The sequence below is a fragment of the Acinetobacter sp. ANC 4910 genome, from assembly GCF_004331035.1.
Classification (GTDB): domain Bacteria; phylum Pseudomonadota; class Gammaproteobacteria; order Pseudomonadales; family Moraxellaceae; genus Acinetobacter.
Window position 1 is genome coordinate 230,686 of sequence record NZ_SJNT01000003.1, and the last position, 108,677, is coordinate 339,362.

A 108,677-nucleotide genomic window follows, 5' to 3' on the forward strand; every position below is an offset into this window, starting at 1 on the left:
TACATACGTACTCATAAACTCCCCTCAGTGCAGTAGCTGCTTACTTTTCTTATCTGTACTTTCATTCGGTAAGCTATCAGATTAATCTTTAACCATCAAGGAAGTGATTCATTCTTTTCCAAGTCTAGAGTGGATAAATCATCTCTAGAATATCCATTCAAGTTATGATTATTGGGCTTTATTCAAGGATGAATATGATGTACCGGCAAATGCATATTCAGCTCTAAATTGACTAAAGTTTTTCGTACCGCGTTGTACATAGTGGCATCAAAACTGGCAATACGATCCATCCTCATTGGGTCATTCAAGTTCAATTGCGGTGAAAAACGGTGGACTACATGTAAACCAACGCGCTCATCAAACTCGAAGTAAACAGGTCCATCAAATTGAATCTTCACAGGAATAGTGTACGCTCGTTTAAGCTCAAATGGCACATCCAACTGAACAGGAATATCAAGTTTCAAAGGGAACTTGGGCAACAATTGATTTTTATAAATTAAATCGGTCGTAGTTTCTACAGGCATTAACTGATCAATACGTATCATGGTTTGATAGTCAATATTCACGGTAATCGGTGTTTCTATTTCGAATTTTAAATCTGCAAGATATTTGCCTTTTAAAGGTAGATTCAGTTGACGATCAATATCTATTTGCGTATTCAACTTGCCTTGCGAGTGAATATCTAAATAGTTACCTACATGAATTTTGGTTGCTAAAGCATCTGGCAACATAATTTCCGAACGATGTGTCGAAATTTGCATAGAGGCAATCACGTTCAAATACAACCAGAACAAAATCGCTATCGCAACGACTAGCCCTATAAAACTGAAACACCAAAAACGAGAGCAAGAAAACATAACTCCCCCCTTATTCAGCTCGAACCAACTGCGGTTGTTCAAACTGTGCTGATGAGAGCTTTAAAGTATTCAAAGGAACTTTTAATTCCCCCTTCTGAATTTTCACAGGCAAGGTATTTTGTACGTCCACTATGGCATTTAAAGCAGTCTTGATTGGGACATTCAATTGTCCTTGTACAGGGATCTCTGTCTTTAATGTGGCATTTAACGGAATATGTAGATTCTCTTTCAGCACCGTTCGTACAGGAGCATCAAATTTTAAGTGCACCTTTTGTTCTAATGGCACATTAATATGAATCGGCACATCTAGATTGATTGGAATGGAGCCTTTTAACGGTAGACTGATGTTTTGCCCCATGATCACCACATTTACTCGCGTATCGATGGGTAAATTTTGCTGTACCTTTAAGGTTTCCTGCACAGGAATCGTGGTTTTAATGGGGACTTGGCTGTCAAAATAAACTCGTGGAGTCAACGTTTGTGCCAAAGGAATGTCTAACTGTTCTTTAATTGGAATTTCAGCACGAATTCGCCCTGACACATTCACATCCAAAGCATCATGAATTTTAACTTTCGCTTGTAATGGTTCTTGCAAATCAATATTTACATCTTGATTGTTCAGCGGAATATAAATATTGAAATGTTGAAACACCCAAATTGCGAGTAAGACACCGCTGAGGGTTGCTAAGCCCAAAAATGCCAAACCTGCAAGCACTCTTTTTATTTGCAATGACTTAATCCTTTAAGTTCGTTTTTTAATTGACTCAATTCATTTAAGTCATTCTAAGGACAATCACTTTACTCAGCTCAGATCGAGTAATCATGACGTTTATTTTGATATGCCAAATCAGCGCAAGCATAGCCTACTAAATTTAATACTACTAATTTTGTCGGAATTATTGCATTGACCCGATTTGAATGTCTGTTGCTATTTAGGTCAACTAAAAGAACTCTTTTTGGATCCTTAAGAACTATAGATACAAAAAAAGAGCTTCATTACTGAAGCTCTTTTTTCTTAACCGAACAAATTATGCATTTGTTTCAGCAGGAACTTTTGGATAGCTTACGCCGCCCATTTGTTCAGCAATACGTAATACTTGGCAGCTATAACCCACTTCATTGTCATACCATACGTATGCAGTTAAGCGGTTGCCTGAAGTGATTGTCGCTTGCGCGTCAAATACACCCGCAGTACGCGAACCAATGAAGTCAGAAGATACAACTTCTGTCGAGTTGGTATAACCAATTTGACCTTGAAGGCTAGAGCTGATTGAGATTTTACGAATGTATTCATTCACTTCATCACGATCAACTTCTTTATCTAAAGTTAAGTTTAAAATCGCAAGTGAAACGTTTGGTGTTGGAACACGTACAGAGTTACCTGTTAATTTACCTTGAAGTGCTGGAAGTGCTTTCGCAACTGCTTTAGCCGCACCAGTTTCAGTAATTACCATGTTCAAAGTCGCAGCACGACCACGACGATCCGCTTTGTGGTAGTTGTCGATTAAGTTCTGGTCGTTTGTGAACGAGTGAACTGTTTCAACGTGACCATTTAACACTGTGTATTTGTCATGTAATACTTTCAATGTTGGTGTGATTGCGTTGGTTGTACAGCTTGCAGCTGAGATGATTTGATCTTCATCCAGAATGTCTGCTTGGTTTACACCAAACACCACGTTTTTCATCTCACCTTTACCAGGTGCAGTTAAAATTACGCGTGCAGCGCCTGGGCAGTTAAGGTGTTGTGCAAGACCTTCTGAATCACGCCATTTACCCGTGTTGTCAATCACTAACGCATTGGTAATACCATAAGCAGTATAATCAACTTCAGTTGGATTAGACGCATAAATAACTTTGATGAATTGACCATTTGCAATGATTGCTTCGTTTTCTTCATCTACAGAAATCGTGCCAGAGAATGGACCATGAATTGAGTCACGACGCAATAAAGACGCGCGTTTCTCTAAATCACCGTCAGATGACTTACGAACCACAATCGCTTTAAGGTTTAGACCACGACCCAGACCAGACTGACCAATCATTAAACGTGCAAGGATACGACCGATACGACCAAAACCGTAAAGGACAACGTCACGACCTTCTACTGAAGTCGCACGACCTTCTACAGATTTAACAGCTGCTGCAACAAATGCATCAACATCGCCACCTTGCTCTTTAAATGCAACGGCTAATTTGCCTAGATCAATTTCAGCAGTACCGATATTTTCAATTTTAGCCAACGCTTGAAGAATTGGGAACGTGTGTACAACTGAAAGCTCAACGTCCATCATACGAGTGAAACGGTGCGCTTTTAAAATTTGCATAACTGAACGGTTAACTAAAGAACGTCCAAACACTGAAACCACAATATTTTTTTCACGGTAAAGCTTGCCGATTAAAGCAATCATTTGTTCCGCGATTTCTTCACGGTTTTTCCAGCGACCTTGGTGCTCTGCATGTAGGGCGGTAATAGTCTCTTTGCTCACAGATACGTCCTCTAATTAAATTGTATATCTAGGCATAAATTTCAAAACGCGACAATTGTAAAGGAATTGTCAGCAAGATTGAATCAAAAGCTGGCGTAGCCGCTGCTATTTTCCTACATATTCATTATAAATTTACAAAATAGTTGTAATTTTCGATGTGATTTTACTTTGTGAGCCAAATTTAAGAAAAATCGGTTCAAATAAAAAAGAGAGAAAACAGAAAAAATGGATATCTTCCCTGTAAAAACACATCAACTTAAATCAGGCTTTACACCGACTTCTCTTATGATTGATCATTTATGCGCGCATCCGTTTTTGCAATATTACGTCCAAGATTACGCTTTTGACGCTGCTGCTTGTACAAATGCAAACACCCTTCAATCACCAAGACCAATACCGCACACCAAATTGGAATATAAGTCAGCCACTCTTCTGGGGCAACTTGCTCGCCCAAAGCAATTGATGCAGAAGCCAACAACACGGGCTCTAAGTAACTAAGCAGGCCAAATAGAACAAAAGGTAAAAAACGGCTCGCTAGAATATAACTTCCCAAGCCAAGCGCACTTAAAAAACCCAAACCAATAATCGCCCAGATTAAATGGGGATAGTATTCAATCATGCTTAAAGCTTCTGCATCGGACAACAGATAAAAAGCGATGGGTAGAATTAAAAATAAATCCCACCAAAAACCACCTAAGTGATCTGATTTGAATAGTCGGCGTAAATAAAAATATAAAGGGTATGCCAAAGCAACATACAGTGTTTCCCACGCAACACTACCGATGCGCCAAATCTCATGTATGACACCTAATGCCGCCAAAATAACAGCCAGTAATTGCCAACGGGAAAGTTTTTCTTTATGTAATACACATCCAATCAGCACCATAACCAAAGGCAATAAAAAATATCCTAAAGATACTTCTAAACCACGCCCATTGATTGGCCCCCAGAGGAATAGCCACAACTGCGATGTACACAATAAAGAACTAATGAACAACCAAAGCAAATAAATTGGATTTTGAAAAACTTTTTTGAATAATTCAGCAATAAGCTTGAGTTCGCCTGACCACCACATAAACAGGGTTAAAAAAGGTAACGTCGATAACATACGCCAAGCAAAAGTATGTTCGCTATCTAAGGGTTTTAAAAATTCAGTATAACCGTAAAGCACGCCAAAAGTGACAGATGCCAATACCGACAGTACTACGCCCTTATACATCTTTTCACCCAAACTATTTACTGGGCTTAGTATACCGATAAGTTAAATAAAATACGTCACCATTAAAATAACTTTCACACAAGTCATGAGACCTCTTTCATAAATCATTTTTTACTCAACTCCAAGTTATAGATTCCAGCGATTAAACTGAATCTCAAACCCAGTCGTTTACCTCTATTTCGGTAACGTTCAGCAAGGATTTTAAAGGTCTTCAGGCGACCAAATACATGCTCGATCCCGATTCTTCTTTTGTTGATTTCCTGATTGTAAATTTTGAGTTCAGGATCCAATTTACAGCGCCTTTTGGCTTTTAATGGCAATAGGCTATTAGGATACACAGCATAAATTCCCTGGTAGCCTTTATCTGCAAGGATAAAAGCTCCGGAAGGAATCTGCTTTAAATTGCGTTTGAATAGCTCGAAATCATGCACCGTACCGCGATCAGTGCATAAACTCAGAATTTGCTGAGTTTTATAATGGATGATGGCCTGTACTTTAAAGGTATGCGTCTTTTTCTTGCCACTATAGCTTTTCTTCTGTTTTTTTAGGCCTTTGAATTGGAATTTCTGTGGCATCCACGATCACCACATTCCAGTCTATGCCTTCGCCTTCGGGCAAATTCTTCGGTAAATTAAACAGCTTGGACTGAATCAGGCAATCTTCAACATGACGTACAATTCTTGAGGCAGTTGGCTCTGAAACCCCATAACTCATAGCAACGTGAAATAAAGTTCGGTATTCCCGCCAATAGCTCAGACAGAGCAGAACCTGATCCTCCACACTTAACTTGGGTGGTCTGCCTTTAACTGGAACATGCTTCTGCACCTGCTCAAGCATTAAATAAAAGGTTGACCATGAGATGCCCGTATATCGCTTAAACTGTGTTTCAGAAAGCTTCTTTGAATCGATGTATTTCATCCGCAGATTATGCACGAATGCTGAGAAAGTTAGAGTACAAATATCAATCAAAAAGCTGCTCGTTTTTTGATTTATGAAAGAGATCTATGGTTTAAGTTTTGTTGAATCATTAAACCTTAAAAATTATTTTGGTTTGACTTTACTGTGTGCTGTTCGGATTAAATCACTCAAATCATAGCCCAGTGTTTTGGCATACTCTAAATAGTCATTGATAACTTCAGGCTTCGCTTCTGGTGTACGCGAGAGTACCCACATGTATTTTCGGCGTGGCTCACCAACTAACACAGTTTGATAGTCATCATCGAGTTTTAAAATCCAATAATCCCCTCGTGCAACAGGAATCCAACGTGCCGCTTCTGGGAGGAAACTTACCTGTAGCTTAGAATTAAACGGCGGATTCTTAACAAAAGCCTCGCCTATCGCCTGCTGTAAGATGCCATCTTTTGAATAACACCGATTATCGACACTTACATTACCATTTTCATTTAAGGTATAGGTTGCTGAAACATCTCTTGCACATTTGTTTTGAAAATACATGGGCTTGCGTGCAACTTCATACCAAACACCTAAATAGCGGTCTAATTCGACTTTTTCAACCACAGGCATGGGTTTGGTTTGTGCATAGGCCAAAGTCGCTGCGCCCAACCCCACCAAGATTGCCCCACCAATCACAATTTTTGTAATACGCCAGCTTGCTTTAGGAAGATTATTTTTACGCATAACGACATCCTTTAAAAGATTGATTTAGTCAAAGCCCAAATTTAATTTCTTAAAAAATAGCGGGCTTTGACCCGACACACTGTAGTGTTATGTAATGATTTTGCAGAACACGTGTGTGAACTTATCGCAGCAATTGGGCTTTAAGGCGCACAATTTCATCTCGCAAACGCGCTGCCTGTTCAAACTGCAACTCTTTCGATGCTTTTAACATCTCTTTTTCCAGTTTTGCCATGTGTTTACTGAACAACTTCGGATTCGACAAAATATGTTGCTCATCCGCAGACAATGCTTGAACCTGATCTGCAATCTTGGCATCAATCTGGTCATCATTGAGTACTTCACCAGTGTCAATTTCCCTGACAACCTGACGTACAGCACTGCGCGGAGTAATGCCATGTTCCAAATTAAACTCAATTTGTTTGGCACGGCGGCGGTCGGTTTCATCAATCGCCTTTTGCATAGAATCGGTGATACGATCGGCATACAAAATAGCCTTACCTTTTAAATTACGTGCGGCACGACCAATGGTTTGAATCAAGGCACGTTCTGAGCGTAAGAAACCCTCTTTATCAGCATCCAAAATTGCCACCAAAGACACTTCTGGCATGTCTAAGCCTTCACGTAACAAGTTAATCCCCACCAAAACATCATGAATACCTGAACGCAGTTCGTGAATAATTTTAACGCGCTCAACCGTATCAATATCTGAATGTAGATACGCGACTTTCACACCATATTCTTTTAAATATGAAGTCAAATCTTCTGCCATACGTTTGGTTAATGTCGTCACCAAAACACGTTCATTAAATTCTTTACGAATATTAATTTCGGACAGTACATCATCCACTTGGGTTAGCACTGGACGGATTTCGATTTCAGGATCAACCAATCCTGTTGGTCGTACCACTTGTTCAACCACTTGTTCCGATTTTTCTAATTCATACTTTGCTGGGGTTGCACTCACATAAATAGTGCTCGGAACAATACGCTCCCATTCCTCAAATTTCATTGGACGGTTATCTAGCGCACTTGGCAAACGGAAGCCATAGTTCACCAGATTCTCTTTACGCGAACGGTCACCCTTATACATAGCGCCAATTTGTGGCACAGTCACATGTGATTCATCAATAATTAATAAGGCATCATCAGGGATATAATCAAACAAGGTAGGCGGTGCTTCCCCTGATGGGCGTCCAGATAAATGACGTGAATAGTTTTCAATACCATTGGTATAACCCAACTGTTGTATCATTTCCAAATCGTAACGGGTACGTTGTTCAATTCGCTGTGCTTCCAGCAATTTGTCGTGTTCACGGAAAAACACCAAGCGCTCTTTCAGTTCTTCTCGAATCGTACCAATCGCACGCTCAAGATTCTCTTTGGGCGTCACATAATGGCTTTTCGGATAAATGGTGACGCGCGGAACTTTTCTAACCATTTTCCCTGTTAATGGATCAAACCAACGGATCGAATCGACCTCATCATCAAATAATTCAATACGAATTGCATGTTGATCCGATTCGGCAGGGAAAATATCAATAATTTCGCCACGAATACGATAAGTTGCACGTAAAAATTCTAATTCATTACGGCTATATTGCATTTCGACCAGACGACGAATAATCTCATCTCGGTTCATTCGGTCGCCCTGCACAATATGTAACAACATACTCATATAGGCATTGGGATCACCCAAACCATAAATGGCAGAAACTGAAGCCACAATAATGGCATCCCGACGTTCTAGCAAAGCCCGCGTTGCGGACAAACGCATCTGATCAATATGGTCATTAATGGCAGCATCTTTCTCAATAAAAGTATCTGAAGACGGCACATAAGCTTCTGGTTGGTAGTAATCGTAATAACTGACGAAATACTCAACCGCATTATTTGGGAAAAATGCTTTAAATTCACCATAAAGCTGGGCTGCAAGTGTCTTGTTATGTGCCATGATAATGGTCGGACGTTGCGTCTGAGCAATCACATTTGCCATGGTATACGTCTTACCAGACCCTGTTACACCAAGTAATAATTGATTGCGATAACCTTGCTCAACACCATATACCAGCTTTTCAATCGCCTGCGGCTGATCCCCAGCAGGTTGAAACTGAGTCACCAAATCAAAAGGTTGTTGGTTATCTTGCACAGGTTTTTGACGCTCTTGCATGGTTTCCATCTTCGGCACACTTATGACTTAACATAGTATGGGGGCAGTTGAGCAACATGCAACAAGCATTCTTGGACTTTCGTATGAAGTAGACTGAATATTTAACGTCTCGTTTAAATGAATCCTATAAATAATCTATTTAAAAAAGCACAGCCTGCTACTTGACCCATGCCCTATTCAGTTGCAACATGAATCAATAATGATGATTAGATAAAATACTTATGCGCTACCATTACCACGATGAGACCATTGTTAAAAGTTTACCTGAAGATACCATTTTTGTTTTTGGCAGTAATATGGCAGGTACGCATGCAGGTGGTGCTGCCAAAATCGCTTTGTTACATTTTGGTGCCATGAAAGGTGCAGGACGTGGCTGGGCCGGTCAAAGCTATGCCATTCCCACCATGAATGAGCATTTACAACAAATGCCGCTTTCACAGATTCAACATTATATTGATGATTTTAAAATTTATACCCAGCATCATCCTAAAACCAAATACTTCATTACTTCTGTAGGTTGTGGCGTTGCAGGTTACAAAGTTGAAGAAATTGCACCGATGTTTAAAGGCATTTCTCATAATGTCATTTTTCCTGTCTCATTCCGCCCTTTTGTAGAACAAACCTTACCTAAATTACGTCAAGCATTCTTGAAAGCGGTCTTGCAAGACCACGTCATTTTCCCAAGCGAACCTCTTGATCAAGTGATTGAACAACTCCCTTTGGCAGACAATGAAAAAAGTCTGGCACAAATTATTTTGAATACACCAATGTATCCAACCGATAGCAATGGACGGGATCGCATTTTCGAAATTGAAGATATTTTGCACAATCTAGATGAAAAAGAATTTCGTATCGATTCACCTTTAGAAAGCCGTATGGTCATTGGTGGTGTCATACTTGCGCTACTTGAGCTTTACAACATCAATGAACAAGATTTCCTCGATGTTTGGAATCATCAACGTGAAATAGCTGCACCCAAACCAGAAAATAAAGCCCGGAAATCAGCTCACTAATTCAGCGCCATCAACATGGGGTTGCACTGAAAATAAAGTTCAGACAACCCCATTTTATGGCAAGTTTAATGCCAAAATCATCACCAATTTAGATTTAATGCTTTTATTAATCACATGATTTAAAAATGAAAAAATTATCCCTATACTAAGCTCAACTTAAATAATAAATATGAGCAATTCATGGAATTACTCGATTCCTCAATTTTTGATTTATCCCCCATCGCCATGTGGCTAGAAGACTTTAGTGAGGTCAAAAAACAATTTGATCTTTGGCGAGCGCAAGGCATCCAAGACCTCCAACAATTTTTACTCGAAGATGAGTCACGCGTCTTACAGTGCGCGCGTAAAATTAAAATTCTGAAAGTCAATGCAAAGACTTTGACCCTATTTCAAGCCCACGACCTAACGCACTTACAACAAAATCTGGATTTGATATTTAAGCAAGATATGGCCAAAACCCATATTCAAGAACTCCTGTGTTTATGGGAAGGACAGACCGAATTTATCAGTAGTACGGTCAATTACACCATTTCAGGTCAACGCTTGGATATTCAACTACGCGGTACTGTTATTCCTGGCCATGAACATGATTTATCCCTGTTATTAATCACCACTGAAGATATCACCCCATATAAAACCGCATGTCGATTAGAAGAAAAAAATCGATTACTGGCAGAATCAAGATTTAAATATTCACCCACCTCTTTGTGGGTCGAAGATTTTAGCCGGATCAAGTATCGGCTTGATCAACTCAAGCACATGGGCATTCAGGATTTTCAAACCTTCTTAGATGTACATCATGATTTTATTCTGCAATGTATTCAGGACATTATTATTATTGATGTGAATCAAGCGACACTCGATTTATTCGGAGCAGCCGACAAAGATACTTTGTTCAAAAGCACGCATAAAATTTTTGCAAAAGAAATGGTACAAACCTTTCGCGAGCAATTGATTGAATTATGGAACGGCAATATTCATCATCAACGTGAAGCAGTGAATTATGCGCTTGATGGCAGTATCCGACATGTCTTACTGCAATTTACTGTTTTTCCAGACTACAAAGATGATTGGAGCATGGTGCAAGTTGCCCTGACCGATATTACAGCACGCAAAAAAGCCGAAAATTATCTGGAATATTTGGGAAAACATGATGTTTTGACCAAACTTTACAATCGCTCATTTTACACCGAAGAAATGAACCGTTTAGAACGTAGCCCCTTACGCCCCGTTTCCTGTATTTTCCTTGACATGAATGGTTTAAAAGAAGTCAACGACAGCTTAGGGCATGACGTTGGTGATGGACTGCTTCGGCGCATGGGCGGAATATTAAATCAACTCATTCAAAACACTTTATATTCTGCGTCCAGAATAGGTGGCGATGAATTAGTGGTGCTTTTACCAGGAGCAGACGAGGCAGCATTACAAAACTGCCTGCACAGTTTGCAAGAGCTATTACATGTCGATAATCAATTTTATGCCAGTCAACCGATTAGTCTCGCAATTGGCTATGCGACAGTCAAACTGCATGAACGCATTGAAGACATGCTTAAACGCGCAGATCAAATGATGTATCTGAATAAAGAACAGTATTATGAGCACAATGAACGCCGTGCACGTTAATTTTGCCCATAAAAAAAGAAGTGCATACGCACTTCTTTTTTAACGCTTACCCATCGAACGGCGTGTACCACGTGGTGGCATCCAAGTTCGATCTGCATATTGCTCAGGTTTTGGGCGCACCTGATTATGTGCAACATCATCGTCAGCACCTTGCTCAGCATTTGGCATTGGGAATGGGAGATTCACCAAAGGTTTTTTAGAAGTAGGCTGTTGCTTACTCATGACCATCACTCTCATCAAATTGGGCTTATTTTAAAGTTTTTTTCATAAAGATGCGAGAAACTTCCTAATTCTGTACATTTTTGAAGATGATGCTCCGAAATTGATTTTTTTTATGTGTTTGAGCTTATTTTAAACGACGTAGTCATTGTTTTTAGGCTAAGATAATGTGCTTTTTATTTTTTACCCCCCTTAAGAAGGAATAACGCCGTGGACGTACGTCTATCTGATCGTGTAAATGCCATCAAACCGTCCCCTACATTAGCTGTGACCAATAAAGCTGCTGAACTTAAAGCTGCTGGTAAAAATGTCATTGGCTTGGGAGCTGGTGAACCAGATTTTGACACCCCGCAACACATCAAAGATGCTGCTATTGCAGCAATTAACAACGGTTTTACAAAATATACCGCTGTCGATGGTACGCCAGGCCTTAAAAAAGCAATTATCGCAAAACTAAAACGCGACAATAACCTTGACTACCAAGCGAACCAAATTTTGGTTTCTTGTGGCGGTAAACAATCTTTCTTTAACTTAGCATTGGCTTTGTTAAACAAAGGCGATGAAGTTATTATTCCTGCGCCTTTCTGGGTAAGCTATCCAGACATGGTGATTATTGCTGAAGGTACACCTGTCATTGTGAAATGTGGTGAAGAACAGCGTTTCAAAATTACACCAGAACAATTAGAAGCGGCAATCACTGAAAAAACGCGTTTAGTGGTACTCAACAGCCCATCTAACCCAACAGGTATGATTTATACCAAAGCTGAACTTGAAGCTTTAGCTGATGTATTACGCCGTCACCCACAAGTATTTGTTGCATCTGATGACATGTACGAACCAATCCGTTGGGATGATGAGTTCTACAACATTGCAACTATTGCTCCAGACTTATATGACCGCACAATCGTATTAAACGGTGTGTCTAAAGCTTATGCAATGACTGGCTGGCGTATTGGCTATGCAGCGGGTCCTGCAAAAATCATTGGCGCAATGAAAAAAATCCAATCTCAATCAACGTCTAACCCAACTTCTATTTCGCAAGTTGCGGCTGAAGCTGCATTGAATGGCCCTCAAGACGTACTTGAACCAATGATTGAAGCTTTCAAACGCCGTCATGACTTAGTTGTGAATGGCTTAAACGAAATCAACGGTATTTCATGCTTACCTGCTGATGGCGCATTCTATGCTTATGCCAACATCCGTCCGTTAATTCGTGCAAAAGGTTTAAAATCTTGCACAGAATTCTCTGAATGGTTATTAGAAGAAACGGGTGTAGCTGTAGTTCCTGGCGATGCATTCGGTCTTGGTGGTTTCATGCGTATCTCTTACGCAACTGCTGACGAAGTACTTGTAGATGCACTTGCTCGTATCAAGAAAGCAGCAGATTCAATCGAAGGCGTTGATGCTGCGATTGCCTCAATCGAAGCTGAAAAAACTGCAAAATAATCTAGCCGGCTATTTTTCAAAAAAAGAGCTCAAATTTATTTGAGCTCTTTTTTTATTTCTATATTTTGTCACTATCGACCTATATCTTTAGGGATTAAACATCGCCATAACCTCTGCTTCTGTCATTTTTTTAGTCGATTGACTGAGTGAATAAAAATCAGGTTTATTATCAATATAAATTTCCATATCTAAGCTTAGCTCTTTTGGCAATTCATCCAATGCAAACACGTTAATATTACAGTAACGATGATCTTGCATCCGCCAAAACAATATTGTTCCACATTGCTTGCAAAAGCCACGCTCGCCCCACGCCGATGCTTTAAAAATGCCCAATTTATCCTGTTTTTGAAAAACTAAAGCGCTTGATTCAACATCAATACTCATGAGTAAACCACTACTTTGCCGACGACAAAGTGAGCAATGACACACATGAACTTGATAATTTGCTAAATTTACTTCAAATTGCGTAGCCCCGCATAAACACTGTGCATGCATTTTTTTCACTTTTGAATCTTCCTTCGTATTGTCTTAGTTTTGATCCATTGGTATTAAACAATAACCCTCATCATTTCACTGTTTACACTTTATCAATAAATGTAAATCTTATTTATTTTTATGAATCAAACATTTCGCAACACATTAGGCATAGCAACTCATGAGACGATCTTCTAAGATACGCATACACACAGCTAAACGCCTATGAGTTCATCATGCGCTATAAGATTATCGATGTATACCGACAACAGAATGTTAAACGTTACATTGCTAAATGCTTAAAAGCCCGCTCTCCCCAGTTTATTGTCATCGAAAGTGCTTTAACCCTTTGCCGTGATTTAGATATTATTGATGTTGACCTCAACTCTGATCAAGCCACATGGGCAACTGGTGAACGTATTTCTCTGCATATTTTAACAGGCGCAGACAGCCTCGATAAAATTTATGAATTAGACGCTTAAAGACGTTTTCCAATTTTTTCTTGACTTCATTTTCCTTACGGGATTATCTTTATTATTAAGTTCCTTTTTGGAACTTAATAGAATAAATAAGGATTTCAAATGAATATTAAAGAAATGACAGGGTTACAGTTACTTGAAGCCATGTGTGCAGGGAAAGTTCCTGCCCCAAGTATCAGTGAAATGATTCCTATGGCACCCTATAAAGTCACGCTAGGCAGTATTCACTTTAAAGCCAAAGCTGATCATCATCATTTAAACCCTTTAGGGGGTGTGCATGGTGGCTTTGCAGCTACTGTACTTGACTCAGTTACAGGCTGTGCTATTCACTCCATGCTAGAAGCGGGTGTTGGCTACGGAACCATTGATTTGAATATTAAAATGTGTCGCCCTATCCCTCAAAATAAAGACCTGATCGCGATTGGTACAGTCATCAACATGAGCAAAAATTTAGGTATGTCTGAAGGGAAAATTATGGATGAAGAAGGAAAACTCTATGCACACGCTACCGCAACTTGCATGATTATTCGTGCTTAAATGTTCATGCACAACACAGGTGAATGTTGTGCATGAACATCAGCTTAAGCATGATGATAAGTCTTTTGCTCGGGTTTTAATTTGCACTGTGGTGCAGATAAAGCTTTGTAATAGCAATAATATTTCAAGGTACGCTCTAGCTGAATAGTGCATGAAGCATGCTGTGACTTCGACCAAGCTTGAGCCTGTAATGGTTTTGACCAAAGCTGCCCTTCTAAAGCATAAAGATATACACGTTCTTGCTCTTCGGTCTGAGTCGAAAAGTATGATTCAATCCAGCTTTGGCGTGTAGATTCGACCAACCACTTCTCAGAAAACCACAATTGAAGTAAATCCCCCAAATATAGTTGTACTGTAGCAAATGGACGAACAGATACAAATGCACCTTCCACAGCCGTGTAATACAATTCGGGTTGCTGAATCAAAGATAAATAATTTTCTTGATAATACGAAAATTGAGAAAAAATTTCAGGGATGCTGAGCGTATTCATTCGCTTACTCCGATTTAGCCATTTTAGTGCTGGCAAGTTGGTTTAAATCCACACTGTTGAGGTTTTTGCCTCAACAACTTTCTTTAATTAATCTAGCAATGCTTTTTTTAAAGCACAAGCCAAAAGTTAACTTTTTCTTTAAATTCTTTTTGTTTGCTCAAATATAAAACATACAACCATAAAATCCATGTTTTTATGCCACTAATGCTTGACCTGTTTTAAAATCTGCTTATAATCGCACTCAGATTCTCCAATAGCTCAGTCGGTAGAGCGACGGACTGTTAATCCGCAGGTCCCTGGTTCGAGCCCAGGTTGGAGAGCCAAATACAAAAAAGCCCGCAGCATTAAAGCGGGCTTTTTTACGTCTAAATAATGAAAAATAAAGCACCTCATATCTTTATAAAAAAGCACAACACATGAATGTAAAAAATCCGCAGGCCATACTCAGGCTCAAAATTGTTATTATTGTACTCATCAGCTTTCTTATTCTGATCAGCCTAATCTTAATCAGTTGTCATCCGCAAGGTAAGGTCGAAAAGCTTAGCACCACCCCTCCGGTCTTGTATGATGCTCTCACCAATCAACCCATTCCCACCACACAACAATGGCTGATTCCTGTAAACCAGTTTAGCTCAAATGCGATTGAAACCAATTTAAAACTGACTGAATTAAGCAAAAGTTTAGGGGAACATGCTTGGCTAAGCCCTTCTTCCACATTTAATAATCAAAGCAGCCAACTCCATTTTTATTTGGATTTTGGTGGCCAACAAAGCTCTCGTAAAGATGCTGAATTCTATGTCCTCCCAATCTGTACCAATGGAACCTTAACGCAAGCCTGTACATCCTTATCACTTCAACCCACTTCCACCCCAATTTTTAATTTCAACACAGCAAATAACACTGAGTATCAAGCTATCCAAACCAATCAATCTTGGCACTTTTATGGGCATAGCGATGCTTATGTACTTCCTGTTATACACTCACAACAATTACAATTTTTAGTTAATGCCCAAATACCAACAGGTTATCAAAATACTTGGCTCAGATTAAGCATCAATGAAAACCCAATTACCCCCAAACCTTCGAGTTTTTTCTTGGGACGTAACAAGCTAACCTATTTCCCATTCTTATTACTTTTCATTCCCTTACTCGCAGCTTACCTCTATCGTATGGACAAAGGATTTCAAAGCTATCGAAATCTTTCTATTGGATTACTGGTCTGTATTTTGTTTGCCATTCATAGTGTTATTTGGGATCTGCACTATATGGTTTTAGGCTGTCTTCTACTCAGTTTAGCTGGGGTGCTTTATGCTTTCGCTAGATCCTTGTACAGGCTTGTTTATGGAATTGGAGCTCTGATTATTGCAGGTTATGCACAACAGTTTTATAACGGATTTAATTCTGCTTTTCTCATGCAAACGGGTTTAATTTTTTTAATTGGTATTGGACTTTTTTTCCGCACGCCAGATTAACTACAATCCAGTAAAATCATGGCGCTTCATTTTATTGAAACACCATGATTTTAAATTATGCTGCGACTATGGCAGGAATACCACTATGAAAACGAAAAGTTTCATCTGGCGATAGAATCAGATTTGCCTCAACTTCACGAATATGTTCAATGCGTTGCTGTATATCTTCTTCAGGATTTTTCAATTTCCCTGTTCGTGCAACCTCTAAGGCTAAAGCCAAATAATCTTCAAAGTGTCGTGATTCTGATTTAAGCAAGTAACGGTAATAACGTCCCAACTCTTCATCCACGCGTGGAGCAAGTGCATAAAACCGTTCACATGAACGTGCCTCAACAAAAGCCCCAATAATTAAAATATCAATTAAAGCTTCTGGCTCATAAGTGCGTACTTCCTTACGTAATCCGCCTGCGTAGCGCCCTGCACTCAAGTTCGACCACGCTTGACCACGCTTCTTCATAAACTCAAGCACTTGCTCATAATGCAGCATTTCTTCACGTACCAATTGAGCCAGCTTCACTTGCAGATCCGTAAAAAAACTATACCTAAACATCAGGTTCATTGCTGTACCTGCTGCTTTTTTTTCGCAATTGGCATGGTCTTGCATCAGAATATCAAGATGATTCAATGCTTCATCCAACCAAGCCTGAGGCGTAGTACAACCCAAGAAGCCAATGACTGGCTTCATTAGTTCATCGTAATTTATATTCGACATATTTGAATCTTAAAATAGATAATTAACGTGCAGCTTTAATTACTGCTTTCATTTCTTGAACAGCTTGCGCCAAGCCAACAAATACAGCATCCGCAATTAAAGAATGACCAATATTCAACTCATGAATCTCAGGAATTTGTGCAATCGGGGTAACATTTTCTAGATTTAAACCATGACCCGCATTCACCACCAAACCCTTGTCGGCGGCATAGCGCGAAGCTTTCACAATACGATCTAACTCATGTTGCTGTGCTTCAGGTGTTTCAGCATCTGCATAAGCACCTGTATGAATTTCAATGGTTGGTGCTCCGCATGCAACAGCAGCATCAATTTGGGCAAAATCAGCATCAATAAAGAGTGAGACATCACACCCTATCGCTGTAAGTTCCTGTGTTGCTGCTTTGACTTCTTCAAAATGACCAATCACATCCAACCCACCTTCCGTGGTTACTTCTTGACGCTTCTCAGGAACGAAACACACATGATGTGGCTGAATCTCTTTCGCAAATGCAATCATTTCAGGTGTTATAGCAAGCTCTAAATTCATACGAGTTTTTAATACTGGACGCATACGACGCACATCATCATCTTGAATATGACGACGATCTTCACGTAAATGCAGTGTAATTCCTTCAGCACCCGCTTGCTCACAAATTAAAGCAGCATTAACTGGGTCTGGATAAGTTGTTCCACGTGCTTGTCGCAAAGTTGCAACATGGTCAATATTTACACCAAGCAAAGCAGCCATCGTTTTTTCCTAATCATGTTTTAGATTGAGTGTTTTGAATCCAGAGTTGGCGACTTTTCAACGGTCGATCTCCCAACAAAGATGTAATCATTTGCCTATATAGCTTCGACAACAATTGTAACTGCTCTAGGTTAAATTCCCTACCACTTTCATAATTCTGCATACTCAGAATTTGTTGACCCAATAACGTAGAAGATGAGGCCCGAGTTGTTGGAATAAAGCCATCATTTAACTGAAAAGCATAATTTTGATGTGATTGAATCAAGCCTTGATTTGCATCTATTGTAAAATCAAGTGGATAACCTAACTCTTCCAACAATGCATGCTCAAATTGGCGAAGGGTTTGTTTTAAAAATAGTGTTGGATTAACTTGATGACTGAGTGTTTGTAAATGCTGAATAGTTGCAGAATATTGCCGAAAAGTCTCAGGCATTTCTACTTCAAGCGGACATAAACGTAGTAAAATTTCATTCAGATAAAAGCCAGAAAAAAATGCATCGCCAAAAAAGAAAATAGGATGATGCATAATTTCAAGTTTACTGAAATTTTTAAGCTCAGACTTTCCCGATGCTTGTAAACGCAATGGTTGATATTGTGGTGGCGGGGTTTGTCTTAAAATACCATCAACCCGCCCATGCTCTTGGGTGAATAAATGTACAATATGACTACGTTCACGGTATTTTCTATGGTGAATTAAATAACCATGCAGTACTTCATTACGCATGAGGAATTAACTAATCTTTCTTATTTTTATCATTTTGTTCGCTGTCCTCATCATCCCCATCTGGGATAACAGCACCAACCACTGCTGCGGTTCCTTTCACCACGCCTTTTGTGGTTTTATAAGCAATCTTTACAGGGACAGTGACAATCTTGTAGATACAACCTTGCAAAAATAACATACAAGCCATAACTGCAAATACTTTGACCATAACACTATCCCTATAAAATTTATTTTATGAAGACTTAGATATCGCTATAACCCAAGCTTTTCAGTGCTCGCTCATCATCCGACCAACCACCTTTCACTTTCACCCAAAGGGTTAACATGATCTTTTGTTCAAACATTTTTTCCATATCGACACGGGCATCCATACCAATTTTCTTGAGCTTAGCGCCTTTTTCACCAATCACAATGGCTTTTTGGCCGGGACGGTCTACAAAAATCGTTGCGTCAATATAGGTACACGCTGGTTTTGGACGACCTGTTTTTTCATTCACTGTCGCTTCTTCAGTCTTAAATGACTCGATTTGCACAGTTAGATCGTACGGAAGCTCTTCACCAAGCTGACGCATGATTTTTTCACGGATAATTTCTGATGCTAAGAAACGCTCAGAACGATCAGTCAATTGATCCAATGAATACATTGGTGGTTGGAAAGGTAAATACTTTTCAATGGTGTCGCGTAGATGTTCCAAGTTCGCACCACGAAGTGCGGAAACAGGAACAATTTCCGCAAAATTCATCAATTTTGCGCGTTCTTGAATCAATGGTAAAGCATGGTTTTTATTTTCAAGTGTATCAATTTTATTGATCACCAAAATCACAGGCATCTCTGCATTTTTAAGCTTTTCCAAAACAAGCTCATCATTTTGAGTCCACTTGTCTGCATCTAGAACAAACATGACCAAATTTACATCACGCAATGCAGAAGATGCAGCGCGGTTCATCATTTTATTGATGGCACGCACTTCTTTTTTATGCATCCCAGGTGTATCGACGAACACTGCCTGAGATTTTTCACGCGAATCAATACCCACAATCTTATGACGCGTGGTTTGCGGCTTACGTGAAGTAATCGAAAGTTTTTGTCCCAGTAAGTGATTCATCAATGTCGACTTACCCACATTTGGGCGGCCAACAATTGCAACAAAACCACTTCTGAAATCAGAAGGAATCGTGGTGCCTTGTTCACTAAAAAACTGGCTAATTAAATCATTAGTGTCGCTTGGCGACTCGTGATCAGCATCAATGTGATCGGAAGAATTTGACATGGCAGATTACTGCTCCAAAAGTTTTAAAATATCCGCCGCTGCAGCTTGTTCTGCAAAACGACGACTTGAACCTTCACCTTTAAATAGAGGCAAACCCTCAACCGTACAATTCACCTTGAAATGTTGGTTAGGCGCATCCCCTTGTATATCGACCACTTCATAAATAGGAAGTGGCTTTTTACGCGCTTGCAAATACTCTTGCAATCTTGATTTAGGATCTTTCAGTTGATCTGTCGGTTCGATATAGTCTAAGTAAGGTTCGTACCATTTTAGCACGATACGCTCCAACACCGTTAAGTCAGCACAATCCACATAAATTGCCCCAATAATGGCTTCAACAGTATCTGCCAAAATCGATTCACGATGATGTCCGCCTGACTTTAACTCACCTGTACTTAAAATTAAGTTGGTACTGAGTTTTAAGTCGTTTGCGATTTTACCTAATGCTTCCTGTCGAACTAAGGTCGCTCGCATGCGCGTCAAACGACCTTCATTTTCATGCGGATAAGCATGGTACAAATAATTGGCGATGATCATTCCTAACAACGCGTCACCTAGAAACTCTAAGCGTTCGTAATTATATTTATGGCTTACCGAACGGTGCGTCAAGGCAAGCTGAAGTAGCTCCGCTTGCTTAAACTGATAACCTATACGACTGACCAAGCGAATATCACTTAGTTTGGGCTGACCTTTGATCAAAACTTTTCTCAAACTTTAACACTAAATCAATATTCAGTAAGAAAGGCTTTCTTACCTCATAACTCTTTTTCACTTGTAAACCATCAACATTTGTCACTTGAGCAATGTCTTCGAATTTAATATCGCGAACATTATTCATATCTAAACGCTGCCCCATTTGGCTTGAGAATTTCGATGGACTGATATCAGCAGGACTACTTTGCAGTAACTCTGTAATCTGACTATCAATCACACGATCATCCCAATAGGGTCCCCAAACTGCAATTGCGACTTTTGCCAAAAAAGCAAAGCCAATAACTGCAATTAAAATACCAATATATGATGCACCCTTTTGATTTCGACGCATTTTTTATTTTCCATTTTGGTCAATTAATCAATTTTACCGTTACGACTGAATGACGGCAGTTTAAAACCAGGCTCTTTATGCATCCAAACATAAAATGCACGCCCAGTTAAGTTCTCTTCAGGCACAAATCCCCAAAAACGACTGTCAGCACTTTGATCACGATTATCCCCCATCGCAAAGTAGTGCCCTTTAGGAACTTTGACTTCCCAATATAAACCATTTTCAGTTGAGTATTTACCATTTTCAATATAATTAATAAATGGTGCTTGACGAGCAACGTTCACCCCTTCCAATTCACGCATCGTAAAGGTGTGTTCACCCAAAGTTTCTTTATGATAAATTGAGGTCGGTGTATCCAAGGCATCTTTTTCACGACTGAACTCAACTGGAACTTTCGCTACTTTTTTCCCATTAATCGTCAACTGACCATGATCATAAATAATATGGTCACCCGGCAAACCCACGACACGCTTGATATAGCTAATAGTCGGTTGTGGTGGATAACGAAAAACAATGACATCACCACGTGATGGCTCACCCACATCGAGAATTTTCTTATTCACAATTGGTAAGCGTACACCGTAGTCAAACTTATTCACCAAAATAAAGTCACCAGTTTCTAAAGTCGGAACCATAGAATCTGACGGGATATTAAACGGTTCATATAAAAATGAACGTAAAACCAAAACCACCGCCAATACAGGCCAGAAATCGTAAGCCCATGTAATAATGAAGTTTTCATTACCCCTACCCTTGGTTTGTCTTTGCTTAAATACAAACTTATCCAGCAACCACACCAAGAAAAAAATCAGCGTGGCAGGCACGAGTATTAAATTAAAATCAAAATCCATGAGCTAAACGACCTCTAATTCTTATCTTTCTACTTTCAACACAGCCAAGAACGCTTCTTGCGGGATTTCTACACTACCCACTTGCTTCATGCGTTTTTTACCTTCCTTCTGTTTAGAAAGAAGTTTCTTCTTACGTGAAACGTCACCACCATAACATTTAGCCAATACGTTTTTACGCATCGCTTTTACAGTAGAACGAGCAATAATTTGTGCACCAATAGCCGCTTGAATTGCTACATCGTACATTTGGCGAGGAATCAAATCTTTCATTTTCTCAACCAACGCAATACCACGATGACGCGCGTCATTACGGTGACAAATCATAGCCAAGGCATCAACCTTGTCACTATTAATTAATACATCAACCTTAACTAAAGCTGAACTTTCAAAACGCACAAAGTTATAGTCAAGCGATGCAAATCCACGAGAGCATGATTTTAATTTATCAAAGAAATCCATAACGACTTCAGCCATCGGGATTTCAAAGGTAATAGAAACTTGATTACCCAAGAATTTCATATCTTTTTGAACACCACGGCGTTCAATACATAGGGTCATGACATTCCCTAAGTACTCTTGCGGAACAAGAATATGACATTCTGCGATCGGTTCACGTAAATCTTCTACAGTAGATCCATCTGGCATTTTTGATGGACTATCGATATAAATCGTTTCGCCCTTTTTAGTTAATGCTTCATAAATTACAGTAGGTGCAGAACTGATGAGATCAAGGTCATACTCTCGCTCTAAACGCTCTTGCACAATCTCCATGTGTAGCATTCCTAAGAAGCCACAACGGAAACCAAAACCTAATGCATCTGAGCTTTCTGGCTCAAAGAATAAAGCCGAGTCGTTGATCTGCAATTTTTGTAGCGCTTCACGGAATGGCTCAAAATCACTTGCATCAATCGGGAAAAGACCCGCATAAACCTGCGGTTTAACCTTTTTGAAACCCGGTAAAATTGCAACATCAGGTGTAGCAGCAAGGGTAATAGTGTCACCTACTGGCGCACCAAAAATATCTTTAATACCCGCAATCACAAAACCTACTTCACCCGCTTCAAGCATGTCGGTATCGGTATGTTTAGGATTAAATACACCCACTGAAGTGACTGGGTGAGTTTGTCCTGTCGATTTAACCAACATTTTGTCGCCCTTACGGATACGACCTTGTTTAATACGGACTAAGGATACAACACCTAAATAGTTATCGAACCAAGAGTCAATAATTAAGGCTTGTAAAGGAGCTTCACGATCACCAACAGGTGCTGGAATGACATCAACTAAGCGCTCAAGTACACCCTCGACACCCAAACCAGTTTTTGCAGAACAGGTTGGAGCATCTGTCGCTTCAATGCCAATAATTTCTTCAATTTCATGAATTACCCGTTCAGGCTCAGCCTGCGGTAAATCAATTTTATTTAAAATAGGAAGAACTTCGAGACCTTGCTCAATTGCGGTATAACAGTTTGCAACCGATTGTGCTTCAACACCTTGTGCAGCATCTACAACCAATAGCGCGCCTTCACAAGCTGCTAAAGAACGAGATACTTCATAAGAAAAGTCTACGTGTCCAGGCGTATCAATGAAGTTCAATTGATATTCTTGCCCATTTGGATGCGTGTAATACAAGGTTACAGACGCCGCTTTAATGGTAATCCCACGTTCGCGTTCTAACTCCATTGAGTCCAAAACTTGGGCTTGCATTTCACGATCTTGTAAACCACCACACATTTGAATAAAACGGTCAGCCAAAGTCGACTTACCATGGTCAATGTGAGCAATAATCGAAAAATTTCGGATATTATTGATATCAACGGATTTTTTAGCTTGCGCCATGAGTTACCTTAAGAAAAAAATAGTGCCAAGTACAAAGCTGAGATACTAAGCGTAAGCGGTTAGACAAATTGCTGCCGATTATAGCAGATTGCAAAAATGAAAAAGTGATAAATTCGTTTAAACGTTTAGGTTTTTAAGACTGTACGTTTTTCAAACGCATGCCAGTAGAGTTTTAAACTGTATAGCTATGCGTAAAATCTAATGGATTAATCTGATCATTTAAGGGTTGATAAGCTTGTGAAAATGTCGGTGAAATACGTTTAGGTCGACCTGATTCAATTTCCACGCATGCCCATTTGGTCTGCCCCATAAATAATACAGCTTGATCCGCAGGTAGGTAGAAAACATACTGACGAAATAAATACATACTATTGATGTCACTTAGCCATGTACGCAACACAATTTCGTCATTCAATAAAGCTGCTTTGCGGTATTGCACATGATGTTCCACTGCAACCATGGCATGTTTTAATTCTAAATACTGTTGAATACCCAGACCTAACTGGTCAATATGTGCCGTTGCAACATCCTGCATCCACTGCACATAAACCACATTATTGACATGTCCCAACACATCAATATGTTCTGGCTTTACCACCAAATTTAAATCAAAAATTGCGCTCATTAATTTGTTTGTCCTGTCCATGGTTAGGTTAAAAGTTTAAAAACCATGTTGATGCTTTTCACACTTAAGTTGATTCAGCTGCGTAAACACCAGCCAAAAAAAAGCCAGTCTAAACTGAATAGACTGACTTTTTCCAGTTCATGTCATGATTTCACATCAAGATGCTTAAATACGCATCCCTAAAATAGCCCGCTGTCCTTCACGAATCAGTGAAACACGCACAATGCTATCTTTCTTTAACCCAGAAACTGTTTTGATGAACTCTTTCGAATTATTGATACTTGTATTGTTCAATTGGGTAATGACATCACCTGGTAAAATCCGTGCTTGAGATGCCACCCCACCACGCATAACATCTTGAATCAACACGCCACCTTTAATGCTGAGTTGTGCTAATTCAGATGGTGATAAATCACGAATTGCCACCCCAATTTTTGGCCCAGCACTTTCTGCACCTTGCTCAGCTTTAGCAGGCGTATCATCGGGTGCTGTGGTGAGTGTTGCAGAAATATTGCGTGTTATATCATCACGTAATATTTCAAGTTGAATAGTTTGATTCGGTACAGAACGGTTTAAATAATTGAGAAGTTCTGAAGTGCGTGAAATTGCGGCACCATTGTACTTCAACACAATATCACCTGCTTTCAGACCTGCTTTTGCTGCGGGTGAATTTGGCGTTACATCGGTAATTAAGGCACCTTCAGGTTTCGGTAAATTGTAAGATTCTGCCAAGTTACGATCAATATCCTGCATCATGACGCCCAGATAAGAACGAGTTACTTTACCATTCTTCTTCAACTGGTCGGCAATATCCATAGCAACATCAATTGGGATGGAGAAAGACAGCCCCATATAGCCACCCGTTCCACTGAAAATACGTGAATTTACACCAACGACTTCACCCCCTTGATTAAACAGAGGCCCACCTGAGTTACCCGGGTTCAAGGCAACATCGGTTTGAATAAATGGAACAGATGTTTCACCCATCATATTCCGCATTTTGGCACTAACAATTCCTGCTGAAGCAGAATAATCAAAGCCAAATGGAGAACCGATGGCCAATACAGGCTCACCCACCCTTAGTTGATCAACATTCCCTGTTTTTAGTGCAGGAAATTGATCCCCTTTCACTTTAAGCAATGCTACGTCGGTACGTTCATCACTACCGATGACCGTTGCATCTAGCTCACGACGATCATTCATCATAATCGTGACTTTAGAGGCATTTTCGACCACATGATGATTCGTTAGCAAATAGCCATCTTTACTGATGAAAAATGCACTGCCATAAGCCGTTTTTTCTTGTGGAGCCTGCTGCTGCGGAATAATGACTTGATTACCAAAAAAACGACGCAAGATTTCTGGTACTTGTTGTTGCATAATTTCTTCTTGGGTCATTTTTTTGACCACATTCACACTCACAACTGCAGGGCTGACTTGCTCAACTAAATTTGAAAAATCCACTGCTGGTGCGGCTTGAGTTTGTACCGCCACCATTGTAAAAACCGCAGCATATATTCCTTTTTGTAAATAGCCACTTTTCATAAAACTCATTCACTCAATTATTGTTACGTATTAGACAAAAAATTTTTATCATAAAACTTGTTATTCTTGCGTAATAATATGTTCAATTATGTTTTAGCAAAACAAGTACTTATTTTTAGATTAAGTTATAGTAACTTGATTGCTTTTTCTGATGAACACTCGACTATTTTACACTTGCCTTTTATCTCAAAAAGCGTTGTCATTACCAAACTTTTTTTAAAATTAGCTGATGGAAATGTCTAATTTAAGCTCAACGCATCAATTTGATGTGATTATTGTGGGCAGTGGTGGCGCAGGTTTAAGTTTAGCACTGTCATTACCTCATCATTTCAACATTGCAGTTTTAGCAAAATCGACCCTAACCGATGCCAGCACTTATTATGCACAAGGCGGGGTTGCCGCTGTTCTGGATGAAACGGATTCCATTCAACAGCATATTGATGACACCATGATTGCAGGCGCACATTTATGTGAACTCGACGCAGTCAAACAAACCGTTGAAGGCGGTAAACCTTCTGTAGATTTCCTGCTTAATAATGGCGTGCAGTTCACTTTAGATGAACAATCGCAGTTACATTTAACTCGTGAAGGTGGTCACTCACAACGTCGTATTATTCATGCGGCCGATGCGACTGGGCGTGCAATTTCGACCACGTTGGTACAACGTGCGCAAGAAAAAGACAATATTACGATTTTTGAAAATTTCATTGCGATAGATTTAATCACTTCGCAAAAACTTGGTTTAGACGAAGCACAAAATCGTGCCCTTGGTCTATATGCTCTCGATGAGAAAACCGAACAAGTTCATACGTTCCTAGCGCCGTTTACCGCTTTGGCATGTGGCGGTGCAATGAAAGCCTATCTGTATACCTCAAACCCTGACATCGCTACTGGTGATGGGATTGCGATGGCCTATCGCGCAGGGTGCCGCGTGGCAAATATGGAATTTAACCAATTCCACCCGACTTGCTTATACCATCCACAAGCCCGCTCATTCCTCATCACAGAAGCTATGCGTGGCGAAGGGGCTTATTTAAGATTGCCTGATGGTGAGCGTTTCATGCTGCGCTTTGATGAACGTGCTGAACTGGCACCACGCGATATTGTTGCGCGTGCTATTGACTATGAAATTAAGCGTTTAGGTATCCGTCATGTCTGGTTAGACATTACACATAAGCCAGAAGCCTTCGTAAAAGAACATTTCCCAACGTTGTATGCCCGTCTACTTGAATTGGGCATTGATATCACTAAGGAAATGATTCCTGTGGTGCCTGCTGCACATTACACTTGTGGTGGCGTGGTGGTTGATGAGCATAGTCAAACTGACATCCACGGTTTATACGCGATTGGTGAAACTTCCTATACGGGTCTACATGGCGCTAACCGTATGGCGAGTAACTCTCTGCTCGAATGCTTCGTCTACGGCATGAGTGCCGCTGAACATATTCAATCGCATTATGTTGAAAACTACAGCTCGCCTCAAGTTCCAGAATGGGATGATTCGCAGGTCATGAACCCCGATGAAGATGTGGTCATTTTGCAGAACTGGGATGAATTACGTCAAACCATGTGGAACTATGTGGGCATTGTCCGTACCACCAAACGCTTACAACGTGCCTTACACCGTATTGAAATGCTCAAGCGTGAAATCACGGAATATTATGAAGATTATCAGGTCAGTAAAAACCTGATTGAACTGCGTAACTTGGTATTGGTCTCTGAAATGATTGTACGTTGTGCAATGGAACGCAAAGAATCTCGCGGGCTACATTTCACTTTAGACTATCCTGAATTGGCGCCTGAGCTACGCAAAACTGTACTCACGCCGCCAAACTTTCAAGTTGAAACACCTTTGGTGAATGCTGAATAAAATACGGCAGGTACAGTTATTTTTAACTGTACCTGCCCACGAAGACATTCAATCTGTCACTCAATTTAAAAAACAATTACTCAATATTTGATGGCATTCGCAGTGGGGGTACTGAATATGTTCCTGTCACATGTGCTACAGGTTCATCTTCATTCACTGAATAAATCCAGACTTCGCCAACAATAAGGGCTTTGCCTACTTTCATTAATTTACAGACACCACGCAGGTCTTGCGAAGCCGCAGGTTTACGTAAAAAGTTAATGTTCAAATTAGTGGTGACAGTTAAGCCAACCAGCCCGATTTCACCCAGTATTGCAATATACAAAGCATAATCTGCAACCGTCATCATAGTCGGTCCTGAAACCGTACCACCCGGACGCAAATCTCGATCATCAATATGATAAATGACCGTTGCACCCCGATCACAAATAGATTCAATCTCACATTTTTCCAAACTTTGCGGAAAATGTTGCATCAAAAACTGAATAATTTCAGCTTGTTTACTTTGCATATTCATTGCGTATTATGATCCGTCTTCCCTATTCGATCATCACTATAAAAGATTATTCAGTGCTCGACACTAGGAAAATTGATCAACGATTACACCAAATATGACAAAGCTTGGGCAAAAACTTGTTCTGGTGTCTGCGTTGCGTCTAAACGTTTCATTCGTTCTGAATTTTGCTCCCAAAGCGTTTGATAACCTGCACGAACCTTTTCAAAGAAGCTGACTTTCTCTTGTTCAAAACGATCTAAAGCGCCACGTTCCCGTGCACGCGCCATACCTGTTTCAATTGGAGCATCAAGCCAGAAGGTAATATTCGGCATATGTGAAACAAAATGATCATTTAATAAATTTAATTTGGTTTGATCCAAGCCACGTCCCGAACATTGATAAGCAAAACTTGCATCGGTAAAACGGTCACATAAAACGGTTTTACCCGCTTGCAAGGCAGGTACAATGACTTGCTGTAAATGCTGTGCGCGTGCTGCATAAATCAATAATAACTCAGTATCATTTGACATCGATTCATCATGATTCACGGCAAGAAGTAGACTACGAATGTGCTCCGCCATTGGGGTTCCCCCTGGCTCACGCGTCAGCACGACATCTTTACCTTGCTGTTGAAAATATTCATGAATTTTACGAATGAGAGTGGTTTTCCCGACACCTTCTGTGCCTTCAAAACTAATAAACATACCTCACTCCTGCTTCGATTTTAATACGGATAAATATTCTTTGACGGCACGATTATGCTCTTCCAAAGTTGCACTAAATTTATGTCCACCATTGCCTGTGGCAACAAAATAAATCGTGCTGGAATCATCTGGATGCATAGCAGCCTCAATCGCTTTTTTACTTGGCAAAGCAATTGGTGTTGGAGGCAAGCCACTCATGGTGTAGGTGTTATACGCAGTCGGTGTTCTTAAATCTTGACGGGTAATATTACCTTTATAGCGATCCCCCATACCATAAATGACGGTTGGATCGGTTTGCAAACGCATACCTTTTTGCAAGCGACGTACAAACACCCCTGAAACTTGCTGCAATTCACTGTCCAAACTGGTCTCTTTTTCAATAATCGACGCCATAATCAGCGCTTCATATTTATCATTATAGGGTAAGTTCGATGCACGATTTGCCCAAGCCTGATCCAGATTCTTCATTTGACGGCGATACAAATCTGTCAAAATTTTCTTGTCCGATTCACCTTTATTAAAGAAATAGGTATCTGGTGCAAATAAACCTTCAGGATGTGAAAAAGGGATGTTTAAGGCTTGCAACATTTCAGCCTGAGGCAAGTTTGAAACCTCTTTTTTTACCAATGGATTTTGTTGTAATTGCTCAATTAATTGTTTAAAGGTGGTGCCTTCAATGACCAAAACGCGATTCATTTGTGCATTTTCAGCATTGGAAATAAACTCCAAAACCTGACGTACACTCATACCATTATCAATTTCATAGACGCCCGCTTTTAAGCTGTCATGGATCATGATTTTTTGATAAAACTTTAAAATCCATGGAAAATGAATTTTATTTTCTTTCGATAGCCGATCAATCAAACCCGAATAGCTATCCCCCTGACCAATCGCTAAAAGCTGTTTTTTCCCTTCGACAGGATAAGCTTTAAATAAGCTCGACCAAAGAATTCCCAAGACAACAACAAGAAATAGCCCAATAAAAATCCCCCATTTTTTTGCGGAGAATTTTGCTGTTGGCGTGCTTTTTTTAGCAGGCTTTTTTTTCGGTTTTGGTTTACTGCTCATAATAAGATTAGGCTATCTGATTCAATTCTAAGGTGTTAAAAAGTTCAATACAGGGTTCAACCATTAATGTTTGCTGATCTAACCCTGTGGCAATTTTCATGGGCTGCAAAGCATTACAGAAAAATAGGCTTTGTATATTCAAAGTTTCTTCCGATTTGACTAAACGCTGTTCGCATTGAATCCCTTGCTGCTGCATACGACGTAAAATTTCCGCACGCATGACGCCATGCACGCCATTATAACGAAGTTCAGGCGTAATCCATGTGTCATTTATGCGAAAGAAACAATTACTGCTTATCCCTTCAACAACTGAGCCCTGCACATCCAACACCAAAGCCTCTAACCAACCCTGTTGATCGGCTTCTTGTTTGAGTATTACTTGTTCCAAGCGATTTAAACTTTTAATGCCAACCAAGTTCGGCATACTCAACCCCATAACACGCTGCAAGATACCCGACTGAATTTTCTGGTAATGAAATGTGTTGACAGCTTGCGGATAGTAGAACACCCAGACATCAGCAAGATGGTCAGTAAAACTATACCCGCGTTGCCCTTCTCCACGGCTAATCACAACTTTTAGGGTCCCATTTAGCTGTCCAAAATCTTGCTGCATTTTCACTAAAGTTTCAGCAATCAAAGCTAAATTTGCATGAAGTGATAAACGCTCACACGCCAGCTGTAAACGCGCGTAATGTAAGCGTTCTAGCTCAATTTTATTCTTCACAACTCGGGCAGTCGTAAAGCAGCCATCGCCATAATGAAAAGCACGATCCAGCAAAGCAATATTCGCAACTTCCTGTGCATTCTTAAAACAAAGCATAACCTACTCCCCCAAAGACTCTGCTGTAGTTTAGGGACTACATTATGTAACTTATTTCTTTTTTATTCATATCAAATTCGTTTTTTATTATTTTTTTTGCAAAAAACACAGCGCTATTCTTTGCTCATGTTACCGAACATTTAGAATTATTGAGGTCTGCAAATGCGTTTTACTACACTTAAACTCGGGGTCGTTGCTGCACTAATTTCCATTACAGCTGTGCATGCTTCTGCCAAAGATTTCTTAAATGTGTCTTATGATCCGACACGTGAACTCTATGAAGATTTTAACAAACAGTTTGGACAATATTGGAAAAGCCGTACGGGTCAGGACGTAAATTTCAAACAATCCCATGGTGGTTCTGGAAAACAGGCACGTGCCGTAATTGATGGTTTAGATGCTGACGTTGTCACTTTGGCTTTGGCAGCCGATATTGATGCGATTGCAGATAAAACCAACCTACTTCCAAAAGACTGGCAAAAGAAATTCCCACAAAACTCGACACCGTATACCTCAACCATCGTCTTTTTAGTTCGTAAGGGCAATCCGAAAGGGATTAAAGATTGGGGCGATTTAGTCAAACCGGGTGTAGACATTATTACACCAAATCCAAAAACTTCTGGTGGTGCACGTTGGAACTATTTGGGCGCATGGGCTTGGGCAAAACATAAATATGGTTCTGATGCCAAAGCACAAGATTTTGTTCGTCAAATTTATAAACAAACCAAAGTACTCGACTCTGGTGCCCGTGGTGCAACCACAACTTTTGCTGAACGCGGGATCGGTGATGTATTACTGGCTTGGGAAAATGAAGCTTACCTCGCTGTACGTGAACAACCCGGTAAGTTCGAGATTATCACACCGTCTTTATCCATTTTAGCGGAACCACCAGTTGCGATTGTTGAAAAGAATGCACAAAAGGATGGCAATTTAAATCTTGCGAAAGGTTATCTGAACTTCCTGTATTCACCTCAGGGACAAGAGATTGCGGCGAAAAACTATTACCGTCCACGTAATGCAACTGTACTGAAAAAATATTCAACAACCTTTAAGCCATTAAAACTGGTCACAATTGATAAAGAGTTTGGTGGTTGGACCAAAGTGCAGAAACAGCATTTTGACAACGGCGGTGTTTTCGATCAAATCGTGAAAATCAATAGCGCAAAATAAACCGTTATTTAATTACACAGGAGCAACGTCATGATTCATACCGTAATCGTACCTGGTGTAGGGGGCAGTGAAGCTCAACACTGGCAATCTTGGTTGCAACGTAACCTCATGTCTAGCTCCCGTGTACATCAGACCAATTGGAACCAACCTATCCTTAAACACTGGGTAGAGCAATTTACGAAAACTCTGCGCCCTCTTCAAAGTGATGTACAAATCGTCGCACATAGCTTTGGCTGTTTAACGACAGTGGCTGCATTAGCATTGCACCCTGAACTAAACAAGCATGTGAAAAAGTTGATTTTAGTTGCGCCTGCCAATCCTGCCCGATTTGGCGAAGCAGGTTTCGCACGTGACAGTAAAACTGATTATCAAGCTTTCTTTCACCAATTGAAGATTCAGGTGCCAACCACCTTGCTGATTAGTGAAAATGATCCATGGTTAAGCTTTGAAGATGCACAGCAGTTGGCTCGTAATTGGAAACTGCAACCTGTGAATTTAGGTCAAGTGGGACATATTAATGTTGCCTCAGGTTTTGGTCCATTTCCTGAAATTTATGACTACCTGATGCCTGAACGCTCGATGTCTCGAATGTGTCTGTCTGATGATTATCCGAATTTTCTAAACTATGCACACTAGGGTCTGCATAATTTAATTTACTGATTATTTTACTGATTTTATTTGATCAGTATTCTCACATTTTGAGGAATTGTCATGTCGCAGCGATCCCGAGTGCTGCCAGGGTTTGGACTTTCGTTAGGTTTTACCCTCGCCTATTTATCTTTAATTGTACTGATTCCACTTTCAGCAGTTTTTATTCGATCGCTAGATATTGGTTGGTCAGGTTTATGGGAAATTTTAAGTTCTGAACGTATCTTAAAAGCCTTGCAACTCAGTTTTAGTACTGCGCTCTTGGCAGCCATCATTAATGTCATTTTTGGCTTATTACTGGCGTGGTGCTTGGTTCGTTATCGATTTCCAGGTAAACGCATTGTCGACGCCTTGGTCGATTTGCCTTTTGCCTTACCCACTGCGGTGGCTGGTATTGCCCTAACTTCACTTTATGCACCGACTGGTTGGGTTGGACAATATCTTGATCCTTTAGGTATTCAAGTGGCATACACCCCTATCGGGATTACGCTTGCGCTTATTTTTATTGGCATCCCTTTTGTAGTGCGTACTGTTCAACCTGTATTAAGCGATTTAGAAACCGAACTGGAAGAAGCAGCATCTGCCTTAGGTGCGAACCGTCTGCAAATTGTGACTAAAATTATTTTACCCATTTTATTCCCTGCGCTGCTCACAGGTTTTGCTTTGGCATTTGCACGTGGTGTCGGCGAGTATGGCTCTGTCATTTTTATTGCTGGTAATCAACCGTTCAAAACTGAAATTGCACCCCTCATGATTATCTCTCGTTTAGAAGAATATGATTATGCCGGTGCAACCACCATTGCTGTGGTCATGCTGTTAATTTCATTCGCACTGCTCTTTTTAATTAACTTATTACAAGCATGGGCAAGTCGTCGCACAGGGAGAACTGCAATATGAGCTTAGTTACCAACAGCAATGCCTTTGCTGAACGCCTACAGTCCCGTGATGCTACCCGTGAACCCGTTTGGGTCCGTTACACGTTACTGAGCATTGCCTTAATTTTTTTCTTAAGTTGCTTAATTCTTCCGCTCATTCTGGTTTTTGTAGAAGCCTTTAAACAAGGGGTTGGGGTTTACTTTCAGGCACTGGTCGATCCAGACACATTGTCTGCGGTAAAACTCACTTTACTCACAGCAGTAATCGCAGTTCCATTAAATGTGGTGTTTGGCGTAGCAGCAGCATGGTCGGTCGCCAAGTTTAATTTCCGTGGTAAATCCATTTTGACCACCTTAATTGATCTGCCATTTTCTGTTTCGCCTGTCATTGCAGGTTTAATGTTGGTGCTTATTTTTGGTACCCAAGGCTGGATGGGAAATTGGTTACTCGACCATGACATTAAAATTCTGTATGCCGTACCCGCCATTGTACTTGCCACTATATTTATTACCGTTCCTTTTGTGGCACGTGAGCTTATTCCACTTATGGAAGCACAAGGTACCGAGGAAGAAGAAGCTGCAATGGTTCTTGGTGCTTCAGGTTGGCAAACCTTCTGGAAAGTCACCCTACCCAATATTAAATGGGGTCTGATTTACGGCGTGATTCTGTGTAATGCACGGGCTATGGGTGAGTTTGGCGCGGTATCTGTAGTTTCAGGGCACATTCGCGGAGAAACCAACACCTTACCCTTGCATGTCGAAATTCTTTATAACGAGTACACCTTTAGTGCGGCTTTTGCAGTGTCCTCCTTATTGGCTTTACTGGCAATTGTGACCTTAATTTTAAAAACTTGGGTTGAATATCGTCAGGAAAAACAGAACCATAGTTCAAGTATTTAAATAGGAATGTCCCCATGAGTATTCAAGTCAAAAACATTGAAAAAAACTTTGGTGCATTCCATGCACTTAAAAATATTTCTTTAGATTTCCCTGAAGGTCAATTGGTTGCTTTGCTTGGTCCTTCAGGTTGCGGTAAAACCACCCTGCTCCGTATTATTGCGGGTTTAGAATCGGCAGATGGTGGACAGGTGATTTTAGAAGGTCAAGATGCCACCGATGTACATGTACGTGAACGTCAAGTTGGCTTTGTGTTTCAACACTACGCCCTATTCCGTCACATGACTGTCTTTGACAATATTGCCTTCGGTTTACGCGTTCGTCCACGTGCAACGCGCCCTTCAGAAGCAGAAATTAAAAAACGTGTTACCCGTTTACTGGATTTGGTTCAGTTGGGCTTCTTGGCAGACCGTTATCCTGCACAACTTTCAGGTGGACAACGTCAACGTATTGCCTTGGCTCGTGCCTTAGCAGTTGAGCCACGAGTATTGTTGCTGGATGAACCTTTTGGCGCACTCGATGCCAAAGTACGTAAAGAGCTGCGTCGTTGGTTACGTACCTTACATGACGAATTGCACATTACTTCAATTTTCGTGACGCACGATCAGGAAGAAGCGCTAGAAGTTGCCGATCAAATTGTGGTGATGAACAAAGGCAATGTCGAACAGATTGGTTCGCCTCGCGAAGTCTACGAAAAACCTGCCACACCGTTTGTCTTTGACTTTTTGGGACAGGCGAATCGCTTTGAAGGACACAATCATCAAGGCATCATTCAACTGGGCGAAGACCGTATTCAGTTAGAAGCAGCACAACATGCACCACATGGCAATGTGATTGCTTTTGCTCGTCCCAATGAATTACGCATTCACACCCAACCCCAAGACAATGCAATTCAGGCCACGTTCTTACGTGAAATTTGGATTGCAGGCAAAGTCTTGGCTGAATTACAAGACCGTCAGGGCAACCTGATTGAAATTACACTCAGCCCAGAAGAGTCAAAATTACATCAATTTAGACCAAATCAAACTGTTTGGTTGAGTGCAACTGCATTACACTTATTCGAAAATCAAGTCGCATAGAGACATAGAGGTGTGGCATGACCGCCTCACCCGCTTTAAGGTATAGAGAAATGAATTTCCAACAACTCAGAATTATTCGAGAAACAGTGCGACAGAACTTCAACTTGACCGAAGCATCTGCGGCTTTATACACCTCTCAATCTGGGGTGAGTAAGCATATTAAAGATTTAGAAGATGAATTAGGGGTTCAACTATTTATTCGCAAGGGTAAACGTCTACTGGGCTTAACTGAGCCAGGACAAGCCCTACTCGGCATTGTGGAACGGATGTTGGTCGATGCCGACAATATTAAACGTTTAGCCGACGATTTTAATAAAGTGGATGAAGGGACTTTGACCATTGCAACTACGCATACCCAAGCGCGTTATGTCCTGCCGCCAATTGTGAACTTATTTAAAAAAGAATTTCCTAAAGTTCACCTAATCCTGCAACAAGCCAGTCCTGTTGAAATTACGGAAATGCTGTTACAAGGCGAAGCGGATATCGGTATTGCTACAGAATCCTTGACCACTGAAGACAATTTAGCCAGTGTTCCATTTTATAACTGGCAGCACTGCATTATTACCCCTCAACAACATGCATTGGCGCAAAAAGAAACTATTGAGCTAGCAGATTTAGCACATTACCCATTAATCACTTACCACGGTGGCTTCACGGGTCGTTCTAAAATTGATAAAGCATTTGAAGAAGCGCATATCGATGTCGATATCGTCATGTCTGCACTGGATGCCGATGTCATTAAAACCTATGTTGAACTTGGTATGGGCGTTGGGATTGTCAACAATGTGGCTTATGATGCTGAACGTGACTATCGCTTAAAGCAAATTCAAACTGATATTTTCGGCATCAACACCACTTGGCTTGCAGTACGCAAAGGTCATTTATTACGTGGTTATGGGTATGAGTTTATTTCACTTTGCTCACCAGAAACGGATATCAAAGCTTTAAAAAGAGTCGCATATCCTGAAGAATAAGTAATGATATTGGAGGCAATTTTATGAATTGCCTCCTTGTCTTTCATCGGACGCTGTAACACTAAAATGTACACTTCAATGAAAATCTGAATCGCATAAATCTCTTGCGTCACTCTGTAGAATTCCACACAATAACAATCGCTCGCACACCAAAACAAAACATCTATTTATAATAATTTAGAGTATTTCAATATGTGGGTGATCCGAACCTTTACCTCGATGGTTATTTTTATTCCCCCCACATTGCAGGCGGGTGGCATGGAATTGTCTGGACAATCTATTGGGCCTTTCTTTGAGCAAGCTAATTATACTGAAATAACACTAGCTCGCTTGAATGCAGATATTTCAGGTCAAGTCCAAAATCAAACTGAATTGGCTGAAATTGGCGTCACCAATTTTTCTACCGGAAACTTTGTAGAAGATCGTAATTTTGTACAGGCTGCTTTAAAATTTCAGCCTCATCCGAAAGTTTCATTCGGTCTTATCTTCGATCAGCCTTTTGGTGTGGATATTCAATACCACTACCGTCCAAATACTGCTATTGGCCCCATTGAAATAGAATCTACAGAAATTCATTTTGACAGTCAGAACGTTACCTCCTTATTCGGTTATCAACTCAACCCTACTTGGCAAATTTATGCAGGACTAGGTCTACAAAGCTTTGAAGGTGACTTACAAGTCTTTGGGCAAAGTTTCTACTTTTTAAATGGCTATCGTGCCGAATTCAAAAAAGATCATGCGCTAGGTTGGCTTGCAGGTCTAAGTTATCAAATTCCAGAATACGCATTACGCAGCAGCCTTACTTATCGCTCAGAAATTAAACACCAAGTACAAGTCAGTGAATACATTCTTGACCAACCGATCCACTTGACGACCGAAAATAAAACCCAGATAGAAACACCCGCTTCGATTAATTTTGATTTTCAAACAGGGATTTCGCAGAAAAATCTGCTGTATGCTTCACTGCGCTGGGTCAATTGGAATGATTACATCATTCAGCCCACACAGTTTGCCGCCATTATTGACAGTGCTGCACAATATGCCCCTGAAATTGCTTCCTTCAAAATGATTCAATATCAAGATGACCAATGGTCTGGGAAAATTGGAATCGCACATCAATATAGTCAGCGTTGGGTTTCAACCTTTGATTTTGGCTGGGATGTGGGTAGTGGCAACACCGCTTCTACCTTAAGCCCTGTCGATGGTTACTACAGCTTAGGGCTTGGTGGACTTTACTACTGGCAACCCCAATCTTTTTTTGCTTTAGGCACACAATATTTATACTTCAATAAGGCTAAAACGGTACAAAATACTGAGGTAAATACCAAACTCGCTAGCTTATATTCAGTCAATCAAAATGAGGCTTGGGTCTTTGGTGCCAAAATAGGTCATCACTTTTAATTCGTACAATCTTTTGGCATAAAAAAACGGGCATTTAGCCCGTTTTTCTAGAATAAGATTATCTATTAGAAGTGATAACTTACACCCAGTTTCGCTACTGGCATCCACTCATATTTATCGTCATTTTCGACATTACGTTCGTGTTCAGCCAATAACGCCTGATCCGCTGCTGTACCACCGACACCTGTCAGTTTAGCTTGTGGATTACCTGTGTAGTAAGCACCTACCTCACCAAACACACCAACCTTGTCATTGATTTTAGGTGCAAAACCAAGACCTAAGTAAGGTGCAATGTCATTGTTATAGCTAACTTTACCTGTCACAGACTCAAAACTGGTTGGAGTCCCATCAATCTCGATATTACCGCTACCTGCTTTAGATTTGAGTGTATATTCACTATCGACATAACCTACACCCGCTGCCATATAGAGTGAATTTGCCCACATGTTCGAGCTTGTACCCCAAGGTCGTACCTCAGCATTTAAATATGTAAGGTTATTCTTCATGTCCATGTCGTATTTTACGCCATCTACAGACAAGTCATCTGACCAAGAAACATCACCACCATTGTAACCTAAGGTTACGCCAACATAAGGGTTAGCGGTCCAAGTGACTGCGCCACCGTATCCAGTTGTTCCTGCTTCAGCACGTACAGAAGTAGGAATAAGCTGATTAGAAACACGACCATCATTAATTACAGGTTCTTCTGCCATTGCAGTCCCTGCAAAAGCGGTCATTGTTGTTGCAATCGCAATTAAACTTAATTTTTTCATTGCTGGTCTCCTCAGAAGATTAAACTTTTAATCGTGAAGTTGTTTTGATGAACTCATCCTAGACCAGAACATCAGTATTTTTTATGAACGATTTGCTTGGTTTTTGTTAACTTTTGATACACATTTTATAAAATATAGTTTGCAAACACCTATTGGTTTAAAAACTTATACAATTTAACATAGGTTTTTACTTAACTACCTTAATTATAAATTCCGATGCTAAGACGATTTTTCATCTATTTTTGGGCAAATATAGTGTAAAATCTTCAAAATTTTTTTGGATGGAAGATCATGTCTCAGCTTTCGACAATTATCGAACAAGCCTTTGAAGACCGTGCCAATTTCACAGCAGCAGACTGTTCTGCTGAAATCCGTGAAGCTGTAGAACAAGCTATTGCTGGTTTAGATAATGGCTCATTACGCGTTGCAGAAAAAATCGACGGTGAGTGGGTTGTTCACCAATGGCTTAAAAAAGCGGTATTGTTATCGTTCAAATTAAACGACAACAAACCAATCGAGTCAGGTGATCTTCGTTTTTATGACAAAGTAGACACTAAATTCTCTGGTTGGACTGAAGAACAGTTCAAAGCAGCAGGTGTTCGTGTAGTACCTCCAGCAGTTGCGCGTAAAGGCAGCTTCCAAGCCAAAAATGTTGTATTGATGCCATCATACGTAAACATTGGTGCTTATGTAGATGAAGGCACAATGGTTGATACATGGGCAACTGTAGGTTCATGTGCACAAATCGGTAAAAACGTACACTTGTCTGGTGGCGTAGGTATCGGTGGCGTACTTGAGCCATTGCAAGCAAACCCAACCATTATTGAAGACAACTGCTTCATTGGTGCACGTTCTGAAATTGTGGAAGGCGTGATTGTTGAAGAAGGCTCTGTAATTTCAATGGGTGTATTCATTGGTCAATCAACCAAGATTTATGACCGTGCAACTGGTGAAGTCCACTATGGTCGCGTACCTGCGGGTTCTGTGGTTGTTGCTGGTAGCCTTCCTTCTAAATGCGGCACTTACAGCTTATATGCTGCAATTATCGTGAAAAAAGTTGATGCACAAACACGTTCTAAAACAAGCTTGAACGATTTATTACGCGAAGACTAATTTTTCAAAATGCTTTTCGGTCTCTACGGTCAGACATGATCGTAGAGATTTTTATTTTTCTATCTTGTGGTTATTTTGTACTATGAATACTCTCAGATCTTCGGCTATTCCTGTTTCTGATCCGGCTGCGGGCTTACGCATCACGGAGATTTTCTATTCATTACAAGGTGAAGCAAATGCAGCAGGACTCCCTACGGTATTTATTCGCCTAACGGGTTGCCCACTACGCTGTACTTATTGTGATACTACCTACTCCTTTGAAGGTGGAGAGCGCCAATCGCTCGAACACATTATTCAAACCACACTCGATTTTAAAACCCCCTATGTCTGCGTGACAGGTGGTGAACCTCTGGCACAGCCCAATGCTTTACCGTTAATGCAACGTTTAGCTAACCTTGGCTGTGAAGTGTCTTTAGAAACCAGTGGTGCCTTAGACGTTTCTAAAGTTGACTCGCGTGTTTCTAAAGTTTTAGATCTTAAAACCCCAACTTCCGGTGAAGAACAGCGCAATTTAATCAGCAATCTTGATTACTTAACGCCCCACGACCAAATTAAATTCGTGATTTGCAACCGTGAAGATTATGAATGGTCAAAACTACAGGTTGCACAATACCAACTACAGGATAAAGTCAGTACCGTTTGGTTCTCCCCTGCTTTTGCTGTAGAAAAAGGTGCTGTACGCTTACCGCAACTTGCGCGTGATTTAGCGCAATGGATTTTAGAAGACCATCTCCCTGTTCGCTTCCAATTGCAATTACACAAATTGCTTTGGAATGATGAAACTGGTCGTTAATTTAGTTCTGTTCTTAAATATATCTATTTGGAGATTTTAATATGCGCCCTCGTGCCATAGTTTTGTTATCTGGCGGCTTAGACTCAACGACTTGTTTGGCTTGGGCGCAAGCACGTTATGAATGTATTGCAATCAGTTTTATGTATGGTCAACGTTCGACCACTGAACTTGATGCTGCTCGTGCATTAACTCAACGTGCTGGTGTAGAACATCGTGTCATTAATATTGATTTAGGTAACTTAGGTGGTTCTGCTTTAACAGATCACAGCATTGATGTACCTGAACAGTTGCAAGAAGGTATTCCTGTAACTTATGTTCCAGCACGTAACACAATTTTCTTGTCTTATGCTTTAGCGGCAGCGGAAGTTTTTGGTGCAGAAGCCATTGTGATTGGTATCAATGCCGTTGATTATTCAGGTTATCCAGACTGTCGTCCTGAATTTATTGATGCTTTTGCCAACATGGCACGCCTTGCAACCAAGGTTGGTGTTGAAGGAAAACCTCTTAAATTTGAAACACCTCTGTTACATTTATCCAAAGCAAATATCATTCGCTTAGGTATAGAACATGGCGTAGACTATAGTCAAACGGTGTCTTGCTACCAAGCAGATGACCAAGGACGTGCTTGTGGTAAATGCGACAGCTGCCGCTTACGCAAACAAGGCTTTGAAGATGCAGGCGTAGCAGACCCAACACGTTACATACCGTAATTACAGGGTACAGTTTATGAAAAATTTAAAATCAAACATTATTCTTTCTACATTGATGTCTGCTGCAGCATTGTTCGCAACAACTTCACATGCTGCTGAGTCAAACAAACTACAAGAAGCGTATAAAAGCACCAATGTAAAAGCTGCGTTAATTAATGTTTGTAAAGAAGAAACAGCCAAAGGTAATAAATTATCGAGTGCTGAAGTAAGCAAATACTGTACTTGTGCAGTTGAAGCAGATGGTAAATTAACCAATGCTCAAAAATGGGAAATTCAAAGCGCCATTAACCAAAAGAAAAGCCCTAGCACAATCGCTTTTGTTCAAAAGCAAAATAAAGACTTACAAGCCTGCTTTGGTCCTCAGTTAACGACAAAATTAAAGTCATTATCAGAAGCAGCAATGAAAAACGCACAAGCGAATAAATAATTCGCTCATTGTGAATGAAGCCTGCTTTATGCAGGCTTTTTCTATGTCAAAAAATGAATAGAACTTGAAATTATGTGCAATGAATGGAATACAAACGCTCAAGGTCAAAAATTTGTTGCGTCTTATAGCGGTGGTAAAGACAGCAGCCTAGCTCTCTACCAAGCTATGCAAATGGGGCAGCCTGTTGCACTTATTGTAATGCTTGAAGAACAAGGCTTAAAATCACGCTCACATGGGATGTCACTCGACATTATTCATGCACAAGCCAATGCGATTGGATTACCCATTTTTACCGCTTCTGCAACTTGGCAAGATTATGAAAGTCATTTCATTCAACTACTGCAAAAGGCCCAAGCCCTCGGTGCGGAAACCTTGGTCACAGGTGATATTGATTTAATGGCACACGCTGAATGGAATCAATCGGTTTGTGATAAAAGTCAACTCAGTTTATGTATGCCGCTTTGGCAACGTCCCCGTTTAGACATTGTGCATGAGTTTATTGCACTGGGATTTCAAAGCATTATTGTGACGGTCAATCTGAACTTAGGCATGAAAGTTGAAGATTTAGGGCAAATCCTCACGCTTGAATATATTCAGCAGCTTGTGGAAAGAGGGATTGACCCTTGTGGTGAAGCGGGTGAATTCCATACCACAGTGATTGCTGGACCCATTTTTAAAGATGCACTTAGCATTGTGAAAGGTGATATTCTCTATCACGAAAATTACGCCTTTTTACCCCTTGAACTAGAACAACACCAGATTGAAGGATAAACCATGACGGATACAATTCAACTTCCAAATCAGGCTTTCCCCACCACTACAGGCGAAATCAACTTAACTGAAGTACCTACTGAATGGTTAATTGTTTATTTCTACCCAAAAGATTCAACGCCAGGCTGTACCACACAAGCCGTTGGTTTTTCATGTTTAAAAGATCAGTTTGATGCACTTAATACCAGTATTTTTGGGGTTTCGCGTGATTCAGTTAAAGCCCATCAAAACTTTACTGAAAAGCAGGCTTTAACGATTAATTTAATCAGCGACAAAGAAGAAGTGCTTTGCAACCACTTCGATGTCATTAAGCAAAAAAATATGTATGGTAAACAAGTGATGGGCATTGAACGCTCTACTTTCATTTTCCATCAAGGCAAGCTCGTTAAAGAATATCGCAAAGTCAAAGCCGCAGGACATGCAGAACAAGTTCTCGCAGATCTAAAGGCATTACAAGCCTAAGACCCAAAGCCGCTGTCACTTTAAACATTTCAAGGTCAGCGGCTTTGATCCTTACGCACTCACAATTAAAGACAGTGCGATACCCCACATAATCAAGGCAATTAGACCATCCAAGACTTTCCATGCTTTAGGGTTTTCAAAAATTGGCGTTAATAATCGTGCCCCATATCCTAAACTGAAAAAGAATAACCATGATGCGGTCATAGTACCTAGCGCAAAATAGAGTTTGCTCTGCTCAAATTGGGTTGAGATAGAACCAATCAGTACTACAGTATCCAAATATACGTGCGGATTGAGCCAAGTTAATGCCAAACATACCAACAAGATTTGACCCAAATTGGTTTCATTTTGCTGTGCTGCATGCAACCCCTGATTGGATTTGAAAGCTGCTAACAAATGTTGCAAGCCATACCAAAATAAAAATAATGCCCCTGCCCATTTCGCCATGCCCAGAACTTCAGGGTAATGCTGAAGCACCACAGAAAAACCTGTGATTCCTAATAGAATTAAAATCGAATCGGACAGTGCACAAACAAAGCAGACCCAAAATACCGACTGCTGTTTTAAACCCTGCTTTAAAACAAAAGCATTCTGCGCCCCAATCGCCACGATTAGACTAAAACCTATCGCGATGCCCTGTAAATACGTTTGTAACATGACTTTTTCAACTCTATTTTTGCTCCATCGCATTATCAATCATTTTCTATTCAACTAAATAAAACTAAAAAAATATCAATTTAACTCAATTTATCTTAGATTATAACCATGACTTATTGCTTGGACTAAAACCCCATCATGCTGAATAGTAAACAATGCGATGCGTTTTTAGCTGTTGCAGAAACAGGTAGTTTTGATTTGGCGGCAGAACGTTTATGTATTACGGCATCTGCCGTCACCATGCGCGTACAAAGTTTAGAAAAATCTTTAGGGCATCTTTTAATTGTACGTGAGCGTCCTTGCCGTGCCACTCAGGCAGGATTATCGTTATTACATTATTTGCAACACACTCGACGATTAGAACAGAACCTGTTACAGGACTTAACGGGACAAACACCTGAATCACCATTCTATCAACTCAATATTGCCACCAATGATGATTCCCTTGCGACATGGTTACTGCGAGCAATACGCGAAACCTTGCTACGTGAAAAAATTGTGGTGCATTTAAAAGTAGATGATCAAACCCAAACTCACCATTTACTTGAAGCAGGATTAGTCAGTGCCTGTATTACAATGGAACAGCAACCAATGAAAGGCTGTGTTGCAAAGCGCTTAGGCTGTATGAATTATCGAATGGTGGCAACCCCAGAATTCAGCCGACGCTGGTTTGCACAAGGTTTAAACCGTCAAAGCTTAAGAATGGCGCCAGCGGTGATTTATAATGATAAAGACCATCTGCATACCGATATTATTTTGGAAAAATTTGGCTTAACTATTGAGAGCTATCCACACCACTTTATTCCTTCTTCAACGGCTTTTGTAGAAGCGATAGAATTTGGTTTAGGATTTGGAATGGTACCAGATTATCAAATTGGACAGCGCTTACATACGGGAGAATGGCTTGAACTATTACCCGATTCACATATCAATATTCAATTATATTGGCACCACTGGAAGCAACAATCACCACCATTGGCACAACTCACGCGAGATATGATCGACAAAGCGCCAAGCTATATGAATCAGCAAATGAATACTTCTTTTTAATCAGGCACGCTACGCATGAACTGAACACATCGGGTTTAGTCAGCTTTTTTCCATTGTCCGATGACTTGAATATTTACTTTTTCGCCAATTCCACCTAGGGCTTTTTTCATACCAAAATCGCTACGGCGGATTATGGTATACGCCTCGACATCTAACACATCAGGATTCTTCGAATTCGGAACTAATTTGGCATTAAACGAAATTGGATGAGTCACACCCCTTAAAGTCAAATTGCCAAGAATTTGATAACGATGATCTCCAAGCACTTTAAATTGAGTGCTGGTAAATGTCGCTGTTTTATATTTTTCTACATAAAATAGGTCTGGGCCCAAAACCATCTGTTTGAAAGACGGTCTATTCAAGCGGATACTGGTGATATCGAGTATCACCTCAGCAGCAGCTTGTTCGGGTTGTTGCAAATCAAACTGAAGATTAGATTGAACCTTTTCAAACTGCCCTTTCACAAAAGTCACGCCCAAAGAGTCAATATGAAAACCAACTTCAGAATCAGCAGTTAAATGCCATGGGCTAGCCAATGCAGTTTGAATAGACATAATCATGGCAAATGCATAAACATACCCAGAAACTCGAGGTGGATATGAAGCCCCGTAAGCTCCAACATGGTATCGCATATCCATTCCCTCATACGAGGTGATGAAGATATAGTTTACTCAAGATTGGTTTTATCTTGGGTCTGGTATTTGTGTTGTAATTGTTGATAAAGCACGCTTTGCTTGAAATTTTGTAAAAAGGCAACCGTGCCTTGCGGAAAAGTATCTTCCCAAATCTCCCCACGATAATAAGCTTCACGCATAGGAGTCGCAGACATTGCACCTTCTAAACTATCAATTTCAACCATTTCCCACTCTGGGAAAAGTTCTAAATAATAAGAAGATTCATCTTTAAAATGCCCAATCAACCCCACTTTATGTTCAGGCTGTACTACATCTGCAACTAAGCTTTTGACTAGATTGACCCATTTTTTATCATTATAAACATCGACAACATGTACAAAATGAATACGTGCAGCATCTTCTACAGAGAAATTCGACAAAATCATCTGTTCGCGTTCTTGAGCGGTAAATGGGTTTTTAATATTACGCTCCATCTGTGCCGAACCTAATGCCAAAATAACATGGTCACTCAGTTCCAGCGCAATTTGGATGGTTCGCATATGTGCCAAATGAAACGGCTGAAAACGACCAATAAATACCAGATAATCAAATGTATGTTTCATAGAGAATGAACTTTTTTATGAACTCATCAGTAGCAGCGTTATTGTTTAAGATACGACATAATGGCTCATAAAATTTAACTAAATTTTAAAGCAAGGATAGTACGATGACGCTCAGTTGTATTCAACAACCACATGAACATTTAAATGCAAATTTAGACAATGGTATTTTGACTTTAGCCATTAACCGACCAAAAGCAAAAAATGCCTTGTACGGTGAATTGTATTTATGGATTGCTCAAGCCCTAGATGAGGCGGATCAATCTAAAGATGTACGCGTGGTGATTTTACGGGGTGAAGATGCCGATTTCACTGCGGGAAATGACATGCAAGACTTTATGCAATTCATTCAATCCCCACTACAAGGCAAATCTGGCGATGCACCTCCGTTTGTCGTGTTAAAAGCAGCGGCACGTTTTTCTAAACCTTTAATTGCTGCGGTTCGCGGTGTAGCCATTGGCATTGGCGTAACTATTTTGCTGCATGCCGACCTTGTGTATAGCGACCAAACTGCATTATTCCAAATTCCATTTGTGAGTCTTGGACTTTCACCTGAAGGTGCAGCCAGCCAATTACTGATTCAACAAGCGGGTTACCACAAAGCGGCTGAATTGTTGTTTACAGCACAAAAATTTAACAGTGAAAAAGCCGTTGCAGCAGGTCTAGTCAACAGCATTGAAGAAGATGTCTACGCAGCAGCACTCAAGCAAGCACAAATTTTAGCGGCATTACCATTGGCATCTTTACGTCAAACCAAAGCCCTCATGAAGCATAATCTAGACAGCATCGTGGACTGTATTGACCATGAAGCTGAGATTTTCATGCAACGTGTTTCTTCACCAGAAATGGCCGAAGCGGTTGCTGCATTTATGCAAAAACGTAAACCTGATTTTGCTCAATTTAATTAATTGAACCTCAAAAGGGGCCTTATGCCCCTTTATTTTAGCTCACCCAAATACAACACCTGTTAAACAGCACCCGATATATTCTAAAACAACAACTTTTAAAAATTTATCAATCCCATGACAGATACCAATCATACAAATTTCATCGCAGATGACTCAGGCAAACCTCGTTACTACGAACCTGCCCCACAAGATATTGATGTTGCTAATTTCCGTAAAGTGATTGAAAGCCGTCGTTCAGTGCGAAAATTTACAGACCGTGCCATTCCTAACGAAGTTTTAGATGCTTGTTTGGATTTAGCACTGCTCGCGCCTAACTCCTCCAATTTACAACCGTGGACTTTTTATGTCGTACAAAGTCCGAGCAAGAAAAAACAATTGGTAAAAGCCTGCTTAAATCAATTGGCAGCCAAAACCGCTGCTGAACTGATTGTCTGTATTGCGCGTACAGACCGCTTAGATGACATGGCAAAACGCAACATCAGCGAATTTCCATTTCCTGAAACGCCACCCGCAGTGCAAAAATATTATCGAGTGATTCCATATAACTATAAAACTGGTTACTTCAATGCCCTAGGCAATGTTAAAAAAGTCGCTTTTAAGTTGGTCCGTATCTTTGATAAGCAATTGCCCATCACGGCTTTTAATGCGGCCGATGCCAAATTATGGGCAAGCAAAACCACAGCGCTAGCATGTGAAAATCTAGTTTTGGCTTTACGTGCCTATGGTTTCGATAGCTGTATGATGGAAGGCTTTGATGAGCCGATGGTTCGAAAAATCTTAAAACTGAATGAGCAACAATACCCTGTTATGGTCATTGCAGCAGGCGAACGTGCGAAAGACGGCGTGTTTTTCCCACAATACCGTTTTGATCGTGAGTTATTTATTCAGAAGGTTTAACGATTTTTCTAGATGGAATCTTTTCAATAAGATTCTAGTTAATAGAATAACCTTCGGTTCGACCTACTTTTCTTTTGGGAAAAGTAGGCAAAACCATAGCCATCTGCAAAACTCAGCTAATACCGTTTGCATTTCAATGCATCGCAGAACCATTTTTTTCATAATTCGTTCTGTCTCAAACAATTGCAGATGACATTTCCGTGTATCTAATTTTCAGTTTGTAAAAGCTATTTGGGCTAAATATCCAAGATTTGAATAAACTCAAAAGCTGGTTCTTCATAAGGATGACTGGTTTTAAGCGCGTGAGCCACTGCTTTGGCATGAGCTTCTGGCACAATCGTTTCTACTCGCCATTCAGGCACTTGTTCTAAACGATTCAACTCACCAATGAATGGATTTGCTCCCTGTACAGGCTTAAACTGTCCCATACCCAGAACTTGCCATGCACAGTGCTCATAATGACCAATTCCCCCAGCACCTGCTGAAAAAATAGCCTGTTTAGTCGACTCTAGGTGACTCTCTGGAACGTAGTAAATTAATTTCAGCATAAGTACCTTTTTCAAATCTACATGAATATGCTTATTGTTGAATGATTACTTCTTAAAATACAAGCAAACACGATCACTTCAAACATGTATATTGGTTTCAACCCCAGAAAGTTTGACTAAACCTTCAACCATTTTGCTTTAATCCACCATCAATAAAAAATATGGATTTCTCTGTTTAGCCTCCAGCCTCAAAAAAAATCCAAACTACAATCCGATTCAAATCTACTCAAATATCGTTACCTGGTGTTTTATCATCTTGCTTTGGCCGTTGTAGATGGCTATTTACTTTCTGCACTCAGTTTAGTCAGTGCTGTGATCGGTTGGTTTTAATGCTGCACTTCGCCAAGGCTTTTAGGCTATAATCACTGAGCCAATCTTCAGATTGGCTTTTTTAATTGACTGCCTTTGGAATTTCTATGTCTCAGCTTCCTTCTATTTCAGCAGAACTGATTAATCGTGCAATTGCCGGAAATGCGGCAGCACAATTCGAAGTTGCCACTTTATACATGGAAAGTGAAGATGAACAACACATTGAACTTGCTGAAGAATGGGCACTGAAAGCTGCTGGAAATGGCAATGTCGAAGCGATGTACTGGCTTGGTGAAGGCTACACCGTTTATGCAAAAGACCTTTTAGAAGAAGATCCTAAAGAAGCCAAATATTATTTTGAACAAGCCTACCATTGGCTTAAGCAAGCCAGTAGCGTCAAACATGCAGCTTCTATTTTAGAACTTGCAGGTTTTTACCGTCGTGGCGATGTGGTAGAAAAAGATGTTGCCAAATCTGTAGCCTTGGTAGAACAAGCCGCAGAACTAGGCGACGTACAAGCCATGCGTGATTTGGCTTGTATCTATGCACATGGTTTAGGTGTTGAAATTGATGAAGCCAAAGCAGATGAATGGAACAGCAAAGCGCAATAATCCAACTAAACGCTAGCAATAAAAAATCAACAGAAACCCTGTCCCAAATGGGTTTCTGTTTTTATTCAAGCAATTTACTGACGGATATGGACAAAAATAAGGTCTAAATCATGTTTCGGTACAAAATTCTTTTTCCGCATTTCAAAACGTGTTGGGCTAATTTTTTTGACTTCTCCGTCCCAACAAAATGACACCAACTCTCCTGCATCTCGCTCAACGGTCAGTTTAAAATCTGCAATGGGTTTTGCCCAGTTTGCCCCTGTCATTAAAATATAGCTCAATGCTTGATAAGGTGCTTGCTGTGCCTTGGCTTTGGCGAGTCCTGCTTTAAAGTACTTATCCATACAGTAGGTTTTTTCATCTTCTTCTGGATAAAGTGAAACTGAACCACCTACCAATGGTGCATATTGATGCTGAATACGCGTAGTACTATTGGCTTTAAAATTTTGCTGCCAACTATAAATAATTTGTGCTTCCCAATAGATTTCATCGTCCATTTGATACGGTTTTAACAACTGCTGCACTTGCGGCTCTTTACAGGCAAACATCCGACCACTGTAATTTATATCTTGCTGCATACTCCACGGATACATCAATTCATGTTCAGTAAATCCACATTTTTTTAAAGCAGCAGTCACATCCACAGGTTCACCTTCCCAATTAATTTCACCTTGTTTGGTCAACGTTGGTAAAAAAGCCCGTACATGCTGTTGGGGTTGAATACTCTTGCCATTGGCTTGTACTTTAAAACTTTGCAGCAAATGTTCAGTATTCGCAAAATCGCTTTCACGCGAACTTCCCACACGCGGTAAAGGAAATAAGACCGTTTCTTGGAGGTCTTGATTGGTGAGATTCTTAAATTGATAATCCACACGAATCTGCTTTTTACTTACAAACAAATCTTCACTTTGCATGGAAATTTTAGGGTTTTTCAAATATTGCACACCGCCTGTCGCTACAAAACCAGTACTGTCATTGGCATTCACCAAACCACATATACACAACAGCCCTAAACCATAGCTCCATTTCATCTTATTCTTCCTTCTTCTATTTTTTAATTCTTCAACACTCTACAAGTAAACTGATCATTTAAAATCAGATCAATATTACCCTTCAATCTTGATCTGCAAATCGACTCAACAATATGGCTTTATCTATTCGGCATCTTAATGAAATAAATAAAGCCAAAGTTCGATGCAATTAGTTCAGCAGAGTTGATTGAAGTTTCGCATCACGATCATCAATCACAATCGCTTGTCGGCAAATGCCTTCTGCTTGACGTTGTTGTTGAAATACATGTGTAGGCATTGGTTCAAAATTATCAAAGAAACAAATTTCCTGATTATCAATGGAATATACCAAAGACTGGTTGCCCACTTCATCTAAAGTGTCATAGTACACAATGACCATTTTTCCATGTTGAATCGCGGCTTGAATTTCGGTATAGCTCAACGCAGACTCAATCGGGATACGTAAAGCTTTCGCTTCGGCATAACTTTGTCGTTCGGTTCGGTCGATATTCGGATCGGGGTCGGTATGAAAAGAAACTTTAAATCCAATCTTCTTTAAAGCAACCGCTAGTGCAATGGTAAAGGTGCCATCTTGACGATCATGTCGGCATAACTTAATCAGTTCATTCATATCGACATGTGTACCATGATGCTGTAACAACATCCAAACGGCAAATACACCACAATTCGCTTCTAGATTCAGCAAAGAATCAGGAATCTCTAAAGCCATAGGTTCACTCTCAAGATGATATGAGGCGGATGATATACAAAATGAAATTGATGCGACATAGGATTATTATTTTGATTTCTTAATAATGACCATATTTTCAGATATATTAATCGTCAATAATTAAACAAAAGTACAAAATAGATGGCTTACCAAGCAACAATTTTAAATGTAATGATTGCATCACCAAGTGATGTTGCAGAAGAAAGACAGCTCGTTCGTGATGCAATTTATGAATGGAATGCAATTCATTCCAAGCAATCGAACGTAATGCTTAATCCTGTCGGTTGGGAACATAATGTTGCCCCGCAAATGGGAAGTAGACCTCAAGAGATAATAAATAACAGTATTCTCAATGACTCAGACATCTTAATTGGAATTTTTTGGACTCGAATAGGCTCACCCACTGGTGAATATGTAAGTGGAACAATTGAGGAAATAACAAAGCACTGTGAAAAAAATAAATTAGCTTCAATTTATATTTCCCAAAAACCTTATCCAGATCATATAAATTTAGAACAATTACAACTTCTGAGAGATCAAAAAGAAATTTGGCTCAAGGAAGGTTTATTAGATTTTTATGATAACTCACTGTCATTTAAACAGAAAATCAAAGATCATTTATCTGTTCATATTCAAAAGAATGAATATATTCGGACGATTGTAGATAAATTAAACACTACCAACACACCAATCGAAAGTTCTACAAAACAAACTATCGAACCTAGTGATGAAATGATTCAAATCTTATTAAATGCTGGTCTTTACAATGATGATGTTCAATTTCTACGACATTTAAGTGGTATATCATTTCATGTTGGCAAATTGAGCATGGCTCTAAAAGATGGTCGTGAGTTAGCAAAATGGCAAGATGCTCTCGACTCCTTAGTTGAATATGGTTTACTTAACAATAGAGGCAATAAAGGTGAACTATTTCATTTAACCAATGAAGGTTGGAAAGCATTTGATCAACTAAAAGAACAACAGTTAGAAAAATAAATAATATTTATCCTTAGAACTTGGAACACTTTTAGAATCCAAGTACAATATTCAACTCGTCGAGGGGTGCTGCGACTTTTTCACAGGCTGATTTTCAAAAACAGTAATGTGAAATCGCTAGGCTCGACGATTCGGTCAAAACTTCTGTGAAATACTGGTTTTGATTAACAACGGCATCCGCGAACATAACGATCCAATCTATTTTTATTGTTATTTAATAACTAGGAGATCCAGATGAACGCGGTTACTGCTTCATTTACAGATTACAAAGTTGCTGATATTTCACTTGCTGATTACGGCCGTAAAGAAATTAAACTTGCTGAAGCAGAAATGCCAGCATTGATGGGTCTACGTAAGCGCTATGCGGCTGCAAAGCCACTTGCGGGCGCAAAAATCCTTGGTTGTATCCATATGACCATTCAAACTGCGGTTCTCATTGAAACATTGGTTGAATTGGGCGCAGAAGTTCGCTGGACATCTTGTAACATCTTCTCTACTCAAGACCATGCTGCTGCTGCAATTGCGGCTTCTGGTGTACCTGTATTTGCTTGGAAAGGCGAAACAGAAGAAGAATACATGTGGTGTTTAGAACAACAAATCAATGTCAATGGCACGCCTTGGGATGCCAATATGATTTTGGATGATGGTGGTGACTTAACACTACTTGTTCATGAAAAATATCCAGAAGTCATTGCTAAAATTCACGGTGTAACAGAAGAAACAACAACAGGTGTTCAACGTCTGTACGAAATGCTTCGTGATGGTACTTTAAAAGTTCCTGCAATCAACGTAAACGATTCTGTTACTAAATCTAAAAACGACAACAAATACGGTTGCCGTCACTCACTTAACGATGCAATCAAACGTGGTACAGATATGCTTTTATCTGGCCGTCGTGCGCTTGTGATTGGTTACGGTGACGTAGGTAAAGGTTCTGCACAATCTCTTCGTCAAGAAGGTATGATTGTACGTGTAACTGAAGTTGATCCTATCTGTGCTATGCAAGCATGCATGGACGGTTACGAAGTTGTATCTCCATACAAAAATGGCGTACAAACAGGTAAAAAAGAAGACGTAAATGCTGATCTTCTTCAAAACACTGACCTAATCGTAACTACAACGGGCAACTACCACGTATGTGACGCTGCAATGCTTGATTCATTAAAAGCAGGCGCTGTTGTTTGTAACATCGGTCACTTTGACACTGAAATCGACACAAACTACTTACGTGGTTACAAGTGGGTTGAAGTTAAGCCACAAGTTCACCAAGTTTATCGTTCAGAAGATGAAAATAACTACCTAATCCTGCTTTCTGAAGGTCGTTTGGTTAACCTTGGTAATGCAACAGGTCACCCATCACGCATTATGGATGGTTCTTTTGCTAACCAAGTATTGGGTCAAATGCATTTGTTCGCTGAGAAATTTGCAGATCTTCCTGAAGCTGAAAAAGCTGCGAAAATCCGTGTAGAACTTATTCCTAAGAAATTAGACGAAGAAGTTGCTGCTGCGATGGTTGCAGGTTTTGGTGGTGTTCTGACTCAATTGACTCAAGAACAAGCAGACTACTTAGGTGTAGCAGTTGAAGGCCCATTCAAATCGGATACTTATAAATACTAATTTTTCACCTCTCCTAAATCCTCTCTTAAGAGGAGAGGGCTTTTCCCTGAATTAAATACCGCAAGGTTCCCCCTCCCTCTGGGAGAGGGTCAGGGTGAGGGTAAAATAATACAAGCATTTATAAAAAGGATTTGAACATGTCTAAACACATTCCTATTTCTTTTGAGTTTTTCCCGACCAAAACGGATGCGGGTGCAGAAAAACTGAAAGTCGTACACCAAGAATTACAACGCTTAAATCCAGAGTTCTTCTCAATTACTTACGGTGCTGGCGGTTCAACTCGTGAACGTACCTTAGCAGCGATTGCTGAATTTAATGGTAAAGGTACGCCTGTTGCTCCTCACCTATCATGTATTGGTGATGACAAAGCCCGTATTGCAGAATTACTCGACATTTATAAAGCACAAGGCATTGACCGTATTGTGGCACTACGTGGTGACCTCCCTTCAGGTCAGGTTGGTCTAGGCGAATTACCTTATGCAACGGATTTAGTTCGCTTTATTCGTGAACATTCTGGTGACCATTTCCACATTGAAGTTGCTGCATACCCAGAAATGCATCCACAAGCAGAAAACTTTGACTTAGACATTCAACGTTTTTGCGACAAAGCCAATGCAGGTGCTAACGCTGGTTTAACCCAATTCTTCTTTAATCCAGATGCTTACTTCTACTTTGTCGATCGCATTCAAAAAGAAGGCGTGAACATCCCAGTTGCACCGGGCATTATGCCAATTACCAATGCCAGCAACTTAATTCGCTTTGCAGATGGTACAGGCGCTGAGATTCCACGTTGGATTCGTAAGCAACTGGCAACCTATGGTGATGACAGTGCCAGCATCAAAGCATTTGGTCACGAAGTGATTGTGAAACTTTGCGAACGCCTGATTGCGGGTGGCGCACCGAGTTTGCACTTCTACACCATGAACACGACTGACCCTACCCGTCAGCTTGTACTAGACCTCGGTTTAGCATAAGTATTTAAACACGATTCACCCTATTTGAGAGTAAAACCGAATGCCTCGTTTTTTTATGGAAGCAGAACTCAATGTTGATCACACTGTCGAACTGACTGAAACTGTGTTTCACCACTGGGTAAAAGTTTTACGCGCTCAAGTCGGTGAAACAGCGACTTTGTTTAATGGACAAGGCGGCGAATATGAAGTGACCTTAAGTGACGTTGCCAAAAAGTCAGCATCGGTTCAGGTCACTGCTTTTAACCCAACCAATCGTACTCCAGCTATTCAGACTTTACTTGGTCAAGTCATGAGTAAAGGCGACCGTATGGATTATGCGATTCAAAAAGCTGTTGAACTGGGTGTATCCGAAATTCAATTGTTGACCTCTGAACGTTGTGAAATGCGTCTAAAATATGACCGCGACCAAAAAAAGTTAGATCATTGGCAAGGCATTGCGATTGCTGCTTGCGAACAATGTGGTATGAACCTTGTGCCAAAAATCCTTGCACCCCTCAGTTTAGAGAAATGGCTTGAATCTGAACTACCAGAGACTAAACTTGTGCTCGCACCCAATAAGGATGAGACAAATCCTTTGAACAATGCCAAATCAAATATTGCACTGTTGATCGGGCCTGAAGGTGGTTTAAGTGAAGCAGAAATTCAAGCTGCGAATGATGTAGGGTTTATCAACTGGTGCATCGGCGAGCGCGTATTACGTACCGAAACGGCCCCTGTAGTTGCATTATCCATCTTAAATTATAATGTTAGACCATAGTTTTTCTAAAAAGATGAAAATACGGATGGATAAGATTGATATTTATGAATAACCTGATTAATCTAAAAGTGATTCAATATTTTGTGATTTTATTAAACGACTAAGCAGATGAATGGAACGTATAACCTCTACAGTATCTAGAACAAAACAAAAATAAGGTTATGAATATTATGCCCGATTTTTTAGATGCGAATCTTAGACCGCAGTTACGTGCTGCGCAAATTCATAATTCCATAAGGCATATCCAATTATTTTTGGCCAGTATTCTCATTATTTTTTTATATGTTTATTGCGTTTATCAGTTTAATTTTTCACACTTTTCCATCTATTTCAATGTTTGGTTCTTGCTCACAGAGCTCCTCGTCGGCAGTTTTTGGTTGCTGACCGCAACTCGGTTTAAATTTGAACAATACTCTATTTCCCAAGCACATCACTGGGTGCAATTTCTCTGCATAGGTATCGGTATACTGATTGCAACTGGGATCAGTCTTATTTATTACTATTTACCTCTGGTCAATCCAAGTTTTGAACCTGTTCATGCTTTAACATTATCTGCCCTACTGTTAATCGTGACTCAAACATTAGCACTGACCTTCCTAACTCAACGCCTTGATTATTTTTGTCTAATTTTTATTCCGTCTATTATTCCTTACTTTATATCTCAATTTATTCTTACTGACCAAATTAACCAATTATTTCATCTAACCGTGAACTTTGTTCTCATCGTCATTTTATTGTGTGCCAACTCCACTGTACGAATCCATAAACGCTTATCAGCTTTATATTTACGCAATGGTCAACTCATTAAAAATGCTGAGCAACAAGTGACTCGGACTGAAGAATTATGTGAACAACTGCAAAATGAAATGAACAAATCCAAAGAAATTGAATTACAACTACAGCAAAATAACCAGCAATTAGAGCAAAAAATTAAAGAACGTACTTTTGATATTGAGCAAATGAATCGTAATCTAGAAAATCAGCAACAAAACTTGGATCTTGCACATGAAATTGCAGGTTTAAAACCTTGGGACTGGAATATTAAAGAACGTCACATATCAGTCAGCAACTATCAACAGCAGAAAAAACGTAAACACTCGAAAGATCACAGTATTCAGCTACAAAACATCATTCATCCAGATGATTTATTCTGCTTCAAAGCAGCGTTAAAACAGCATCTCCGTGCCGAGACTGATCGTTATGAAGCCACCTATCGTGTCCAGCAATCCAATGGTGAATGGACTTGGGTGCACGATATTGGGCGTGTGATTGAACGAGATCCAACCAATAAAAAGCCTTTGCGTATGGTTGGCATACAACGCGACATTCATCAGGAACGCACCGATCAAGAACGTCTAAAACTGGCTGCAAGCGTATTAGAACAAGCGGCTGAAGGTATTTTTATCCTCGATAAACATTTGCATTATGTCAATGTGAATCCTTTTTATGAAAAGATCACAGGCTTTAATAAAGACCATTGCTTAGGTCAGCATCTTTTTGCGCTCACCTCAAACCATAAACCCGCGCAGCAACAAAACCATCAGGCTATTTTGGAGCAATTGGCACGTACAGGAGAATATGATGGTGAGCTCACTGAAAAATTTAGCACAGGCAAAGAACTAACATTTTGGCTACATATCAATGCCATACACGACGAACATAATCGTATCATCAACTATATCGGCATTGTTTCCGATCTGACAGAACGTAAACTTCAGGAACAACGTTTATCCTATCTTGAAAATTATGACACTTTAACGGACTTGCCAAACCGTTTTTATTATAATTATCAACTACATCAATATTTAGTATCGCATCAAGATTCCATTCAACAGCTCGCTGTGATTCGACTTAATATTGATCGATTCCGACCCCTCAATGAATATTTAAGCAATAATGGTGGTGATGAACTGTTAAGGCAAGTCGCTCAACGTTTACGCTTAACCAATACAGATGCGTTGTTTTTGGCACATTTAAATGGCGATGACTTTGCCATTGTGTATGAGATTTCTCATATCCGCCCATCCATTCAACAGCATTGTGAGCGGATTCAAGACGCCTTTGCTGAACCATTTGATATTTTTGGACAGGACCATATTATTACGGTTTCCATGGGGATTTCATTCTACCCTGAACATGGTCGACAACTCGATTATTTAAATAATTGTGCCGAACAAGCCTTAACTGAAGCCAAGCGTTTGGGTGGTCATACCATGAAATATTACTCGAGTGATAACACAGCTTTGCTTGAACAAGGCATTTATTTAGAACGTGACTTACGCCAAGCTATTCGCAATGATGAACTGGTGGTTTACTACCAACCCAAAATCGACTTTAAAGATCAACATGTTTACGGTTTTGAGGCTTTGGTTCGCTGGAATCATCCAACTAAAGGCATTATTCCTCCTGCACTCTTTATTCCAATGGCAGAAAAAACCAGTTTAATTTCAGATATCGGAAGAATCGTCATTCGTAAGACTGCTAAACAAATTAGCTATTGGAATTCAATTGGTTTTACAAATATTTGTGTATCCGTCAATGTTGTTGCACAACAATTACAACGTGGACAACTGCTTTCTGATTTAGACGAAGCCATTGCAACATATCAAATTTCAGGCGAAAGTTTAGAACTTGAAATTACTGAATCTTCGCTAATTGAAAACTCAAAAACTGTCAAAATATTATTGGATCAGATTAAACAACGTCATATTAATATTGCATTAGATGACTTTGGTACAGGCTATTCTTCACTTGCCTATCTGGCAGACTTCCCAATTGATATTCTAAAAATAGATCGCGCCTTTATTGCCAACATTGGTGATGGCAAACAAGATGCCATTATTAGTGCCATGGTTGCTATGGGTAAAGCGATGGGATTGACTGTCGTCGCTGAAGGAATTGAAACGGAACAACAGCTTTGCTATCTCGAAAAATTACAATGTGACATTGCTCAGGGTTACCTATTTTCGAAACCGCTCTCTGAAAAAAATGCGACTGAATACTTGCAACAACATAAACTTATCCCTTCTTAATCTAAGTCAATAGGCTTAAGGTCTAAGTTTGTGTAAAAAAGAATCGTGTTCGACTGGGCTTAAAAGACAAGTAATGGTATATTCGAGCAAATTCAGCAAAACCACCAGCATAAGCTGGACCACTCAGTAACAAACGAGATTCAGATGGACGATCAATCATTAAAACAGCAAGCTTTGTATTATCACGAGTTTCCAACCCCAGGTAAAATCAGTGTTACACCTAGCAAGCAGCTGGTCAACCAACATGACTTAGCACTTGCTTACTCCCCAGGTGTGGCTGCGCCTTGTTTAGAGATTGAACGCGACCCTTCAACTGCCGCCCTATATACTGCACGTGGTAACCTTGTTGCCGTTATCACTAATGGTACCGCAGTACTTGGACTAGGTAACATCGGTCCATTAGCGTCAAAACCAGTAATGGAAGGGAAAGGCGTTCTGTTCAAAAAATTTGCTGGTGTTGATGTATTCGACATCGAAATCGCTGAAAACGATCCAGACAAAATCGTTGATATTGTTGCAGCGTTAGAACCAACCTTTGGCGGTATTAACCTCGAAGATATCAAAGCCCCAGAATGTTTTTACATTGAGCGTAAACTTCGTGAACGCATGAATATTCCTGTGTTCCATGATGACCAACATGGTACTTCAATCATTGTGGGTGCTGCTTTACTGAATGCGCTTCAGTTAAATGGCAAAAAAATTGATGAAATCAAAATTGTGGCATCTGGTGCAGGTGCTGCGGCGCTTTCATGTTTAGACTTACTTTGTGCAATTGGTGCAAAGAAAGAAAACATTATCGTTGCTGACTCACGTGGTCTACTCACGACTCAGCGTGAAGGTCTAGATGACTCGAAAAAACGCTACGTACAAGACATTGAAGGCACCCAACTTGCAGATGTGATTGCAGGTGCTGACATGTTCCTTGGTCTTTCTGCTGCGGGCATCTTAACCAAAGAAATGGTCAAGGTGATGGCAACTAACCCAATCATCTTTGCATTGGCAAACCCAGATCCAGAAATCTTACCTGAGCATGCTCATGAAGTTCGTTCAGATGTCATTATGGCAACAGGTCGTTCAGACTATCCGAACCAAGTGAACAATGCACTTTGCTTCCCTTATATCTTCCGTGGCGCACTTGATGTAGGTGCAACGACCATTAATGAAGAAATGAAAATTGCTTGTGTATACGCAATTGCGCGTATGGCACACATTGAAGCAGATGCTGCAACTTATGGTGAAAAATCTGCATCTTTTGGTCGTGACTATTTAATTCCACGTCCTCTTGATCAACGTCTCATTCTTGAAATTGCACCAGCAGTTGCACAAGCAGCAATGGATTCTGGTGTTGCAACACGCCCAATCGAAGATTTTTCTGCGTATCGTCAACGTTTGTCTGAGTTTGTTTATAACTCTGCATTCATTATGAAACCAATCTTCGCCCAAGCAAAAACGGATCCTAAACGTATTGCTTATGCCGAAGGTGAAGACCTCCGCGTATTACGTGCTGTACAAATTGCTGTAGATGAAGGCATGGCAAAACCAATTTTGGTGGGTCGTACTGCGGTGATCGAAGCCAACATTAAGAAATTAGGTTTACGCTTAGAACATGGCGTAAACATTGAAATTGTTGACCAAGAGCAAAACCCGAACTACGAAAAATTTGCTGAAGACTATTACGACATCATGCAACGTAAAGGGGTAACACCTGAATACGCACATCGTGAAGCGCGTCGTCGTTCTACATTAATTGCGGGTATGTTGGTTAAACATGGTCTTGCAGATGGTATGTTGTGTGGTACTTATTCAAGCTATGACATTCACTTAGACTTCGTGAAAAATGTGATTGGTTTGAAAGAAGGTCGTACCAACTTCTTTACCCTCAATGCATTAATGCTTGAAGATCGCAACTTGTTCATTGCGGATACTTATGTAAATACCAATCCAACAGCTGAACAGTTGGCTGAAATGACCATTTTAGCCGCTGAAGAAGTGCGTCGTTTTGGTATTACTCCACGTGTTGCTCTACTTTCGCATTCTAGTTTTGGTTCAGATCAAAATGACCCAAGTGCACAAAAAATGCGTAAAGTATTTGAAATCTTGAGTGAAATTGCACCTGAACTTGAAGTTGAAGGTGAAATGCACGGTGATGCAGCAATGGACGAAACTATTCGTCACTTTGCCTTCCCTAACTCACGTTTCAAAGGTTCTGCTAACTTATTAATTATGCCGAACTTAGATGCTGCGAACATTTCATTCAACCTCTTGAAATCAACTTCTGGTAACAACGTTACTATTGGTCCTATTTTATTAGGTGCAGCAAAACCTGTTCATATTCTTACCCCAACGACTACAACACGTCGTTTAGTAAACATGACAGCATTAACTGTGGCTGAAATTCAGCAAGCTGAAACTGAAGCACTTTAATCTTTAGTGAAAAGCTCAAGTTATTGACTTGAGAAAACCTCTATTCTGTAGCATGATTGCTTGAAGAATAGAGGTTTTTTCATGCAAGTTTATTTAGTAGGCGGTGCAGTACGAGATCACTTACTCGGACACCCCTATCACGAAAAAGATTATGTCGTTGTTGGTGCTACTCCAGAGCAATTACTTGCACTTGGCTATCAGCCTGTAGGCAAAGACTTTCCCGTTTTTCTACACCCAGAATCAAAAGAAGAATATGCCTTAGCCCGTACTGAGCGTAAATCAGGACAGGGTTATCATGGTTTCGAATTCTTTACCGATGTTAGCGTTACCCTTGAAGATGATTTAATTCGTCGTGACTTAACCATCAATGCCATAGCCATGGACGAAGCTGGGAAAATCTATGATCCCTATCAAGGTCAACAAGATTTAGCCAATAAAATACTCCGCCATGTCTCCCATGCCTTTGTTGAAGATCCGCTTCGCGTATTGCGTGTGGCACGTTTTGCTGCACGTTACAAACCTTTAGGTTTTAGCATTGCTACGGAAACGCTAGATTTAATGCGGCAATTGGCAGAATCTGGGGAATTGAATGCACTTACCGCCGAACGGGTTTGGAAAGAAACATCACGTGCATTAATGGAACCCCATGCAGATATTTATTTTGAGGTTTTAGAAGCCTGTGGTGCATTAAAAGTTTTATTTCCTGAAATTCAAGCCCTGTTTGGCATTCCGCAACGTCCTGAATATCATCCAGAAATCGACTGCGGTGTTCACACACTCATGTCTCTCCATCAAGCCTGTAAAGCCAATTATTCACTGGATGTACGCTTTGCCGTTTTGGTGCATGATTTGGGTAAAGCCCTTACCCCTGAGCATGAATTACCTCGACACATCATGCATGAAGAGCGTGGGATTCGACCCGTGACTCAGGTCTGTGATCGGTTAAAAGTACCGACTCAAACCAAGCAATTGGCCTTGGCTGTCTGTAAAGAACACTTAAAGTGCCATCAAGCTTTTACATTGAAACCAGGAACACTCTGGCGCCTACTACAACGTCTTGATGTACTACGCCGACCAGAACGAGTTGAAGCCTTCATACAAGCCTGTGAATGTGATGCCCGTGGACGTCTTGGACTTGAAGATCGTGAGTATCCGCAAGCCACTTATATGCGTAATGCCATAGAAGTTGTCCGTGGAATAAAAGCACAAGATTTGCCTGAAGATGTTCAAGGCTCTGAAATAGGTGAAATGCTGATTCAACGTCGTATTCAAGCCTTAGAAGCCTATAAAGCACAGCACGTTGTTGCGACAGATAAATCAGAATAATCAGAAGCCCCGATGTAAAAAATCGGGGCTTTAAACTGGCCAGTTTATCTATGGCTATGCAATCAGTGCAGGAAAGGTAATCACCTGCTCCAAACGCATTTTTTCAGTTGCCACCATCAATAAACGATCTAAGCCTAAAGCAATCCCTGCACATTCTGACATATTCGGCAAAGCAGCTAATAGATATTCGTCAATAGGCATCACATGCAAGCCTAACTGCTTACGCTCTTGATTATCTGCCTCAAAACGTTGACGTAGAACCTCAGCATCAATCAATTCATCATAAGCATTCGCCAATTCCAAACCTTCGATATACAGTTCAAAACGTGCTGCAACCAATTCACCATCTTCATCATGTTTAGTTTTTGCCAGAGATGCTAACTCAGGTGGGAAATCTGTCAAAAATACAGCCGTGTCAAAACCTAAACTAGGCTCTACAAAATGTGAAAACAGTAAATCAATATATCCAAGTCGATCATCACCCAAATCCAGATTTAAACCGACGCGCTGACAACAATCTTTCAGTTCTTTCAAGCTGGCTTGTAAAGGATTTAACTCCAAACGATCCATAAATGCATGTTTATAACTTAAAATAGTCGGATGGATTTCACCAAAACGCTGCGCCAAAGTCACATTTAATAGATCAGTAACTTCGAACATTAAATCTTTTAAACTAAAGTGCGGACGATACCACTCCAGCATACTAAATTCGCTGTTGTGCTTACGTCCATGCTCATCGTCACGGAAAACCTTACAAATTTGATAAATTGGTCCACTGCCCGTTGCCAATAAACGTTTCATGGCAAATTCTGGTGAAGTCTGCAAATAATGTGTTGCAAGTTTACCTTGTACATGGCGCTTTGCCTGTACCGAAGCTAAGTGCACATCGGTTACACCAGCTTGCGATAAAATTGGAGTTTCAACTTCTAAAACTTGACGTTCAGCAAAAAACTGTCGAATTTGTGCATACATTTTGGCACGCGCTTGCATTGCCGCTAAATCACAAGTCGGTTGATAATGAACTTGACTCACGCCTGTGGACCTCCATGTGCTGCCCACTCACGTCGTAGCGGATAGTTCTTTCTTAAAATATCAAAGGCTTGTTGTTCGACTTTGCCTTGCTTTACACATGCTCTTAAATTGGCATCATCTTGAGCAATATCATAGATCTGGTTTAAATATTGAGTCAGCACGGTTTTAAAATCAGCTTGGGCAAAATATTGCTCACAACTTGGAAGTTGAGTTTCAAACCGTTTTGTCGCAGCTTGAGCAAAGACCTGACAAAATGCCTCATAAATCATCTGAGTACCACGTGCCTTGCCTTCTAAGCTATAACCTGCGATATGTGGTGTCGCCAACGCCAAAAGCTCTAATAGTTCAGATGAAATTTCTGGCTCATGCTCAAAGACATCCAATACCACAGTACGATTGGTGTTTCGAATATCTTGCATTAAATCAGCTTCCGCAATCACAGGTCCACGTGCCGAATTAATCAATATGGCATTCGGCTTCATTTGAGCCAAAGTGACCACATTAAATAAATGATAGGTTGGATGTTGACCTGATTTGGTCAAAGGTACGTGAACGGAAATTGCATCGGCTTGTTGTAATAACTGTGTAAAATCCACTTGCGTGACATGATCTCTTTGTACAAAAGGATCGTAGGCAATCACCTGCCAGCCCAATAGCTGTGCCATAGTCGCTAAACGAGAACCGACATTGCCTAATCCAACTATCCCCAAGCAAAAGTTCTGCTCGGCAGAAATCAGTTCAGGCTTTAAATGTAAAAGTGCAGTGATCACATATTCCGCGACCGCTTGAGCATTACAGCCCGCAGCATTCGACCACGGAATACCCGCTGCATTTAAAGCGTGAATATCCAGATGATCTGTACCAATGGTGGCGCTGCCCACATAACGAAGTGCTGTATTCTGTACCAATGTGGCATTTACTTTGGTTACCGAGCGCACCAAAAGTGCATCAGCATCCACAACATCAGAATGACTTAAATTCCGACCTGCAACATGTTGGATTGCACCAAATTCTGCAAAAAAATAGTCGGTAAAAGCAAGATTTTCATCAGCCACAATTTTCATGATTTGGACCAGCAATTGATTCTGCACTATCTTACTGCTTTAGAATTCTACTGACCATTCAAATACGATTATTTGAATTTTTCTTTTTGGTTTTACCGCACTACTGTTTACTTTACGTGCAAAGAATCAAATGCATACATTAAAAAGATTTTATATCATTTGATTGACACGTAGAATGCTCAGCACTTTTATAAAACACAATTCCTCATGTTACGCCTTTCCTTCATTGCTTGCGCCCTGCTGTTCACAGGTTGTGCTTTCGGCACCAGCAAAGAAATAAAACAAGCTGAAAAATTACTCGAACATTTTCAATGCCACAATATTGAATCTAGCCAAATGATGCACAGTCCCATCATTAATTATTATGAACATGCATTAGGAAACTCCAGACAAAAAGTTGAAGCGTATGTTCAAAGCTATAAAGATGGCGACATTCTGTTTCATGAACCGCTACCCGATGTCATCTCAGTAGAATATGAACATTATAAAGAAGCTTGTCAGTCGCTTGGGGGATTAAGCCAATAAGATTTTCAGGCATAAAAAAGCGAGGTCAGTCTGTAACGACCTCGCTTGAAAGTTGAATTGAAATTAATCAGGCATCTTGTTGATTCAAATAACGGGTATCAATACTGAATTTTTCTGGAAATTTAGGCCGAATACTGGCATAGAATTGCATAATTTCTTGCATGTCCTGCTCATAATTTCCTGTTGGATAAACAATCTTGCCGACACCTGCTTCTTTTTTTACATAATCCATATAAGCCAAAGCAATCGGCACACCGGCATTGACTGCAACATGATAAAAGCCGGTTTTCCATTGTTCCTGTTTTGAACGCGTGCCTTCTGGCGTAACCAGCATGACTAATTTAGGATGCGTTTTAAATAAATCAGTCATTAACTCCACCATACTTGGTCGAGCCTCACCTTCATTTTTAGGATGACGATTAATTCCAATTCCACCCATTGCACGCACAAAAGGACCAAAAGGTAATTTCATATAACTGTCTTTAATCGTCAGACGCACATTGACACCAAGGGCTTTCAAAGCCAAACGGGCGTAAAGCGCATCCCAATTACTGGTATGTGGCGCAGCAATCATTACACATTGATCTAAATGCTCAGGCCATTGATTATCTGTCTTCCACCCCATCAACGCCAAAGATTGTTCAGCCAACTTTTCAAACACAGCAACACCAAAATCAACAAAAAAAGACAGCGAATTCTACCAGTCTATTTGAATAAAAAAAGTACCACATGCTTAAAAAACACCCTATTAATATATAGATGTATAAATTGTTTATGACAAAGCATTCACTGCAATTTTGCGATTAATTTGATAATTTTCATCATGCAATTTTTTAGACATTAAACGATAAAAAATACAGATAAATATGTCATTAATTCTTATCTATGGCGCAATGCTCGTTTAATAGCACATTCCATTTCATTTGTAAGAAAATATCTTTTAATTAAAACTAGATCGAGCTTATAACGAATGAATGAAACCACTAAAACCTAAATTCATTAGATTACACAATGCTACGCTGCCTTACATTTTCAATATTCTACTGATTTATAAAATAATTTATTTTACCTTTTGGTCATAAAATCAATTAAACATTTAATCCATGATAATTCAAGGAAGTGAATGATGAATAAAACTCTGATTGCTACACTGCTATGTTGTTGTGCTTTAACTGCATGCTCCAAGCCCACTCAAAACGTAGAATTAAACACGGCAACAACTGAAGCTCAAGTTGCCTCATCAACCAAAATCAATTCTGCACATAATGCCTTAGATTGGGCTGGTGATTATCAAAGCACGCTGCCTTGTGCTGACTGTGAAGGCATTAAAACTCAACTGTCATTAAATGCCGACTCTACCTATACCATGACCGAAATCTATTTAGGTAAAAGTGATGATCATCCATTTAAATCTTCTGGGAAGTTCAGTTTTGATCATACGGGTAGCATAATCACGTTGGATCAGCATGGAGATCTACGCAAATTCTTTATTGCAGAAAACCAACTTTACGCACTCGATCAGGAAGGGAAAAAAATTGAAGGGAATTTATCTGAATATTATATTTTGAAGAAAGCCATCAATTAAAAAATCTTTAATTTTTCATCAAAATCTTTCCATTAAAAAACCCTGCTTTCGCAGGGTTTTTTTTGAATCAGATCGCGACTTAGTGAGCAGCGAATTGGTTCATTGTGTTTTTAGCATCATCGTGCGCTTTAAGAGCGTTGTCACCAGAGAAGATTTCTTTGTGGTCATCACCGATGTCAGAACCCGCCATTGCTTGATGTTTAACACAAGCGATACCGCCGCGGATTTCTTTACGTTGTACGCCAGCAACATAAGCCAACATGCCTTCAGAACCGAAGTAACCTTGTGCAAGCTCATGTGTAGAAAGAGCAGCAGTATGGTAAGTCGGAAGTGTGATCAAGTGATGGAACACACCTGCTTCACGAGAAGCATCTGCTTGGAATGTACGGATCTTAGCATCTGCATCAGCAGCTAATTCAGTAGCATCGTACTCAGCGCTCATTAATTTAGCACGGTCGTAAGCAGAAACGTCTTTACCTTCAGCAACCCAACGGTCGTAAGCTTGTTGACGGAAGTTTAACGTCCAGTTGAAAGATGGTGAGTTGTTATAAACAAGTTTCGCATTTGGAACTGTTTCTTTAACACGGTTAACCATGTGAGCGATTTCGTCAACGTTTGGAGTCGCAGTTTCGATCCAAAGAAGATCCGCACCATTTTGAAGGCTAGATACACAGTCAAGAACAACACGGTCAATTTGTGTGTCTGGACGGAACTGGTATAAACCTGAAGCTAAACGCTTAGGACGGTGTAATTTACCATTACGCTTGATCAAGATTTCGTCTTCTTGAGCATCAGCAATGTCAATTTCAACAGTATCTAAGTAGCTGATGTATTGAGAAGCGATATCACCTGGCTCTTTAACCACTGGGATTTTTTGAGTCAAGTCAGCGCCTTCTGAGTCAGTACGTGCAACGATGATACCGTCATCAAGACCCATTTCTAAGAATGCATAACGTAATGCATGGATTTTAGCGATGAAGTCTTCGTGTGGAACAGTTACTTTACCAGCTTGGTGACCACATTGTTTCGCATCAGATACTTGGTTTTCGATTTGAAGCGCACAAGCACCAGCTTCAATCATTTTACGAGCAAGTAAGTAAGTCGCTTCTTCGTTACCGAAACCAGCATCGATGTCCGCAATAATTGGCACAACGTGAGTTTGGAAACCGTCGATTTGAGCAGTAATTTCAGCAGCTTTAGCAGTGTCGCCAGCTTCTTGAGCTTTTTTAAGCGCGCGGAACAAGTCGTTTAGTTCTTTCGCATCAGCTTGACGTAAGAAAGTGTAAATTTCTTCGATTAATGCAGGAACTGAAGTTTTTTCGTGCATAGATTGGTCAGGAAGCGGACCAAACTCTGAACGAAGAGCAGCAACCATCCAACCAGAAAGGTAGATATAACGGCGTTCAGTAGTACCAAAATATTTTTTGTTCGCAATCATTTTTTGTTGTGCGATAAAACCGTGCCAGCAACCTAATGATTGAGTATATTTGCTTGAATCAGCATCATAAGCAGCCATATCACGACGCATAATTGCAGCTGTGTATTTAGCAATGTCTAAACCAGTTTTGAAACGGTTTTGTAATTGCATACGCGCAGCATCTTCAGGACTGATGTCTGCCCAAGTGCTTCCGAATTTTGCTTTTAATTCGCGGATTGCATCAATCGCTGTTTGGTATGTAGTCATGATATTTTCCTGTAATAATATTAGGATTTCATCAATTGAAGCTCTAGAATCTGAATAATGATTTTTGTTCAGATTTACTACACTTCATTACGATGAATACAGATTAGATTGAGTTGTAGAATTAATCCAATATCCTCAAGTAATTTTCGGTATTTTTTAAAAAAATATATAGATCAAAGTCGTATTATAAGCAAATCATTATATTATAAATAACTGTTATTTAATAATTTATAGAATCAAAGAAAAAATATTATTTCTTACAAAATGAGCAATTAGATCAAAAAACAAGCATTAGACTTAAGTCTTGCACCCCTATTTTTTCACTATTTCCATCTAATTTTAGCCATTTTATTTCGCAGTTTTGAGTTCGAACATTTAAATACAACTGTATAAAATATAAACTCGATTGCTCCTTATCTCGTAATTCTTTAAGTCGAAAAAACCATAAACACTAGGGCACTTTAACCATGAACTCAAAATCATGGCTTGTTCGTTTTTAAGGCTTTAACTTTTATTTTTAGTCATTTTCCTTTACTATTCATTCGCACTTCGTTTCACCTCCCGCCAGCTTTTTTTCATCATATTTTCTACACAAGCCTTATCGCTTATGGCATAATCAACATAATTTCATAAGTTTATTCTTGGTATTTATTTTATGAATCTGGAGCGGGTCGACCTTAATTTACTCATTTATCTTGATGTATTATTGCGTGAAAAAAATGTCACGCGTGCAGCAGAACAATTGGGCGTTACCCAACCTGCAATGAGTAACATCTTACGTCGCCTTCGTAATCTCTTTAATGACCCTCTATTGATTCGTTCTTCCGAAGGTATGACCCCTACCGAACGTGCGCTTGAATTACAGCCACGAATTCGCGATGCGTTGTCAGACCTTTCCATGATTTTAGAACCACGTACTGAGTTCCGCCCTTATACCTCTAATCGTGTTTTTCGCATTATGACTTCTGACTATGCCGAGGCCACTTTGGTTCCTCGTTTAGTCAAAGCCTTACGCTCAGAAGCACCCAACGTCGTGTTGGACTTTTTAACTCCGAGTGACGTGTCCTATCGTGATATGGAACAAGGTAAAGTCGATTTAGCCATCAACCGATTTAACGAAATTCCGCAAAGTTTCCATCAAGTTTTAGTATGGCGTGACAGTTTTTCCTGCTTATTGAATGGTAAGCACCCTGCTGCATCAAATTTAAACTTAAAAAGTTATCTCGATGCACAACATATTTGGGTGTCTAAAACAGGTATGGGTGTAGGTTTTGGGGTAAATCCTGAAAAACAAGCGGGCTTGGGTTGGATTGATCAAGCATTAGAACGTATCGGGCAAAAGCGTAAAATTTCTGTCTTTACTCGCCATTATCAAATGCCGGCACTATTAGCATCAAATGTCGATTTGATTGCGACTTTGCCAACACGTATTGCGCGTTTACAAGCCAAGAGCCAACAGTTACTGATCAAAGATCCGCCATTCTACATTCCTGAATTCGAGTTAAAAATGGCATGGTGTCCTCTGTTACATCATCATCCAGCACACCGTTGGTTACGCCAGTTAATTTTATATGTCGCTCGTCAAATGATCGAAGAAGAAAATCGTGAATTTTTATTAAATAACTCACAATTTTCACATTATTAATTAGATTTTTCTTAAATTCTTCTTTTTTAAGATTATACTGTTAGCACTTCGGGCATAATTCGATTATTCCCCTAGTGCTTTTTTGTGTTAAAAATATTTCATAATAATGATGATCCGCAGGTGGATTTCGTGAGTCTGTTCCAGAATATTATAATCATCGCACTTCTGATTACAGGGGCGGGATTTCTGTCTCTGACTGAAATTGCACTTGCTGGTGCGCGCAAAGTCAAATTGAAAATTCTGGCCGAAGCTGGCGAAGAGCGAGCGCAAAAAGTTTTAGATTTGCAGGAAAATTCTGCTGATTTTTTTGCAGCTTCTCAAATTGGTCTAAATGCAGTCGCAATTTTGGGTGGTATTTTAGGTGAAGGTGCATTTCGACCTTACTTCATGAGTTTTGTTTCTCGTTTTTACTCAGGTGCTTGGGCGGAAAGCATTAGCTTTGCACTTTCTTTTACCTTAGTAACCTCACTATTCATTTTATTTGCCGATTTAATGCCAAAACGTTTGGCTATGATTGCACCTGAAAAAATCTCTATTGCAGTCATTAACCCCATTCAAGTCTTTATTAAAGTTTGCAAACCTTTGGCTTGGATCATTAACTCTTTAGCTAACCTACTGTTTCGTTTGTTCAAAGTAAATACAATACGTGACGACAATATTACCTTTGATGATATTTCTGCGGTCATGGATGCTGGTGCTCAAGCTGGCGTGTTATTAAAGCAAGAACATCACTTTATTGAGAATGTACTTGAACTTGAAGAACGTAATGTTCCCTCAAGTATGACCACACGTGAAAATGTCATTTACTTTACTTTAAATGAGGCAGAGGACAGCATTCGTCAAAAACTGGCTGAATATCCCTATTCCAAGTTTGTTGTCTGTAGTGAAAATATTGATGATGTGATTGGTTATGTCGATGCCAAAGACATTCTGGTCCGTATTCTGAATAATCAATCTTTACTGCAACTCAATGAAAGTACCATTCGTAATGTCTTAACTATTCCAGACACGCTGACCTTATCTGAGGTTCTAGATCGTTTTCGCTCAACCAAAGAAAAATTTGCAGTGGTAATCAATGAATATGCCTTGGTAGTAGGTGTCATCACGCTGTCCGATATTATGATTACGGTCATGGGTGATTGGGTTACCCCTATTGAAGCAGAGCAACAAATTATTAAACGCGACGATAATTCATGGCTGATCGATGGCAGTACGCCCATTGAGGATATGAAGCATGCTCTCGAAATTGATGAAATGCCTGATGAAAAGAATTATGAGACGCTGGCTGGCTTTATGATGTACCGCTTACGTAAAATTCCACGCCCAGCAGATGTGGTAATTTTTGGTGGTTATAAATTTGAAGTCGTGGATGTCGATCATTTCAAGATTGACCAACTGTTAGTGACTCGCCTACTTCCAGAGCCAAAAGACTCCAATGATACGGAACCGCAAGAATAAAGGTTCAGCTATTTCTTACTTTCTAAGTCTTGCAAATGATGCAAGGCTTTTTTTGCACCAAATTCATGCAAATCCATACCAATTTAGTACTCTGACATACTTTAGCGATATATATTATTTATTAGAAAAATAGAATAAAAAATACCATTTGTTAAATAATCTTTAAAAAATACCAGTATTTGAATACTATAAATTTCACTCAAATATTAAATAAAACTATCACACTCAAAGGACTGATCCATGCTGACTATCTTAGGCTTGGGCATGATTATTTGCTTTATGTATTTAATCATGTCCAAGCGTTTAAGCGCTCTTGTCGCTTTAACTTTAATCCCAATTCTTTTTGCATTGATTACGTATGCTTTAAGCTTTTTTGTTGACAGTCTAGCAGGATTTAATATTTCAGAATTAGGCAACATGATGATGGAGGGGATCAAAAAACTAGCCCCGACGGGTGTCATGCTGTTATTCGCTATTCTTTATTTTGCAATCATGATTGATACAGGCTTGTTTGATCCATCTGTGAAATGGATTTTAAAACAAGTCAAAGGCGACCCTCTGAAAGTGACTTTAGGGACAATCACATTGACCTTGATTGTGTCATTAGACGGTGATGGTTCAACGACTTATATGATCTGTGTTGCTGCGATGCTACCACTATATAAACGTATTGGTATGAGCCCTTTGATTATGGCGTGCTTAATGATGCTTGCCAGCGGCATCATGAATTTAACTCCATGGGGTGGACCAACGGCACGTGCTGCAACTGCACTACACGTAGACCCGAATGATGTATTTGTACCAATGCTATTTCCAATGTTTGTCGCAATTATCTGGTTATACTTTTTAGGTTTTATGTATGGTCGCATGGAACGTAAACGTATTGGGATAGTTGAATTAGATATTAGTCATGGAGATAACATTCAAATCTCTCAAGTCCCTGAAGCGAACCGTCATCATCTGCGTGTATTTAATGCAGTGTTAACTCTAGGCCTCATGTTTGCCTTAGTCATGGGTATTTTACCTGCACCCATTTTGTTTATGGTGGCATTATGTATTGCGCTGATTGTGAATTATCCAGATTTAGATATGCAAAAGCGTTTAGTGGGTAATCACTCTGCAAGTGCATTGGCTGTAGTCGGTATTATTTTTGCGGCAGGTATATTTACGGGTATTCTTTCAGGCACTGGCATGGTCGATGCTATGTCCAAACAATTGGTAGCAATTATTCCTCCAAGCATGGGACCTTATCTAGCCCCCATCACTGCTGTGATTAGTATGCCGCTCACCTTCTTTATGTCAAATGATGCCTTCTATTTTGGTGTACTACCCGTATTGTCTGAAGCTGCTGGGCATTATGGCATTAGCCCTGCAGAAATGGCTCGCGCTGCCATTGTTGGACAACCTGTACATCTATTATCACCTTTGGTTCCATCGACTTATTTATTGTGCGGACTTGCAGGAATCAATTTTGGCGAACACCAAGAGTTCACAATTAAGTGGGCTGTTATTACTTGCTTAGTGATGTTGGTCACTGCTGTAATCTTTGGAATATTTCCACTTTATTCAACACTTGGATAAAAACTACTCATAAAAAAGAGCATCTCATGGTGCTCTTTTTTATTTTAATTGCGTATTAAAAAATTAATACTTTTCTAATAAAGCATCTAAAACAGATTGATAGTGAATCAAAATATCATCTTCTAGAATTTTGTAGGCGTTGTCGAACTGCACCATTGGCCAACCCTGTTTCCAGAATGGGAAAATATTATGTAAATCTTCTGTCACAATCGCTTCTTCACGGGTAATTGCTTGTGCAATTTGCGCCAGAACTTGTGCCGTTTCGGCACCATCAATGGCTAAATAATCAATCCCTTGCGCTTTTAAAATACGAATACGGTCTTTTTTATAACGAATTTTTTTCGCTTGAGTTGAATTTAAATGTAAAGCCAACGTCACTGCTTCAACAAAATTTTCTTCAAAAGATTGGTGTAATGCTACTAAAGCCTGTTTATGTGCTTCCTGACGTCCAGCCTTGCCTCCATCACGAATGATTTGATTGGCTTCAACATTGAGTTTATCGTTTTTCATAGACTTTAAGACGTCTAAAATTTCGATATCACTTAATTGCTCAGGAGATTGTTCAGTCATGCACTGCTCATTTACATTAAAAGGGAATCTACTATTCTCTCATATTTCCAACATAAAGAGCAGTCTTTACTTCAAGCACAGGTATGAACATGAAGAGAAGCTTGAATATATTCTCATGACACTATATTCAAGCTCACTTCATAATCAATAACTCAATGGGTTAAATCACTTCAACCACAATTTTACCAATATGCTCACCTGTATCCATAGCACGATGTGCATCTTGAATTTGGTCAAATTTAAAAGTTTTATAGATCATTGGAATACATTGACCTTGTTCTAACAACGGCCAAACATGCTCTTGCAAACCTTGGCGAATTTCTGCTTTTTCGGCCGTATTACGCGCACGCATGGTCGAGCCTGTAATGGTCAAACGCTTCATCATAATTTGACCGAGCTTAACCTCTTTGGCTTTTGCCCCACCCAGAAACGCAATGTAGACCAAACGACCGTCTTTACGTAATAAGTTCAAGTTTTGTTCTAGGTACGGTGCACCCACAATATCTAAAATTACATCAACCCCAGCTTGTGCTGTTTTTTCCAGAATATAACTTTCGAAATTTTGCGTTTTATAATTAATTGCATCAGTTAAATGAGCAATTGACTGAACTTTTTCGTCTGAACCTACGGTTGCAAAGGTTTTAAGCCCAAGCGCATTACAAAGCATTAATGCCGTTGTACCAATACCGCTGGTACCACCATGAATGAGTACCGTTTCTCCTGCTTTGGCTTTACCCATTTGAAACACATTGGCCCATACCGTAAAAAATGTTTCCGGAATTGCCGCAGCCTGCACGTAGCTTAAGCCCGCTGGAATGTTTAAAGTTTGGCTTTCCGGTACAACACAATATTCGGCATAACCACCACCATTGGTTAAACCACACACCTGATCACCAACTTTAAACTTCAGCACAGCGGAACCGACTGCAACGACTTCACCTGCAACTTCCAAACCCGGTACAGGAGTCACACCTTTTGGCATGGGATATAGACCTTGACGCTGTAAAATATCTGGACGATTTAGTCCAAAAGCATGTACCTGAACCAAAACCTCATCAGCTTTAGGTTCTGGCACATCAGTTTGCTCAATGGCTAATTTTTCTGGTCCACCTACTTCGGTAATCACTACCTGATGCATCATTGGATTTGTCATGACTTTTCCCTATATTGCTTTATATTCTCATGCTGTATTTGACCACAAACATTTAAATGAATGAAGTAAAACGTCCTTATCAATTCGCTTAATGTCGTTTGCTCTAGCCATAAAAAAGCCCCTTTTCAGGAGCTTGTTTTAAAATATTTATCTTTGCGGTAACGGAATATATTGTGAATCCGAATTTTGAAGTTTACGTTCTCCAACCACCACATCCAGACTTAATGGTTTATCCCCACGTTCGACTTGAATTTTGACGGTACTGTTCGGTGCCTGTAGTGCCACATAATTAATCAAATGTGATGCCGAGGTAATTTTTTCCTCATTCACTTGAGTAATTTTATCGCCTTTTAATAATCCTGCTTGAGCTGCTGGCCCATTTTTCAGCACGTCTGCAACAACCACACCCGCTTGTTTCGGTTCAATAATATTTTCTTGCTGTACAGGCATTAAACTAATACCCAACCAACCACGAACCACACGACCATCTTTCAAAATTGAATTAAGCACTTGCTGACAGATTTTTGCAGGAATCGCAAAGCCTATCCCCAGTGAGCCGCCTGATTGTGAGAAAATAGCCGTATTGACCCCAATTAAATTGCCTGCCACATCAATCAGGGCTCCCCCTGAGTTACCAGGATTAATCGCTGCATCAGTTTGAATAAAGTCTTCATAAGTATTAATGCCTAAATCTGAACGCCCAGTCGCAGAGATAATCCCTTGCGTTACAGTTTGACCAACACCAAATGGGTTACCAATCGCTAGGACCACATCCCCGACTTCATTACCACTCAACTTAAAGGGTAATACTGGCAATTTATCTAACTCAATTTTAATCACAGCTAAATCAGTATCAGGATCTGTGCCAATAATTTTTGCTGCAGCACGTCGACCATCTTGTAATGCAACAATAATTTGATCAGCCTGAGAAACTACATGATTATTAGTCAAAATATAACCATCTGGGCGAACAATCACCCCAGAACCCAGACTATTTTCATTTTGTTCAGGATTTAATTGCTCTGGAATTTGGTTACCAAAAAACTCTCTGAATGCTGGATCATTCATGAGCGGGTGATCAAGTTGTTTGACTTTCTGTGTGGTAAAAATATTGACTACTGCTGGTGCAGCAACTTTTACCGCAGCACGATAAGATACGACCCCGCCCGTTCTTGAAGTATCAATTAGTGGTTCAACTTTTTCAGCAGGCATTTTTACGCCATCGGGAGCAACAGGCGCTTTTGGTTTTTGGTTTTGTTGCCATGCAATAAAACCAATAATGACAATAATGAGTAACACCCAAGGTAACCATGTAAAGGTCCGGCGCACGTTTCTATCCTCTTAAAATATTTTAATTTCTTAATAACGAAGAATTTATGTTTATTGTAAAGGCAAATACAGTTCGATACACAAAATTCATGCAAGAGTTTTGTGATGCTTTAGTTACAATTCAAACTATGTTTTGATGATATTAATTCGTAACTTAAGAGATTTTTATGGCAACACTGCAAGAAATTTTACAATGGTGTAATGACACTTTAAAAAACCAAGAATTTAAAGACTATGCGCCCAATGGTTTACAAATTGAAGGAAATTCAGAAGTCAAAAAAATTCTCTGTGCCGTCACTGCATCCCAAGAAGCAATTGATGCTGCGATTGCACAACAAGCGGATCTACTCTTAGTCCATCATGGTTATTTTTGGAAAGGTGAACCCTACCCCATTACAGGTATGCGCGGTAAACGCATTAAATCATTGATCAAAAATGATATTTCATTAATGGCTTATCACTTACCGTTAGATTCGCACCCCATGCTGGGCAATAATGCTGCAATTGCTGAAATTTTAGAGCTGGAAAATATTGAGGCTTTAGATGCTTCAGAACGCCATCCTATTGGCAATATTGGTTATTTAAAGCAAGCGATTTCTCCAGAAGCTTTCAAGGAAATCCTCACGGAACGCTTAGGCTTTAAAACCATTCATTTAAAGGCGGATAAACAGACCATTCAAAAAGTAGGTTTCTGTACAGGTGCAGCTCAAGACTTTATTGGCAAAGCTGCTGAGCAACTTTGTGATGCCTACATATCTGGAGAAGTCAGCGAACGAACGTATTATGAAGCCAAAGAATTGGATGTGCATTACTACGCTTGTGGACATCATGCGACCGAACGCTATGGTGTACAACGCTTAGGGCAAGCTATTTCAGAACAGTTTAATCTTGAGTATAGTTATTTCGAATTAAACAATCCGATTTAATTTTGGTTTGGCAAATTTTCCTTACTTAAAATATGGATTTAAAGCAGTGTGTTTAGATTTAAAGTATTTTTTATATACGTATAAATTCGAGCTTTATTCTGTATTGTTATTTAAAAGTATTACGCAAATTTAGCCTATTATCCTTTACAATAGTGCCACTTAATGTCAAAACCCAGCAAAATGCAAGGAATTGAAATCATGACAACGATCACTTTACCAGCACTTCCATATGGCTATGAAGATCTTGCTCCTCATATCAGCAAAGAAACTTTAGAATACCATCACGACAAACACCACAATACTTACGTTGTTAACTTAAACAACTTAATCAAAGGCACTGACCTTGAAGGTAAAACTTTAGAAGAAATCATCAAAGCTTCTGCTGGTGATGCAGCTAAAGTAGGTGTTTTTAACAATGCAGCTCAAGTTTGGAACCACACGTTCTACTGGAACTGTATGGCTAAAAACGGTGGCGGTAAAGCAACTGGTGCATTAGCAGCAAAAATTGATGAAACTTTTGGTTCATACGAAAAATTTGCTGAAGAATTTGCTGCTGCAGCAACAACTCAGTTCGGTTCAGGCTGGGCTTGGTTAGTGGCTGACGAAGTAAATGGCGCGCTTTCTATTATGAAAACTGCAAATGCAGATACTCCACTTGCTCACGGTAAAGTAGCAGTATTAACTATTGACGTTTGGGAACATGCTTACTACATCGATTTCCGCAATGCTCGTCCTAAATACATCACAACTTTCTTAGAAAGCTTAGTGAACTGGGACTATGCAAATGCTAAATATGCAGGTCAAGCTGCTGGCGTTGAAAAATAATTTTTATTTTTCTGCATAAAAAATCACCCTTTACGGGTGATTTTTTCATTTTTAGGCTTTAACTGAATAATTATAAATCAAATGAAACAATTATCTTCAGGAACGGGTTGACGACTCTCACTTTCATCCCTAAAATGCGTTCCAGATTCTCCAATAGCTCAGTCGGTAGAGCGACGGACTGTTAATCCGCAGGTCCCTGGTTCGAGCCCAGGTTGGAGAGCCAATCTACTATTCTTCCATAGCTCAGTCGGTAGAGCGACGGACTGTTAATCCGCAGGTCCCTGGTTCGAGCCCAGGTGGAAGAGCCAAGATTCTAAAAAACCCACGCATTATGACGTGGGTTTTTTATTGTCCAAATTCCAAGAGCGGTCTTATTCCAAATTGTAATTTAGCCATATTTTAACTATCTTTATGATGAAACAGTAGCACAGAGAATAAGAATGAATATGCCTTGGCTAAAATCCCTGATTTTTTGGATTATTATGATTGTGGTTATTTTTGCTGCCTTTCAATGCACACAAAAGTCCGAAAATAATAAGTCTGCTTCTGCCCTCATGTACGAACGCTTATATCAATGTAGTCGTGATTTAGCTGAAAAAAACCCAACCGTCTTAACAGCTATTCAAAAGCAAATTCGTACCGATATGAATCAACAAGAACTTATGCAGTTGATCAATTCATGTCGCCAAGCCAATCCCCTCAAGACACAAGCCGCTTATATTGATGCGATACAGCGTATTAAATAATCTATTTGCCTATTTTTAATTCACTTAACTCAAAATGTTTGAATTTTTTAACTTTTTACTTGACCACTTACACTTAGCCCCCTAAAATGCGTTCCAGATTCTCCAATAGCTCAGTCGGTAGAGCGACGGACTGTTAATCCGCAGGTCCCTGGTTCGAGCCCAGGTTGGAGAGCCAAGATTCTAAAAGCCCACTCAGTTTTGTAGTGGGTTTTTTATTGAGTTCAATTTGTGTTTACATCAATTCAAACGCTATTCTTTATTATTGGCTGTCTAGCAAGTTCTGTTTTGCTTTTGATGCTATTCCAACATCTGTTTTGGAAACGTCAGCAATTTTATCAAAAACCTCTCATTACTGCCTTTGAACAGAAAATGTTTGTTCGACTGCATGAAGCACTGCCTGAACATCATATTTTGGCACAAGTCGCATTTAGTGCCCTAATTACCAGTGACCAGTTCAAAATACGCCAACAATTCAATCGAAAAGTCACAGATTTTGTGGTGTTAAATCGTGATATGAAAGTTATTGCAATTGTTGAATTAGATGATCCAAGCCATATTGGTAAAGAAGATGAAGACCGTCAACGTGACTTAATGCTGACAGAAGCAGGTTATACGGTATTTCGTTATACCTCTATACCAAGTGCACGCGGACTACGCAAAGATTTACTTTAATCATCCTTAAACAACAATATTCATGAACATTTATTCTAATAAAAAAACAATCTCAACAAATTACCTAAAATTCACAACAAAATTAAAACCATTTTCAATTAATTTTTATTCAACAAATACTTACACTAGCACCAGAGACAGAAAATCCCAATTTACAGGTATAGAACATTTTCAGTATTTGGAACACAGTCAAAATATAATTGGATGCTCAAGTTTAGGACAAAAAAATAGTGAATGAGCTTTTACTCCCAGCACCCGTATTAATTCTCTCGGAAGAAATGAATTTAGACCTTCGCCTTAGAATATTATTGATGGAGTTAGGCTACCCTGCGCCTTTAATTCACTCTACACCTTATTTAGATGATGCACTTGAAATCTACCGTTTACATTTACCCAATATTGTCCTAGTCGATCTCAATTTTACACAAGTGCCTTTACACGATTTAATACGCTCATTAAAAACTTATCACCCTTATGTAGTCATTATTTTGCTGGCACCCAAAGGGCAAACCGAACAAATCTTCCGTGGAATTCAATCTGGCGCATATGGCTACTTTTTTACTGAGCAAACTGACCGTGAGATTCTGCAACAGATCAGAACCATTTTAAGGGGTGGTGCAACCTTACATGGAGAATTGGCACAATATATTCTCAATGCTCAGACCCAAAGCCAAGCACAACAGTTCATCAACCATTTTAAAGAAAGCCCAAGTCAATTGTTCTCTGATGTCGAGTTAGAGATTTTATCTTTGCTCGCAAATCAGTTAAATACTCGTGAAATTGCACATAAATTGGGGATTCCTCTTTACAGCGTAGAAGGTCGGATCAAATCGATTTACCGGCATTTAAGCCATAAATAAAAAAGAGCCTACTTGAGGCTCTTTCTTTTGACTGTTATTTAATGATTTCTAATAAGGTACGTTGGGCATTATGCGGCTCTTCCCCTTCTGCCACTTGAGCACGTACCCATGAACCATCACCTTGTAATAGCCATGCTTGCTGATTGTCTTTTAGATAGGTGAGTAAGCCCTGCTGATAAATCCGTTTTTTTAATGCGGAATCTTCAATTGGGAAACAAGCTTCAACACGATTAAATAAATTACGATCCATCCAGTCCGCACTTGAGCAGTAGATATGCGGGTTGCCATTATTACTAAAATAGTAAACCCGTGTATGTTCCAAGAAACGCCCAACTACAGAACGTACACGAATATTTTCTGACAAACCCGGAAGCCCAGGACGTAAACAACAAATAGAGCGAATAATAAGGTCTATCTGCACGCCCGCCTGCGAAGCTTCATACAGTTTATTAATTAACTGCAATTCCGTCAGGGCATTCACCTTCACAATAATTTGTGCCGGCTTTCCTGCTTTGGCATTGGCAATTTCATCATCAATAAAATTGACCAACTGGGCATGTAACGTAAATGGCGCATGCAAAAGCTTTTTCAGCTTTGCCATTTTGCCCATACCTGTTAACTCTTGGAAAATGCGATGTACATCTTCACACAGTTCTTTGTCAGTTGTGAGCAAACCGAAGTCGGTATAAATACGGGCATTGCCTGCATGGTAGTTTCCAGTACCTAAATGAACATAACGTACCAATTTATTATTTTCACGGCGGACAACTAAAATCATTTTGGCATGCGTTTTATAGCCGACAATACCATACACCACCACAGCACCAGCTTCTTGCAAAACATTGGCCACTGCAATATTCGACTCTTCATCGAAACGAGCACGTAACTCAATCACCGCGGTGACTTCTTTGCCATTACGCGCTGCTTCCGCCAGTACTTGCACAATCTCAGAGTCTGCGCCACTACGGTATAACGTTTGCTTAATCGCAAGGACTTGTGGATCTCGCGCAGCCTCACGTAACAAGTTAATGACTGGGGCAAACGACTCAAAGGGATGGTGCAATAAAATATCTTGCTTTTGCATCGCTGAAAAAATGTTTTCAGATTTTTTCAACACTTTAGGAATTACAGGCGTATGTGAGTCATAGCGCAAATGCGGACGCTTAAAATTTGACAACAATCGTGCCAAATTTACTGGACCATCCACCTTATACAACTGCTCTTCTTCTAAATCGAATTCATTAAGCAAGTAATCATAAATATGTTTAGGGCAATTTTCAGTGACCTCTAAACGTACTGCACGACCAAAACGACGCGAGTTTAACTCACCTTTTAACGCTTTCGCTAAATCTTCGACATCTTCATTTAAAGCCAAGTCCGCATTCCGCGTTACACGGAACTGATAACAGCCAGTCGCAGTCATTCCAGGGAATAGGTCGGAAACATGCTCATGAATAATCGCAGATAGCATGACATGGTGTTCTTTCCCCCCCGTCAGTTCATCGGGTAAGCGTACAACACGCGGTAATGAACGTGGTGCAGGTACGACAGCTAAATCAATTTGACGACCAAAAGCATCTTTACCTTCCAAAGTTACAATGAAGTTCAAGCTTTTGTTAACTAAACGTGGGAATGGATGTGCAGGGTCTAAACTAATCGGCGTTAATACTGGGGCAACCTGTTCTTGGAAATACTTTTTCACCCAAGAAGATTGGGCTGGAGTTAGCTCACCACGACGTAAAAAACAAATATCTTCTTCGCGCAGTTTCGCTAAAATTTCTTCATTTAAAATACGGTATTGGCGTTCAATCGCAGCATGTGTCGTTTGCGAAATTTGATCTAAAACCTGTTTTGGGGTCAGACCATCGGGGGTATGACTTTCATTGCCCAAGTCCAACTGTTCCAACATGCCCGCAACGCGAATTTCAAAGAACTCATCTAAATTTCTTGAAAAAATAAGCAAGAAGTTCATGCGTTCTAGCAATGGATGCAACGGATCAACAGCTTGCTCAAGAACACGTAAATGGAAATCTAAAATTGAAAGTTCACGATTAATAAATCGATCATTATAAGTATATTCAACTGGCTCTAATGGAGTCTGTGCCGCCGTATTCATAATCAACCCATGATTTTAAGACGTTATCTGTATAGCCATAAGTATGCTTCAATTTTGTGACATTTTCATAAAAAAGCCCAAAATAATTTGGGCTTATGGTGCTTTATGCTGATCGCTGAATTGAGCCGTATTAAGGGATTTGGCTATAACGCATATATTTACGAATCATTGTTTTACGAATTTGGACTTTTCGATCATTTTGATGATCTTGATAGTATTTTGGATTGGGTAAAATTGCAGCTAAAAATGCCGCTTGATCACGGGTTAAACTTCGTGCGCTTTTACCAAAATAGTGCTGCGTTGCAGCTTCAACCCCGTAAATATTTTCCCCAAATTCTACCGAGTTTAAATACACTTCCAAAATACGCTGTTTTGACCACATACGCTCCATCATCCAAGTGGCAACAGCCTCTTGGCCTTTACGAATAAAAGAACGCTTATTGTATAAAAATAAATTTTTCGCCAATTGTTGAGAAATAGTCGAGCCACCTGCAACCACTTTGCCTTTGTCTTGGTTACGTTCCAAAGCAAATTGCATCCCTTCCCAATCAAATCCATGGTGATGCATGAATTTTCCATCTTCAGACGTGACCACAGCACGTTTCATATAATCGCTGATTTGATCATAATCGCGCCATTTATGCTGAATTGGTTTTGATGGTTCAGACCAGTAATCTAGACGCATAAACATGGTTGTTTCAACTGGATGTGTACGCCACCAGACCAAACTACTAAAAATCCATAGCTGTACAAGTAGAATCAAACTGACAATGACTAACAAAGTTCGAACAAAAAAAGCTTTCATGTCAGTAAGTTGCTCCTAATATTTTCATTCTTTCGTGCTAAGCTTGGTTAAAATGTAGATTCAAAGTTAAACAATAGCATGTCTCATTCAACACCACCTTGGGTTCCAAGCAAACTGAATATGCAGGATTGGTGGCTCACCACCCTTTTCATTGCCATCAATGTGGGTCTATTCCTCTGGCAAATTGTCTCAGGGGTCAATGTCAGTGATCCAAGCCTAGCAGATGCTATTCGCTGGGGAGCTGATTATGCACCTTTAACCTTTTTAGAGGAACCCACTCGCCTGTTCAGCAGCATGTTTTTTCATTTTGGACTTGTTCATTTAATGTTAAACATGTGGGCATTGTATATTTTTGGTAGTGTGGCTGAGCAACTCTTTGGTCGGTTCTATTATTTCATGCTCTATCTTGCCGCAGGATTAATGGGAAGTCTTTTTAGTGGTTATTTAGCAATACACGACACAGTAGGTATGTTGAATCAGCAGGCGATTAATCCCACTTTATTTCCACATGTCAGTGCTGGTGCCTCTGGTGCCGTGATGGGCTTAGGGGGTGCTTTAACCTTACTGTCTCTCTTTCCGGTTCTTGCACAGCAACGCTTTATTCTAGATAAAAAGACCTTAATTATGGTCATGGGCATTAACTTGGTGATTGGACTCACAATCTCTGGAATTAATAATGCTGCACATGTTGGAGGAATGCTCATGGGCGCAGTCCTTGCAGGTATTTGGTATCTGTGCCAAAAGTGGCAAAAACCTGCCCTAAGCTTCATTTTGGGTACAACTGTGGCAGTCGTGAGCTGCTGGTTTCTGTACCAATATTGCCTACAACAAGTGCAATTGATTCAACCGATTTGGGCTGAACTATTACAAGCCATGCGCCAACACTACCATTTTTAAAGAGCCAGAGATGAATCTTAAGATTGATTCATCTCTCTTAAACTTTGTAAAGGCGGTATATCACAGAGATAACTCAAACGATAACGCCCAATCAATGCACACAACAACATCATGCTCACCGGTAAAATCAACCAGATTTCCCAATGGGCTTGAATGCTTAGGTTCATTCGATAACTAGCAATCGCACTGATCAATTCGGCAAAGAAACAAGCCACAATACCCGCCAATAAGCCCATAAAACCAATTTCCAGTGTCAGCATATTTTTGAGCATGGGCTTAGAGCTACCAAATGAACGGAGTAAAGCGACTTCCCTTTTTCGCTCATCCATCAATAAATTGAGACAGGCAATTAAAACCAAAATGCCTGCAAGGCTGACCAGTGCAGCCAAAATGGTGACAACTTGAATCAACACATTCATCAAGCGCTTAATCTCATCCAGTATTAAGCCCACATCAATAAAGACGGTATTACTAAATTGCTGAATTAATTGAATCAGTTTTGGCTTGTCTTGCTCTGGGACATAAAAACTCCCCAAATAACTGCCTGCATTTTCATCCAAAGTTTGTGGAGAAAAAATAAAGAAAAAGTTCGGGCTAAAACTTTCCCATTCAACTTCTCTTAAATTGACTACTCTGGCGTGTAGCATGCCTTCAGGCAAACTAAAGCTTAACCGATCACCCACCTGTATACCCAATTCTGCCGCGGTTTTCGCTTCGACAGAAACCTCTCCGACATGGGTAAATTTTGCTTGCCCTTGTACAATCTTATTGTCTGTTGGCAAACTGCTACTTTGCGTCAGGTTTAACTCACGACGTAATGAATTGTTCTGCTTGACCAATTGCTCCGAAAAAGGTTGTTCATTTTTTGCGACTAATCGACCACGAATATTGGGATACAATGGTGTGCTGTTCCAGCCATGTGCCTGTAATTGCTGTTTAAACTGGGGTACATCAAATGGCGGCAAACCATATACAAATTGATTAGGCGTACCTTTTGGCAACTGTTGTTGCCAACGTTCTAACAAGTCTGTACGCAGGACGGCCAATACTGTAATCAAGCTTAGTCCTAGTGCCAAAGCCGTAATCTGAAATGCAGTCTGATAAGGTACTTTGACATAAGCCGAAACTGCCATTTTTAAGCGTTTTAAAGCTTTTAAAACCACCCAGACCAAAATATACAAGAGCGCACTGAGGGCAATAATGCCACCAATCACCAAACTGGTCAGCAGTAAATTCTCTGTCAGTATCAGACTAAAAATAAATAAACTCAGTGTGCCAGACAACAAGGTCCATAATAAGACTTGTATAGACTGCGTTTGCTGACGAATCACTCGGATTGGTGGGGTGTACATCAACTGCCACAAATTCGGCAAAATAAAACCCGTTAACACCACCGCACTGGTCAATATGGCAATCGGTAATGGTCCTTTCAACATTGCCCATGCAGAAAATTGAAGCTGTAAATTCGGAATCAGTTGTAGCATAAGCTGTAACAACCCATACCCCAAAGCCATTCCAAGCAACACCCCAATCAAAATGGCAATGCTTAATATAACCAACAAAAGAGAAGCGTAGACTTTTAAAATTTGGGCTTTGGAAGCCCCCATGCAACGTAATAAAGCAATATAGTCTTGGTTTTGCTGTACATAACGTTGACTGGTCAATGCAATCGCGATACCACACAGCAAAATGGTTAAGATATTTGCCAACTGTAAAAAGGTATCTAAGTTTTCAATTGGGCGCATCAAGCGCGTATTACCCTCTGTGGCATTACGCAGTTTCAGTCCATTGGTATCTTCCGTATTAACTCCCGTGGCATTCTTTATCGTTTTCTGTTGTTGTTTGAATTGCGTTTGAAACTGTTGAATATTATTCGCATCGCCTGCCATCAGTAGTCGGTAATCAATTCGACTGCCGACTTGAATGGCATTGGTTCGTGCAATATCTTGTTGTGCAATCATCACTGTTGGTGAAAAACCCGAAAAACCAAGTTCCTGATTCGAATCATGCTGAATCTTTGCAGAAATTTTAAACGTTCCGTCTGCAATTTGAATTTGGTCTCCCAACTTCACCTGTAATAAATCCATCACCCGTGGACTTAACCAGACTTCCCCACTTTTAATCGCCTGCTGTTGAGGCTGAAGCTGTAACTGTCCGCGTAATGGAAAATGTGCATCAACAGCTTTCACATTCACCATGACGAATTGTGACTCAGTGTGCGCCATGGAGTTAAACACAGTGACTTGAGACTGTTTTAAATCTAAGGCAGTCGCCTGATCTTTCCAACGCTGTTCAATTGCAGACTGATCCGACAACACCAAATCTGCTGCCATCAGCTCTGCAGCTTGCAAAGTCACTGCATTCTGGATTTGCTCATTACTAAATTTCAGTGCTGTGGTTACGCTAATGGCCAGCAGTAAAGCAATAATCAACAAATACATGCCGCTACTTTTCAGACTTTGCTGCAATAAAGGTCGAAATAAAGCACTCATACCTGATCACCGCCCTGCACGTGTTCATGTAACTGACCTTCAAATAAATGCACATGGCGCTGACATTGTCTCGCCAATTTCAAATCATGCGTGACTAAAACCAGTGTGGTGCCTAACTCCTGATTTAAAGCAAATAGTAACTGCTCAATGTCTTTGGCAGTTTGACTGTCTAGATTTCCCGTGGGTTCATCTGCAAAAATAATTTTAGGCTGGCTAATTAAAGCTCGCGCAATTGCCACACGCTGTTGTTCTCCACCAGAAAGCACTTTTGGTGTTTGCTCTGCCTGTCGCTCTAACCCGACCTTTTTAAGTAGCTCTAAAGCACGTTGTTCTGCCTCAGCATATTGAAAATTAGCGTGCAAACGCAAAGGCAACATGACATTTTCTAATGCGGTTAAGTGCGGTAAAAGTTGAAAAGATTGAAAAACAAAACCAATATATTTCAAACGGACAAGTGCTCGCTGCTCTTCATTAAGCGCTGAAATATTTTCTCCACAAACGGTTAACTCTCCATCACTGGCTTGATCTAAAGTGGCCAAAATCCCCAATAAGGTCGACTTACCTGAACCCGAACGACCGGTAATGGCAATTTGTTCACCCTCCATAATGTCGAGATTTAAATTTTCAAAAATTGAGAGACTTTTATCTGCAAGTTGTATTTTTTGTGTCAAATTCTGGGCAGAAATTACGGCTTGTGGCATGATAAATCTCTCTTCTATTGTGCTCAGGTTTTCGTCAATTAATATGCGTCAATATCGTTTTAAAGTATTCGTTTATTCTTGGGTGATGGGGCTAATGCTCTGCCTAAATCCAATGCTGGCCTCCGCTAAAACTATTATGATTCTCGGTGATAGTATTAGCGCAGGTTATGGTCTACAGCCACAACAAGGATGGGTCACACAGTTACAAAAACGATTAGACCAACAGTATCCGAAACAGCATCAAGTGGTCAATGCGAGTGTGAGCGGTGAAACTAGCAGTGGTGCTTTAGCACGTTTACCCAAATTACTTGCAACGTATAAGCCAAATATTGTGGTCATTGAACTGGGAGGAAACGATGGTTTACGTGGTCAACCACCACAAATGATTCAACAAAATCTAGCACGTTTAGTTGAGCAAAGCCAAAAGGCGAAAGCAAAAGTTATTTTGTTTGGAATGAAAATTCCACCGAATTATGGCACCGCTTATAGCAAGGCTTTTCAACAAAACTACACGGTTGTCAGTCAACGTTATCAAGTGAAATTACTACCCTTCTTTTTAGAAGGTATCGCAGGTCATAAAAGTTTAATGCAAAACGATTTAATTCATCCGAATGCACAAGCACAAGTAAAATTATTAAATCTCGCTTATCCATACATTAAAGGCGCTTTATAAAGCGCCTTTAATCACATCCATATTTTATAGATCAGATGTCTTAGAAATCAAAAAAAATCACTTCGCCAGTTTCTAGTGAATATTCGGCACCCACAACAATCATCTTGCCTTTCGCAATTAATTGTTCCAATACAGCCGAACCATGGCGTAATTGATTGACCGAAGCAAATACATTTGAACGAACGGCGTGGTTCGAAAGTTTTTTCAAATCGTTTTTCAACTCAGTCTGCATCAAGGTTTCGACAGATGGACGCACACGGTTCACAATCGACATTAAATTATTTGATGGTGGACAGTCTGGGTTCATTAAAGTGTCAATGGTCGCTTGAATAGCACCACAATGGCTATGCCCAAGAACAACAACCACTGCACAGTCATAACGTTCAGCAGCAAATTCCACACTACCCACTTGCGAAGGAGCAACCACGTTACCCGCAACACGAATAACAAATAGATCACCTAAGCCTTGGTCAAAAACCATCTCGGCAGGAACACGCGAGTCAGAACAACCCAGTACAATTGCAAATGGATTCTGATCTTCCGACATTTCAGCACGTTCTTGGTGCGTCAATTGTTTAGGGAGGGTTGTTTCCCCAGAAACAAAACGTTGGTTTCCTTTTTTAAGACGGTCTAATGCTTCTTGAGCCGTTAGCATTCTTTTTTCCACCATGATTTGAAGTTTCAATATTCTAATACCAGCAAAAATGAATGTCACTTGCAAAAAAGAATACAGCTAAGCATTTTTATATTGGCAAAAAAGTTCAAACAGTTTTTTCATTACATTGAAGTAAATCACATTATTTGGTTTTTATATCAATCATCTCAATAAACTTATTCGTGACATTCTAATGATTGTATTTACAATAGATCATCATAAAGCGCACGATTATTCTTTATACCAATTCCAGCATTTTTACAGTTTCAAACATAGATTTCATACAGCAGAATTTTAGTGACAAGGATTTAAGTCAATGACACAAAGCAGTCAATATTTTTCTCATTTTGTTACTGCAATGGCAATCCTCCTTACAATGTCATTGCTCAATATTGCTTCTGCCAAATCCCTACAGCTTTCTTCTGAGCAAATTACGCTACAAAATTATTTACAACAAGAACGTGAAGATTGCGGATTAAAAACCAAAACGCTCAAAGTAGGGGATATTTTTTGGAGCTATAACGAAGGAGGATCGAGCCAAAAACCTACTGTTTTACTGATCCATGGGATTGGAGGAAACCGTGACAATTGGAATCGTATTGCTTCTTATCTCACCCCCAACTATCACGTGATTGTGCCTGACTTACCTATTTATGGGGACACCAAAGTTCCATCAAATTTTGATATTGCTGTTCCCAATGTCACTTCCAGCCTTCGACAATTTGCTGAAGCTATTGATATTGAAAATAAATTAAATATCGCAGGTCACTCTTTAGGGGGGTCAATTGCTACGCTGTATGCGGCGCAATATCCTTTTGATACGCAAAGTTTATTTCTGTTAAATAGTGCAGGCATCTATAAAAAAGCCAACACGCCTTACACCAAAGACCCTCATTTTTTAAAGCATATTATTGTGTCAAAACCTGGTGATTATGACGAAGTTCGCCATGAAATCATGCAGAATCCACCCAAACTTTCACCTGAACTCAAACATGCTAAAGAGCAATTACTGATTGCACAAGCAGGCAGAAATAATCTGGTCATTGAGCAAATTTCGACATTAAACAGAATTTATACCCCTGAAACCTTTGCCCGAATTACCCGCAATGTAGAAGCGCCAACCTTAATTTTATGGGGCAAACAAGATAAAATTTTTAATGTTGAAGTTGCAGATGAATTAAAATCTCTGTTGAAACGTGCCGAGGCTCCTGTCATCCTGAACAATGTGGGTCATATGCCTTTGTTAGAAGCAGATAAACAAGTTGCGAATTACTATCTTCCGTTTCTTGCAAAGACCCAAAGTCTGAAAAATCCCTTGGCTGACCAACTGATTCCCTTACATTAAATTTGAATTTTTATGCAAAAACACCCCATGATTGAGCAACTGATCGAAGCTCATCTGCAATTTTTAAATGATGAATTTACACAGTCAGAAACCATTAAAAATGAGTTTGTTGAATTTTATCATTGGTTCAGAAAACAAAAATTAAAACAGATTTGGACTGTTGAGCAGATTCATCAACTGATTCAAAAACAAATCTTAAACACCCCTGCCAGCGATTTTTTAATTGAACAAATTGCAGAGCATATTCGCTTTGCGTTGGTTCATCCTGCAAATGACCAAACTAAAATCGCAGATGCCATTCCTGTGCTTACTGTCGATAAAATTGCTCAATATGTCGCCAGTAAAAGTGGGCATAGACAACGCTTAATTCATACCGTCGTGAACAACCCTGCTTTCTCTGCCATGATTACGCAACTAATCCAACACGCGATTCACGACTACTTAGATAACTCGGTCATGGTCAAGAATGTACCCGGTGTTTCTCGTTTTATGAAAATGGGGAAATCTGTTTTAGAAAGTGTGACCGATTCAAACTTGGATCAAGCCATTCAGCATTATTTACAAAAAAATATTCAAAAGCTCAGTCAAATGAGCGAGCAAGTGTTAAATCAGCATTTTAATGACGATAAGCTTTATCATTTTCAAGCCAATTTATGGCATAAAATTAAAGACCTTCCGCTCAATGTCTTAAAAAATTATATTGAGATTGATGACTTGCCTCAAACTGTTGGCTTAGGTCATGAAATTTGGGATCACTTACGTCAAAGTGAATACATGGCACAACAAGTGAAAGATGGTATCTCTGCATGGTATGCGCGTAATCAAGACCGAAGCTTTGATTTATTATTCCGAGACTTAAATATTGATGAAGCATTAATCCAAAATCAATTACAGCATCTGTTAGAGCCGATTATTCAGAATATGCTGCAAACAGATTACCTAGCTCAACGTGCGCGTCATTATTTAGAAAAGTTCTATTATTCTGACAGTACCTTAGCAATCTTGAAAAAAGGCGCTGAATAGCGCCTTTTGGTTCTGCCTTTAAATCAACTTAAAACTGATATTTCAGGCTTGCATAATAAGCACGACCTGGTTCGTTATAAGTTTGGTTCACTGTGTTATCACGTAATAACTTTTCATCAAACAAATTGCTAACACCAAGACGACCACTGATTTGATCCGTGAATTTATAGCCTGCATTAATGCCTGCAATACCATAGCTTCTTACAGCAGTAACATTCATATCGCCATTTTCAGTATTCGACTCTGCATATTGACGTGGCTTTTGGCGACCATACTGGGTATAGACAAAGTTCACATCCATGGCATCGGTAACGTTATAGTTAAAGATGGAGTTAATCGTATAATTCGGCACAATCGACAGCGGGTTACCAGTCTTTTTATTCTCCGAATCTATCATATAGGTTACATTATTGGTCCAACTTGCGTTATCAAAGGTTAAAGTTACACTTCCCTCCATCCCTTGAATTAATGCCTCTGGTACATTCTCCCACTGTAAAATATTATGCCCCGCTGCTGAAGTGGCTAAAACCGTTTCACCTGCAGTAATTTTATTTTCATAGTCATTTCTAAACCACGTTAAGCTGGCATTGACCCTATCTTTTTCGAATTGAACACCCAATTCTTTATTGATGGATGTTTCAGGTTTTAAATTAGCATTACCAATTAAATAGCATTGAGAAATTTGCGTAGCTTTAATTGGGCAACCATTTCCACGGGTATATAACAAATATCCTTCTGAAGTTTGATACATATTGGGTGCTTTATACGCCTTTGCAATGCCACCTTTCAGGGTAAAGTAATCACCCAGTTTCTGGGTAATGTTTAAGCTTGGACTCCAATTCGAACCTGATTTATTGTGGTCGTCGAAACGAATTCCAAGGACTAAATCAGTACTATCTGTCACCTTAAAGTTATCTTCAATATAGGCAGAAGCAATTCGAGACTCCATGCTCTCACGATCGGCAGCTAAGCTAATGAGCCCAGAAGCATCGGTTTGTACTGTGCTCGATGGATCGGTGAAATCATCTTCTACCCATTCAGCGCCCAAGGTTAAAACTTGAGGAACAACAATCTCTAAAGGGATGTTCGTTTCTGCATTAAAACGTAACGTTTCTAAAGTTGAAGTCTTTTTATTAAATGAATTTGGACTTCCTTCTGGACCACCAGCAAGGGATTCTGGAATACGTTTATTCTTGGTTTTATCGTATTGTGCGATGAGTTTAGTATCACCCCAGTCCCATTTTCCTTCATGCGTTAAGGCATAACTATCACGATACATGGTGTTGGTTTCTTGCCCTAATAAGCCTCGGACATAATCTGCATTGCTAAAGCTTCCACCTGTACCAGCGGCATCAAAGTTACTGTTTTGAATATCACCTGTATATTCATTGCCTTGTCGACCTGTCGCAATATCCAATAAAAAGGTCTGCTGATCAGTTACTTGCCAAGCCAGTCGTCCTGCAATATCTTGATTCTCTACGCCTTCACGACCTGCCGCACGCGTTCCCGACTCAGTGAGAGGATTAATATCTGGTGCATCTGCATCGGTCTGGTTGTAATTACCATACAAACGATAAGACAAGACATCTTTGACAATCGGACCACTTAAATTAAAGCCAACACGATTGGTTGCCCCTTCTTTAGAATCTTCAGGCTGATTGCTATACAGCTCAACCGAACCATGTACTTCATTGGTTACTTTCTTGGTTTTAATATTGACCACGCCACCCATGGCACCCGAACCATAACGTGCAGCAGCAGGACCACGTAACACTTCAATCGATTCAATTGCATCTGCGGGAACCCAGTTAGAGTCCCCACGCGTATCACGTTCACCACGCCAACCATAACGGACTGAGTTTCTAGAATTAACGGGCTTACCATCAATCAAAATTAAGGTGTTCTCTGGTCCCATACCGCGAATATCAATTTGACGGTTATTGCCACGTTGCCCTGTTGCGCTGTTACCCGTCAAATTCACACCTGGCATACGGCGGACATATTCTGAAATATCATTCACCACAGGAAGTTTATCCAAATCTTCTGCTGTAATGATGGATGCCCCTAAGGATTGTTTTACTTGTTCTTCAGCAGTCAGAACAATTTTTTCAAGTTCGGTTGGATCTGGCTGTTGTGTCGTAATTTGTGCAGTTGAAGAAGTTTGCTGTTCTGTCTGTAAATCTTCAGCATTACTCATCACACTCATGACCGACAATATTGAAAGTGCTAATGCTGATTGGACAATACATCTGTTCATACAAATATCCCAAAGGTATGGAAGATAGAAAAAAACGTGAAATTTCGGTTTCAGAGTGTAACAAATACAAACACAAATGCAATTACTATTAATAATAATTATCATTAACGTTTATTAATTATTTATATTATTCATCGTTTTGTATTCAACAGACGTAAAAAAAACCTCCATAGAATGGAGGCTTTTTATTTATTTCATGCAAATATTTACTTGAAATATGCACCTTCTGCCTGAGTGTGATCCGTCTGGTCGATCACACGTTGTAACTCTGGTACGTGCTGTTTCAGCGTCGTTTCAACCCCTTGTTTCAAGGTCACATCAATTGCTGAACAACCTTGGCAACCACCACCAAATTTAAGTACAGCAGTTAAACCATGTTCTTCATCTTCAACCACTTCAACCAACGCACAGTTACCACCATGACCGGCCAAACCTGGATTGATTTCAGATTGTAAAATATAAGTAATACGCTCTTCGACAGAGGCATCAGGGCCAACGCGTGGCACTTTTGAGTTTGGTGCGCGGAAAGTCAGCTGACCACCAAAACGGTCTTTGTTGTAGTCAATCACTGCATCTAATAAATATGGAATAGATGGTGCATCAACATAGGCAGGGAAATCTGGATAGTCTTGCTTATAATCTGTTGGCACAACTTCTTCAGGTGCGCTATATGCCATACAACATTCAGCACGAGGTGTTCCAGGATTTTCCACAAAAACGCGTACACCAATACCCGGAGTATTTTGTTTCGCCAATAAATCACGTAAATACTCTTGTGCAGTTGGTGTAATCAATAAGTTTGGAATTTCTTCTGCAACTGCAGTGCTGGTGTTCTCAGTCGACATAACAATATTTCCTCTAGCTGAAGTTGCCATTTTAACTGAAGATGCGGCTAAATTAAAAAAAATCAACTAAAATTGTCGGATTTATTCTAAAAGTCCTGTGCAATTAAGCAATTAATGGCATTATTGAGGTTGAGTCATTAAAAATTGAACCTTTTCTATATGCTAAATCTGCCTTTCAACCATACTGTTGCGCTGATTATCATTACTGTGGTGGTTTCCCTTCTGGCATTCTCTAATCAGAAATTGATGAGTCGCTTGATCTTTTGGCCACCAGCGATGCAAAAAGGACAATATGACCGTTTTATCACGCACGGTTTTGTTCATGTCGATGGCGCTCATCTGTTGTTCAATATGATCACCCTATTTTTCTTTGGGAGCATTATTGAGAGCTTTTATCGTCAGTACTTTTATGACCTTGGCTTTGCCCTGTTTTATTTAGGTGGATTAATTTTTGCCATTTTACCAAGTTACTTAAAACACAAAAATGACTTTCAATGGGCCAGTCTTGGTGCTTCTGGTGCAGTTTCCGCAGTTCTTTTTGCGTACATCCTATTTGAACCATGGAAGCTGATTTTTGTATTCTTTATTCCTGTTCCTGCCATTATTTTTGCGGTGCTCTACATTGCCTACAGCATTTGGTCAGGCAAACGAGGGAACTCTCATATTAACCATAGTGCACACTTATGGGGTGCAGCATATGGCGTCGTTGTGACCATTTTACTTGAGCCACGTTTAATTCCACACTTCTTTAATAAACTGAGTCAATTACCATTTTAAATATGTTTAATTAAGGCTTTATGTCTTTGATGAATGGATGGAGATAGGAACAGTCTCTGTCCATTTTCTTTTCACGTTTAAACATAAAATTTTATTTGATTACATCTTTTACATAAAATAAATCGTAACAATAAAGTGATTTCACTAAAATTAAGCTTAAAACAATAGAATATGGAGAATAAATATATGTATAAATTTCTCATGATTATCGCCACTTGTCTCAGTTTAAACGCCCTAACTGCTTGTGCAGTACATACACCTGAAGGCAGTATTGTGGTTGATCCTAATGGCAACTTAGGACACTACGAACATGGCGGTGATTTCTGCCCACCAGGTCAAGCCAAGAAAGGACGTTGCTAATCATAACTTAAATTGAATTTTTCTCTGACTCTCGGTCTATTGCCCTGACTGAGAGTACCAGACGATTTCAACTTACTTGCCTCAAAATCTGTAAGCGTCCTTACGATGTTCCAAGCTTTTAACAACTGAGTTTAAAACTTTAGACGCTTGGGACATAAATTGGTAGTTAATGCCACCCCAAACTTTAATTTGGCATAGATAATGAATACATCTGTATATTAATACTGTAATCAGACGAGATTTTTTGCATGTCCAGCTCTTTAGAGGGTCTACAGTTCCCTGTTCAACCCGATACTCAAAAACCAAGTACAACTCGCACAGGCAAGGAAATTATTGCTGAGGCGTTATCGATTGTAGACAACCAATCTGCCCAGCAAGTGCTCAAAGAAAAGAAATGGCGTAAAAACTATCCAAAATACTTTAAAGCCTTGGTCGAACATGGCATTCGCAATTGTAGTAATCCCATTACTATTGCCAAACAAGGTCTACATAAAGCAGAACATAGTTTTGAGTTTTACCGTAATGGTCAACGTTATTTATTAAAAGACATGATGGATGTGCCCTTAGCACAATTACATACAGTTCAGTTAACAGGTGAAAGCCAAGCCGAGCCTGAATGGTACATTCCCTATCATGGTCAAAACTTGAAAGGTGAAGCTTTACTGGCGCAAGTTCAAAAATGGGAAGATGACGGCATTATTGAACCTTCTCATGCAGATGCCTTACGTTTAGCCAATGCACACCCTGAATGGTTCGATCTTTCTGACCGTACCATGGTACTGTTTGGGGCTGGTTCTGAAGCGGGTCCACTCACGTGGTTGTCCAAATGGAAAGCCAATATTGTGGCTGTGGATTTACCCAACACCAAAGTTTGGCAAAAAATTCTCAATACCATTCAAAATGGTAACGCAACGTTGTATGCACCAAGTCAAACTTCTCTTCCCGATCAAACGCCAACTCGTGAACTCAGTGCCAAGCTTGGGGCAAATTTACTGACTCAAACTCCTGAAATTGCCCAATGGCTATTACAAAGCCAACATCAACTAGATTTAGCAGCAATAGCCTATCTGGATGGTGAAAAGCATGTCCGTGTTGCAATGGCCATGGACAGCATTATGAAAGTCGTGAGTGAACATAAAGCCGATACCAGCTTAATGTTTATGTGTACACCGACTGATGTCTATGCTGTACCCAAAGAAGTGGTTGAGTCTTCAGCAGATAAATTCCGTTATCGTTCTCAAATTCAGAAACTGCTGACCAAGAGTGTGGCAACAGCATCATTAAAGCATTTTTTCCAGAGAAACCTGCACGACCTCATTAGCTCTGACAATGGTCAAGCTTATGGCATTGCAGACTGCCTAGTGATTGAGCAAGGTCCAAACTACGCATTGGCGAAACGAATTCAGCAATGGCGTGCAACTTTAGCCCGTCATGAAGGGCAACGCGTAAGTATTAATATTGCACCATCGACCACCACACACTCAGTGACCAAAAATCCGCTGCTCAAAGCCGCTTTTAATGGTGCAAGTTTATTTGATGTCGAAGCGTTTAAACCTGAAACGACCAATGCCATTATGGCAGCACTCTGGATTCATGATTTACGTAACCCTGAATCAGTCGCCAATCCTGAAACAGTCATGAATCATCCATTAGAGTTGATGATGCAGGGTGCCAATCATGGTGGATTATGGCGTGTAGCTTATTTGGCACGAACAGCGCTGCCGTTTGCTGCAATTTATGGCTTTGCTACAGATAAACTTCCACTTAAAAAAGCGTTGGCGAAATTTAAAAACTAAATATTAGAATATCTCGGTAAATCAAGCCTAATCGCTTGAAATAGCAAAGGGCGCCATCAATCTGGCGCCCTTTGCTATTATCTCAGCCCAAAGTAAGCTTAAACGCTTAAATTCTTTTTTAATTCGTCTTCAACAATCGTCAATTCAATTTCGCTGAACTTACGAATTTCACCTTCAGCATGTTTTTCTAACAATCCCCCAATTAAAGGGACTTTTACTTTGACAGTCCATTCTAATTGAAATTCAATATGCTGATCTGAACCTTTGACTGAACGATTGCAACTGGCATGTAAAGGTAAATTTGCACCTAAATCTACGGTAGAAGTCATTTCTTCAAGATTACTAATATCTGTACGGTGTAAGCGGAATGCATCTTTTAATAATTTTTTGGCAATGTCTGGAATGTTTACATCTAAATTATAAGCACGTTTAAGCGTGTAGATGTCCCCTACTTTTTTTGATTCTAAAATTTCTAAATGCTCACCTGGAATTCGACGGCAAACTTGTTCGTGTAGACTGGTATCGGCTGCTAAACGTTTAAATTCTTCTAGGGATACACCCTGTATGGTTGCATTGACAATAAACTGATGTGCCATGATGGTTCCTTATTTTTTGTTTTGTCCTGTTGGGAAAATGCAAGTATTTTATTACAAAACAACGTTAACTATACGTTGATATTATGGCTCATTAAAGTCAATTCTGCTTAGGCTGTCATTGACCTATTTTTTGTTTTACACATTGGAAATGCCAAAAGTAACGCTCATTTCTGATAAACAATTAATCTTTAAAAAATGCTGTTGAAATTGAATGATGGCATAAAATTCTGTTGCACCATCATCTAAACCTGTTGCAGCCCAAGTCGTGCCTTTAGGAAATAGGTCAAGCCAAGCCGCTTGATAAAAGTCTGAAACAGAATCAAATTGCAAATATTGTTCTGGATTTTGAATAATCTTATGGGCAAGTTCATCAAACTGCTGTAACTTGGCTTGATTAAAATGGATTAACATCCGCTTGCCCCCGACATTACTATGCAGATTTCGTGCCTGCCACTTGTTGTTTCTTTTGGACTTGAATCCATTGCCACCAACCAAAAGCCGCTAAGCCAACAAAGGCTGCATATAAACCTGCGGTCAAAAACAGGTCTTTATAAATAAACATCCCAACATACACAATATCAACAAACACCCAAAGTACCCATGTCGCAATATGCTTGCGGCTGGTCCAATAGGTTGCCAATAAGCTAAATGCTGCCAATTGTGCATCTAACATTGGTACCGCTGCATCTGTCCAGAATTTCAGACTTAAGCCGAAGATGAGTCCACCCAGTGCAGCCAATAACATTTGCCACATCACTGTGCTGAGTTTAATTGGTTCGATACGAATATCATGGTCTTGTTGCTTACCTTTAAACCAATGATAAAACCCATAGAAATTCACCACGATAAAGAAAAACTGTAAAATCGTTTCTCCATATAATTTAAAGGTATAAAACAAATAAGCATATAAAACAAAGGCGAGAAAGTTAAACCACCAACACCACATGTTGCGTTTAATGGTTAAAGCCACGCCAATCACGCTGATGATGACAGCAAAAATTTCCAGTCCAGACATCAATTATTCACTTTAAAAACCAATGGCACATTATGAGAAATTTTTCGTAGAACGCAAGTTGCAATAAAAACGCACAGTGACTCAGCTTTAAAACTTTTGCTCGCCATTAAGAAGCGCATTCTTTGACTTTAGGAGGCATTTTAAATTCAGACTTATGTTCTGCCCCATTTCGATCTACATGGCTACAAAACACGCCATATTTTCCAACATAATATTCGAGTGACTGGTCATAGAAATTCCAATAAATCGACCACTCATTCAGATCTAACTTGCGAATTTGGGTTAATGCTTTGGATGGTAATTTTTTTAACAGATTATGTTGGATTTCTTCTGCGGCTTGAATGTCACGAATATGTATATTTTGCTCAAAAAACTGTTGCACAGCATCATCAAATAGCACTTGATCATAATATTCAATTTCGATCACCTTGCTTTGTTTTACTTTCGTTTCCGTCAGCTCAGTTTGAGCATCCTCTGGTAAGCTTTTAGAAAAATAGCGAGCACGATACTTTTCAGTCACTTTGATTTTGATAAAAATTTGCCACGCTGCTGTCAGGGCAAAGCCTAATAAACACAAAACAATAATTTTGAACATATTGTCCCCCTATTCAGGCATATCTTCAGCATTACAATCCCTTATATCATACGCTGTTTTATATTTTGGATGAGTCCAATTATCTTAAAAATCAGTTAAATGCATATACAGTTCGTTCAAATTTGTGATTTATATCAAATTCCATAGCTACTTTTTTATTAAAAGACTCATCCTAAAACACACTAAAAAAGCAACAAATCTCTACTGTTCCAATGCCACGAATTCACATGAAATAAGCCTGTTTTCAGGAAATAAGAACAAACAATGATTAGGGCAGCAAAAATTCAGGATATTCCTGAGATTATTCATGTATTGCAGGAAAGTATCCGTTCCTGCGTACAAGATCATCAGCGTGTGGAAAGTAAAATTCAGGCTTGGTTGGAAAATAAAACACATAGCCATTTATTGTTATGGATACATTATAACGACAGTTGGATTTATAGTATTAATCAACGGACTGTCGGCTTTATTATGGTCAGTGACACTGGAAAAATATTGCTAAATTATACGTTGCCAGAAATGCAGCATCGGGGTATTGGTTCTGCCTTGCTCAACAGTGCCATTTCCCATTTAAAACTGAAAAGTTTGCAACAAATTACACTCGATAGCACCCAAACTGCGCTGTCATTTTATCAAAAGCATGGTTTCCAAATTCGTGCTTATGCCACCCCTGAACAAAACACCATCCCCATGATTAAATATATTTAATCTTTTACATTTTCAGTCGATCTCGCCCTGCATTCTTGGCGAGATAAAGCTGCTGATCTGCTGCTTTCATGAGCTCATGAATATCATGATAAGGATGATTTCGATCCATATAGGCAGCGCCAATACTGACGGTAATGTATTGTTTATGATCCCCTCGACTCATATGTTCAAACTGATGTTCGCGAATAATATGAAGTAAATGCTGCAATGATTTTTCCACCACCACTACAGGCATATTCCGTAATATGACCGCAAACTCCTCACCGCCATAACGCGCTAAATAGGCATGTTCTGGTAAATTACGTTGAATCAGTTGCACCAATTGTTGCAGGATTTCATCCCCTTTGAGATGTCCATAATAATCATTATAATTTTTAAAATAATCGACATCTAACATGGCAAATGCCAACACAGCATTATGCTGCTGAGCAGTTTCATTGAACTGACGCTGAATTTCGGAATTTAAAGCACGGCGGTTAAAAGCCCCTGTCAGCGCATCGGTTTTCGCCTGTAATTCTAACCGTTCATTTAAGTCACTTAACTGTACCGTGCGTTCTTTTACTTTTTGATCCAATGAGGAATTCAGTTCTAATAAATTATTATTCAACTTCTCAATTCGATCGGAGTGATACGCATAATTCTTAGATTGTTGCACCATAATCAAAAAGGCATAAAAACTGGTCGAAGCAAAGGATAAATTAACCGAATCAATCCAGTTTAAACTGAGTAAAAAGTCATGCAGGAAGGTGACACACAACAATACCACTGCCCATAAATTAATGGTGGAATAGGGTTCATGCCTATTTACGGTTTGATAGAACCCATAAGCAAAGTTTAGCACCACAATAATTCCCAATAGAAAACTATAAAATGCCAATTTTTCAAAAACTTCAGGCATTGATAAACAAGTAATGACAATGTCGAAACTCAATACAAATACAGCTATGGTAAAAACGGCAGGATGCAAATAGCGCTGATTGAGTAAAAACATATAATTGATAAAGAAGAACGCCGATAGATAGGTAAAAATATATTCGAGCCGTGTTCCCCATAACCAATCAATATTGGTGAACACCGTATACACATAAGGTGCAGAAAATAAATTGTGTAAGGCTAAAAAAATAATAAAGATACCAAACACCAAAAAGCCTTGGCTTTGGCCATGCCTGACCCCACGAAAAAAGGCAAACAATATGGTAAATACACCTACACCAATCACTGCACCGCATACGCCCGCAATGCTCATCATTAATTGTTGGAACTGGCGGTTTATAGTTTTACTGACTCCAATTCGCATTGGATTTTCTAAACCACCATGTAAACTTTGAAAACTCGACACCTGCATGGTGACTGTAAAATATTCACTCTCAGCAATGAAATAAGCAAAGCGTGGTGCATTCTCGGTTTTATGAGTTTGATTAGTAGCGCCAACCTCACCTAACCTTAATAGAAAATCACCATTTAAATACATCCGATAAGCGCCGTATTGATTTGGAATCCAAATGGCTATACGACGTCCAATAAATTCTTTCGGTATCTTAAAATGACCGACAAAAGTGCCATAAGTATTTTGTGGATAACCTATTTCTTTAAAGGAAATCGGTAGAATCACGGTTCTAGAAGGTCTGCTCGGTGTTGCAGTTTGTAATAATTGTTTTGGATAATACTGCCATTGTCCTGACAAATACGTGGTCGTATTTTCTTCAAATGGGACTGAATTAATATTCTTTTGATGCGCGTAATAAGTCTCGGGAACTGGTTCATACAGTGCCCAACTGGATTGCTGTAAAAGCAACATCAAGCATGTCAGTGCATACAAGATAAAATGCAATATCGTATATGGCTGAAATATTTTTATCTTCAAGTCGCGTTTATTCCTTATTCGCGAATTTGATTTTTAATATAAAATAGAATGCACTAAAAAAACGTTTATTTTCAGTAGCAAGTTTAACCATAGCACGCTTTTTCCCAAACATGCTATGGTTAATTTTTCAAATATTATTAGTCACGTGTTTTCACGTCATAGAGTTCAATTTCAAAAATTAAATTCGAGTTGGCTGGAATAATATTACCCATTTTACGCTCACCATAGGCTAAATGTGCAGGTACAATCAGTTTACGTTTTCCGCCTACTTTCATGCCCATAATGCCCTGATCCCAGCCCTTAATCACACGGCCCGTACCAATCACACATTCAAAGTAGTTACCACGATCAAGCGAAGAGTCAAACTTCGTTCCGTCTTCTAACCAACCTGTGTAATGCGTGGTAATTAAAGCACCTTTTACTGCTTCTTTGCCTTCGCCTACCACTAAATCAATAATCTGTAATTCGTTTGACATATTCATTCCTCTTCAAACCGACTTATCTTTACTTTAACTGAATCCACTCAATTTGAGCTTGGGCATGATCACCAATGAGCGTCCACTCGTCATCCATCACATTGAGCTGTAATTGCATGGTACGTTCACACAATTGCTGAATAGCTTCAGTGGTCGCTGGCGATAACTGCCAAATCTCTACATTACTCAGTGTTTTTAATTTGCTATTGCGCTTGTACCATTCGTCCACGGCTGTACCATAAGTAACCACAGCAACTGACTTACAACGTGCACTGGCTTTCTTGACTTTATCTTCATCAGGGCAACCCACTTCAATCCATTGAACCAACTGACCGGTCAAGTCTTTTGACCACAATGCAGGCTCATCAGTTTCAAACAGATCTTTGGTAAATTCCAATTGCTCACCAGCATAACGCGCGAATGCTAAAATTCGAACCATCAAGCGTTCAATGGTTTCTGATGGATGCAATGCCATTGTGAATTGATAATCACCATATTGGTGAGTATCCATGTTGGCAATATTTAAATCTACCTTATAAATTGTTGCTTTTAGCGCCATGAAATGTTCCTCAATTTTGGCGCCTAGCATATAAGATTTAACACAGTTTTGCTGAACAGTTTTAGTCCGTTTCAGTATCTATACGGCAAGCAAGTAACTGAGTTTCGAATAAGGCCCAGTCTCGTTTAGTTTGTACAATCACTTCAATACGGTTATCAATATTTTCAGGTGCAGACTGATAATTAAACTGATTCGGATTGAAATTAAAACTTTTCCAACCTTGATTGGTATTAAAAATACCCTTGATTCTGAGCCACTGCTGTTGCTCACATAACAGGTCAAGTAAATCATAGAAATCAAATTGCCAGCGCTTGGAAAATTTCCAGCCAGCGATACTATAGCCCTGTGCAGTTTCTACATAATGATAAGGTAACTGCTTAATTTCAGGTAATGCTGACTCATTACTATACTGTTTCTGAATTTGAATTAATGGCTGGATTTTGCGTTGCACACCATGATATGGCAAATCAATCTGTGCCAGTTGGAGTTGCCCCAAAGCAGGTCTTAGCCATGTCTGGGCATAAGCCAAATATTCCTGCTGTAATTGCTGTAAAGCCTGTTCATCTGCTGCTTGCATGTGTTCCGTATGTGAAATCACCACAATTTGCGCGGCTTTCAACTGATCGGCATATAGGTTTTGTTTTACCCATTCTTGTTCATGCAAACGTGAACCATCCACTACCGTAACTAAAGCACGCATTTGAATTTGGCTTTGCCAATGTGGTTCAGTCAGTTGTTCTAACAGTTGGGCTGGATGCCCCAAACCTGTAGGTTCTATAAATAAACGATCTGGTTGAGTTTCAGACAATAACCGCGACAAAGCAATTTGCATTGGCAACTGACTACTACAACACAAACAGCCCCCTAAAAGCTCCTTCACCGCATAGCCTTCGGCTTGGGGGAGCAAGTTTTGATCCACCCCTATTTGACCAAACTCATTCATCAGCACTGCCCAGACTTCATCTTCAGGCTTTTGTGCCAATAAACTATTCAGTAATGTGGTTTTTCCTGCACCTAAAAATCCAGAAATAATATGGGTAGGCACGGATTTTTGTGGGGTTAACAGTTTCAAAATGAGATGCTCGCAAGCCAAACGAAAGGTGAAGATCAATGTAATAGTATAACAAAATCTTCACTTTCGTTACATGTACAGCTTACCCACTCATCTGCTGTCGAATTCATTTTTAAACTGATCTTGAATACACACTTAAACAAACTGACTCGGATCCAACATGTGTAAGGTAATCTTTTTCACCTCATCTCGACTTTGCTGAATATGGGTGGCTATTGCCGCGATTGCGTCTTCGGTTTTTTGCTCAAAAATCAGTTTTAAAATGTGTTGATGTTCCTGATATGTGGCTTCAATACGGTACTGTTTAGAAAAATCTAAACGGCGGATAATCCGTATTTTTTCACTTAAGTCTCGGTGAATCCGCACCATCTCATTATTGCCTGCCGCACGAACCAAAGCACAGTGAAAATCTTCATCTAGTTGTGAAAGCTGTTTAATATCATTTAGGTAATCTTGCGGTTCCACCATCCAAATGGGCTTCAATCTTGCCAACTCACTGGATTGCTCACAGTCCTGCTGCGACAACTTATAAATCGCATCTTTTTCCAGCACAATCCGCACATCATACAGTTCTTCATAATAGCGGAAGTTCAATGGTCGGACTTGCCAACCACTGCGGAAACTGACCTCGACATAGCCTTCTTGCTGTAAGCGATACAAGGCTTGCCGAATCGGAGTTCGGCTCACCTCATAAGCTTGCGCTACTTCAGACTCAGTAAAACGCTCACCTGGCATTAATTTGAAATCGAAGATATCGTTCTTAATCCGTTGATACACCAGCGCGGACAAATTGTCTGCGCTTTTACTTGTCGCGCTTTTCATTTCCTATACTCAACTCTATTCCATATACACCAAAGGTTCTCCGCTGTGCACGGTTTGTCCCGCGCGACAAATGACCGCTTTAACGATGCCATCTTCAGTCGCATACACAGGTAACTCCATTTTCATGGCTTCAATAATAGCAACTGTTTCACCTTTTTTAATCTCCTGTCCTGACTCAACAAAAATTTTCCAAATATTGCCTGTCATAGAGGCATTCACAGCCAAGAAATCACCAAAGTCTTCGAACTGTTGTTGAACAATTTCTTCGGGTTGTGTGCTGTGTTCTTCTTTCCAACGCCCAACTTCTGCACTGAAGGCATGTTGTTGCTGTTGCTTGAATGCTGCAATGCTCTCGGCTTCGTCCTGTAAAAATTGGGTATAAAGGGCAAAATCAAACTCAGTTTCTTCAATTTTAATCTGTGCCACACCATGTGCAAAATCGGTACGCCATTGATTCAACTCTGTTTCCGTAACAGGGAAGAATTTAACTTGGTCGAAGAACTGTAAGAACCATTGTTTATCGCCAAATTGTTTGTTTTGTTTAAACTTATTCCAAATAGGTAAGGTACGCCCCACCAACTGATAGCCCCCTGGGGAGTCCATGCCGTAAATACACATGTACATACCACCAATACCCACTGTACCTTCCGCAGTAAAGGTACGTGCAGGGTTATATTTCGAACTGAGTAAACGATGACGCGGGTCAATCGGCACCGCACAGGGTGCAGTCAGATAGACATCGCCTAAACCTAGCACTAAGTAATTGGCATCAAAAATAATGTCGCGGACTTGTTCACGACGGTCTAAGCCATTAATCCGTTGAATAAAATCGACATTATTCGGCAACCACGGTGCTTTGGCACAAACACTTTCCTGATAACGTTCCACAGCGCCCAAAGTCGCACTGTCCTCAAATGCCATTGGCAAATGCACAATCCGCGATGGAATTTTTAACTGGCTTAAATCGCCCATTGAAGATTCCAACTCCAGTAAATGTGCAATCAATTGTGGCTGTGAAATCACCAGACCATCATATTTAATTTGCAGTGAGCGTACCCCAGGCGACAGTTCTAAAATGCCATTTTGGTTTGCGCTACGAATCATTTGCATTAATTGGTGCACGCGTAAACGCAGCGCCAAATCTAATACATTTTCACCATATTCCAGCAGAATATAACTGTCTCCTGCCTGACGGTAGATTGCTTTTGGTGTGGTCTTTGTTTCCTCACGTAAAGCCAGTATGGTACTTCCAATTTCCATCACGGCTGGCATTTCTTCAACCATTTGTGCCGTAGCAAAATGCTCAATCTGTTCAATTTGTTGACGTTCTAGAGCATTGGCTTGTTCGACTGTCATCGGGTAAAAGCTAATTTTATCGTCGGCTTTTAATTGCCCCACTTTCCACAGCTCTGCTTTGGCAATCGTCACTGGGCAAACAAAACCACCCAAACTTGGACCATCTTTTGCCAAGATCACAGGAAAATCCCCCGTGAAGTTAATGGCACCAATCGCATATTCACAGTCATGCACATTGGATGGGTGTAAGCCTGCTTCACCACCATTTTCACGTGCCCAGCTTGGAGTTGGACCCGATAAACGAACACCTAAACGGTTGGAGTTAAAATGTACTGTCCATTCAGTTTGGAAAAACTCTTCAATATATTCCGCTTTAAAGAAATCAGGAGCACCATGCGGACCATAGAGCACACCAATTTTCCATTCATGTCCATAACGTGGAATCAAATCGCATGCGAGATCTTGGGGTTCGGCTGTGGCCAAAGTTAACCCTGCATGTGGCATATCAGGATCAACCAGTTTAATCATATCACCAGTACGTAAGGTACGACCTGCATGTCCGCCAAAGTTCCCCAATGCAAAAGTTGCACGACTGCCTAAATATAGCGGGACATCTAAACCATGACGTACAGCCAAATAAGTTCGACATCCAGATTCAACCTGACCCAGTTTAAGCACCTGCCCCGCCTTCACCTGAATCGCCGACCAAAAAGTAATCGGCTGATCATCCAAGGTAGCGACGCATGGCGCACCTGTTAATGCAATCGTAGTTTCAACATGAAACTGCAGTGTCGGCCCCAATAACGTGAACTCAAATCCTGCGGCATTTTGTGGATTGCCGACAATTTTATTCCCCAATTGGAATGCATAGTCATCCATTGGACCTGACGGTGGCACACCAATATCCCAATACCCTGTCCGTCCCGGATAATCCTGAATCGAGCTAAGGGTTCCCGGCTGCAAGACTTCAATTACTTTTGGCGTATATGCAAAATCATCTAGCATCCGTGTCCAAATGTTCATTTCCGCAAAACGCTGATCGGCAATAACTGCACGAGCATAATCCAAGTTGGTACTGATGCCATTGAGGCGTGTTTCACTCAGTACTTGCTGTAATTTTGCAATTGCAAGCTCGCGGTTTTCCGCATGCACAATGATTTTGGCAATCATCGGGTCAAAGTATTGTGAAATTTCTGTTCCTGTCGCCACCCATGTATCCACACGAGCATGTTCAGGAAAATAAACTTCAGTTAATACCCCTGGACTCGGTTGGAAGTTTTTAACTGGGTCTTCAGCATAAATACGCACTTCAATCGCAGCGCCTTGCGGCTGAATATTCTGCAATTTTTCCCAATCTAAGGCATCTCCCGCCGCCACTTTGAGCATACATTCAATTAAATCCAATCCTGTTACCATCTCTGTCACAGGATGTTCGACTTGTAGACGAGTATTTACTTCCAAGAAGTAAAATTCATCACGCGCAGCATCATAAATAAACTCGACGGTGCCCGCGCTACGATAGTTAACCGAAGCACCCAGTTCTACTGCTGCTTGATGTAACTTCTGACGTGTCGCTTCAGGTAATAATGCAGCAGGTGTTTCTTCCACCACTTTCTGATTACGGCGTTGCAATGAGCAATCACGCTCACCTAAAGCCACCACCTGACCCAAGCCATCGCCAAAAATCTGGACTTCAACGTGACGGGCTTTATCGACAAAACGTTCTAAAAACACGCCTGCATCTTTAAAAAATTGTTCACCTAAACGTTTTACACTGGCATAAGCATCTTGCAGTGCTTCAGGCGTATCACAGCGGGTTAAACCAATACCGCCCCCTCCTGCGGTACTTTTCAGCATAATTGGATAACCAATTTCTGCCGCAGCAACCAATGCTTCTTCTAAACTATTGAGCAAACCAGTACCCGGTGTCATCGGGACATGCGCGGCAGCCGCCAATTCACGTGCACGATGTTTCAGACCAAATTCCAAAATCTGTTCAGCAGTTGGTCCCATAAAAGCAATATGGTTGGCTTCACAGGCTTGTGCAAATTCAGCACTTTCAGACAAAAAACCATAGCCTGGGAAAATTGCCTCGGCACCTGTGTGTTTGGCAGCAGCAATTAATTTCTCAATACTTAAATAGGTATCAGCAGGTTTGGTTCCCTGTAGATCCACTGCCAGATCGGCATCTTGAACATGCTGTGCATAACGGTCACTGTCCGAATACACCGCAACACTGGTAATCCCTAACTTTTTTAAGGTACGAATCGCACGTACAGCAATTTCACCACGGTTGGCAATTAATACAGTCTTAAACATGAGCATTCCTTATAATCTTTTTAATGTGTTGTTTGTAGTTGTTGTGCATTACGATGCTGAATATAGGCGCGCCAGCCGCCAAAATGACTGATGTTTTCAGCGTCGGCTAAACCATAAGGCTCGCAAATAAAACCCTTAACCCAACGCCCATCACTGAGCTCAACATTGCCCATCCCCAATGGCGTTGGAATTTCAGCGACAAACTCACCAAATCGAGCTGTTGGCACATCCCATAGTTCCACGATAATTTCCTGTCCATTGCTTTGACGTGCCAAACCTGGTTTTGGCGGAATCGTGCCATTCAGTGCATACAAGGCGTAATGGGCTGAAGTTTTAGTGGTTTCTACATGCACCGCTTGGCGTGTGCTGAGTTGAAAATTCAACGGCATACCCGTTAAATGTGCTCCCACTACCGCCACACGAATATGCTGTGCTGATGGTGCAGAAATTGACTTTACATTTTCAGGATAAGGGCGTCCTGTCGCTCCTAAAGGTAGTTGCACATGTGCTTGCCATTGACGACCAAAATCTGCCAAAGCACAGTCATGCCATGCAGGAGCAATCAAGCTGATGCCAAACGGTAAGCCATCTTCGCGAAATCCCGCAGGTAATGCCAAAGCACTTAAGTCTGCAAGATTGGTAAAGTTGGTATAGGTGCCAAAATGTGAATTGTATTGAATAGGTTGCTGCTGCATTTCAGCAAGGGTATGAATGGTTGGTGATGTTGGCACAACCAAAGCATCAAACTCAGACAGCAACTCTTGAATCTGTCGTGCCAAATCATTTTTGAGATATTCGGCTTTATAAGCATCGAGTGCCGTATAGTTTTTGCCTTGTTGAACAATGTCTAAAACGGTTGGATCAAATGCTTCTGGACATTGTTCAAGTAATGTTTCAACTGCTACCGTACGCTCAGCCACCCACGTGCCTTGATAAAGTTGTGCTGCCAATTGTTCAAAAATTGAAAAATCAATTTCAGTCAAGGTCACATTCATTTGCTTTAGTTGTGCAATCGCTTGCTGAAAAGCCTGCTCTGCTTGCACATCACCAAAAAATTGCAAGGTTTTTGGAATCGCAAAATTCAAGGCAGAGGATAATTTTGCGGGCGCTGTTTTAGGATGATGCCGTGAGTAACTATCACGCACATCAAATTGTTCCAACACTTGTGCCACAACTTCTGCATCGTCTACCGTCAAGGCAAATACAGAAATGCAATCTATGCTTTTACAGGCTGGCATTAAGCCATAATTTGAAAAACGCCCTTTGGTTGGTTTTAACCCGACAATATTATTAAAAGTGGCAGGTACACGCCCTGAACCTGCGGTATCTGTGCCTAATGAAAATGG

108 protein-coding genes and 4 tRNA genes (1 of these 112 running past the window's edge) are annotated in these 108,677 nt (G+C 40.0%); 53 read left to right on the top strand and 59 right to left on the bottom strand.

Annotated features, from left to right (window positions below; translation table 11 throughout):
• From E0H82_RS04375 to uvrB, 9 genes are all read right to left on the bottom strand, one after another.
• Positions 1 to 15, bottom strand: the 5' portion of a protein-coding gene (locus E0H82_RS04375) for a winged helix-turn-helix transcriptional regulator (protein ID WP_131263379.1). 360 nt of this gene lie to the left of the window's left edge; only the first 15 of its 375 coding nucleotides appear in the window; it begins with the start codon at positions 13 to 15; its stop codon lies beyond the left edge, outside the window.
• Between the two features lie 167 nt (positions 16 to 182).
• Positions 183 to 857: a hypothetical protein gene (locus E0H82_RS04380; protein ID WP_131263381.1), complete on the bottom strand. Its 675-nt coding sequence runs from the start codon at positions 855 to 857 to the stop codon at positions 183 to 185.
• 10 nt (positions 858 to 867) lie between these two features.
• Positions 868 to 1,587 (bottom strand): MFS transporter, encoded by a 720-nt coding sequence (locus E0H82_RS04385; protein ID WP_131263383.1) that lies wholly within the window; start codon positions 1,585 to 1,587, stop codon positions 868 to 870.
• 298 nt (positions 1,588 to 1,885) lie between these two features.
• Complete coding sequence (locus E0H82_RS04390) at positions 1,886 to 3,343, bottom strand: glyceraldehyde-3-phosphate dehydrogenase (RefSeq protein WP_131263385.1); 1,458 nt, start codon at positions 3,341 to 3,343, stop codon at positions 1,886 to 1,888.
• Positions 3,344 to 3,626: 283 nt separating this feature from the next.
• A complete protein-coding gene (gene rarD, locus E0H82_RS04395) occupies positions 3,627 to 4,562 on the bottom strand; it encodes an EamA family transporter RarD (protein ID WP_131263387.1) in 936 nt (311 codons plus the stop codon).
• Between the two features lie 104 nt (positions 4,563 to 4,666).
• The gene (locus tag E0H82_RS04400; RefSeq protein ID WP_131263389.1) at positions 4,667 to 5,137 is read right to left on the bottom strand and encodes a transposase family protein; all 471 of its coding nucleotides are present in this window, start codon (positions 5,135 to 5,137) and stop codon (positions 4,667 to 4,669) included.
• Positions 5,085 to 5,480, bottom strand: a complete 396-nt coding sequence (locus E0H82_RS04405) for a transposase family protein (RefSeq protein ID WP_131263390.1) — start codon at positions 5,478 to 5,480, stop codon at positions 5,085 to 5,087. Before E0H82_RS04405 ends, E0H82_RS04400 begins: the two co-directional genes overlap by 53 nt.
• A 123-nt stretch (positions 5,481 to 5,603) precedes the next feature.
• Positions 5,604 to 6,200, bottom strand: coding sequence for a lipocalin family protein (locus tag E0H82_RS04410; RefSeq protein ID WP_131263392.1), 597 nt, complete (start codon positions 6,198 to 6,200; stop codon positions 5,604 to 5,606).
• 121 nt (positions 6,201 to 6,321) lie between these two features.
• Positions 6,322 to 8,367, bottom strand: coding sequence for an excinuclease ABC subunit UvrB (gene uvrB / locus E0H82_RS04415; RefSeq protein WP_131263590.1), 2,046 nt, complete (start codon positions 8,365 to 8,367; stop codon positions 6,322 to 6,324).
• A gap of 221 nt (positions 8,368 to 8,588) precedes the next feature.
• Between uvrB and E0H82_RS04420 the strand changes: the two genes are divergently transcribed.
• The gene (locus tag E0H82_RS04420; protein WP_131263394.1) at positions 8,589 to 9,380 is read left to right on the top strand and encodes a hypothetical protein; all 792 of its coding nucleotides are present in this window, start codon (positions 8,589 to 8,591) and stop codon (positions 9,378 to 9,380) included.
• Positions 9,381 to 9,560: 180 nt separating this feature from the next.
• Positions 9,561 to 11,003 (top strand): sensor domain-containing diguanylate cyclase, encoded by a 1,443-nt coding sequence (locus E0H82_RS04425; protein ID WP_131263396.1) that lies wholly within the window; start codon positions 9,561 to 9,563, stop codon positions 11,001 to 11,003.
• A gap of 39 nt (positions 11,004 to 11,042) precedes the next feature.
• Here the strand turns inward: E0H82_RS04425 and E0H82_RS04430 are convergent, their stop codons facing one another.
• Positions 11,043 to 11,225 (bottom strand): hypothetical protein, encoded by a 183-nt coding sequence (locus E0H82_RS04430; protein ID WP_116759284.1) that lies wholly within the window; start codon positions 11,223 to 11,225, stop codon positions 11,043 to 11,045.
• Positions 11,226 to 11,432: 207 nt separating this feature from the next.
• On the opposite strand from E0H82_RS04430, the gene E0H82_RS04435 reads away from it, so the two are divergent.
• Entirely contained in the window at positions 11,433 to 12,668 is a 1,236-nt protein-coding gene (locus E0H82_RS04435) for a pyridoxal phosphate-dependent aminotransferase (RefSeq protein WP_131263398.1), read from the top strand.
• A gap of 87 nt (positions 12,669 to 12,755) precedes the next feature.
• Here E0H82_RS04435 and E0H82_RS04440 read toward each other — a convergent pair whose 3' ends face one another.
• Positions 12,756 to 13,163, bottom strand: coding sequence for a GFA family protein (locus E0H82_RS04440; protein ID WP_131263592.1), 408 nt, complete (start codon positions 13,161 to 13,163; stop codon positions 12,756 to 12,758).
• 215 nt (positions 13,164 to 13,378) lie between these two features.
• Between E0H82_RS04440 and E0H82_RS04445 the strand changes: the two genes are divergently transcribed.
• Positions 13,379 to 13,624, top strand: coding sequence for a hypothetical protein (locus E0H82_RS04445; RefSeq protein ID WP_131263399.1), 246 nt, complete (start codon positions 13,379 to 13,381; stop codon positions 13,622 to 13,624).
• 99 nt (positions 13,625 to 13,723) lie between these two features.
• Entirely contained in the window at positions 13,724 to 14,158 is a 435-nt protein-coding gene (locus E0H82_RS04450; RefSeq protein ID WP_131263401.1) for a PaaI family thioesterase, read from the top strand.
• A gap of 44 nt (positions 14,159 to 14,202) precedes the next feature.
• On the opposite strand, the gene E0H82_RS04455 is transcribed toward E0H82_RS04450, so the two are convergent.
• Complete coding sequence (locus E0H82_RS04455) at positions 14,203 to 14,649, bottom strand: hypothetical protein (RefSeq protein ID WP_131263403.1); 447 nt, start codon at positions 14,647 to 14,649, stop codon at positions 14,203 to 14,205.
• Between the two features lie 247 nt (positions 14,650 to 14,896).
• Between E0H82_RS04455 and E0H82_RS04460 the strand changes: the two genes are divergently transcribed.
• Positions 14,897 to 14,972: transfer RNA gene (locus E0H82_RS04460), tRNA-Asn, on the top strand.
• A gap of 93 nt (positions 14,973 to 15,065) precedes the next feature.
• Positions 15,066 to 16,121, top strand: a complete 1,056-nt coding sequence (locus E0H82_RS04465) for a hypothetical protein (RefSeq protein ID WP_131263405.1) — start codon at positions 15,066 to 15,068, stop codon at positions 16,119 to 16,121.
• A 55-nt stretch (positions 16,122 to 16,176) separates the two neighbouring features.
• Here E0H82_RS04465 and E0H82_RS04470 read toward each other — a convergent pair whose 3' ends face one another.
• The 11 genes from E0H82_RS04470 to E0H82_RS04520 form a co-directional block, all read right to left on the bottom strand.
• A complete protein-coding gene (locus tag E0H82_RS04470) occupies positions 16,177 to 16,833 on the bottom strand; it encodes a tRNA-(ms[2]io[6]A)-hydroxylase (protein ID WP_131263407.1) in 657 nt (218 codons plus the stop codon).
• Between the two features lie 22 nt (positions 16,834 to 16,855).
• Positions 16,856 to 17,581 (bottom strand): pyridoxine 5'-phosphate synthase, encoded by a 726-nt coding sequence (pdxJ, locus tag E0H82_RS04475; protein ID WP_131263409.1) that lies wholly within the window; start codon positions 17,579 to 17,581, stop codon positions 16,856 to 16,858.
• A gap of 13 nt (positions 17,582 to 17,594) precedes the next feature.
• Positions 17,595 to 18,305, bottom strand: coding sequence for a DNA repair protein RecO (recO, locus tag E0H82_RS04480; RefSeq protein WP_131263411.1), 711 nt, complete (start codon positions 18,303 to 18,305; stop codon positions 17,595 to 17,597).
• 10 nt (positions 18,306 to 18,315) lie between these two features.
• Positions 18,316 to 18,513 (bottom strand): NF038104 family lipoprotein, encoded by a 198-nt coding sequence (locus E0H82_RS04485; RefSeq protein ID WP_131263413.1) that lies wholly within the window; start codon positions 18,511 to 18,513, stop codon positions 18,316 to 18,318.
• Positions 18,514 to 18,547: 34 nt separating this feature from the next.
• Positions 18,548 to 19,576, bottom strand: coding sequence for a GTPase Era (gene era, locus E0H82_RS04490; RefSeq protein WP_131263415.1), 1,029 nt, complete (start codon positions 19,574 to 19,576; stop codon positions 18,548 to 18,550).
• A gap of 6 nt (positions 19,577 to 19,582) precedes the next feature.
• Positions 19,583 to 20,275: a ribonuclease III gene (rnc, locus tag E0H82_RS04495; RefSeq protein WP_131263417.1), complete on the bottom strand. Its 693-nt coding sequence runs from the start codon at positions 20,273 to 20,275 to the stop codon at positions 19,583 to 19,585.
• Positions 20,247 to 20,621: a DUF4845 domain-containing protein gene (locus E0H82_RS04500; RefSeq protein WP_044739971.1), complete on the bottom strand. Its 375-nt coding sequence runs from the start codon at positions 20,619 to 20,621 to the stop codon at positions 20,247 to 20,249. Before E0H82_RS04500 ends, rnc begins: the two co-directional genes overlap by 29 nt.
• Before the next feature lie 23 nt (positions 20,622 to 20,644).
• Complete coding sequence (lepB, locus tag E0H82_RS04505; RefSeq protein ID WP_131263419.1) at positions 20,645 to 21,472, bottom strand: signal peptidase I; 828 nt, start codon at positions 21,470 to 21,472, stop codon at positions 20,645 to 20,647.
• A gap of 21 nt (positions 21,473 to 21,493) precedes the next feature.
• Positions 21,494 to 23,311, bottom strand: a complete 1,818-nt coding sequence (gene lepA, locus E0H82_RS04510; RefSeq protein ID WP_131263421.1) for a translation elongation factor 4 — start codon at positions 23,309 to 23,311, stop codon at positions 21,494 to 21,496.
• Positions 23,312 to 23,483: 172 nt separating this feature from the next.
• Positions 23,484 to 23,936 carry an acyl-CoA thioesterase gene (locus E0H82_RS04515; protein WP_131263423.1) on the bottom strand — a complete coding sequence of 151 codons (453 nt, stop codon included), beginning with the start codon at positions 23,934 to 23,936 and terminating at the stop codon, positions 23,484 to 23,486.
• Between the two features lie 165 nt (positions 23,937 to 24,101).
• Positions 24,102 to 25,481 carry a Do family serine endopeptidase gene (locus tag E0H82_RS04520; protein WP_131263425.1) on the bottom strand — a complete coding sequence of 460 codons (1,380 nt, stop codon included), beginning with the start codon at positions 25,479 to 25,481 and terminating at the stop codon, positions 24,102 to 24,104.
• Between the two features lie 229 nt (positions 25,482 to 25,710).
• On the opposite strand from E0H82_RS04520, the gene nadB reads away from it, so the two are divergent.
• Positions 25,711 to 27,351 (top strand): L-aspartate oxidase, encoded by a 1,641-nt coding sequence (gene nadB, locus E0H82_RS04525; RefSeq protein WP_165492916.1) that lies wholly within the window; start codon positions 25,711 to 25,713, stop codon positions 27,349 to 27,351.
• 76 nt (positions 27,352 to 27,427) lie between these two features.
• Here the strand turns inward: nadB and E0H82_RS04530 are convergent, their stop codons facing one another.
• From E0H82_RS04530 to pabC, 4 genes are all read right to left on the bottom strand, one after another.
• Entirely contained in the window at positions 27,428 to 27,862 is a 435-nt protein-coding gene (locus E0H82_RS04530) for a PaaI family thioesterase (RefSeq protein ID WP_131263594.1), read from the bottom strand.
• A gap of 89 nt (positions 27,863 to 27,951) precedes the next feature.
• Positions 27,952 to 28,551, bottom strand: coding sequence for a dTMP kinase (gene tmk / locus E0H82_RS04535; RefSeq protein WP_131263430.1), 600 nt, complete (start codon positions 28,549 to 28,551; stop codon positions 27,952 to 27,954).
• A gap of 3 nt (positions 28,552 to 28,554) precedes the next feature.
• Entirely contained in the window at positions 28,555 to 29,619 is a 1,065-nt protein-coding gene (gene mltG / locus E0H82_RS04540; RefSeq protein WP_131263432.1) for an endolytic transglycosylase MltG, read from the bottom strand.
• A 7-nt stretch (positions 29,620 to 29,626) separates the two neighbouring features.
• Positions 29,627 to 30,439: an aminodeoxychorismate lyase gene (gene pabC / locus E0H82_RS04545; RefSeq protein WP_131263434.1), complete on the bottom strand. Its 813-nt coding sequence runs from the start codon at positions 30,437 to 30,439 to the stop codon at positions 29,627 to 29,629.
• A 162-nt stretch (positions 30,440 to 30,601) separates the two neighbouring features.
• Between pabC and E0H82_RS04550 the strand changes: the two genes are divergently transcribed.
• The 7 genes from E0H82_RS04550 to E0H82_RS04580 all read left to right on the top strand — a co-directional run bounded on the left by E0H82_RS04550 (position 30,602) and on the right by E0H82_RS04580 (position 37,483).
• The gene (locus E0H82_RS04550; protein WP_131263436.1) at positions 30,602 to 31,609 is read left to right on the top strand and encodes a sulfate ABC transporter substrate-binding protein; all 1,008 of its coding nucleotides are present in this window, start codon (positions 30,602 to 30,604) and stop codon (positions 31,607 to 31,609) included.
• 30 nt (positions 31,610 to 31,639) lie between these two features.
• Positions 31,640 to 32,245 (top strand): RBBP9/YdeN family alpha/beta hydrolase, encoded by a 606-nt coding sequence (locus E0H82_RS04555; RefSeq protein ID WP_131263438.1) that lies wholly within the window; start codon positions 31,640 to 31,642, stop codon positions 32,243 to 32,245.
• Between the two features lie 75 nt (positions 32,246 to 32,320).
• Positions 32,321 to 33,154 carry a sulfate ABC transporter permease subunit CysT gene (gene cysT / locus E0H82_RS04560; RefSeq protein WP_131263440.1) on the top strand — a complete coding sequence of 278 codons (834 nt, stop codon included), beginning with the start codon at positions 32,321 to 32,323 and terminating at the stop codon, positions 33,152 to 33,154.
• Positions 33,151 to 34,032, top strand: coding sequence for a sulfate ABC transporter permease subunit CysW (cysW, locus tag E0H82_RS04565; RefSeq protein ID WP_131263442.1), 882 nt, complete (start codon positions 33,151 to 33,153; stop codon positions 34,030 to 34,032). The genes cysT and cysW overlap by 4 nt, the downstream gene beginning before the upstream one ends.
• A 14-nt stretch (positions 34,033 to 34,046) precedes the next feature.
• Complete coding sequence (locus tag E0H82_RS04570) at positions 34,047 to 35,108, top strand: sulfate/molybdate ABC transporter ATP-binding protein (protein ID WP_131263444.1); 1,062 nt, start codon at positions 34,047 to 34,049, stop codon at positions 35,106 to 35,108.
• Positions 35,109 to 35,158: 50 nt separating this feature from the next.
• Positions 35,159 to 36,082 carry a CysB family HTH-type transcriptional regulator gene (locus tag E0H82_RS04575; RefSeq protein ID WP_131263446.1) on the top strand — a complete coding sequence of 308 codons (924 nt, stop codon included), beginning with the start codon at positions 35,159 to 35,161 and terminating at the stop codon, positions 36,080 to 36,082.
• Positions 36,083 to 36,274: 192 nt separating this feature from the next.
• Positions 36,275 to 37,483: an OmpP1/FadL family transporter gene (locus tag E0H82_RS04580; RefSeq protein ID WP_131263448.1), complete on the top strand. Its 1,209-nt coding sequence runs from the start codon at positions 36,275 to 36,277 to the stop codon at positions 37,481 to 37,483.
• Positions 37,484 to 37,548: 65 nt separating this feature from the next.
• On the opposite strand, the gene carO is transcribed toward E0H82_RS04580, so the two are convergent.
• Entirely contained in the window at positions 37,549 to 38,256 is a 708-nt protein-coding gene (gene carO, locus E0H82_RS04585; protein ID WP_131263450.1) for an ornithine uptake porin CarO, read from the bottom strand.
• Between the two features lie 291 nt (positions 38,257 to 38,547).
• Between carO and dapD the strand changes: the two genes are divergently transcribed.
• The 6 genes from dapD (at position 38,548) to E0H82_RS04615 (ending at position 42,532) form a co-directional block, all read left to right on the top strand.
• Positions 38,548 to 39,369: a 2,3,4,5-tetrahydropyridine-2,6-dicarboxylate N-succinyltransferase gene (gene dapD, locus E0H82_RS04590; protein WP_131263452.1), complete on the top strand. Its 822-nt coding sequence runs from the start codon at positions 38,548 to 38,550 to the stop codon at positions 39,367 to 39,369.
• 82 nt (positions 39,370 to 39,451) lie between these two features.
• Positions 39,452 to 40,162: a 7-carboxy-7-deazaguanine synthase QueE gene (gene queE / locus E0H82_RS04595; protein ID WP_131263454.1), complete on the top strand. Its 711-nt coding sequence runs from the start codon at positions 39,452 to 39,454 to the stop codon at positions 40,160 to 40,162.
• Positions 40,163 to 40,203: 41 nt separating this feature from the next.
• Positions 40,204 to 40,872 carry a 7-cyano-7-deazaguanine synthase QueC gene (queC, locus tag E0H82_RS04600; RefSeq protein WP_116759179.1) on the top strand — a complete coding sequence of 223 codons (669 nt, stop codon included), beginning with the start codon at positions 40,204 to 40,206 and terminating at the stop codon, positions 40,870 to 40,872.
• A gap of 16 nt (positions 40,873 to 40,888) precedes the next feature.
• Positions 40,889 to 41,299 carry a hypothetical protein gene (locus tag E0H82_RS04605; RefSeq protein ID WP_131263456.1) on the top strand — a complete coding sequence of 137 codons (411 nt, stop codon included), beginning with the start codon at positions 40,889 to 40,891 and terminating at the stop codon, positions 41,297 to 41,299.
• A gap of 72 nt (positions 41,300 to 41,371) precedes the next feature.
• A complete protein-coding gene (locus E0H82_RS04610; RefSeq protein ID WP_131263458.1) occupies positions 41,372 to 42,070 on the top strand; it encodes a diphthine--ammonia ligase in 699 nt (232 codons plus the stop codon).
• Between the two features lie 3 nt (positions 42,071 to 42,073).
• Positions 42,074 to 42,532, top strand: coding sequence for a peroxiredoxin (locus E0H82_RS04615; protein ID WP_131263460.1), 459 nt, complete (start codon positions 42,074 to 42,076; stop codon positions 42,530 to 42,532).
• Between the two features lie 51 nt (positions 42,533 to 42,583).
• Here E0H82_RS04615 and E0H82_RS04620 read toward each other — a convergent pair whose 3' ends face one another.
• Positions 42,584 to 43,189 (bottom strand): LysE/ArgO family amino acid transporter, encoded by a 606-nt coding sequence (locus E0H82_RS04620; RefSeq protein ID WP_131263462.1) that lies wholly within the window; start codon positions 43,187 to 43,189, stop codon positions 42,584 to 42,586.
• 138 nt (positions 43,190 to 43,327) lie between these two features.
• Between E0H82_RS04620 and E0H82_RS04625 the strand changes: the two genes are divergently transcribed.
• Positions 43,328 to 44,239 (top strand): LysR family transcriptional regulator ArgP, encoded by a 912-nt coding sequence (locus tag E0H82_RS04625; RefSeq protein WP_131263464.1) that lies wholly within the window; start codon positions 43,328 to 43,330, stop codon positions 44,237 to 44,239.
• A gap of 35 nt (positions 44,240 to 44,274) precedes the next feature.
• Here E0H82_RS04625 and E0H82_RS04630 read toward each other — a convergent pair whose 3' ends face one another.
• Both E0H82_RS04630 and E0H82_RS04635 read right to left on the bottom strand, forming a co-directional pair.
• Positions 44,275 to 44,871: a YceI family protein gene (locus tag E0H82_RS04630; RefSeq protein WP_131263466.1), complete on the bottom strand. Its 597-nt coding sequence runs from the start codon at positions 44,869 to 44,871 to the stop codon at positions 44,275 to 44,277.
• A 35-nt stretch (positions 44,872 to 44,906) separates the two neighbouring features.
• Positions 44,907 to 45,476, bottom strand: a complete 570-nt coding sequence (locus tag E0H82_RS04635) for a nicotinate-nicotinamide nucleotide adenylyltransferase (RefSeq protein ID WP_131263469.1) — start codon at positions 45,474 to 45,476, stop codon at positions 44,907 to 44,909.
• Positions 45,477 to 45,580: 104 nt separating this feature from the next.
• Between E0H82_RS04635 and E0H82_RS04640 the strand changes: the two genes are divergently transcribed.
• Both E0H82_RS04640 and E0H82_RS04645 read left to right on the top strand, forming a co-directional pair.
• Entirely contained in the window at positions 45,581 to 46,381 is an 801-nt protein-coding gene (locus tag E0H82_RS04640) for an enoyl-CoA hydratase (protein WP_131263472.1), read from the top strand.
• 114 nt (positions 46,382 to 46,495) lie between these two features.
• Positions 46,496 to 47,278, top strand: coding sequence for a nitroreductase family protein (locus tag E0H82_RS04645; RefSeq protein ID WP_131263475.1), 783 nt, complete (start codon positions 46,496 to 46,498; stop codon positions 47,276 to 47,278).
• 236 nt (positions 47,279 to 47,514) lie between these two features.
• On the opposite strand, the gene E0H82_RS04650 is transcribed toward E0H82_RS04645, so the two are convergent.
• Positions 47,515 to 47,826, bottom strand: coding sequence for an NGG1p interacting factor NIF3 (locus E0H82_RS04650; RefSeq protein ID WP_131263479.1), 312 nt, complete (start codon positions 47,824 to 47,826; stop codon positions 47,515 to 47,517).
• Positions 47,827 to 48,242: 416 nt separating this feature from the next.
• On the opposite strand from E0H82_RS04650, the gene E0H82_RS04655 reads away from it, so the two are divergent.
• The gene (locus E0H82_RS04655; protein WP_131263482.1) at positions 48,243 to 48,746 is read left to right on the top strand and encodes a tetratricopeptide repeat protein; all 504 of its coding nucleotides are present in this window, start codon (positions 48,243 to 48,245) and stop codon (positions 48,744 to 48,746) included.
• A gap of 74 nt (positions 48,747 to 48,820) precedes the next feature.
• Here the strand turns inward: E0H82_RS04655 and E0H82_RS04660 are convergent, their stop codons facing one another.
• Together E0H82_RS04660 and E0H82_RS04665 are read right to left on the bottom strand one after the other, a co-directional pair.
• Positions 48,821 to 49,777 carry a DUF4424 family protein gene (locus tag E0H82_RS04660; RefSeq protein ID WP_131263485.1) on the bottom strand — a complete coding sequence of 319 codons (957 nt, stop codon included), beginning with the start codon at positions 49,775 to 49,777 and terminating at the stop codon, positions 48,821 to 48,823.
• A gap of 169 nt (positions 49,778 to 49,946) precedes the next feature.
• On the bottom strand, positions 49,947 to 50,486 hold the full coding sequence (locus E0H82_RS04665) for a cysteine peptidase family C39 domain-containing protein (RefSeq protein WP_131263487.1): 540 nt from the start codon (positions 50,484 to 50,486) through the stop codon (positions 49,947 to 49,949).
• Positions 50,487 to 50,627: 141 nt separating this feature from the next.
• Between E0H82_RS04665 and E0H82_RS04670 the strand changes: the two genes are divergently transcribed.
• The 7 genes from E0H82_RS04670 to E0H82_RS04700 all read left to right on the top strand — a co-directional run bounded on the left by E0H82_RS04670 (position 50,628) and on the right by E0H82_RS04700 (position 61,612).
• Positions 50,628 to 51,482, top strand: coding sequence for a DUF4062 domain-containing protein (locus E0H82_RS04670; RefSeq protein ID WP_131263489.1), 855 nt, complete (start codon positions 50,628 to 50,630; stop codon positions 51,480 to 51,482).
• 234 nt (positions 51,483 to 51,716) lie between these two features.
• A complete protein-coding gene (gene ahcY / locus E0H82_RS04675) occupies positions 51,717 to 53,099 on the top strand; it encodes an adenosylhomocysteinase (protein ID WP_131263492.1) in 1,383 nt (460 codons plus the stop codon).
• Between the two features lie 137 nt (positions 53,100 to 53,236).
• Positions 53,237 to 54,073 carry a methylenetetrahydrofolate reductase [NAD(P)H] gene (gene metF / locus E0H82_RS04680; RefSeq protein ID WP_131263494.1) on the top strand — a complete coding sequence of 279 codons (837 nt, stop codon included), beginning with the start codon at positions 53,237 to 53,239 and terminating at the stop codon, positions 54,071 to 54,073.
• A gap of 40 nt (positions 54,074 to 54,113) precedes the next feature.
• The gene (locus E0H82_RS04685; RefSeq protein WP_131263496.1) at positions 54,114 to 54,830 is read left to right on the top strand and encodes a 16S rRNA (uracil(1498)-N(3))-methyltransferase; all 717 of its coding nucleotides are present in this window, start codon (positions 54,114 to 54,116) and stop codon (positions 54,828 to 54,830) included.
• Between the two features lie 170 nt (positions 54,831 to 55,000).
• Positions 55,001 to 57,862: an EAL domain-containing protein gene (locus E0H82_RS04690; protein ID WP_131263499.1), complete on the top strand. Its 2,862-nt coding sequence runs from the start codon at positions 55,001 to 55,003 to the stop codon at positions 57,860 to 57,862.
• A 144-nt stretch (positions 57,863 to 58,006) separates the two neighbouring features.
• Complete coding sequence (locus tag E0H82_RS04695) at positions 58,007 to 60,286, top strand: NADP-dependent malic enzyme (protein WP_131263501.1); 2,280 nt, start codon at positions 58,007 to 58,009, stop codon at positions 60,284 to 60,286.
• Between the two features lie 81 nt (positions 60,287 to 60,367).
• The gene (locus tag E0H82_RS04700; protein WP_131263502.1) at positions 60,368 to 61,612 is read left to right on the top strand and encodes a multifunctional CCA addition/repair protein; all 1,245 of its coding nucleotides are present in this window, start codon (positions 60,368 to 60,370) and stop codon (positions 61,610 to 61,612) included.
• 54 nt (positions 61,613 to 61,666) lie between these two features.
• Here E0H82_RS04700 and epmA read toward each other — a convergent pair whose 3' ends face one another.
• Complete coding sequence (gene epmA, locus E0H82_RS04705; RefSeq protein WP_131263504.1) at positions 61,667 to 62,644, bottom strand: EF-P lysine aminoacylase EpmA; 978 nt, start codon at positions 62,642 to 62,644, stop codon at positions 61,667 to 61,669.
• Positions 62,641 to 63,708, bottom strand: coding sequence for a 4-phosphoerythronate dehydrogenase (locus E0H82_RS04710; protein WP_131263506.1), 1,068 nt, complete (start codon positions 63,706 to 63,708; stop codon positions 62,641 to 62,643). Before E0H82_RS04710 ends, epmA begins: the two co-directional genes overlap by 4 nt.
• Positions 63,709 to 63,915: 207 nt before the next feature.
• On the opposite strand from E0H82_RS04710, the gene E0H82_RS04715 reads away from it, so the two are divergent.
• Positions 63,916 to 64,233: a hypothetical protein gene (locus E0H82_RS04715; protein WP_131263508.1), complete on the top strand. Its 318-nt coding sequence runs from the start codon at positions 63,916 to 63,918 to the stop codon at positions 64,231 to 64,233.
• A 67-nt stretch (positions 64,234 to 64,300) separates the two neighbouring features.
• On the opposite strand, the gene E0H82_RS04720 is transcribed toward E0H82_RS04715, so the two are convergent.
• Positions 64,301 to 64,894, bottom strand: coding sequence for a 1-acyl-sn-glycerol-3-phosphate acyltransferase (locus tag E0H82_RS04720; RefSeq protein ID WP_131263510.1), 594 nt, complete (start codon positions 64,892 to 64,894; stop codon positions 64,301 to 64,303).
• A 465-nt stretch (positions 64,895 to 65,359) separates the two neighbouring features.
• Here E0H82_RS04720 and E0H82_RS04725 point away from each other — a divergent pair, with 465 nt between their 5' ends.
• Positions 65,360 to 65,818: a copper resistance protein NlpE gene (locus tag E0H82_RS04725; RefSeq protein WP_131263596.1), complete on the top strand. Its 459-nt coding sequence runs from the start codon at positions 65,360 to 65,362 to the stop codon at positions 65,816 to 65,818.
• A 79-nt stretch (positions 65,819 to 65,897) separates the two neighbouring features.
• Here the strand turns inward: E0H82_RS04725 and E0H82_RS04730 are convergent, their stop codons facing one another.
• A complete protein-coding gene (locus E0H82_RS04730; protein ID WP_131263512.1) occupies positions 65,898 to 67,502 on the bottom strand; it encodes an isocitrate lyase in 1,605 nt (534 codons plus the stop codon).
• Between the two features lie 655 nt (positions 67,503 to 68,157).
• On the opposite strand from E0H82_RS04730, the gene E0H82_RS04735 reads away from it, so the two are divergent.
• The 3 genes from E0H82_RS04735 (at position 68,158) to E0H82_RS04745 (ending at position 72,186) form a co-directional block, all read left to right on the top strand.
• Positions 68,158 to 69,147, top strand: a complete 990-nt coding sequence (locus E0H82_RS04735) for a LysR family transcriptional regulator (RefSeq protein ID WP_131263514.1) — start codon at positions 68,158 to 68,160, stop codon at positions 69,145 to 69,147.
• Between the two features lie 129 nt (positions 69,148 to 69,276).
• The gene (locus tag E0H82_RS04740; RefSeq protein WP_131263516.1) at positions 69,277 to 70,605 is read left to right on the top strand and encodes a hemolysin family protein; all 1,329 of its coding nucleotides are present in this window, start codon (positions 69,277 to 69,279) and stop codon (positions 70,603 to 70,605) included.
• A gap of 240 nt (positions 70,606 to 70,845) precedes the next feature.
• Positions 70,846 to 72,186, top strand: coding sequence for a CitMHS family transporter (locus E0H82_RS04745; RefSeq protein ID WP_131263518.1), 1,341 nt, complete (start codon positions 70,846 to 70,848; stop codon positions 72,184 to 72,186).
• A gap of 63 nt (positions 72,187 to 72,249) precedes the next feature.
• On the opposite strand, the gene E0H82_RS04750 is transcribed toward E0H82_RS04745, so the two are convergent.
• The 3 genes from E0H82_RS04750 to E0H82_RS04760 form a co-directional block, all read right to left on the bottom strand.
• Complete coding sequence (locus E0H82_RS04750) at positions 72,250 to 72,756, bottom strand: hypothetical protein (RefSeq protein ID WP_131263520.1); 507 nt, start codon at positions 72,754 to 72,756, stop codon at positions 72,250 to 72,252.
• 160 nt (positions 72,757 to 72,916) lie between these two features.
• The gene (locus E0H82_RS04755) at positions 72,917 to 73,909 is read right to left on the bottom strand and encodes an NAD(P)H-quinone oxidoreductase (RefSeq protein WP_131263522.1); all 993 of its coding nucleotides are present in this window, start codon (positions 73,907 to 73,909) and stop codon (positions 72,917 to 72,919) included.
• Positions 73,910 to 74,056: 147 nt separating this feature from the next.
• Positions 74,057 to 75,238 (bottom strand): S1C family serine protease, encoded by a 1,182-nt coding sequence (locus E0H82_RS04760; RefSeq protein ID WP_131263524.1) that lies wholly within the window; start codon positions 75,236 to 75,238, stop codon positions 74,057 to 74,059.
• Positions 75,239 to 75,405: 167 nt separating this feature from the next.
• Here E0H82_RS04760 and E0H82_RS04765 point away from each other — a divergent pair, with 167 nt between their 5' ends.
• The 8 genes from E0H82_RS04765 (at position 75,406) to E0H82_RS04800 (ending at position 79,267) form a co-directional block, all read left to right on the top strand.
• On the top strand, positions 75,406 to 76,164 hold the full coding sequence (locus E0H82_RS04765) for a Nif3-like dinuclear metal center hexameric protein (RefSeq protein ID WP_131263526.1): 759 nt from the start codon (positions 75,406 to 75,408) through the stop codon (positions 76,162 to 76,164).
• Positions 76,165 to 76,362: 198 nt separating this feature from the next.
• On the top strand, positions 76,363 to 76,989 hold the full coding sequence (locus tag E0H82_RS04770) for a superoxide dismutase (protein ID WP_116761857.1): 627 nt from the start codon (positions 76,363 to 76,365) through the stop codon (positions 76,987 to 76,989).
• 147 nt (positions 76,990 to 77,136) lie between these two features.
• A tRNA-Asn gene (locus E0H82_RS04775) sits at positions 77,137 to 77,212 on the top strand.
• 9 nt (positions 77,213 to 77,221) lie between these two features.
• Positions 77,222 to 77,297 (top strand) — tRNA-Asn (locus E0H82_RS04780).
• A gap of 132 nt (positions 77,298 to 77,429) precedes the next feature.
• Positions 77,430 to 77,735 carry a hypothetical protein gene (locus E0H82_RS04785; protein WP_131263528.1) on the top strand — a complete coding sequence of 102 codons (306 nt, stop codon included), beginning with the start codon at positions 77,430 to 77,432 and terminating at the stop codon, positions 77,733 to 77,735.
• Between the two features lie 99 nt (positions 77,736 to 77,834).
• Positions 77,835 to 77,910, top strand: a tRNA-Asn gene (locus E0H82_RS04790).
• Between the two features lie 53 nt (positions 77,911 to 77,963).
• Positions 77,964 to 78,407 carry a DUF2726 domain-containing protein gene (locus E0H82_RS04795; RefSeq protein WP_228258621.1) on the top strand — a complete coding sequence of 148 codons (444 nt, stop codon included), beginning with the start codon at positions 77,964 to 77,966 and terminating at the stop codon, positions 78,405 to 78,407.
• 230 nt (positions 78,408 to 78,637) lie between these two features.
• A complete protein-coding gene (locus E0H82_RS04800) occupies positions 78,638 to 79,267 on the top strand; it encodes a response regulator transcription factor (RefSeq protein WP_131263530.1) in 630 nt (209 codons plus the stop codon).
• A 34-nt stretch (positions 79,268 to 79,301) separates the two neighbouring features.
• On the opposite strand, the gene ppk1 is transcribed toward E0H82_RS04800, so the two are convergent.
• Positions 79,302 to 81,383: a polyphosphate kinase 1 gene (gene ppk1, locus E0H82_RS04805; RefSeq protein ID WP_131263532.1), complete on the bottom strand. Its 2,082-nt coding sequence runs from the start codon at positions 81,381 to 81,383 to the stop codon at positions 79,302 to 79,304.
• Between the two features lie 130 nt (positions 81,384 to 81,513).
• Entirely contained in the window at positions 81,514 to 82,188 is a 675-nt protein-coding gene (gene mtgA / locus E0H82_RS04810) for a monofunctional biosynthetic peptidoglycan transglycosylase (protein ID WP_131263534.1), read from the bottom strand.
• 78 nt (positions 82,189 to 82,266) lie between these two features.
• On the opposite strand from mtgA, the gene E0H82_RS04815 reads away from it, so the two are divergent.
• The gene (locus E0H82_RS04815; protein ID WP_131263536.1) at positions 82,267 to 83,085 is read left to right on the top strand and encodes a rhomboid family intramembrane serine protease; all 819 of its coding nucleotides are present in this window, start codon (positions 82,267 to 82,269) and stop codon (positions 83,083 to 83,085) included.
• A 17-nt stretch (positions 83,086 to 83,102) separates the two neighbouring features.
• Here the strand turns inward: E0H82_RS04815 and E0H82_RS04820 are convergent, their stop codons facing one another.
• Complete coding sequence (locus tag E0H82_RS04820; protein WP_131263538.1) at positions 83,103 to 85,577, bottom strand: ABC transporter permease; 2,475 nt, start codon at positions 85,575 to 85,577, stop codon at positions 83,103 to 83,105.
• Positions 85,574 to 86,278 carry an ABC transporter ATP-binding protein gene (locus tag E0H82_RS04825; protein WP_131263540.1) on the bottom strand — a complete coding sequence of 235 codons (705 nt, stop codon included), beginning with the start codon at positions 86,276 to 86,278 and terminating at the stop codon, positions 85,574 to 85,576. The genes E0H82_RS04820 and E0H82_RS04825 overlap by 4 nt, the downstream gene beginning before the upstream one ends.
• A gap of 85 nt (positions 86,279 to 86,363) precedes the next feature.
• On the opposite strand from E0H82_RS04825, the gene E0H82_RS04830 reads away from it, so the two are divergent.
• On the top strand, positions 86,364 to 86,951 hold the full coding sequence (locus E0H82_RS04830; protein WP_416224489.1) for an arylesterase: 588 nt from the start codon (positions 86,364 to 86,366) through the stop codon (positions 86,949 to 86,951).
• Positions 86,952 to 86,991: 40 nt separating this feature from the next.
• Here the strand turns inward: E0H82_RS04830 and E0H82_RS04835 are convergent, their stop codons facing one another.
• Positions 86,992 to 87,606 (bottom strand): carbonic anhydrase, encoded by a 615-nt coding sequence (locus tag E0H82_RS04835; protein ID WP_116761772.1) that lies wholly within the window; start codon positions 87,604 to 87,606, stop codon positions 86,992 to 86,994.
• Positions 87,607 to 87,982: 376 nt separating this feature from the next.
• Here E0H82_RS04835 and E0H82_RS04840 point away from each other — a divergent pair, with 376 nt between their 5' ends.
• Together E0H82_RS04840 and E0H82_RS04845 are read left to right on the top strand one after the other, a co-directional pair.
• Positions 87,983 to 88,951: an alpha/beta fold hydrolase gene (locus tag E0H82_RS04840; RefSeq protein ID WP_228258623.1), complete on the top strand. Its 969-nt coding sequence runs from the start codon at positions 87,983 to 87,985 to the stop codon at positions 88,949 to 88,951.
• 12 nt (positions 88,952 to 88,963) lie between these two features.
• The gene (locus E0H82_RS04845; protein ID WP_131263544.1) at positions 88,964 to 89,974 is read left to right on the top strand and encodes a hypothetical protein; all 1,011 of its coding nucleotides are present in this window, start codon (positions 88,964 to 88,966) and stop codon (positions 89,972 to 89,974) included.
• Positions 89,975 to 90,002: 28 nt separating this feature from the next.
• Here E0H82_RS04845 and E0H82_RS04850 read toward each other — a convergent pair whose 3' ends face one another.
• Together E0H82_RS04850 and nfuA are read right to left on the bottom strand one after the other, a co-directional pair.
• Positions 90,003 to 92,231: a TonB-dependent siderophore receptor gene (locus E0H82_RS04850; RefSeq protein WP_131263546.1), complete on the bottom strand. Its 2,229-nt coding sequence runs from the start codon at positions 92,229 to 92,231 to the stop codon at positions 90,003 to 90,005.
• 206 nt (positions 92,232 to 92,437) lie between these two features.
• Positions 92,438 to 93,076, bottom strand: coding sequence for a Fe-S biogenesis protein NfuA (gene nfuA / locus E0H82_RS04855; protein WP_116761780.1), 639 nt, complete (start codon positions 93,074 to 93,076; stop codon positions 92,438 to 92,440).
• 159 nt (positions 93,077 to 93,235) lie between these two features.
• Between nfuA and E0H82_RS04860 the strand changes: the two genes are divergently transcribed.
• The 3 genes from E0H82_RS04860 (at position 93,236) to E0H82_RS04865 (ending at position 96,009) form a co-directional block, all read left to right on the top strand.
• Positions 93,236 to 93,853: a rhomboid family intramembrane serine protease gene (locus tag E0H82_RS04860; protein ID WP_131263548.1), complete on the top strand. Its 618-nt coding sequence runs from the start codon at positions 93,236 to 93,238 to the stop codon at positions 93,851 to 93,853.
• Positions 93,854 to 94,039: 186 nt separating this feature from the next.
• Positions 94,040 to 94,213: a hypothetical protein gene (locus tag E0H82_RS16515; protein WP_165492917.1), complete on the top strand. Its 174-nt coding sequence runs from the start codon at positions 94,040 to 94,042 to the stop codon at positions 94,211 to 94,213.
• A 248-nt stretch (positions 94,214 to 94,461) separates the two neighbouring features.
• The gene (locus E0H82_RS04865; RefSeq protein ID WP_131263550.1) at positions 94,462 to 96,009 is read left to right on the top strand and encodes a hypothetical protein; all 1,548 of its coding nucleotides are present in this window, start codon (positions 94,462 to 94,464) and stop codon (positions 96,007 to 96,009) included.
• Between the two features lie 98 nt (positions 96,010 to 96,107).
• Here E0H82_RS04865 and E0H82_RS04870 read toward each other — a convergent pair whose 3' ends face one another.
• The 4 genes from E0H82_RS04870 to E0H82_RS04885 form a co-directional block, all read right to left on the bottom strand.
• Positions 96,108 to 96,605: a DUF2505 family protein gene (locus tag E0H82_RS04870; RefSeq protein ID WP_131263552.1), complete on the bottom strand. Its 498-nt coding sequence runs from the start codon at positions 96,603 to 96,605 to the stop codon at positions 96,108 to 96,110.
• Positions 96,606 to 96,740: 135 nt separating this feature from the next.
• Positions 96,741 to 97,016 carry a hypothetical protein gene (locus tag E0H82_RS04875; RefSeq protein WP_131263554.1) on the bottom strand — a complete coding sequence of 92 codons (276 nt, stop codon included), beginning with the start codon at positions 97,014 to 97,016 and terminating at the stop codon, positions 96,741 to 96,743.
• A 19-nt stretch (positions 97,017 to 97,035) separates the two neighbouring features.
• Entirely contained in the window at positions 97,036 to 97,620 is a 585-nt protein-coding gene (gene pnuC / locus E0H82_RS04880; protein WP_131263556.1) for a nicotinamide riboside transporter PnuC, read from the bottom strand.
• A 106-nt stretch (positions 97,621 to 97,726) separates the two neighbouring features.
• Complete coding sequence (locus tag E0H82_RS04885; RefSeq protein WP_131263558.1) at positions 97,727 to 98,215, bottom strand: hypothetical protein; 489 nt, start codon at positions 98,213 to 98,215, stop codon at positions 97,727 to 97,729.
• Between the two features lie 264 nt (positions 98,216 to 98,479).
• On the opposite strand from E0H82_RS04885, the gene E0H82_RS04890 reads away from it, so the two are divergent.
• On the top strand, positions 98,480 to 98,923 hold the full coding sequence (locus E0H82_RS04890) for a GNAT family N-acetyltransferase (protein WP_131263560.1): 444 nt from the start codon (positions 98,480 to 98,482) through the stop codon (positions 98,921 to 98,923).
• Between the two features lie 4 nt (positions 98,924 to 98,927).
• On the opposite strand, the gene E0H82_RS04895 is transcribed toward E0H82_RS04890, so the two are convergent.
• The 7 genes from E0H82_RS04895 to atzF all read right to left on the bottom strand — a co-directional run.
• Positions 98,928 to 100,721: a GGDEF domain-containing protein gene (locus E0H82_RS04895; RefSeq protein WP_131263562.1), complete on the bottom strand. Its 1,794-nt coding sequence runs from the start codon at positions 100,719 to 100,721 to the stop codon at positions 98,928 to 98,930.
• Positions 100,722 to 100,924: 203 nt separating this feature from the next.
• Entirely contained in the window at positions 100,925 to 101,263 is a 339-nt protein-coding gene (locus tag E0H82_RS04900) for an FKBP-type peptidyl-prolyl cis-trans isomerase (protein ID WP_100241389.1), read from the bottom strand.
• 28 nt (positions 101,264 to 101,291) lie between these two features.
• On the bottom strand, positions 101,292 to 101,822 hold the full coding sequence (locus E0H82_RS04905) for a YaeQ family protein (RefSeq protein ID WP_131263564.1): 531 nt from the start codon (positions 101,820 to 101,822) through the stop codon (positions 101,292 to 101,294).
• 61 nt (positions 101,823 to 101,883) lie between these two features.
• Positions 101,884 to 102,894 carry a CobW family GTP-binding protein gene (locus E0H82_RS04910; RefSeq protein ID WP_131263566.1) on the bottom strand — a complete coding sequence of 337 codons (1,011 nt, stop codon included), beginning with the start codon at positions 102,892 to 102,894 and terminating at the stop codon, positions 101,884 to 101,886.
• Positions 102,895 to 103,029: 135 nt separating this feature from the next.
• On the bottom strand, positions 103,030 to 103,716 hold the full coding sequence (locus tag E0H82_RS04915; RefSeq protein ID WP_131263568.1) for a GntR family transcriptional regulator: 687 nt from the start codon (positions 103,714 to 103,716) through the stop codon (positions 103,030 to 103,032).
• A gap of 15 nt (positions 103,717 to 103,731) precedes the next feature.
• A complete protein-coding gene (gene uca / locus E0H82_RS04920) occupies positions 103,732 to 107,331 on the bottom strand; it encodes an urea carboxylase (RefSeq protein WP_131263570.1) in 3,600 nt (1,199 codons plus the stop codon).
• 20 nt (positions 107,332 to 107,351) lie between these two features.
• Positions 107,352 to 108,677: allophanate hydrolase (atzF, locus tag E0H82_RS04925; protein ID WP_131263572.1), on the bottom strand; the 1,326-nt coding region annotated here is incomplete at its 5' end.

Bases quoted from the DNA above. Each gene is read 5' to 3' on its own strand.
- E0H82_RS04575 (WP_131263446.1), top strand. From the start codon at position 35,159: ATGAATTTCCAACAACTCAGAATTATTCGAGAAACAGTGCGACAGAAC.
- E0H82_RS04905 (WP_131263564.1), bottom strand. From the start codon at position 101,822: ATGGCGCTAAAAGCAACAATTTATAAGGTAGATTTAAATATTGCCAAC.
- lepB (WP_131263419.1), bottom strand. From the start codon at position 21,472: ATGGATTTTGATTTTAATTTAATACTCGTGCCTGCCACGCTGATTTTT.
- E0H82_RS04690 (WP_131263499.1), top strand. From the start codon at position 55,001: ATGCCCGATTTTTTAGATGCGAATCTTAGACCGCAGTTACGTGCTGCG.
- E0H82_RS04420 (WP_131263394.1), top strand. From the start codon at position 8,589: ATGCGCTACCATTACCACGATGAGACCATTGTTAAAAGTTTACCTGAA.
- pdxJ (WP_131263409.1), bottom strand. From the start codon at position 17,581: ATGGCTGCTTTGCTTGGTGTAAATATTGACCATGTTGCAACTTTGCGA.
- E0H82_RS04765 (WP_131263526.1), top strand. From the start codon at position 75,406: ATGGCAACACTGCAAGAAATTTTACAATGGTGTAATGACACTTTAAAA.
- mtgA (WP_131263534.1), bottom strand. From the start codon at position 82,188: ATGAAAGCTTTTTTTGTTCGAACTTTGTTAGTCATTGTCAGTTTGATT.
- E0H82_RS04770 (WP_116761857.1), top strand. From the start codon at position 76,363: ATGACAACGATCACTTTACCAGCACTTCCATATGGCTATGAAGATCTT.
- E0H82_RS04785 (WP_131263528.1), top strand. From the start codon at position 77,430: ATGAATATGCCTTGGCTAAAATCCCTGATTTTTTGGATTATTATGATT.
- ppk1 (WP_131263532.1), bottom strand. From the start codon at position 81,383: ATGAATACGGCGGCACAGACTCCATTAGAGCCAGTTGAATATACTTAT.
- ahcY (WP_131263492.1), top strand. From the start codon at position 51,717: ATGAACGCGGTTACTGCTTCATTTACAGATTACAAAGTTGCTGATATT.
- E0H82_RS04710 (WP_131263506.1), bottom strand. From the start codon at position 63,708: ATGAAAATTGTGGCTGATGAAAATCTTGCTTTTACCGACTATTTTTTT.
- era (WP_131263415.1), bottom strand. From the start codon at position 19,576: ATGTCAAATTCTTCCGATCACATTGATGCTGATCACGAGTCGCCAAGC.
- uvrB (WP_131263590.1), bottom strand. From the start codon at position 8,367: ATGCAAGAGCGTCAAAAACCTGTGCAAGATAACCAACAACCTTTTGAT.
- pabC (WP_131263434.1), bottom strand. From the start codon at position 30,439: ATGCTTTGTTTTAAGAATGCACAGGAAGTTGCGAATATTGCTTTGCTG.
- E0H82_RS04885 (WP_131263558.1), bottom strand. From the start codon at position 98,215: ATGTTCAAAATTATTGTTTTGTGTTTATTAGGCTTTGCCCTGACAGCA.
- E0H82_RS04875 (WP_131263554.1), bottom strand. From the start codon at position 97,016: ATGTTAATCCATTTTAATCAAGCCAAGTTACAGCAGTTTGATGAACTT.
- E0H82_RS04685 (WP_131263496.1), top strand. From the start codon at position 54,114: ATGCCTCGTTTTTTTATGGAAGCAGAACTCAATGTTGATCACACTGTC.
- E0H82_RS04430 (WP_116759284.1), bottom strand. From the start codon at position 11,225: ATGAGTAAGCAACAGCCTACTTCTAAAAAACCTTTGGTGAATCTCCCA.
- E0H82_RS04825 (WP_131263540.1), bottom strand. From the start codon at position 86,278: ATGCCACAAGCCGTAATTTCTGCCCAGAATTTGACACAAAAAATACAA.
- E0H82_RS04700 (WP_131263502.1), top strand. From the start codon at position 60,368: ATGCAAGTTTATTTAGTAGGCGGTGCAGTACGAGATCACTTACTCGGA.
- E0H82_RS04445 (WP_131263399.1), top strand. From the start codon at position 13,379: ATGCGCTATAAGATTATCGATGTATACCGACAACAGAATGTTAAACGT.
- E0H82_RS04865 (WP_131263550.1), top strand. From the start codon at position 94,462: ATGTCCAGCTCTTTAGAGGGTCTACAGTTCCCTGTTCAACCCGATACT.
- pnuC (WP_131263556.1), bottom strand. From the start codon at position 97,620: ATGTCTGGACTGGAAATTTTTGCTGTCATCATCAGCGTGATTGGCGTG.
- uca (WP_131263570.1), bottom strand. From the start codon at position 107,331: ATGTTTAAGACTGTATTAATTGCCAACCGTGGTGAAATTGCTGTACGT.
- E0H82_RS04900 (WP_100241389.1), bottom strand. From the start codon at position 101,263: ATGTCAAACGAATTACAGATTATTGATTTAGTGGTAGGCGAAGGCAAA.
- E0H82_RS04840 (WP_228258623.1), top strand. From the start codon at position 87,983: ATGTCATTGCTCAATATTGCTTCTGCCAAATCCCTACAGCTTTCTTCT.
- E0H82_RS04605 (WP_131263456.1), top strand. From the start codon at position 40,889: ATGAAAAATTTAAAATCAAACATTATTCTTTCTACATTGATGTCTGCT.
- E0H82_RS04615 (WP_131263460.1), top strand. From the start codon at position 42,074: ATGACGGATACAATTCAACTTCCAAATCAGGCTTTCCCCACCACTACA.
- E0H82_RS04610 (WP_131263458.1), top strand. From the start codon at position 41,372: ATGTGCAATGAATGGAATACAAACGCTCAAGGTCAAAAATTTGTTGCG.
- E0H82_RS04580 (WP_131263448.1), top strand. From the start codon at position 36,275: ATGTGGGTGATCCGAACCTTTACCTCGATGGTTATTTTTATTCCCCCC.
- E0H82_RS04520 (WP_131263425.1), bottom strand. From the start codon at position 25,481: ATGAAAAGTGGCTATTTACAAAAAGGAATATATGCTGCGGTTTTTACA.
- E0H82_RS04755 (WP_131263522.1), bottom strand. From the start codon at position 73,909: ATGACAAATCCAATGATGCATCAGGTAGTGATTACCGAAGTAGGTGGA.
- E0H82_RS04695 (WP_131263501.1), top strand. From the start codon at position 58,007: ATGGACGATCAATCATTAAAACAGCAAGCTTTGTATTATCACGAGTTT.
- E0H82_RS04425 (WP_131263396.1), top strand. From the start codon at position 9,561: ATGGAATTACTCGATTCCTCAATTTTTGATTTATCCCCCATCGCCATG.
- E0H82_RS04730 (WP_131263512.1), bottom strand. From the start codon at position 67,502: ATGACTACATACCAAACAGCGATTGATGCAATCCGCGAATTAAAAGCA.
- metF (WP_131263494.1), top strand. From the start codon at position 53,237: ATGTCTAAACACATTCCTATTTCTTTTGAGTTTTTCCCGACCAAAACG.
- E0H82_RS04670 (WP_131263489.1), top strand. From the start codon at position 50,628: ATGGCTTACCAAGCAACAATTTTAAATGTAATGATTGCATCACCAAGT.
- E0H82_RS04380 (WP_131263381.1), bottom strand. From the start codon at position 857: ATGTTTTCTTGCTCTCGTTTTTGGTGTTTCAGTTTTATAGGGCTAGTC.
- E0H82_RS04635 (WP_131263469.1), bottom strand. From the start codon at position 45,476: ATGAAACATACATTTGATTATCTGGTATTTATTGGTCGTTTTCAGCCG.
- E0H82_RS04410 (WP_131263392.1), bottom strand. From the start codon at position 6,200: ATGCGTAAAAATAATCTTCCTAAAGCAAGCTGGCGTATTACAAAAATT.
- E0H82_RS04745 (WP_131263518.1), top strand. From the start codon at position 70,846: ATGCTGACTATCTTAGGCTTGGGCATGATTATTTGCTTTATGTATTTA.
- E0H82_RS04725 (WP_131263596.1), top strand. From the start codon at position 65,360: ATGAATAAAACTCTGATTGCTACACTGCTATGTTGTTGTGCTTTAACT.
- E0H82_RS04660 (WP_131263485.1), bottom strand. From the start codon at position 49,777: ATGAAATGGAGCTATGGTTTAGGGCTGTTGTGTATATGTGGTTTGGTG.
- E0H82_RS04550 (WP_131263436.1), top strand. From the start codon at position 30,602: ATGCGTTTTACTACACTTAAACTCGGGGTCGTTGCTGCACTAATTTCC.
- lepA (WP_131263421.1), bottom strand. From the start codon at position 23,311: ATGGCGCAAGCTAAAAAATCCGTTGATATCAATAATATCCGAAATTTT.
- cysT (WP_131263440.1), top strand. From the start codon at position 32,321: ATGTCGCAGCGATCCCGAGTGCTGCCAGGGTTTGGACTTTCGTTAGGT.
- E0H82_RS04850 (WP_131263546.1), bottom strand. From the start codon at position 92,231: ATGAACAGATGTATTGTCCAATCAGCATTAGCACTTTCAATATTGTCG.
- E0H82_RS04450 (WP_131263401.1), top strand. From the start codon at position 13,724: ATGAATATTAAAGAAATGACAGGGTTACAGTTACTTGAAGCCATGTGT.
- E0H82_RS04485 (WP_131263413.1), bottom strand. From the start codon at position 18,513: ATGGTCAAAGTATTTGCAGTTATGGCTTGTATGTTATTTTTGCAAGGT.
- E0H82_RS04500 (WP_044739971.1), bottom strand. From the start codon at position 20,621: ATGCGTCGAAATCAAAAGGGTGCATCATATATTGGTATTTTAATTGCA.
- recO (WP_131263411.1), bottom strand. From the start codon at position 18,305: ATGCGTAATGAAGTACTGCATGGTTATTTAATTCACCATAGAAAATAC.
- E0H82_RS04750 (WP_131263520.1), bottom strand. From the start codon at position 72,756: ATGACTGAACAATCTCCTGAGCAATTAAGTGATATCGAAATTTTAGAC.
- E0H82_RS04715 (WP_131263508.1), top strand. From the start codon at position 63,916: ATGTTACGCCTTTCCTTCATTGCTTGCGCCCTGCTGTTCACAGGTTGT.
- E0H82_RS04735 (WP_131263514.1), top strand. From the start codon at position 68,158: ATGAATCTGGAGCGGGTCGACCTTAATTTACTCATTTATCTTGATGTA.
- E0H82_RS04630 (WP_131263466.1), bottom strand. From the start codon at position 44,871: ATGCGATACCATGTTGGAGCTTACGGGGCTTCATATCCACCTCGAGTT.
- E0H82_RS04915 (WP_131263568.1), bottom strand. From the start codon at position 103,716: ATGAAAAGCGCGACAAGTAAAAGCGCAGACAATTTGTCCGCGCTGGTG.
- E0H82_RS04455 (WP_131263403.1), bottom strand. From the start codon at position 14,649: ATGAATACGCTCAGCATCCCTGAAATTTTTTCTCAATTTTCGTATTAT.
- queC (WP_116759179.1), top strand. From the start codon at position 40,204: ATGCGCCCTCGTGCCATAGTTTTGTTATCTGGCGGCTTAGACTCAACG.
- tmk (WP_131263430.1), bottom strand. From the start codon at position 28,551: ATGTTTATTAGTTTTGAAGGCACAGAAGGTGTCGGGAAAACCACTCTC.
- E0H82_RS04465 (WP_131263405.1), top strand. From the start codon at position 15,066: ATGAATGTAAAAAATCCGCAGGCCATACTCAGGCTCAAAATTGTTATT.
- nfuA (WP_116761780.1), bottom strand. From the start codon at position 93,076: ATGTCGACTGAGAACACCAGCACTGCAGTTGCAGAAGAAATTCCAAAC.
- E0H82_RS04515 (WP_131263423.1), bottom strand. From the start codon at position 23,936: ATGAGCGCAATTTTTGATTTAAATTTGGTGGTAAAGCCAGAACATATT.
- E0H82_RS16515 (WP_165492917.1), top strand. From the start codon at position 94,040: ATGTATAAATTTCTCATGATTATCGCCACTTGTCTCAGTTTAAACGCC.
- E0H82_RS04815 (WP_131263536.1), top strand. From the start codon at position 82,267: ATGTCTCATTCAACACCACCTTGGGTTCCAAGCAAACTGAATATGCAG.
- E0H82_RS04650 (WP_131263479.1), bottom strand. From the start codon at position 47,826: ATGCTGAAATTAATTTACTACGTTCCAGAGAGTCACCTAGAGTCGACT.
- dapD (WP_131263452.1), top strand. From the start codon at position 38,548: ATGTCTCAGCTTTCGACAATTATCGAACAAGCCTTTGAAGACCGTGCC.
- E0H82_RS04665 (WP_131263487.1), bottom strand. From the start codon at position 50,486: ATGGCTTTAGAGATTCCTGATTCTTTGCTGAATCTAGAAGCGAATTGT.
- E0H82_RS04895 (WP_131263562.1), bottom strand. From the start codon at position 100,721: ATGTTGCTTTTACAGCAATCCAGTTGGGCACTGTATGAACCAGTTCCC.
- E0H82_RS04830 (WP_416224489.1), top strand. From the start codon at position 86,364: ATGGGGCTAATGCTCTGCCTAAATCCAATGCTGGCCTCCGCTAAAACT.
- E0H82_RS04640 (WP_131263472.1), top strand. From the start codon at position 45,581: ATGACGCTCAGTTGTATTCAACAACCACATGAACATTTAAATGCAAAT.
- cysW (WP_131263442.1), top strand. From the start codon at position 33,151: ATGAGCTTAGTTACCAACAGCAATGCCTTTGCTGAACGCCTACAGTCC.
- E0H82_RS04555 (WP_131263438.1), top strand. From the start codon at position 31,640: ATGATTCATACCGTAATCGTACCTGGTGTAGGGGGCAGTGAAGCTCAA.
- nadB (WP_165492916.1), top strand. From the start codon at position 25,711: ATGGAAATGTCTAATTTAAGCTCAACGCATCAATTTGATGTGATTATT.
- E0H82_RS04570 (WP_131263444.1), top strand. From the start codon at position 34,047: ATGAGTATTCAAGTCAAAAACATTGAAAAAAACTTTGGTGCATTCCAT.
- E0H82_RS04440 (WP_131263592.1), bottom strand. From the start codon at position 13,163: ATGCATGCACAGTGTTTATGCGGGGCTACGCAATTTGAAGTAAATTTA.
- carO (WP_131263450.1), bottom strand. From the start codon at position 38,256: ATGAAAAAATTAAGTTTAATTGCGATTGCAACAACAATGACCGCTTTT.
- E0H82_RS04405 (WP_131263390.1), bottom strand. From the start codon at position 5,480: ATGAAATACATCGATTCAAAGAAGCTTTCTGAAACACAGTTTAAGCGA.
- E0H82_RS04845 (WP_131263544.1), top strand. From the start codon at position 88,964: ATGCAAAAACACCCCATGATTGAGCAACTGATCGAAGCTCATCTGCAA.
- E0H82_RS04645 (WP_131263475.1), top strand. From the start codon at position 46,496: ATGACAGATACCAATCATACAAATTTCATCGCAGATGACTCAGGCAAA.
- rarD (WP_131263387.1), bottom strand. From the start codon at position 4,562: ATGTATAAGGGCGTAGTACTGTCGGTATTGGCATCTGTCACTTTTGGC.
- E0H82_RS04625 (WP_131263464.1), top strand. From the start codon at position 43,328: ATGCTGAATAGTAAACAATGCGATGCGTTTTTAGCTGTTGCAGAAACA.
- queE (WP_131263454.1), top strand. From the start codon at position 39,452: ATGAATACTCTCAGATCTTCGGCTATTCCTGTTTCTGATCCGGCTGCG.
- E0H82_RS04470 (WP_131263407.1), bottom strand. From the start codon at position 16,833: ATGTCGAATATAAATTACGATGAACTAATGAAGCCAGTCATTGGCTTC.
- E0H82_RS04860 (WP_131263548.1), top strand. From the start codon at position 93,236: ATGCTAAATCTGCCTTTCAACCATACTGTTGCGCTGATTATCATTACT.
- mltG (WP_131263432.1), bottom strand. From the start codon at position 29,619: ATGAGCAGTAAACCAAAACCGAAAAAAAAGCCTGCTAAAAAAAGCACG.
- E0H82_RS04530 (WP_131263594.1), bottom strand. From the start codon at position 27,862: ATGCAAAGTAAACAAGCTGAAATTATTCAGTTTTTGATGCAACATTTT.
- E0H82_RS04835 (WP_116761772.1), bottom strand. From the start codon at position 87,606: ATGCTAACGGCTCAAGAAGCATTAGACCGTCTTAAAAAAGGAAACCAA.
- E0H82_RS04870 (WP_131263552.1), bottom strand. From the start codon at position 96,605: ATGGCACATCAGTTTATTGTCAATGCAACCATACAGGGTGTATCCCTA.
- E0H82_RS04400 (WP_131263389.1), bottom strand. From the start codon at position 5,137: ATGCCACAGAAATTCCAATTCAAAGGCCTAAAAAAACAGAAGAAAAGC.
- E0H82_RS04820 (WP_131263538.1), bottom strand. From the start codon at position 85,577: ATGAGTGCTTTATTTCGACCTTTATTGCAGCAAAGTCTGAAAAGTAGC.
- E0H82_RS04890 (WP_131263560.1), top strand. From the start codon at position 98,480: ATGATTAGGGCAGCAAAAATTCAGGATATTCCTGAGATTATTCATGTA.
- E0H82_RS04655 (WP_131263482.1), top strand. From the start codon at position 48,243: ATGTCTCAGCTTCCTTCTATTTCAGCAGAACTGATTAATCGTGCAATT.
- E0H82_RS04620 (WP_131263462.1), bottom strand. From the start codon at position 43,189: ATGTTACAAACGTATTTACAGGGCATCGCGATAGGTTTTAGTCTAATC.